Source organism: Pseudomonas sp. H9, assembly GCF_004353925.1.
In the GTDB taxonomy this organism is placed as follows: domain Bacteria; phylum Pseudomonadota; class Gammaproteobacteria; order Pseudomonadales; family Pseudomonadaceae; genus Aquipseudomonas.
In genome coordinates this window covers 1-115,343 of the sequence record NZ_SMOK01000027.1, presented here as the reverse complement: position 1 = coordinate 115,343, position 115,343 = coordinate 1, and the positions used below count along the sequence as shown (strand labels likewise).

100 protein-coding genes and 1 tRNA gene (1 of these 101 running past the window's edge) are annotated in these 115,343 nt (G+C 60.5%); 46 read left to right on the top strand and 55 right to left on the bottom strand.

Going from position 1 to position 115,343, the window contains the following annotated elements; genetic code table 11:
* Together betT and epsC are read right to left on the bottom strand one after the other, a co-directional pair.
* Nucleotides 1-1,688 carry the 5' portion of a choline transporter BetT gene (gene betT / locus E1573_RS20670; RefSeq protein ID WP_165957368.1) on the bottom strand. Its footprint begins 274 nt before the window's first position, so 1,688 of the gene's 1,962 nt are visible here — the first part of the coding sequence; its start codon is at nt 1,686-1,688; its stop codon lies beyond the left edge, outside the window.
* A gap of 249 nt (nt 1,689-1,937) precedes the next feature.
* Nucleotides 1,938-2,870 carry a serine O-acetyltransferase EpsC gene (epsC, locus tag E1573_RS20665; protein WP_133216421.1) on the bottom strand — a complete coding sequence of 311 codons (933 nt, stop codon included), beginning with the start codon at nt 2,868-2,870 and terminating at the stop codon, nt 1,938-1,940.
* A 248-nt stretch (nt 2,871-3,118) separates the two neighbouring features.
* On the opposite strand from epsC, the gene E1573_RS20660 reads away from it, so the two are divergent.
* The 12 genes from E1573_RS20660 to E1573_RS20605 all read left to right on the top strand — a co-directional run bounded on the left by E1573_RS20660 (nt 3,119) and on the right by E1573_RS20605 (nt 15,527).
* On the top strand, nt 3,119-4,117 hold the full coding sequence (locus E1573_RS20660; RefSeq protein WP_133216420.1) for a D-cysteine desulfhydrase: 999 nt from the start codon (nt 3,119-3,121) through the stop codon (nt 4,115-4,117).
* Between the two features lie 107 nt (nt 4,118-4,224).
* Nucleotides 4,225-5,019, top strand: coding sequence for a cystine ABC transporter substrate-binding protein (gene tcyJ, locus E1573_RS20655; protein ID WP_133216419.1), 795 nt, complete (start codon nt 4,225-4,227; stop codon nt 5,017-5,019).
* On the top strand, nt 5,019-5,684 hold the full coding sequence (gene tcyL / locus E1573_RS20650) for a cystine ABC transporter permease (protein ID WP_165957371.1): 666 nt from the start codon (nt 5,019-5,021) through the stop codon (nt 5,682-5,684). Before tcyJ ends, tcyL begins: the two co-directional genes overlap by 1 nt.
* 3 nt (nt 5,685-5,687) lie before the next feature.
* Nucleotides 5,688-6,449 carry an L-cystine ABC transporter ATP-binding protein TcyN gene (gene tcyN / locus E1573_RS20645; RefSeq protein ID WP_133216417.1) on the top strand — a complete coding sequence of 254 codons (762 nt, stop codon included), beginning with the start codon at nt 5,688-5,690 and terminating at the stop codon, nt 6,447-6,449.
* A gap of 170 nt (nt 6,450-6,619) precedes the next feature.
* On the top strand, nt 6,620-7,303 hold the full coding sequence (locus E1573_RS20640; protein WP_133216416.1) for a hypothetical protein: 684 nt from the start codon (nt 6,620-6,622) through the stop codon (nt 7,301-7,303).
* Nucleotides 7,304-7,513: 210 nt separating this feature from the next.
* The gene (locus E1573_RS20635) at nt 7,514-8,755 is read left to right on the top strand and encodes an SfnB family sulfur acquisition oxidoreductase (RefSeq protein WP_133216415.1); all 1,242 of its coding nucleotides are present in this window, start codon (nt 7,514-7,516) and stop codon (nt 8,753-8,755) included.
* A gap of 22 nt (nt 8,756-8,777) precedes the next feature.
* Complete coding sequence (locus tag E1573_RS20630; RefSeq protein WP_133216414.1) at nt 8,778-9,983, top strand: SfnB family sulfur acquisition oxidoreductase; 1,206 nt, start codon at nt 8,778-8,780, stop codon at nt 9,981-9,983.
* Complete coding sequence (locus tag E1573_RS20625; RefSeq protein WP_133216413.1) at nt 9,983-11,368, top strand: LLM class flavin-dependent oxidoreductase; 1,386 nt, start codon at nt 9,983-9,985, stop codon at nt 11,366-11,368. The genes E1573_RS20630 and E1573_RS20625 overlap by 1 nt, the downstream gene beginning before the upstream one ends.
* Entirely contained in the window at nt 11,361-12,164 is an 804-nt protein-coding gene (locus E1573_RS20620; protein ID WP_133216412.1) for a MetQ/NlpA family ABC transporter substrate-binding protein, read from the top strand. Before E1573_RS20625 ends, E1573_RS20620 begins: the two co-directional genes overlap by 8 nt.
* 1 nt (nt 12,165) lies before the next feature.
* On the top strand, nt 12,166-13,290 hold the full coding sequence (locus E1573_RS20615; protein WP_133216411.1) for a methionine ABC transporter ATP-binding protein: 1,125 nt from the start codon (nt 12,166-12,168) through the stop codon (nt 13,288-13,290).
* Entirely contained in the window at nt 13,280-13,924 is a 645-nt protein-coding gene (locus E1573_RS20610; protein WP_133216410.1) for a methionine ABC transporter permease, read from the top strand. The genes E1573_RS20615 and E1573_RS20610 overlap by 11 nt, the downstream gene beginning before the upstream one ends.
* A 211-nt stretch (nt 13,925-14,135) precedes the next feature.
* A complete protein-coding gene (locus E1573_RS20605) occupies nt 14,136-15,527 on the top strand; it encodes an L-cystine transporter (RefSeq protein WP_133216409.1) in 1,392 nt (463 codons plus the stop codon).
* 60 nt (nt 15,528-15,587) lie between these two features.
* Here E1573_RS20605 and E1573_RS20600 read toward each other — a convergent pair whose 3' ends face one another.
* Nucleotides 15,588-16,106: a dihydrofolate reductase gene (locus tag E1573_RS20600; RefSeq protein WP_133216408.1), complete on the bottom strand. Its 519-nt coding sequence runs from the start codon at nt 16,104-16,106 to the stop codon at nt 15,588-15,590.
* 63 nt (nt 16,107-16,169) lie between these two features.
* Here E1573_RS20600 and E1573_RS20595 point away from each other — a divergent pair, with 63 nt between their 5' ends.
* Both E1573_RS20595 and E1573_RS20590 read left to right on the top strand, forming a co-directional pair.
* Nucleotides 16,170-17,561 (top strand): DUF2868 domain-containing protein, encoded by a 1,392-nt coding sequence (locus E1573_RS20595; protein ID WP_133216407.1) that lies wholly within the window; start codon nt 16,170-16,172, stop codon nt 17,559-17,561.
* The gene (locus E1573_RS20590) at nt 17,554-18,918 is read left to right on the top strand and encodes a GTPase/DUF3482 domain-containing protein (RefSeq protein WP_133216406.1); all 1,365 of its coding nucleotides are present in this window, start codon (nt 17,554-17,556) and stop codon (nt 18,916-18,918) included. The genes E1573_RS20595 and E1573_RS20590 overlap by 8 nt, the downstream gene beginning before the upstream one ends.
* A gap of 67 nt (nt 18,919-18,985) precedes the next feature.
* Here E1573_RS20590 and E1573_RS20585 read toward each other — a convergent pair whose 3' ends face one another.
* From E1573_RS20585 to E1573_RS20555, 7 genes are all read right to left on the bottom strand, one after another.
* Nucleotides 18,986-19,540 (bottom strand): phosphonate degradation HD-domain oxygenase, encoded by a 555-nt coding sequence (locus tag E1573_RS20585; RefSeq protein ID WP_133216405.1) that lies wholly within the window; start codon nt 19,538-19,540, stop codon nt 18,986-18,988.
* Between the two features lie 10 nt (nt 19,541-19,550).
* On the bottom strand, nt 19,551-20,678 hold the full coding sequence (locus E1573_RS20580) for a TIGR03364 family FAD-dependent oxidoreductase (RefSeq protein WP_133216404.1): 1,128 nt from the start codon (nt 20,676-20,678) through the stop codon (nt 19,551-19,553).
* 72 nt (nt 20,679-20,750) lie between these two features.
* Complete coding sequence (locus E1573_RS20575) at nt 20,751-21,776, bottom strand: putative 2-aminoethylphosphonate ABC transporter substrate-binding protein (RefSeq protein WP_133216403.1); 1,026 nt, start codon at nt 21,774-21,776, stop codon at nt 20,751-20,753.
* A gap of 41 nt (nt 21,777-21,817) precedes the next feature.
* Nucleotides 21,818-23,542: a putative 2-aminoethylphosphonate ABC transporter permease subunit gene (locus E1573_RS20570; protein WP_133216402.1), complete on the bottom strand. Its 1,725-nt coding sequence runs from the start codon at nt 23,540-23,542 to the stop codon at nt 21,818-21,820.
* Nucleotide 23,543: 1 nt separating this feature from the next.
* Nucleotides 23,544-24,608 (bottom strand): putative 2-aminoethylphosphonate ABC transporter ATP-binding protein, encoded by a 1,065-nt coding sequence (locus E1573_RS20565; protein ID WP_133216401.1) that lies wholly within the window; start codon nt 24,606-24,608, stop codon nt 23,544-23,546.
* Nucleotides 24,609-24,782: 174 nt separating this feature from the next.
* A complete protein-coding gene (locus E1573_RS20560) occupies nt 24,783-25,652 on the bottom strand; it encodes a LysR family transcriptional regulator (RefSeq protein ID WP_133216400.1) in 870 nt (289 codons plus the stop codon).
* 7 nt (nt 25,653-25,659) lie between these two features.
* On the bottom strand, nt 25,660-27,903 hold the full coding sequence (locus tag E1573_RS20555) for a heavy metal translocating P-type ATPase (protein WP_133216399.1): 2,244 nt from the start codon (nt 27,901-27,903) through the stop codon (nt 25,660-25,662).
* 82 nt (nt 27,904-27,985) lie between these two features.
* Between E1573_RS20555 and cadR the strand changes: the two genes are divergently transcribed.
* On the top strand, nt 27,986-28,429 hold the full coding sequence (gene cadR / locus E1573_RS20550; RefSeq protein WP_133216398.1) for a Cd(II)/Pb(II)-responsive transcriptional regulator: 444 nt from the start codon (nt 27,986-27,988) through the stop codon (nt 28,427-28,429).
* Between the two features lie 87 nt (nt 28,430-28,516).
* On the opposite strand, the gene E1573_RS20545 is transcribed toward cadR, so the two are convergent.
* From E1573_RS20545 to E1573_RS20535, 3 genes are read right to left on the bottom strand one after another with little or no spacing between them, the layout of a single operon-like run.
* Nucleotides 28,517-29,488: a thymidylate synthase gene (locus E1573_RS20545; RefSeq protein ID WP_038605514.1), complete on the bottom strand. Its 972-nt coding sequence runs from the start codon at nt 29,486-29,488 to the stop codon at nt 28,517-28,519.
* A gap of 49 nt (nt 29,489-29,537) precedes the next feature.
* Nucleotides 29,538-30,347, bottom strand: coding sequence for a prolipoprotein diacylglyceryl transferase (gene lgt / locus E1573_RS20540; protein WP_038605512.1), 810 nt, complete (start codon nt 30,345-30,347; stop codon nt 29,538-29,540).
* Between the two features lie 14 nt (nt 30,348-30,361).
* Nucleotides 30,362-31,144, bottom strand: coding sequence for a sulfite exporter TauE/SafE family protein (locus tag E1573_RS20535; RefSeq protein WP_133216397.1), 783 nt, complete (start codon nt 31,142-31,144; stop codon nt 30,362-30,364).
* Between the two features lie 129 nt (nt 31,145-31,273).
* Here E1573_RS20535 and E1573_RS20530 point away from each other — a divergent pair, with 129 nt between their 5' ends.
* Entirely contained in the window at nt 31,274-32,020 is a 747-nt protein-coding gene (locus E1573_RS20530; protein WP_133216396.1) for an NRDE family protein, read from the top strand.
* 75 nt (nt 32,021-32,095) lie between these two features.
* On the opposite strand, the gene ptsP is transcribed toward E1573_RS20530, so the two are convergent.
* Complete coding sequence (ptsP, locus tag E1573_RS20525; RefSeq protein ID WP_133216395.1) at nt 32,096-34,375, bottom strand: phosphoenolpyruvate--protein phosphotransferase; 2,280 nt, start codon at nt 34,373-34,375, stop codon at nt 32,096-32,098.
* Nucleotides 34,376-34,397: 22 nt separating this feature from the next.
* Nucleotides 34,398-34,877: an RNA pyrophosphohydrolase gene (locus E1573_RS20520; protein WP_010222140.1), complete on the bottom strand. Its 480-nt coding sequence runs from the start codon at nt 34,875-34,877 to the stop codon at nt 34,398-34,400.
* A 140-nt stretch (nt 34,878-35,017) separates the two neighbouring features.
* On the opposite strand from E1573_RS20520, the gene E1573_RS20515 reads away from it, so the two are divergent.
* Nucleotides 35,018-35,674, top strand: coding sequence for an HAD family phosphatase (locus tag E1573_RS20515; RefSeq protein ID WP_133216394.1), 657 nt, complete (start codon nt 35,018-35,020; stop codon nt 35,672-35,674).
* Between the two features lie 82 nt (nt 35,675-35,756).
* On the opposite strand, the gene E1573_RS20510 is transcribed toward E1573_RS20515, so the two are convergent.
* Nucleotides 35,757-36,185: a DUF2269 domain-containing protein gene (locus E1573_RS20510; RefSeq protein WP_133216393.1), complete on the bottom strand. Its 429-nt coding sequence runs from the start codon at nt 36,183-36,185 to the stop codon at nt 35,757-35,759.
* 38 nt (nt 36,186-36,223) lie between these two features.
* Nucleotides 36,224-37,738, bottom strand: coding sequence for a threonine ammonia-lyase, biosynthetic (gene ilvA, locus E1573_RS20505; protein WP_133216392.1), 1,515 nt, complete (start codon nt 37,736-37,738; stop codon nt 36,224-36,226).
* A 135-nt stretch (nt 37,739-37,873) separates the two neighbouring features.
* Between ilvA and rpiA the strand changes: the two genes are divergently transcribed.
* Nucleotides 37,874-38,545: a ribose-5-phosphate isomerase RpiA gene (rpiA, locus tag E1573_RS20500; RefSeq protein WP_133216391.1), complete on the top strand. Its 672-nt coding sequence runs from the start codon at nt 37,874-37,876 to the stop codon at nt 38,543-38,545.
* A 69-nt stretch (nt 38,546-38,614) separates the two neighbouring features.
* On the opposite strand, the gene E1573_RS20495 is transcribed toward rpiA, so the two are convergent.
* From E1573_RS20495 to E1573_RS20480, 4 genes are all read right to left on the bottom strand, one after another.
* The gene (locus E1573_RS20495; RefSeq protein WP_133216390.1) at nt 38,615-39,526 is read right to left on the bottom strand and encodes an SdiA-regulated domain-containing protein; all 912 of its coding nucleotides are present in this window, start codon (nt 39,524-39,526) and stop codon (nt 38,615-38,617) included.
* Between the two features lie 91 nt (nt 39,527-39,617).
* Nucleotides 39,618-40,550, bottom strand: a complete 933-nt coding sequence (locus tag E1573_RS20490) for an SdiA-regulated domain-containing protein (RefSeq protein ID WP_133216389.1) — start codon at nt 40,548-40,550, stop codon at nt 39,618-39,620.
* A 149-nt stretch (nt 40,551-40,699) separates the two neighbouring features.
* Nucleotides 40,700-41,365, bottom strand: a complete 666-nt coding sequence (locus tag E1573_RS20485; protein ID WP_133216388.1) for a fumarylacetoacetate hydrolase family protein — start codon at nt 41,363-41,365, stop codon at nt 40,700-40,702.
* A gap of 41 nt (nt 41,366-41,406) precedes the next feature.
* On the bottom strand, nt 41,407-42,804 hold the full coding sequence (locus tag E1573_RS20480) for an FAD-binding oxidoreductase (protein WP_133216387.1): 1,398 nt from the start codon (nt 42,802-42,804) through the stop codon (nt 41,407-41,409).
* A 172-nt stretch (nt 42,805-42,976) separates the two neighbouring features.
* On the opposite strand from E1573_RS20480, the gene serA reads away from it, so the two are divergent.
* Nucleotides 42,977-44,206: a phosphoglycerate dehydrogenase gene (gene serA, locus E1573_RS20475; protein ID WP_133216386.1), complete on the top strand. Its 1,230-nt coding sequence runs from the start codon at nt 42,977-42,979 to the stop codon at nt 44,204-44,206.
* Nucleotides 44,207-44,282: 76 nt separating this feature from the next.
* Here the strand turns inward: serA and E1573_RS20470 are convergent, their stop codons facing one another.
* Nucleotides 44,283-44,756: a DUF4399 domain-containing protein gene (locus E1573_RS20470; RefSeq protein ID WP_133216385.1), complete on the bottom strand. Its 474-nt coding sequence runs from the start codon at nt 44,754-44,756 to the stop codon at nt 44,283-44,285.
* A gap of 240 nt (nt 44,757-44,996) precedes the next feature.
* Here E1573_RS20470 and E1573_RS20465 point away from each other — a divergent pair, with 240 nt between their 5' ends.
* Entirely contained in the window at nt 44,997-45,764 is a 768-nt protein-coding gene (locus E1573_RS20465) for a transporter substrate-binding domain-containing protein (protein ID WP_133216384.1), read from the top strand.
* 91 nt (nt 45,765-45,855) lie between these two features.
* Here E1573_RS20465 and E1573_RS20460 read toward each other — a convergent pair whose 3' ends face one another.
* Together E1573_RS20460 and E1573_RS20455 are read right to left on the bottom strand one after the other, a co-directional pair.
* Nucleotides 45,856-46,359: a DUF523 domain-containing protein gene (locus E1573_RS20460; protein WP_133216383.1), complete on the bottom strand. Its 504-nt coding sequence runs from the start codon at nt 46,357-46,359 to the stop codon at nt 45,856-45,858.
* On the bottom strand, nt 46,340-46,972 hold the full coding sequence (locus E1573_RS20455; protein WP_133216382.1) for a 2OG-Fe(II) oxygenase: 633 nt from the start codon (nt 46,970-46,972) through the stop codon (nt 46,340-46,342). The genes E1573_RS20460 and E1573_RS20455 overlap by 20 nt, the downstream gene beginning before the upstream one ends.
* A gap of 113 nt (nt 46,973-47,085) precedes the next feature.
* Here E1573_RS20455 and E1573_RS20450 point away from each other — a divergent pair, with 113 nt between their 5' ends.
* The gene (locus E1573_RS20450) at nt 47,086-47,835 is read left to right on the top strand and encodes a DUF2059 domain-containing protein (RefSeq protein ID WP_133216381.1); all 750 of its coding nucleotides are present in this window, start codon (nt 47,086-47,088) and stop codon (nt 47,833-47,835) included.
* Here the strand turns inward: E1573_RS20450 and E1573_RS20445 are convergent, their stop codons facing one another.
* A complete protein-coding gene (locus E1573_RS20445) occupies nt 47,836-48,777 on the bottom strand; it encodes an alpha/beta hydrolase (protein ID WP_133216380.1) in 942 nt (313 codons plus the stop codon). It abuts the gene before it with no gap.
* A 99-nt stretch (nt 48,778-48,876) separates the two neighbouring features.
* Between E1573_RS20445 and E1573_RS20440 the strand changes: the two genes are divergently transcribed.
* Nucleotides 48,877-49,446 carry a DUF6436 domain-containing protein gene (locus tag E1573_RS20440; RefSeq protein WP_133216379.1) on the top strand — a complete coding sequence of 190 codons (570 nt, stop codon included), beginning with the start codon at nt 48,877-48,879 and terminating at the stop codon, nt 49,444-49,446.
* Here E1573_RS20440 and E1573_RS20435 read toward each other — a convergent pair.
* On the bottom strand, nt 49,443-49,991 hold the full coding sequence (locus tag E1573_RS20435; protein ID WP_133216378.1) for a sugar O-acetyltransferase: 549 nt from the start codon (nt 49,989-49,991) through the stop codon (nt 49,443-49,445). The two genes, E1573_RS20440 and E1573_RS20435, sit on opposite strands and share 4 nt — an antisense overlap.
* Nucleotides 49,992-50,075: 84 nt before the next feature.
* Here E1573_RS20435 and E1573_RS20430 point away from each other — a divergent pair, with 84 nt between their 5' ends.
* Nucleotides 50,076-52,442, top strand: coding sequence for a penicillin acylase family protein (locus E1573_RS20430; protein WP_133216377.1), 2,367 nt, complete (start codon nt 50,076-50,078; stop codon nt 52,440-52,442).
* A 95-nt stretch (nt 52,443-52,537) separates the two neighbouring features.
* Nucleotides 52,538-53,353, top strand: coding sequence for an alpha/beta fold hydrolase (locus E1573_RS20425; protein WP_133216376.1), 816 nt, complete (start codon nt 52,538-52,540; stop codon nt 53,351-53,353).
* 96 nt (nt 53,354-53,449) lie between these two features.
* On the opposite strand, the gene E1573_RS20420 is transcribed toward E1573_RS20425, so the two are convergent.
* The 13 genes from E1573_RS20420 to dibA form a co-directional block, all read right to left on the bottom strand.
* Nucleotides 53,450-54,235, bottom strand: coding sequence for a MetQ/NlpA family ABC transporter substrate-binding protein (locus E1573_RS20420; protein ID WP_133216375.1), 786 nt, complete (start codon nt 54,233-54,235; stop codon nt 53,450-53,452).
* A gap of 145 nt (nt 54,236-54,380) precedes the next feature.
* Entirely contained in the window at nt 54,381-55,316 is a 936-nt protein-coding gene (locus E1573_RS20415; protein WP_133216374.1) for a sigma 54-interacting transcriptional regulator, read from the bottom strand.
* Between the two features lie 65 nt (nt 55,317-55,381).
* Complete coding sequence (locus tag E1573_RS20410; protein ID WP_133216373.1) at nt 55,382-55,963, bottom strand: alpha/beta hydrolase; 582 nt, start codon at nt 55,961-55,963, stop codon at nt 55,382-55,384.
* A gap of 267 nt (nt 55,964-56,230) precedes the next feature.
* Entirely contained in the window at nt 56,231-56,632 is a 402-nt protein-coding gene (locus E1573_RS20405; RefSeq protein ID WP_133216372.1) for a biopolymer transporter ExbD, read from the bottom strand.
* A 1-nt stretch (nt 56,633) separates the two neighbouring features.
* Entirely contained in the window at nt 56,634-57,356 is a 723-nt protein-coding gene (locus E1573_RS20400) for a MotA/TolQ/ExbB proton channel family protein (RefSeq protein WP_133216371.1), read from the bottom strand.
* Nucleotides 57,357-57,383: 27 nt separating this feature from the next.
* Nucleotides 57,384-58,187 (bottom strand): energy transducer TonB, encoded by an 804-nt coding sequence (locus E1573_RS20395; RefSeq protein WP_133216370.1) that lies wholly within the window; start codon nt 58,185-58,187, stop codon nt 57,384-57,386.
* 245 nt (nt 58,188-58,432) lie between these two features.
* Nucleotides 58,433-60,775: a TonB-dependent receptor gene (locus E1573_RS20390; protein ID WP_133216369.1), complete on the bottom strand. Its 2,343-nt coding sequence runs from the start codon at nt 60,773-60,775 to the stop codon at nt 58,433-58,435.
* A gap of 262 nt (nt 60,776-61,037) precedes the next feature.
* Entirely contained in the window at nt 61,038-62,027 is a 990-nt protein-coding gene (locus E1573_RS20385) for a sulfate/molybdate ABC transporter ATP-binding protein (RefSeq protein WP_133216368.1), read from the bottom strand.
* Between the two features lie 3 nt (nt 62,028-62,030).
* Nucleotides 62,031-62,903, bottom strand: a complete 873-nt coding sequence (gene cysW / locus E1573_RS20380; protein WP_133216367.1) for a sulfate ABC transporter permease subunit CysW — start codon at nt 62,901-62,903, stop codon at nt 62,031-62,033.
* Between the two features lie 14 nt (nt 62,904-62,917).
* Nucleotides 62,918-63,736 carry a sulfate ABC transporter permease subunit CysT gene (gene cysT / locus E1573_RS20375; RefSeq protein WP_133216366.1) on the bottom strand — a complete coding sequence of 273 codons (819 nt, stop codon included), beginning with the start codon at nt 63,734-63,736 and terminating at the stop codon, nt 62,918-62,920.
* A gap of 87 nt (nt 63,737-63,823) precedes the next feature.
* Nucleotides 63,824-64,831: a sulfate ABC transporter substrate-binding protein gene (locus tag E1573_RS20370; RefSeq protein ID WP_133216365.1), complete on the bottom strand. Its 1,008-nt coding sequence runs from the start codon at nt 64,829-64,831 to the stop codon at nt 63,824-63,826.
* A gap of 76 nt (nt 64,832-64,907) precedes the next feature.
* Nucleotides 64,908-65,090: a sulfur starvation response protein OscA gene (gene oscA / locus E1573_RS20365; RefSeq protein WP_133216364.1), complete on the bottom strand. Its 183-nt coding sequence runs from the start codon at nt 65,088-65,090 to the stop codon at nt 64,908-64,910.
* 222 nt (nt 65,091-65,312) lie between these two features.
* Entirely contained in the window at nt 65,313-67,202 is a 1,890-nt protein-coding gene (dibA, locus tag E1573_RS20360; protein WP_133216363.1) for a phosphodiesterase DibA, read from the bottom strand.
* Between the two features lie 149 nt (nt 67,203-67,351).
* Between dibA and desA the strand changes: the two genes are divergently transcribed.
* Both desA and E1573_RS20350 read left to right on the top strand, forming a co-directional pair.
* Entirely contained in the window at nt 67,352-68,536 is a 1,185-nt protein-coding gene (gene desA / locus E1573_RS20355; protein WP_133216362.1) for a delta-9 fatty acid desaturase DesA, read from the top strand.
* A gap of 135 nt (nt 68,537-68,671) precedes the next feature.
* Nucleotides 68,672-69,661, top strand: coding sequence for a sensor domain-containing diguanylate cyclase (locus E1573_RS20350; RefSeq protein ID WP_133216361.1), 990 nt, complete (start codon nt 68,672-68,674; stop codon nt 69,659-69,661).
* Nucleotides 69,662-69,749: 88 nt separating this feature from the next.
* Here the strand turns inward: E1573_RS20350 and E1573_RS20345 are convergent, their stop codons facing one another.
* From E1573_RS20345 to gabD, 3 genes are all read right to left on the bottom strand, one after another.
* Nucleotides 69,750-70,958, bottom strand: a complete 1,209-nt coding sequence (locus tag E1573_RS20345) for a response regulator (protein WP_133216360.1) — start codon at nt 70,956-70,958, stop codon at nt 69,750-69,752.
* Between the two features lie 140 nt (nt 70,959-71,098).
* A complete protein-coding gene (gene gabT / locus E1573_RS20340) occupies nt 71,099-72,379 on the bottom strand; it encodes a 4-aminobutyrate--2-oxoglutarate transaminase (RefSeq protein ID WP_133216359.1) in 1,281 nt (426 codons plus the stop codon).
* Nucleotides 72,380-72,561: 182 nt separating this feature from the next.
* Nucleotides 72,562-74,004, bottom strand: coding sequence for an NADP-dependent succinate-semialdehyde dehydrogenase (gene gabD / locus E1573_RS20335; protein ID WP_133216358.1), 1,443 nt, complete (start codon nt 74,002-74,004; stop codon nt 72,562-72,564).
* A 261-nt stretch (nt 74,005-74,265) separates the two neighbouring features.
* Here gabD and E1573_RS20330 point away from each other — a divergent pair.
* Nucleotides 74,266-74,342, top strand: a tRNA-Arg gene (locus E1573_RS20330).
* Between the two features lie 152 nt (nt 74,343-74,494).
* Here the strand turns inward: E1573_RS20330 and E1573_RS20325 are convergent.
* Nucleotides 74,495-75,388: a hypothetical protein gene (locus tag E1573_RS20325; RefSeq protein ID WP_133216357.1), complete on the bottom strand. Its 894-nt coding sequence runs from the start codon at nt 75,386-75,388 to the stop codon at nt 74,495-74,497.
* A gap of 399 nt (nt 75,389-75,787) precedes the next feature.
* Here E1573_RS20325 and E1573_RS20320 point away from each other — a divergent pair, with 399 nt between their 5' ends.
* From E1573_RS20320 to E1573_RS20250, 15 genes are all read left to right on the top strand, one after another.
* The gene (locus E1573_RS20320; protein WP_133216356.1) at nt 75,788-76,102 is read left to right on the top strand and encodes a DUF3077 domain-containing protein; all 315 of its coding nucleotides are present in this window, start codon (nt 75,788-75,790) and stop codon (nt 76,100-76,102) included.
* 542 nt (nt 76,103-76,644) lie between these two features.
* The gene (locus tag E1573_RS20315; RefSeq protein WP_133216355.1) at nt 76,645-78,096 is read left to right on the top strand and encodes an SrfA family protein; all 1,452 of its coding nucleotides are present in this window, start codon (nt 76,645-76,647) and stop codon (nt 78,094-78,096) included.
* Nucleotides 78,097-78,113: 17 nt separating this feature from the next.
* Nucleotides 78,114-81,191 carry a virulence factor SrfB gene (locus E1573_RS20310; protein WP_133216354.1) on the top strand — a complete coding sequence of 1,026 codons (3,078 nt, stop codon included), beginning with the start codon at nt 78,114-78,116 and terminating at the stop codon, nt 81,189-81,191.
* Nucleotides 81,188-83,896 (top strand): putative virulence factor, encoded by a 2,709-nt coding sequence (locus E1573_RS20305; RefSeq protein ID WP_133216353.1) that lies wholly within the window; start codon nt 81,188-81,190, stop codon nt 83,894-83,896. Before E1573_RS20310 ends, E1573_RS20305 begins: the two co-directional genes overlap by 4 nt.
* 4 nt (nt 83,897-83,900) lie before the next feature.
* On the top strand, nt 83,901-84,956 hold the full coding sequence (locus E1573_RS20300; RefSeq protein ID WP_133216352.1) for a hypothetical protein: 1,056 nt from the start codon (nt 83,901-83,903) through the stop codon (nt 84,954-84,956).
* Nucleotides 84,957-84,994: 38 nt separating this feature from the next.
* Nucleotides 84,995-86,914, top strand: a complete 1,920-nt coding sequence (locus E1573_RS20295; protein WP_371925203.1) for a vWA domain-containing protein — start codon at nt 84,995-84,997, stop codon at nt 86,912-86,914.
* A gap of 5 nt (nt 86,915-86,919) precedes the next feature.
* Nucleotides 86,920-87,618 carry an ABC transporter ATP-binding protein gene (locus tag E1573_RS20290; RefSeq protein WP_133216350.1) on the top strand — a complete coding sequence of 233 codons (699 nt, stop codon included), beginning with the start codon at nt 86,920-86,922 and terminating at the stop codon, nt 87,616-87,618.
* Nucleotides 87,602-88,825 (top strand): ABC transporter permease, encoded by a 1,224-nt coding sequence (locus tag E1573_RS20285; protein WP_256659590.1) that lies wholly within the window; start codon nt 87,602-87,604, stop codon nt 88,823-88,825. The genes E1573_RS20290 and E1573_RS20285 overlap by 17 nt, the downstream gene beginning before the upstream one ends.
* A 16-nt stretch (nt 88,826-88,841) precedes the next feature.
* Nucleotides 88,842-90,371 carry a formylglycine-generating enzyme family protein gene (locus E1573_RS20280; protein ID WP_371925202.1) on the top strand — a complete coding sequence of 510 codons (1,530 nt, stop codon included), beginning with the start codon at nt 88,842-88,844 and terminating at the stop codon, nt 90,369-90,371.
* 42 nt (nt 90,372-90,413) lie between these two features.
* Nucleotides 90,414-91,133 carry a hypothetical protein gene (locus E1573_RS20275; RefSeq protein WP_133216540.1) on the top strand — a complete coding sequence of 240 codons (720 nt, stop codon included), beginning with the start codon at nt 90,414-90,416 and terminating at the stop codon, nt 91,131-91,133.
* A gap of 9 nt (nt 91,134-91,142) precedes the next feature.
* A complete protein-coding gene (locus E1573_RS20270) occupies nt 91,143-91,646 on the top strand; it encodes a hypothetical protein (RefSeq protein WP_133216347.1) in 504 nt (167 codons plus the stop codon).
* A 46-nt stretch (nt 91,647-91,692) separates the two neighbouring features.
* Complete coding sequence (locus tag E1573_RS20265; RefSeq protein WP_133216346.1) at nt 91,693-92,931, top strand: VWA domain-containing protein; 1,239 nt, start codon at nt 91,693-91,695, stop codon at nt 92,929-92,931.
* Between the two features lie 11 nt (nt 92,932-92,942).
* Entirely contained in the window at nt 92,943-94,199 is a 1,257-nt protein-coding gene (locus E1573_RS20260) for a VWA domain-containing protein (protein WP_133216345.1), read from the top strand.
* A 183-nt stretch (nt 94,200-94,382) separates the two neighbouring features.
* Nucleotides 94,383-96,239 carry a DUF3857 and transglutaminase domain-containing protein gene (locus E1573_RS20255; RefSeq protein ID WP_133216344.1) on the top strand — a complete coding sequence of 619 codons (1,857 nt, stop codon included), beginning with the start codon at nt 94,383-94,385 and terminating at the stop codon, nt 96,237-96,239.
* Nucleotides 96,240-96,443: 204 nt separating this feature from the next.
* Nucleotides 96,444-96,884 (top strand): CBS domain-containing protein, encoded by a 441-nt coding sequence (locus E1573_RS20250; RefSeq protein WP_045181185.1) that lies wholly within the window; start codon nt 96,444-96,446, stop codon nt 96,882-96,884.
* Nucleotides 96,885-96,900: 16 nt separating this feature from the next.
* Here the strand turns inward: E1573_RS20250 and E1573_RS20245 are convergent, their stop codons facing one another.
* The 3 genes from E1573_RS20245 to E1573_RS20235 all read right to left on the bottom strand — a co-directional run bounded on the left by E1573_RS20245 (nt 96,901) and on the right by E1573_RS20235 (nt 98,361).
* Nucleotides 96,901-97,539 carry an NADH:ubiquinone oxidoreductase subunit N gene (locus E1573_RS20245; protein ID WP_133216343.1) on the bottom strand — a complete coding sequence of 213 codons (639 nt, stop codon included), beginning with the start codon at nt 97,537-97,539 and terminating at the stop codon, nt 96,901-96,903.
* A 63-nt stretch (nt 97,540-97,602) separates the two neighbouring features.
* Nucleotides 97,603-97,842 (bottom strand): DUF2789 domain-containing protein, encoded by a 240-nt coding sequence (locus tag E1573_RS20240; RefSeq protein ID WP_133216342.1) that lies wholly within the window; start codon nt 97,840-97,842, stop codon nt 97,603-97,605.
* A 60-nt stretch (nt 97,843-97,902) separates the two neighbouring features.
* Nucleotides 97,903-98,361: an aminoacyl-tRNA deacylase gene (locus tag E1573_RS20235; RefSeq protein WP_133216341.1), complete on the bottom strand. Its 459-nt coding sequence runs from the start codon at nt 98,359-98,361 to the stop codon at nt 97,903-97,905.
* A gap of 102 nt (nt 98,362-98,463) precedes the next feature.
* On the opposite strand from E1573_RS20235, the gene E1573_RS20230 reads away from it, so the two are divergent.
* A complete protein-coding gene (locus tag E1573_RS20230; RefSeq protein ID WP_133216340.1) occupies nt 98,464-99,849 on the top strand; it encodes a nodulation protein NfeD in 1,386 nt (461 codons plus the stop codon).
* A 2-nt stretch (nt 99,850-99,851) separates the two neighbouring features.
* Complete coding sequence (locus tag E1573_RS20225; RefSeq protein WP_133216339.1) at nt 99,852-100,589, top strand: slipin family protein; 738 nt, start codon at nt 99,852-99,854, stop codon at nt 100,587-100,589.
* Between the two features lie 83 nt (nt 100,590-100,672).
* Here E1573_RS20225 and E1573_RS20220 read toward each other — a convergent pair whose 3' ends face one another.
* The 6 genes from E1573_RS20220 to E1573_RS20195 form a co-directional block, all read right to left on the bottom strand.
* Nucleotides 100,673-102,073, bottom strand: a complete 1,401-nt coding sequence (locus tag E1573_RS20220) for an efflux transporter outer membrane subunit (RefSeq protein ID WP_133216338.1) — start codon at nt 102,071-102,073, stop codon at nt 100,673-100,675.
* Entirely contained in the window at nt 102,070-102,945 is an 876-nt protein-coding gene (locus E1573_RS20215; RefSeq protein WP_133216337.1) for an HlyD family secretion protein, read from the bottom strand. The genes E1573_RS20220 and E1573_RS20215 overlap by 4 nt, the downstream gene beginning before the upstream one ends.
* Nucleotides 102,942-103,154 carry a DUF1656 domain-containing protein gene (locus E1573_RS20210; RefSeq protein ID WP_133216336.1) on the bottom strand — a complete coding sequence of 71 codons (213 nt, stop codon included), beginning with the start codon at nt 103,152-103,154 and terminating at the stop codon, nt 102,942-102,944. The genes E1573_RS20215 and E1573_RS20210 overlap by 4 nt, the downstream gene beginning before the upstream one ends.
* Nucleotides 103,151-105,241: an FUSC family protein gene (locus E1573_RS20205; RefSeq protein ID WP_133216335.1), complete on the bottom strand. Its 2,091-nt coding sequence runs from the start codon at nt 105,239-105,241 to the stop codon at nt 103,151-103,153. The genes E1573_RS20210 and E1573_RS20205 overlap by 4 nt, the downstream gene beginning before the upstream one ends.
* The gene (locus tag E1573_RS20200) at nt 105,238-105,690 is read right to left on the bottom strand and encodes a MarR family winged helix-turn-helix transcriptional regulator (protein ID WP_133216334.1); all 453 of its coding nucleotides are present in this window, start codon (nt 105,688-105,690) and stop codon (nt 105,238-105,240) included. The genes E1573_RS20205 and E1573_RS20200 overlap by 4 nt, the downstream gene beginning before the upstream one ends.
* 91 nt (nt 105,691-105,781) lie before the next feature.
* Nucleotides 105,782-106,600: a tetratricopeptide repeat protein gene (locus E1573_RS20195; protein ID WP_133216333.1), complete on the bottom strand. Its 819-nt coding sequence runs from the start codon at nt 106,598-106,600 to the stop codon at nt 105,782-105,784.
* A 206-nt stretch (nt 106,601-106,806) separates the two neighbouring features.
* Here E1573_RS20195 and E1573_RS20190 point away from each other — a divergent pair, with 206 nt between their 5' ends.
* The gene (locus E1573_RS20190) at nt 106,807-107,817 is read left to right on the top strand and encodes a YafY family protein (RefSeq protein ID WP_133216332.1); all 1,011 of its coding nucleotides are present in this window, start codon (nt 106,807-106,809) and stop codon (nt 107,815-107,817) included.
* A gap of 114 nt (nt 107,818-107,931) precedes the next feature.
* Here E1573_RS20190 and E1573_RS20185 read toward each other — a convergent pair whose 3' ends face one another.
* Genes E1573_RS20185 through E1573_RS20175 form a run of 3 tightly spaced genes read right to left on the bottom strand, consistent with a single transcriptional unit; the run spans nt 107,932 to nt 112,831 of the window.
* Nucleotides 107,932-109,287 carry an HlyD family type I secretion periplasmic adaptor subunit gene (locus E1573_RS20185; RefSeq protein WP_165957370.1) on the bottom strand — a complete coding sequence of 452 codons (1,356 nt, stop codon included), beginning with the start codon at nt 109,285-109,287 and terminating at the stop codon, nt 107,932-107,934.
* A 7-nt stretch (nt 109,288-109,294) separates the two neighbouring features.
* Entirely contained in the window at nt 109,295-111,451 is a 2,157-nt protein-coding gene (locus E1573_RS20180; protein WP_133216330.1) for a type I secretion system permease/ATPase, read from the bottom strand.
* Between the two features lie 42 nt (nt 111,452-111,493).
* Nucleotides 111,494-112,831 (bottom strand): TolC family outer membrane protein, encoded by a 1,338-nt coding sequence (locus E1573_RS20175; RefSeq protein ID WP_133216329.1) that lies wholly within the window; start codon nt 112,829-112,831, stop codon nt 111,494-111,496.
* 346 nt (nt 112,832-113,177) lie between these two features.
* On the opposite strand from E1573_RS20175, the gene E1573_RS20170 reads away from it, so the two are divergent.
* The coding region (locus E1573_RS20170) for a retention module-containing protein (RefSeq protein WP_133216328.1) at nt 113,178-115,343 on the top strand (2,166 nt) is incomplete at its 3' end.

Here is a 115,343-nt window from a genome sequence, read left to right as displayed (position 1 = left end):
TCTTCCTGGGTAATAACGTTCAGACCTTTCTCGACAAACACCTCGGTCACCTCGGCAATCGCCGGGCGCACCACGTCGTCCATGAAGCGGTAGACCTCATCACGCGACGGGAAATGCACCGCCTGGCTCAAGCGCTGACGCCAGCCACCACGGCCACGGCGCGAGTTGGCAAACGGTGCCAACGAATGCATCTGCGCAATCTGGCGTTGCGACTCCAGGTAGAACGCCTTGTGCAGGCCCCACATCATCGCCAGCAAAATCACCGAAAACGGCAGCGAGGTCAGCACTACCGCAGACTTCAGCGAGTCGATGCTGCCGGCGAACAACAGGCCAATGGTCACCAACGCGGTCATTGCGCCCCAGAACACCCGAAGCCAGTTCGGCCCGTCTTCGTCAGCGTTGCCGCCACGTGCAGAGAGGGTCGAGAGCACCACGGTGCCCGAGTCGGCCGAGGTGACGAAAAACACAAAGCTGATGAACACCGTAACGGCAATCACCACCTTGCTCCACGGGTAGGTTTCCAGCAGCAGGTACAAGGTCATCGACGGGTTGTCGAGGGCAGACTGGCCCAAGGCAGTCATGCCATGGTCGAGCACCTGGGTAATGGCACTGTTACCGAAAATCGACATCCACGCCAAGGTGAAACCCAACGGAATCAGCAGCACACCGAAGACGAACTCACGAATCGTCCGGCCACGGGAAATCCGCGCAATGAACAAACCAACAAAAGGCGCCCAGGCAATCCACCAGGCCCAGTAGAACACCGTCCAGCCACCCAGCCAGTCCTGCGCTTCGTTGTAGGCATAGACATCAAAACTCTTACGTGGCAATGCCCCCAGGTAATCACCGAGGTTCTGGATCAAGGTATTGAACAGGTGCTGAGTAGGCCCGGCGAACAACACAAACAGCAACAACGCGCAGGCCAGGAACATGTTGATGTCCGACATCACCCGTACGCCCTTTTCCACCCCAGCCACGGCAACGGCCACTGCCGCGCCCATCATCAGGGTGATCAGCGCCACCTGCACCCATTGGGTATGAGGAATACCGAACAGATAATCGAGCCCGGAATTGAGGTGCAACACCCCAAACCCCATATCAGCGCCCAGGCCGAAGACCGTGGCGATGATGCCGAAGCCATCCACCGCGTAACCAATGGGCCCGTTAATGCGCTTGCCGATCAGCGGGTAGAGCGCCGAGCGCAAGGCCAACGGCAGGTTATGCCGGTAGGCGAAATACGCCAGGGCCATACCGACGAAAGCAAACACGCCCCAGCCATGCAGGCCCCAATGCAGAAACAGCAACTCCATCGCCTGGCGCCCAGCCTCGACGGTTCCGGCTTCGCCTTGGGGTGGCTGGAGCATGTGGGTCAGCGGTTCGGAGACGCAAAAGAAAAACAGGGTAATGCTGATGCCTGCAGCGAACAGCATGCCGGCCCAGGATAAATAGCTGAACTCGGGTTCGTCGTGGTCGGCACCGAGCTTGATCTTGCCGTAGCCCGACAAGGCGGTGACCACCACGAAGACCAGGTACAGGGTCATCGCCAGCATGTAGTACCAGCCGACCGTATTGGCCGCCCAGTTTTGCGCGGCCAGCAACCATTCACCCGCTGCCTGCGGATTGCTGATGACCACCAGTCCGAAAAGAAGGATAAAGCCCGCCGCGAAGTAGAAAACGGGCGGATTCATGCGGATTTTGCCGCTGGAAAGAGAACTCGGTGCACCCATTAAACGTGCACCTCGAGATGAGGGGAAAGGCTTGGATTGAACGGGTTCAGCAAAGGGTTTCCTCCTGTTGAACGCCGGCAGCGGACCACCGTTTTAACTTGAACAAGCGTTCAAGTTAAACATGGATGGGGTCCGTAATGCGACCTTTCGCGGGGCAAGCCCGCTCCCACAGTGTAGGAACGGGCTAACTCCGCGACGGTCTTCTAAACCTTACTTCTGCGTCCCGTCATCATGCTGCAGGTTGGCCTGGGTCAGGTTGCTGCCCGGCGCCACGCTGCGGGTCAACCAGACGTTGCCGCCGATGGTCGAACCTTTGCCAATGGTGATCCGTCCGAGAATAGTTGCACCGGCATAAATCACCACGTCGTCCTCGACGATTGGGTGACGCGGCTGGCCTTTCAACAGCTGCCCGTCCTCGTCTGCCGGGAAGCGTTTGGCACCCAGGGTTACCGCCTGATAAATACGCACGCGCTCGCCGATGATCGCGGTTTCGCCGATGACCACGCCAGTGCCATGGTCGATGAAAAAGCTCTGGCCAATCTGTGCGCCCGGGTGAATATCGATACCGGTGGCTGAATGCGCCAGCTCCGAGCTGATTCGCGCCAGCAAGGGCAAACCGGAACGGTAAAAGTGATGGGCCAGACGGTGATGAATCACGGCCAGAATACCTGGATAGCACAGCAGTACTTCATCAACGCTGCGTGCAGCCGGGTCGCCGTGGAAGGCTGCCAGTACATCGGTGTCGAGCAAACGGCGCAGGCCAGGCAGCGCCGCGGCGAAGTCCTGGATCAAACGCAATGCCTTGGCGTCGACTTCTGCGGTGTTGCACTTGCCATGACGAGCAACGTAGCGCAATTCCAGACGTGCCTGCGCCAGCAAGGCGGTCAGAGCCGAGTCGAGGGTATGCCCGACGTAGAAATCTTCGCTTTCCTCGCGCAGGTCCACCGGCCCCAGACGCATAGGGAACAAGGCCCCACACAGCTGTTCAAGAATGTGGCGCATGGCCTCACGCGAAGGCAATTCGCGCCCACCCTGTTCACCACTGCTACGCCCATTGCTGCTACGCCATATTTCTCGGGCGCTACGCAAGCCGGCTACGATGCCCTGCAGTTGCCAATGCCCTGTTTGCGCGTTTTCGCTCACGGTTACATCTCCTGCCGCGGCGGCGGTTATGGAATGAGAAGGCCGCCAGATAGACAGCCACTTTACGGCAAATAGCGGTAAGAGAAGAAACAGGTTTTCCCGGATTTCCGCTAGGAGCGGGCTTGCCCCGCGATTGCGGTTAGTCTGTCACACCGCATCGCGGGGCAAGCCCGCTCCCACCGAAGCCCAGAAGTTGCCCATCGAGCCGGGCCTGCCTATAGTCGGATTTTCCCTACAGATGATTCGCCATGATCGACCGACAGCTTTCACGCTTCAATCGTCTGGACCTGCTGGGCGCACCGACCCCGTTGCAAAAACTGCAACGCCTCTCGGCTTGGGTTGACCGGGACATCTATGTAAAACGCGACGACCTCACACCGCTCGCGCTGGGCGGCAACAAGCTGCGCAAACTCGAATACCTGGCGGCCGATGCCTTGAGCAAAGGGGCCGACACCCTGGTCACTGCCGGTGCCATTCAATCCAACCATGTCCGCCAGACCGCCGCACTCGCCGCGCAATTGGGCCTTAATTGTGTCGCGCTGTTGGAAAACCCGATCAACACCGATTCAGCCAGCTACCAAGGTAACGGCAACCGCCTGCTGCTGGAGCTGTTCGATACCAAGGTCGAGCTTGTGGATAACCTCGACAACGCCGATGAACAGCTGCAAGCCCTGGCAGTGCGCCTGCACGCCAGCGGGCGCAAACCCTACATCGTGCCCATCGGCGGCTCCAACGCACTGGGTGCGTTGGGCTATGTACGCGCAGGGTTGGAACTGGCCGAACAGATTAACCACAGCGGCCAAACGTTCGCCGGCGTCGTGCTCGCTTCCGGCAGTGCCGGCACCCACAGCGGCCTGGCTCTGGCACTGGCTGAAACCTTGCCACAACTGCCGGTGATCGGCGTCACCGTTTCGCGTAGTGACGAGGCACAACGACCAAAAGTACAAGGCCTGGCCGAGCGCACCGCGGAACTGCTGGGTGTGCGTCTGCCGGCGGCATTCAAGGTCGAGCTGTGGGACGAGTATTTCGCCCCCCGCTACGGCGAACCGAACGCCGGCACCCTGGCCGCAATTCGCCTGCTGGCCAGCCAGGAAGGTTTGCTGCTCGACCCGGTGTACACCGGCAAAGCCATGGCCGGCCTGCTCGACGGCATTGCCCGTCAGCGATTCGACGATGGCCCGTTGATTTTCCTGCATACCGGTGGGGCTCCGGCGTTATTCGCCTACCCTGAGGTCTGGAACAGTTGAGCTACTTGTGCGCTAAAGGCATAAGAAAATGAATTTATATTATTTTTAAGCCTATTAGCGTCACCCTATAGTCGCCATCCACGACACAACAACATTGGGGCTTCGTCATGACAGTAATCGCTAAACAGATTATCAACGCAGGCGTCGCCCTGCTGCTGGGCGCCACCCTGCTCGGCCAGGCCGTTGCTGGTGAGCAACTGCAGACCATCAAGGACAAGGGCACGATCAGCGTTGGCCTTGAGGGCACTTACCCACCGTTCAGCTTCGTCGATGAGAACGGCAAGCTGGCCGGTTACGAAGTGGAGCTGTCCGAAGCGCTGGCCAAAGAGCTGGGGGTCAAAGCCAAGCTGCAACCGACCAAATGGGATGGCATTCTCGCCGCGCTGGAATCCAAACGCCTGGACGTGGTGATCAACCAGGTGACCATTTCCGAAGAGCGCAAAAAGAAATACGACTTCTCCCAGCCGTATACCGTTTCCGGCATTCAGGCGCTGGTGCTGGCCAAGAAAAAAGATGAACTCAACATCAACGAAGCCGCAGACCTTGCAGGCAAAAAGGTTGGCGTGGGCCTGGGGACCAACTACGAGCAGTGGGTGAAATCCGCAGTACCCGATGCGGTGGTCAAGACCTACGACGATGACCCCACCAAATTCCAGGAACTGCGAGTAGGCCGTATCGACGCCATCTTGATCGACCGTCTGGCCGCGCTGGAATACGCCCAGAAAGCCAAAGACACAGCCTTGGCCGGCAACGCTTTCTCACGCCTGGAATCAGGCATCGCTCTGCGCAAGGGTGAGCCGGAACTGCTCGAAGCGCTCAACAAGGCACTGGATAAGCTGCGTGCCGATGGCACCCTGGCCAAGCTGTCCCAGAAGTACTTCGGCGACGACGTGACTAAATGATCGAAGACAGCCTGCAGCTTGCGCTCGACAGCGCGCCCTTTTTGCTCAAGGGCGCGTACTACACGGTCATTCTCAGCCTCGGCGGGATGTTCTTCGGCCTGTTGCTGGGTTTTGGCCTGGCCCTGATGCGGTTGTCGTCGTTCAAGCTGCTGAGCTGGACAGCGCGGGTTTATGTGTCGTTCTTTCGCGGCACACCGTTGCTGGTGCAGTTGTTCATGATCTATTACGGCTTGCCGCAATTGGGTATCGAGTTGGACCCGATGCCCGCAGCCTTGATCGGCTTCTCGCTGAACATGGCGGCCTATGCCTGTGAAATCCTGCGTGCTGCCATCGGTTCGATCGATCGCGGCCAGTGGGAAGCGGCTGCCAGTATCGGCATGACCCGCGGCCAGGCCATGCGCCGGGCAATCCTGCCCCAGGCGGCGCGCACAGCGCTGCCGCCTTTGGGCAACAGCTTTATCTCACTGGTAAAAGACACGGCGTTGGCCGCCACCATCCAGGTACCGGAGCTGTTCCGTCAGGCACAACTGATCACCGCACGAACCTTTGAAATTTTCACCATGTACCTTGCCGCCGCACTGATCTACTGGGTGCTGGCCAGCGTTCTTGCACACCTGCAGAACCGCCTGGAAGAGCGGGTCAACCGGCACGACCAGGAGTCCTGAGGCATGATCGTGGTAGAGCGACTGAGCAAGCAGTTCAATGGCCAGACCGTGCTGAACGAAATCAGCCTGAAGGTCGAGGCTGGCGAGGTCATCGCCATCATCGGCCCCAGCGGCTCCGGCAAAACCACCTTCCTGCGCTGCCTGAATCTGCTGGAAACCCCGAGCAGCGGGCGTATCCAGGTCGGTGACGTGGAGATTGATGCCAATCGCCCGCTCAGCCAGCAGCAAGGGTTGATCCGCAAGCTGCGTCAGCAGGTCGGGTTTGTGTTTCAGAACTTCAACCTGTTCCCTCATCGCACCGCACTGGAAAACGTCATCGAAGGCCCAGTGGTCGTCAAGAAGACCCCGCGCGAGCAAGCCGTGGCATTGGGCATGAAGCTGTTGGCCAAGGTCGGCCTGGCAGGCAAGGAGGCTTCGTACCCTCGCAAGCTGTCGGGCGGCCAGCAACAACGGGTGGCCATTGCACGGGCCCTGGCCATGGAGCCGGAAGTTATCCTGTTCGACGAACCGACCTCGGCATTGGACCCGGAGCTGGTCGGCGAAGTATTGGCGACCATTCGCGGCCTGGCCGAAGAGCGCCGCACCATGATCATCGTCACCCACGAAATGAGCTTTGCCCGCGACGTCGCCAACCGGGTGATTTTTTTCGACAAGGGCGTAATTGTCGAACAAGGCGAAGCCCGCGCGTTATTTGCCCACCCCAAGGAAGAACGCACCCGGCAGTTCCTCGGCAAGTTTCTCGGCACCCAGAACACTGGGTACTGAATTACCCCGCCAGACCCCGCCCTCAAGCGCGCCTGCTGCTTTCCGCACGGGCGTAGGCCTGTTCTGAAGTTCGCCACTGCTTCACAAAGGGCAGTGGCCGGGCTTGATCCTGCGCGCCCGCTGGCCAATAACCGCCATTCCCGCAGCGACTCAAGCCAAGGATGCGCGCCATGTCTGCCAGCCCAGCAATCGAACTCCTCCTTCCTGCCCTGCCCGGTATCCATATCGCCGGTATCGGCTTGCACAGTGCAACCCGGCTGCACGCGCGCATAGCGATACAACCGCCAATGGAAGCAGGTGACCTGATCACGCTGTTCTGGGGCCAGCGCTTTGTCGCCGCTCACACACTGCAAGCTGCGCACGCAGATGACTACGTCGAATTGCGCATACCCGCCGGGATGCTGCACAACGGCGTCCAGCGCCTGCATTACCGCGTGTTCAAGCCTGGCCAACGCCCGCTGAGATCACCCGAGCGACAAGTGCTGGTCAAACTCGACTGCCCCGGCGGCAATGACGCAGAGCAGCACCTGCAGCCCTTGCAACTGGATCGTCGGCTGCGTCACGAAGGCCTTTGTCTCGACACCCTGAGTGGCGACCTGCAGTGCAGCCTGGCGCCTTACCGCAACATGGCAGAAGGCGACCAGATTACCGTGCGCTGGGGTGATCTGCGGCTCGACCTTGCGCCCCTGAATCGCCAACAGATCGGTCGCACGCTGCAAGTGGAAATCCCACGGGCTCTGATCGAAGAAAGCGGTGCTGACCCGCATCTGGAGCTGAGCTACTGCATTCTCGACCGGGTCGGCAACCGCTCGCAGTGGGCGCCCTCAACTGCACTTCGGGTGTTTGCCGGATGAGCGTTGAGTACTTCTATGCATATTCCAACAAGTTAGTTTATTTAATTTTTATACAGCATTAGGGTATATGAACCGGACCACCGGACCAGCGCATTTCCGTCGGCGCAGCGCGCGCCGACCTTTCTAATACGTGAGGTAAGGTATGGTCAGGAACACAATCACCCCAGTGCGTAACGCCAGGGCATTGAGTACAGCCAAGGAGCAGTACTGATGTCCAGTCTGGCAGATATCAACGTCCACAGTGATCTGGACAGCGCCCCGCTGCTGTTGCCAGCCAAGGTGCTGCTCAATGATGAACAAGCACTGCAGGCCGCCCATGAACTGGCCGAGGTAGCCCGCAGCCAGGCCGCTCGTCGCGACCAACAGCGCAAACTGCCCTGGGCCGAAATCGAGCAGTTCACCCGCAGCGGCCTGGGCAGTATTTCCATTCCCCGTGCCTTTGGCGGCCCACAGGTGTCGTTTGTCACCATCGCCGAAGTGTTTCGCATCATCAGCGCCGCCGACCCGGCGTTGGGGCAAATTCCACAGAACCAGTTTGGCATTCTGCAACTGCTCAAAGGCACCGCCACCGAGCGGCAGAAGGAACTGCTGTTCAAGTCGGTACTCGACGGCTGGCGGATCGGCAATGCCGGGCCCGAGCGCGGCAGCAAGCACACCCTGGAACTCAAGGCACGCATCACCCGCGAGGGCGATCGCTACGTACTCAGCGGCCAGAAGTTCTACTCCACCGGCGCCCTGTTCGCCCACTGGGTAGCGGTCAAAGCGATCAACGACGAAGGCCACCAGGTCATGGCCTTTGTGCGCCGCGGCACCCCAGGGCTGCGAATCGTCGATGACTGGTCAGGCTTCGGCCAGCGCACCACCGCCAGCGGCACAGTGCTGCTCGACCGGGTCCAGGTCGAACCAGAACTGGTGATCGACAACTGGCGCCAGAACGAGGTGCCGAACATCCAGGGTGCCGCATCGCAACTGATCCAGGCCGCCATCGATGCCGGCATTGCCGAAGCGGCGGTGGCCGACGCGATCAGCTTTGTGCGGGAAAAATCACGCCCGTGGATCGATGCCAAGGTCGAGCGCGCCAGCGATGACCTCTACGTAATCGCCGATATCGGCCGTCTGCAGCTTGAACTGCACGCAGCCCAGGCGTTGTTGAGCAAAGCCGCGCGCACCCTCGATGAGGTCAACGCCGCGCCAGTGAATGCCGACTCGGCCGCTCGCGCTTCGATTGCCGTAGCCGAGGCCAAGGTGCTGACCACCGAGATTGCCCTGCAGGCCAGCGAGAAGCTGTTCGAACTGGCCGGCAGCCGCGCCACCCTGGCCGAGTTCAACCTCGACCGGCATTGGCGCAATGCCCGCGTACACACCCTCCACGACCCGGTGCGCTGGAAATACCACGCCGTCGGTGCCTACCACCTCAACGGTACCTTGCCTGCCCGGCATTCCTGGATCTGACCAGACCACTGGAGCCTACTCTATGAGCCTTCTACCGCAACCGCACGAAAACGTCGCGGTGATCCACACTGACGCCCAGGCACTCCGGGTGGTCGAAGAACTGGCGGGCGAATTGCGCCGCGACAGCGTTGAGCGCGATCGCGAACGCCGCCTGCCACACCCGGAACTGGCGCTGTTCAGCCGCTCCGGGCTCTGGGGCATCAGCGTCCCCAAAGCCTTTGGTGGGGCTGGTGTGTCGAACGTCACTCTGGCAAAAGTCATCGCCCGTATCGCCCAGGCCGATGCGTCACTCGGACAGATTCCACAAAACCATTTCTATGCGCTGGAAGTGCTGCGCATCAACGGCAGCCCGCAACAACAGCAGCGCCTGTACGCCGAAGTGCTAGCCGGTAAACGCTTCGGCAACGCCTTGGCTGAACTGGGCACCAAAACCGCCCACGACCGCACCACAGCCCTGAGCCGCGACGGTGAGGACTACCGCATTAACGGGCGCAAGTTCTATGCGACCGGCGCCATTTACGCCCAACGTATTCCCACCTCAGTGATCGATGAGCACGGCGTACAGCAGTTGGCCTTCGTGCCGGCCGACAGCCTCGGGCTGCAAGTGATCGACGACTGGAGCGGCTTCGGCCAACGCACCACCGGCAGCGGTTCGGTGGTGTTCGATAACGTTCGGGTTGCGGCCGACGATGTAGTGCCGTTTCAGAGCGCCTTCGAACGCCCGACCAGTGTCGGTCCGCTGGCGCAGATCCTTCATGCCGCCATCGACACCGGTATTGCCCGCGCCGCCTATGAAGACGCCCTGCACTTCGTGCGGACCCGCAGCCGTCCGTGGATCGACTCTGGTATCGACAAGGCCAGCGACGACCCGTTGACCCTGAAATCCTTCGGCCATCTGGCTATCCGCCTGCACGCCGCCGAAGCCCTGCTTGAGCGCGCGGGCGACTACCTGGACAAAGCCCAGGCCGACCTCACGGCCAGCAGCGTTGCCGCGGCCTCCATCGCCGTGGCCGAAGCCCGGGCCATCAGCACCGAAATCTCCCTGGCCGCGGGCAGCACCCTGTTCGAACTGGCCGGCAGCCAGGCGACCCTGGCCGAGCATGGCCTCGACCGCCACTGGCGCAACGCCCGCGTGCACACGCTGCACGACCCGGTGCGCTGGAAGTACCACGCCATCGGCAATTACTACCTCAACGATGAGAACCCACCGCTGCGGGGGACCATCTGATGGCCAAGAAAAAAATCCTCCTCAATGCCTTCAACATGAACTGCATTGGCCACATCAACCACGGCCTGTGGACCCATCCACGCGACACCTCCACCCAGTACAAGCACCTGGAGTACTGGACCGAGCTGGCGCAATTGCTGGAGCGCGGGCTGTTCGACGGGCTGTTCATCGCCGATATCGTCGGGGTCTACGACGTCTACCAGAACAGTGTCGAGGTACCGCTCAAAGAGTCGATCCAGCTGCCGGTCAACGACCCGCTGCTGCTGGTGTCGGCCATGGCGGCCGTCACCCGGCACCTGGGCTTTGGCCTGACCGCCAACCTGACCTACGAGGCGCCGTACCTGTTCGCCCGTAAGCTTTCGACCCTCGATCACCTGAGTCGTGGCCGGGTGGGCTGGAACATTGTCACCGGCTACCTCGACAGCGCCGCACGGGCCATGGGGCTTGAGCAGCAAGCCGAGCACGACCGCCGCTACGACCAGGCCGACGAATACATGCAGGTACTGTACAAACTGCTGGAAGGCAGTTGGGACAACGACGCGGTGGTCAATGATCGCCAGCAGCGGGTCTACGCCGATCCGGACAAGGTGCGCAAGGTCAACCATCAGGGCGAGTTTTACCGCGTCGAGGGTTATCACCTGTGCGAACCTTCGCCACAACGCACCCCGGTGTTGTTCCAGGCCGGTAGCTCCGAGCGAGGCCTGGGCTTTGCCGGTAATCACGCCGAGTGCGTGTTCATCAGTGGCCAGACCAAAGCCGGCACCCGCGCCCAGGTCGACAAGGTGCGCGCCGCTGCCGTGGCCGCTGGCCGCGACCCTGAGGCCATCAAGGTGTTCATGGGGGTGACGGTGATCGTTGCCCGCACCGAGGAACAAGCCTGGGCCAAGCACGCTGAGTACCTGCGTTACGCCAGCGCTGAAGCCGGTGTTGCGCACTTTTCCAGCTCTACTGGCATCGACTTTTCCGCCTACGAGCTGGACGAGCCTATCCAGTACGTGAAAAGCAACGCCATCCAGTCGGCCACTAAAACCCTGCAGAACAATGACTGGACCCGACGCAAATTGCTCGACCAGCACGCCCTAGGCGGGCGCTACATCACCTTGGTGGGTTCACCGACCCAGGTTGCCGACGAACTGGAAAGCTGGATCGCCGAAACCGGCCTGGACGGTTTCAACCTGACCCGCACGGTGACCCCAGAAAGCTATGTCGATTTCATCGACCTGGTCATCCCCGAGCTGCAACGCCGTGGCTCGTACAAAACCGCCTACGAACAAGGCAGCCTGCGCGAAAAACTCTTCGCCACCGAAAACCCTCTGCTGCCTGCCGATCACCCCGGCGCCAGCTATCGCCACACCACCTCGACCGGAGCGCTACTGCATGCTTAAACAATTCCTTGCCCGCCCCGTCGCGGCACTGGCCTTGAGCCTTGGTCTGTTGGGCGCGGCCCAGGCCGCAGACGCCTTGAAAGTCGGCACCACCGCAGCCTTTGCCATCCCACTGGAGGCGGCCGTCAGCGAAGCGAAGAAACAGGGGCTGGAGGTTGAGCTGATCGAGTTCAGCGACTGGATCGCACCCAACGTCAGCCTGGCCAGCGGCGACATCGACGTGAACTACTTCCAGCACATCCCTTTCCTGGAAAACGCCAAGGCCGCCGCCGGTTTTGACCTGGTACCGTTCGCACCGGGCATCATCAACAACGTCGGTCTCTACTCGAAAAAGTACAAAAGCTTCGACGAGCTGCCTCAGGGCGCCAGCGTGGCCATCGCCAACGACCCGATCAACAGCGGCCGCGGCTTGCAGTTGCTGGCCAAGGCCGGTCTGATCACCCTCAAACCGGGCGTCGGCTACAAAGCCACTGAAGATGACATCGTCAGCAACCCCAAGCAGCTGAAAATCCTTCAGGTAGAAGCGGTGCAACTGGTCCGCGCCTACGATGATGCCGATCTGGTGCAGGGCTACCCGGCCTACATCCGCCTGGCCAATACCTTCGATGCCACCTCGGCGCTGCTGTTCGACGGCCTCGACCACAAGGAATACGTGATCCAGTTCGTTATCCGCCCGCAGAACAAGGACGACCCACGCCTGGCCAAGTTCATCGACATCTACCAACACTCGCCGGCTGTGCGCGCAGCGCTCGATAAAGCCCACGGCAAACTCTACCAACCGGGCTGGGAGAGCTGAAATGAGCGCCGCTGCCCGCCTGACACCCGAAGCCAACACCAGCGTGCCGCTGCACACAGCGCCACAACGGGCCCTTCACCCCGAGCTGAACACTGCCCATGTGCGCTTTCTCGGCCTGGGCAAGACCTATCCGGGGCAAGCTACTGCGGCGCTGGAAGGCATTGACCTGAACATTCAGCGCGCAGAGATCTTCGGCATCATTGGCCGCAGCGGCGCTGGCAAGTCGTCGCTGATCCGCACCATCAATCGCCTGGAACAACCCACTACCGGCCGTGTACTGATCGACCAGGTGGACATCGGCGACTTCGATGAAGACCGCCTGGTCGCCCTGCGCCGCCGCATTGGCATGATCTTCCAGCACTTCAACCTGATGTCGGCCAAGACCGTGTGGCAGAACGTTGAGTTGCCGCTGAAAGTCGCGGGCGTGCCCAAGGCCCAGCGCCAGCGCAAAGTCGCCGAACTGCTGGAACTGGTCGGGCTTGAACACAAACACCAGGCCTACCCCGCGCAATTGTCAGGTGGGCAAAAGCAGCGCGTCGGCATCGCCCGGGCGCTGGTGCATGACCCGGACATTCTTCTGTGTGACGAAGCCACCTCTGCGCTCGACCCGGAAACCACTGCATCGATCCTGGAGTTGCTGCGCAACATCAACCAGCGCCTTGGCCTGACCATCGTCCTGATCACCCACGAAATGGCCGTGATCCGCGACATCTGCCACCGGGTGGTGGTGTTGGAGCGCGGGCGCATCGTCGAGCAGGGCGCGGTCTGGCAGGTGTTCGGCGACCCTCAGCATGACGTCAGCAAAACCTTGCTCGCGCCCCTGCAAGCGCCGCTGCCCGAGGCCTTGCAGGCACGTTTGCAAAGCCAGCCGAGCAGCGCCGATTCAGCCTTGGTACTGAACCTCAAGGTCACAGGCAGTGACCGCCAAGCACCAGAGTTGTCCACTTTGTTCGCCAGCCTTGGTGGCCGTATCAGCCTGTTGCAAGGCGGTATCGAACCGATCCAGGGGCGACCGCTGGGGCAATTGCTGGTGACGGTGACGCACTCACCGCATCACCATGAACAGATCATCGAACGCGCCCGACAATGGGCCACGCAGGTAGAGGTACTCGGTTATGTGGACTGATCGCCTGATTCAAGGGGTACTCGACACCCTGCTGATGGTTGGCGTGTCATCGCTGATCGCCTTACTGGCCGGGATCCCCTTGGCGGTGATTCTGGTCACCAGCGGCAAGGGCGGGATATTCGAAGCGCCTACCCTGAACCGAGTGCTCGGGGCGTTCGTTAACCTGTTCCGCTCGATCCCGTTCTTGATCCTGATGGTTGCGCTGATCCCGTTCACGCGCCTGATTGTTGGCACCACTTATGGGGTCTGGGCGGCGGTGGTACCGCTGACCATTGCGGCCACACCGTTTTTCGCCCGGATTGCCGAAGTCAGCCTGCGCGAGGTTGACCACGGCCTGATCGAGGCCGCCCAGGCCATGGGCTGTCGTCGCTGGCACATTGTCTGGCACGTGCTGCTGCCTGAGGCCCTGCCGGGGATTGTCGGCGGCTTCACCATCACCTTGGTGACCATGATCAACTCCTCGGCCATGGCCGGGGCCATCGGTGCCGGTGGGCTGGGTGATATCGCTTACCGCTACGGCTACCAGCGCTTTGACAGCCAGATCATGCTCACCGTGATTGTCATGCTGGTCGCATTGGTGGCGTTGATCCAACTGGGCGGCGACCGCCTGGCCAAAGGCCTGAACAAACGCTGACCCCTTCCGGTAGGAGCGGGCTTGCCCCGCGATTGCGGGGTGACAGGAAGATCGCTATCGCGGGGCAAGCCCGCTCCCAGCGAGCCTTTATATTCCAAAAAAAGCTAAGCAAATAACCTATTGATATAAATTCGTTCGTTTTCATGCTGTTAGCATTTCTGTTCGCAATCGCACACAGAGGCGATGCCCCCGCTTTTTCTCTGGAGCTTCAATGAACCTGCCGCTGTCTCTCAATTTGCTGGCGTTCCTGGCGTTGCTGCTAGGCCTGGCACAAACCCGTCATGGCAACTGGAGCCTGGCCAAGAAAGTTCTGGTCGGCCTGGTGCTTGGTGTGCTGTTCGGCGCTGCCTTGCATACCATTTACGGCGCTGGCGATCCGGTCCTCAAGGCCACCATCAGCTGGCTCGACCTGGTCGGCAACGGTTATGTGCAGTTGCTGCAAATGATCGTCATGCCGCTGATCTTCGCCTCGATCCTCAGCGCCGTTGCCCGTCTGCACAACGCCTCGTCGCTGGGCAAGATCAGCTTCCTGACCATTGGCACCCTGCTGTTCACCACCGCCATCGCCGCGCTGATCGGTATTGTCCTGACCAACCTGTTCGGCCTGACCGCCGAAGGCCTGGTGGCGGGCACTGCTGAAACCGCACGGATGCAGGCGATCCAGAACGATTATGTGGGTAAGGTCGCCGACCTGAATATCCCGCAACTGCTGCTGTCCTTCATCCCTAGCAACCCGATCGGCGATCTGGCCCGCGCCAAGCCAACCTCGATCATCAGCGTGGTGATCTTTGCCGTATTCCTCGGCATGGCCGCCCTGCAGTTGCTCAAAGATGACGCCGAAAAAGGCAATCGCGTACTGGCCGCCATCGACACCTTGCAGGCCTGGGTCATGCGCCTGGTGCGTCTGGTGATGAAGCTCACCCCGTATGGCGTACTGGCGCTGATGACCAAGGTGGTGGCCAGCTCGAACCTGGACGACATCCTCAAACTCGGCAGTTTCGTGGTGGTGTCTTACATCGGCCTGGGGCTGATGTTCGTGGTGCACGGTGTGTTGCTGGCGATCAGCGGCGTTAACCCACTGCGTTTCTTCCGCAAGGTCTGGCCGGTGCTGACGTTTGCTTTCACCAGCCGCTCCAGTGCCGCCAGCATTCCGCTGAGCATCGAAGCACAGACCCGTCGCCTGGGCATTCCGCAGTCGATTGCCAGCTTTGCCGCCTCGTTTGGTGCAACCATCGGCCAGAACGGTTGTGCCGGTCTGTACCCGGCGATGCTCGCGGTCATGGTCGCACCAGCGGTCGGTATCAACCCGCTGGACCCACTGTGGATCGCCACGCTGGTGGCCATCGTGACGCTAAGTTCGGCTGGTGTGGCGGGCGTGGGTGGCGGTGCGACGTTTGCCGCACTGATCGTGCTGCCGGCCATGGGCTTGCCGGTGGAGTTGGTGGCGTTGCTGATCTCGGTTGAACCGCTGATCGACATGGGCCGTACGGCGTTGAACGTGAATGGCTCGATGACCGCCGGAGCAATCACCAGCCAGATGCTCAAGCAGACTGACAAGTCGCTGCTTGATGCTCAGGAGCATGCGCAGCTGTCGCATTCCTGAGGCAATGATCGCGAGGCAGGCCCGTTCCTACTGTAGGAGCGGGCTTGCCCCGCGATGCTTTTAAGCCTTCTCCCACACCTCAAAGTGATACGCCGGCTTGTCACCTTCAGCCGGATTCGCCTGGCTCGACGCCAACTGCCACTGGGCCTGATCAAACTCAGGAAACCAGGCATCACCTTCCGGATTCAGCTCAACCCGGGTCAGGTACAGCCGGTCTGCCAGCCCCCGTTCAATGGCCTGGGTATAGAGTTGCGCGCCACCAATCAGCATCAACTCATCCACACCCTGCGCCAGTGCCCACTGCTCAGCGCGCAGCAGGGCCTCATCGAGCGAGGCAAACACCTCGGCGCCTTCGAGCTGCAGCCCAGGCTGACGGCTGACCACCAGGTTCAACCGCCCAGGCAACGGACGACCGAGCGAATCCCAGGTCTTGCGCCCCATGATGATCGGCTTGCCCAGGGTGGTGGCCTTGAAATACTTGAAGTCCCCCGGCAGGTGCCAGGGCATGCTGTTGTCGATGCCGATCACGCGGTTCTCGGCGAGGGCCGCGATCAGGCTGAGGGGAAGTGATGTTTTCATGTCGGCGAGGATAGCAAAGCCCGTTCTTCGGTGCCTGGGTTATGCTTTGGGCTGACCTGATCAATGGAAGACCGCGTGACTGCACTGACTGACCTGGACAAACGCTGGCTCACTGAAGCGATACGCCTGCGCGAGGAACATGCAGGCCCCCTGGAAGACCAGGAAGCCAATCGCCGCGCCCGCCAACTGGGCGGCGACCTGCCTACGCGTATCGAGCACCGCGCCTTGTGGCTGGCCGAGCGCGACGGCATGCGCAGCGCCCTGCAGCACTGGAAACAAGGCGCGCGCCTGGCATTGGCGCTGCTGGTGGTACTGGCAATCGTCAGTGGTGCTGGCCTGGCATTGGCTGCGCTGGGCGACAGCCAGCGTCCGGTGAATGTGTTCTGGGCCTTGGGCAGTCTGCTGGGCTTGAACCTTGTATTGCTGGCCGGATGGGCGCTGGGCTTTTTCTTCGCCGGCGAACAAGGTGCCACCCTCGGTAAGCTGTGGCTGTGGCTCAGCGAAAAATTTGCCCGCGATGCACAGGCTGTACACCTGGCCCCGGCGTTGCTGGTATTGCTGCAACGCCAAAAACTCAACCGCTGGCTGATCGGGCTGCTGGTACACGGCCTCTGGTTACTGGCGCTGAGCAGCGCGCTGGTGATGCTTCTGGCGCTGCTCGCCACGCGTCGTTATGGCTTCGTCTGGGAAACCACCATTCTCAGTGCTGACACCTTCATAGGGCTGACCCAGGCGCTTGGCGCTCTGCCCGCGTTGCTGGGCTTCAACGTGCCCGACATCGACATGATCCGCGCCAGCGGCGACAGCCAGCCTGCGCTTGAATTGGCCCGGCAAGCCTGGGCCAGCTGGCTGCTCGGTGTGCTGTTGGTTTTCGGCATTCTGCCGCGCTTGCTGCTCGCCGCCGTGTGCCTATGGCGCTGGCGACGTGGCCGTCAGCGCCTGAACCTGGATCTCAACCTGCCCGGCTACAGCCAGCTACGCGAAGCATTGATGCCCAGCAGTGAGCGTCTGGGGATCAACGATGCCGCGCCTGATGCCTTGCCGCAGATCGTGCGCGGCGTGGGAGAAGAACACAGCAACGGCGCCTTGCTGGTAGGCCTGGAACTCGACGACAAGCGACCCTGGCCACCCGCGCTACCGGACACGGTTAAAAACGCCGGTGTGCTCGACAGCCGCGAATCGCGCAATAAGTTGCTCGAACAACTCAGCCGCTTTCCGCCCGCACGCCTGGCCATCGCCTGTGACCCTCGCCGCTCGCCCGATCGCGGCAGCCTGGCGCTGCTCGCCGAACTGGCACGCAATGCGGGCACCACGCGCATCTGGCTGCTGCAGCCACTGCCCGGCCAAGCGCTGGATGCCGAGCGTCTGGGCGACTGGCATCAGGCCCTCGACCAACTGGGCCTTGAACACGCCGACAGCGCCCCGATGAATTGGCTGGAGCATGGCCATGACTAAGCCGCTGAAACTGGCCGTGGTCGGCCATACCAATGTTGGCAAGACTTCGCTGCTGCGCACCCTGACCCGCGATGTGGGTTTTGGTGAAGTCTCGCACCGCCCCAGCACCACCCGCCATGTGGAAGGGGCGCGCCTGTCGGTGGAAGGTGAGCCGCTGCTGGAGCTTTACGACACGCCGGGGCTGGAAGACGCCATCGCCCTGCTCGACTACCTCGAACGCCTGGAGCGACCAGGCGAACGCCTCGACGGCCCGGCGCGGCTAGAGCGCTTTCTTCAGGGCAGTGAAGCGCGTCAGCGTTTCGAACAGGAAGCCAAAGTGCTGCGCCAGTTGCTGGCCAGCGATGCCGGCCTGTATGTGATCGATGCGCGTGAGCCGGTGCTGGCCAAGTACCGTGATGAACTGGAGGTACTGGCCAGCTGCGGTAAACCGTTGTTGCCGGTACTCAACTTTGTCGCCAGCAGCGACCACCGCGAACCGGACTGGCGCGAAGCACTCGCCCGTTTGGGCCTGCATGCACTGGTGCGTTTCGACAGCGTTGCACCACCTGAAGATGGCGAACGCCGCCTCTATGAAAGCCTGGCGCTGATGCTGGAAAGCTCGCGCCCGGCCCTGCAGCGCTTGATCGACGACCAACAGGCCCAACGCCAGGCCCGCCAGCTCAGTGGCAAGCGCCTGATCGCGGAACTGCTGCTCGACTGCGCGGCTTGCCGCCGTAGCGTAGTGGCCGAACCGGATGCCGAAGCCGCCGCCATCGAAGCGTTGCGCAAAGACATTCGCCAGCGTGAACAACGCTGCGTCGAGGCGCTGCTCAAGCTGTATGCCTTTCGTAAAGACGACGCCAGCGCCAGCGAGCTGCCCTTGCTGGATGGCCGCTGGGGTGATGACCTGTTCAACCCGGAAACCCTGAAATTGCTGGGCGTACGCCTGGGTAGTGGCGTCGCTGCCGGTGCAGCCGCGGGTGCAGGGGTCGATCTGCTGGTCGGCGGCTTGACCCTCGGTGCAGCGGCATTGGCCGGAGCCATTGCCGGTGGCGCATTACAGACCGCGCGCAGCTATGGCTCACGCCTGTTGGGTAAACTCAAAGGACAGCGTGAATTGACCGTGGATGACAGTGTGCTGCGCCTGTTGGCGTTGCGTCAGCATCAGTTGATCCAGGCGCTCGACAGCCGCGGCCATGCAGCAATGGAGCAGATCAAGCTGGCGCCGCCGCAAGAGAAGAGTTGGCGCGAAGGCAAGTTGCCGGAGGCCTTGAGCAAAGCGCGTGCGCATCCGCAGTGGTCGTCGCTCAATCCGGGGGCGCGGCTGAATCAGGCCGAGCGGCAGGAGCAGATTGACGCTTTGGTGCTTGAGCTTTAGGGACTGATCGCGGGGCAAGCCCGCTCCCACCAGTTACTTTGTGGGAGCGGGCTTGCCCCGCGATCAGTCAATGCAACAACGCCAAGGCCTTCCCCTTGAGCACATCAAGGTCAATCACCGGCACATTCATCTCTTTGGCCAGCTCATCCCACTCGCGCATCCGCAGGCTCACCGTGCACAGCGGGTCACGCTCGAAGGCGTCGGCTTCGGCATCGCTCATCACCCCGCCCTGGTACTCCAGCGTGCGGCGGCTGGCTTCGCTCAGGCGGTCGTAGTAGCCGGGCTTACGCAGCGTCAGGTAACGCTTGGCTTCAACATGGTATTGCACCAGCGTCGCCAGACGTTCGCTGAACCCACAGCGGCGCAGATAGTTAGCGCCAACCTGTTCGTGGCTGACCACGCCGTAGCCACCCATGTCACCTTCGGCACCACCGCAGATGTGGCCGATGTCGTGAAAGAATGCCGCCAGCACTACTTCATCATCAAAGCCTTCATCCAAGGCCAGTTGTGCGGCCTGAGACATGTGCTCCAACTGCGACACCGGCTCGCCGATGTAATCTTCATCGCCATGCTGCTGATACAAGGCGAAGATCTCGCTGACAACCTGTTCGGCTGTTCTCATCGTTATCCCCTCACACGGTTTCATTAAGCAATCGCGCCATATGTCGCTCGGCCAGAGCCGGGCCTACGCTCATGCCGACGCCGCTGTGCATCAACGCGGCGCTGACCCCTGGCGCTACCTGCAACAACGAAAATGGCGCAGGCCCGCCAGAACCATAGACGCCCTGCCAGCGTTCGACCACCTCGATGCGACCACCGAGGGTGTGTTCGGCCAGTTCGATCAGCCAGTTGTCGACCTGCTCGGCATTGAAGGGTGAGACGTCGCTGCCATAGGCATGCGAGTCGCCGATAATCAGCTCGCCGTGGGGCGTGGGGCTGATCAGCAGGTGAATACCATGCTCGATCAGGTGCGGGCTGTCGCGCAGCAATTGCGCGTGCAACGCCTGGGCTTGTGGCAGGTCGGCGAAAGCGCCGTAGTGCACACAGCTCAGCCCAGTCAGTAGGGCATGCTGCAAGTCGAGATCAAAACGCGGCCGCGCGCGGAGCATCTGCAAGCGGCAGATCTGCGGTTGCAGCGCAGCGATGGGCTCGGCCAACAAGGTTTGGTAGTCATGACCTGAGCAAACCACGATCTGCTCAGCAGTAAAATCGCCTGCAGTCGTTGAGACCTTCCCAGGCTGGATATCACGTACCAAGGTGGAGAAATGGAAGCTGACCTCAAGCTGCTCCTGCAGGAAGCGGATCAGCGTCGGGATGGCCTCACGCGAATACAACTGTTGATCATCCAGCCCGCACAAGGCAGCACGGTGGTGACGGAACTGGCCGCCGTACAGATCATTGAGCGCGGCTCCCGACAGCAACTCGACCCGGTAGCCCTGATCGATAGCGCGCTCGGCACAGAATGCTTCAAGCAGTTCCTGCTCAAGGGCCGTGCGCGCGAACAACAGCGAACCATTACTTTTCAGTTCAAAGCCCGCCTGACGCGACCAATGCGTCCATATCCCGCGGCTGGCCTTGGCCAATTCATGCATTTCACCCGGCGGCTGACCTGTGACCAGCGCTTGGCCGAAGTTGCGTACTGAAGCGCCCAGCGGCGTGGCCGTGCGCTCGAAAACACGAACTTTGAGCCCTCGGCGGGCGGCGGCGTAGGCGTGGGACAGGCCGAGAATGCCTGCGCCGACAATTAATAGATCGGTCATTGGGATCTCCTTAAAGATCGCGGGGCAAGCCCGCTCCCTCCGGTGGGAGCGGGCTTGCCCCGCGATACGGTATTACTGCTGAGCCACCTTCTCCGACTTGCCGTCATAGCGCTTACGCCATTCGGCGAGGATGGTGTCGCGGTTCTGCGAAGCCCAGTTGAAGTCGTTCTTGATCAGGCGCTGCTCATAGTCAGCCGGCAGTTCGGTTTGCGGTTTGGCAATGCCGGGCTGAGCCAGTACGGCGAAGTTCTCTTTGTACAGGTCCATGGCTGCCGGGCTGGCAGAGAAGTCGGCCAGCCGCTTGGCGGCCTCTTCATGCTTGCTGCCTTTAAGTACGGCAGTGGCTTCGATTTCCCAGCCCAGGCCTTCCTTCGGCAGGACGATATCCAACGGCGCGCCCTGACGCTTGAGCTGAACCGCCGGGTACTCGAACGAGATGCCAATCGGGAACTCACCTGCGGCAGCCAGCTTGCACGGCTTGGAACCGGAATGAACGTACTGGCCGATGTTCTGGTGCAGGTCATCCATGTACTGCCAACCCTGCTTTTCACCAAAGGTTTGCAACCAGGCACTGACGTCGAGGAAGCCGGTACCCGAAGAAGCCGGGTTAGGCATGACGATCTTGCCCTTGTACTCAGGCTTGGTCAGGTCTTGCCAGCTCAGCGGTTTGCTCAGGCCCTGCTTTTCGGCTTCGATGGTGTTGAAGCAGATGGTCGCGGCCCATACGTCCATACCGACCCAGGCCGGAGGGTTGGCAGCATCGCGGTAGTTGGCGCCGATCTTGTCCAGGTCTTTCGGCGCATAGCTTTGCAACATGCCCTGCTGATCGAGGATCGCCAGGCTGGACGCAGCCAGGCCCCACACTGCGTCAGCCTGCGGACGGTCTTTTTCGGCCAGCAGCTTGGCGGTAATGATGCCCGTGGAGTCACGCACCCACTTGATCTCGATATCCGGGTTGGCCTTTTCAAAAGCCTGCTTGTAGCTCTTGAGTTGTTCGGCTTCGAGCGCGGTGTAGACCGTCAGCTGGGTTTCGGCGGCAGTAGCCTGCAGGCTGAACGCAGTGAGGACGGCAGCGGCAAGAGCAAGTGGCTTGAACATGATGCGGTTCCTTTGAACGGTACGAGGGTTGGGGAGTGCAATCAGTGGCCTGGCGCGCGCTGACGCCAGGCTTGGGAGCGTTGCAACAGGCCGCGTGAGGCCCAGGCCAGCAACAGCGATACGCTGGCGCTGGTCAGCAGAATCAGGGTCGACATGGCCGCCGCACCGCCGACGTTGCCGGCATCGTCCATGTTCAACACGGCGACCGCAGCGAGGATGGTGTCGGGGCTGTAGAGAAAGATCGCCGCCGACACCGTGGTCATCGCCGACACAAACAGGTAGCGGACGATGTCCAGCAGCGCGGGCAGGCAGATGGGCACGGTGACCCGCAGGTAGTGGCGGTACAGCGGTGCCTTGAGCGACAGGGCTGCGGCTTCGAATTCACCATCGAGCTGACGCAGCGCGGTGGTCGCGGTCATTTGTGCGGTGGTCAGGTAGTGCGCAATGGTGCACACCACCAGCAGCGCCATGCTGCCGTAGAACACATGCAAGGGGTTGCTGGTCAGGTTGAAGAAGAACACGTAGCCCAGGCCCAGCACCAAGCCCGGCACCGCCATCGGCACGAAGCTGAGCAAACGCAGCACCAGGTTGAGCGCGCGCTGGCCTTTGGTTTTTTCCATCAGGTAGGCGCCAGTGAAGATCACTGCGCTACCAATCACTGCGGTACCAAGGGCCATGGTCAGGCTGTTGCGGTAGGCGAGCCAGCCACCACCGGCGGTTTCATCGAACTGATAGTGCTTGAGCGACAGCGTCATGTTGTAAGGCCAGAACGTCACCAGCGACGAGTACACCGCCATGCCAACCACTAGCAGCAACACCGCGCACACCATCAGTACGATGGCCATGAAGCAGGCATCGCGACGGCGCGACGGCTGCGGCTCGAACACCTGGGCGCGACCACTCATGGCATCACCCTGCCGACGACGCAGCCAGGCATCAACGGTAAAGCTGAGCAAGGCCGGTACCAGCAGGACCATACCGATCAACGCACCGCGACCGAATTGCTGCTGGCCCACCACCGCCTTGTAGGCCTCCAGTGCCAGCACCTGATAGTCGCCACCGACCACCACCGGTACACCGAAGTCAGTAATGGTCAGCGTGAACACCAGGCAGAACGCGGCAAACACGGCCTGGCGGGTGGCCGGCCAGGTGATGCTGTGGAACGTGCGCCAGGGGCCAGCGCCCATGCTCGATGCGGCATCGAACAAGCGCGCATCGGCCAACGACAATGCCGACAGCAAGATCATCAGCGCGTGGGGAAAGGTGTAGATGGCTTCACCGAGGACAATGCCCCAGAAGCCATAAATGTTGTCGCTCAGCAGCCCACGCAGCAGCCCCTGGTTGCCGAACAGGTAAACCAGGGCAATGGCCGGAAGCATCGACGGCGCCAGCAAGGGCAGCAGCGAAATACCGCGCCAGATACGTTTGCCGGGGATCAGCGTACGTTGCAAGGCATAGGCGAACAGATAGGCCAGCGGCACGACAATCGCAGCCACGCTGATCGACACTTTCAGGCTGTTGCCGAGCAACCAGTGGAAGTTGGCGCTGGCAAACAATTCACGGGCAGCCACCAGCCCACCGCCCTGCCCGGCATCACTGCTGAAACCACGCCAGAAAATCGCCAGCAACGGCATCAACACTGCAACCGTCAGCAACAGCAGCAGCAACCATTTGCCGCCCACCACAAACAGTCGGTCACCCAGGGAAACGCCGGAGCGCGGTGCGGCCTTCGCGTGCGCGATCGGCAGGGTCATTGGCGCGGCCATCTCAGGCAAACACCTGCAGGCTACGCGGCGGCAAGGCGACCCAGATGTCCTGGGAACCCAGGCGTGGCATCGACTCCGGAGCAACTTCGGCCAACAGCGCATGGCCTGGTAGTTCATTGAACTCGAAACTCATCCGGCAGCGATTGCCGAGGAAGGTGATCTCCCGCACCCGGGCCGGAAACAGGTTCTCTTCATGCACCGGCGGGTTGACGCTGATGGCTTCAGGGCGGCAGAACAAACGGCCGCTGCGGGCTTGTCCGACACCCTCGGCCAGGCGCATGTTCAGCGCACCGACCTGGGCATGGCTGTCACTGTGGCGCTGGAACGGCAGCCAGTTGCCCTGCCCGACGAACTCGGCCACGAACGGTGTGGCTGGCTTGTCGTAGATTTCCTGGGGCGTTGCGTACTGCTCGACCTGACCGTTGTTCATCACGGCGATACGGTCGGCCATGAGCATGGCTTCGTCCTGGTTGTGGGTCACCATCAGGGTGGTAATGCCCAGCTGGCGTTGCAACTGACGCAGCTCAGTACACAGGTGCTCACGCACCCGGGCATCGAGGGCCGACATCGGTTCATCGAGCAGCAACAAGGAAGGCGCAGGGGCCAGAGCACGGGCCAGAGCAACCCGCTGCTGCTGACCGCCAGAGAGTTGGCCGGGGTACTTTTTCTCACTGCCGGCCAGGCCAACCAGTTCCAACATCTGCGCCACTCGCTGGCGCACTTCATCGCGCCCGCTTCCAGCCAGACCGTAGGCGATGTTGGCTTCGACCGTCAGGTTTGGAAACAGGGCGTATGACTGAAACAGGATGCCGTAATCACGGGCCTGGGGTGGCAACTCGGAAATGTCGCGATCACCGATGTACAAGGTGCCGCGATCCTGACGCTCAAGGCCGGCAATGCAGCGCAGCAGCGTGGTCTTGCCACAGCCGGACGGGCCCAGCAGACACACCAGTTCACCGGCGGCGATGTCGAGCGAGACATCCTGCAGAGCAGTGAAAGCGCCGAAACGCTTGTGGATACCGCGCACCTTCATCTGTGCGCCTGGGTTTGCGACCGGAGTGTTCATGGCAAGACCTCATCGAGCGAATGAGGGCCATGCTAGGGAGGGAATGCGAAGGTTCTGTGGCTGGGAAGCAAAAGATGTTGATAGTGGTATAGGCAGATTTTGGTGTTGTGGCTTTTACCGCATCGCGGGGCAAGCCCGCTCCTACCGGTGGGAGCGGGCTTGCCCTGCGATAATTCAAATTTCCACCGCCGAAACTTCCTGCGCCAAACCGAGAAAAGCCGCTGGCAAACGTGCCTGACGTCGTTCCTTCAGGCAGTACAGGTACTCATGCATCACCGGCGCATCTTCCAGGCTCAGCACCCGCAGCTCGGGGTTATGCGGCACTTCATGACGAGCAATGATGCTAATGCCGATGTTGCGTAACACTGCCTCACGGATCGACTCGCGACTACCAATCTCCAGAATCGAACCTACCTTGACCCCAGCATCGTTGAGCATCTGTTCCGTCAGTTTGCGTGTGCTTGAGCCTTGCTCACGCACCAGCAGGCAGTGCCCGGCCAACGCCGACAGTGGCAGTGATTCACGGTTGGCCAGCGGATGGTTACGGTGTACCGCGACCACCAACGGGTCAGTACCCAGCACCCGGCGAATGAGCCGAGCATCTTCAAGCAGCTGCGAGGAGGCGGCGATGTCCACGCGGTAATCCTCAAGCAACTCCAGCACCTGCTGGGAATTGCCGATTTCGACCGACACCTCGACCTGCGGCAAGCGCTCGCGAAAGATCTTTACCAAATCGAGAATGTAATACGGCGCGGTCGCGGCGATGCGCAAACTACCCTGGGCCTGGCCACTGTTACGCAAGAAGAACTCGATATCCGCCTCTTGCTGCAACAGTGTCTTGACCATCGGCAGCAACCGCGCGCCGTCGTCGCTGAGGGTCAGGCGCCGACCACCACGGTAGAACAGCTCCACCGCGTATTGGCTTTCCAGGTTGCGGATCTGGGTGGTGACCGTCGGCTGGCTGAGCCCGAGTTTCTTCGCCGCCAAGGTGATGCTGCCCAGGCGGGCAACCATGTAGAAGGCTTTCAACTCGGAGCTCAACATACATCCTCTATTTTCGCAGTAAGCGCAGGCCGTTGAAGACCACCAACAAGCTCACGCCCATATCGGCAAACACCGCCATCCACATGGTGGCCATCCCGGCGAAGGTGATCGCCAGAAAAATCGCTTTGATCCCCAGTGCCAACACGATGTTCTGGGTAAGGATCGCCGCGGTCTGGCGCGAAAGCCTGACGAAGGCCGGGATTTTGCGCAAGTCATCATCCATCAAGGCCACATCGGCCGTCTCGATGGCCGTGTCTGTACCGGCAGCGGCCATAGCAAAGCCAATTTCGGCGCGGGCCAATGCCGGCGCGTCATTGATACCGTCACCCACCATGCCGACCCGATGCCCGGCTGCGTACAGGCTTTCAATGGTCTTGAGCTTGTCGGCGGGCAACAGGTTGCCGTGCGCCTGGTCGATCCCCACCTGAGCGGCGATGGCCTGAGCTGTGTGAGGATTGTCGCCGGTGAGCATGACAGTCTTGATACCCAGCTCATGCAACTCGGCGATAGCCTCACGGCTACTGTCTTTAACGGTATCGGCTACCGCAAACAGCGCCAGCGGGCCGGATGGGTCGAGTAACAACACCACCGTCTTGCCCTGACGCTCCAACGTATCAAGCTGTGCTTCAAGCTGGGCGGAGCACAGGCCCAGCTCTTCGACCAGGCGATGATTACCCAGGTGATACATCACACCATCGATTTCGCCGCGCACACCACGACCGCCCAGCGCTTCAAAAGCCGCGACCTCGCTCAGGGGCAACTGCTGCTCGTTGGCCAACACTGCAATCGCACGCGACACCGGGTGGTCAGATCGATCAGCGAGGCTGGCCGCCAGCGCCTGCGCACGGCCTTCGAACAACGGTTCAAGCAGCACATAATCGGTTTGTACCGGTTTGCCGTGGGTGATGGTGCCGGTCTTGTCCAGGGCCAGGAAGTCGAGTTTGCGCCCGCCTTCCAGATAGACGCCACCCTTGACCAGAATGCCTTTGCGCGCCGCAGCAGCCAGGCCACTCACGATTGTCACCGGAGTAGAAATCACCAAAGCACACGGACAAGCAACGACCAGCAGCACCAGAGCGCGGTAGATCCAGTCGAACCAAGCGCCGGCCATGAACAGTGGAGGAATCACCGCAACCGCCAGGGCAAAGGCAAACACTGCCGGTGTATAAATGCGCGAGAATTGATCAACGAAACGTTGAGTCGGGGCCCGTGCGCCTTGCGCTTCCTCCACTGCCTTGATGATGCGCGCCAGCGTTGACTGCCCGGCAGCCGCCGTGACCCGATACTCCAGCGCCCCGGCCTGGTTGATGGTGCCGGCGAACACTTTATCGCCCGGGCCTTTTTCCACTGGCAGGCTTTCACCGGTGATCGGCGCCTGGTCGATACTCGACTGGCCGCTGACCACCTCGCCATCCAGGCCGATACGCTCACCGGGCCGCACCCGCACCAACGCACCGAGTGCGACGTCTTTGACCTCGACATCACGCCATTGACCATCGGCCTGTTGCACCGTGGCCATGTCCGGGCTCAGTTGCATCAGGCCGCCAATAGCGTTGCGCGCGCGGTCCAGCGAGCGCGCCTCGATCAACTCGGCGACGGTGAACAGGAACATCACCATGGCCGCTTCCGGCCATTGACCAATCAGCACCGCGCCGGTCACCGCGATGCTCATCAGCGCATTGATGTTCAGGTTGCGGTTCTTCAGGGCGATCCAGCCCTTTTTGTACGTGCCCAGCCCACAGCTGAGAATCGACACCAGCGCTACCAGCGCCACAACCCAAGATGGCGCCAACTCAGCGAAGTGAATGCCCTCCGCAGCCAGCGCGGCAACCCCGGACAGCGCCAGCGGCCACCAGTGCTTTTTCGTCGGTGCCGTCGGCGCAGCAGGTTCTTCGCTGTGCTCGGCCAGCGGCTCGGCCTGCATCCCCAACGAGGCAACGGCTTGCTCAATGGCCAGGGTATCGGCATGCGTATGCCGCACCCCGAGGATGCGGTTGATCAGGTTGAATTCCAGTTGCTCGACGCCCGCCAACTTGCCCAGTTTGTTCTGGATCAGCGTCTGTTCGGTCGGGCAATCCATGGCCTCGATGCGAAAACGGCTCAAGCGAGCGTCACTACTGGCCGCCTCACTCAGTTGCACCATGGCCGGTGCAGCTTCGTGAGAGCAGCAGCTGTGCGCATGCTTGGCATGGTCATGATTGGCGTGGTCGTGGGTGTCTTTACCCGGCGTATGGCTAACAGGCTGGTTCATGGGCTCATCCTTAAATGTCCTGTTGCCAAGTGAACACCCTGTAGCCACTATAGGGTCAAGCAACCTGCCGAGGTATTTTCAGATGAAGATCGGAGAACTGGCCAAAGCCACCGACTGCGCTGTGGAAACCATCCGTTACTACGAGCGGGAAAACCTGCTGCCTGAGCCTGCGCGCAGCGAGGGGAACTACCGGATGTACACTCAGGCCCACGTCGAACGCCTGACCTTCATCCGCAACTGCCGTACCCTGGACATGACCCTGGAAGAAATTCGGAGCCTGTTGCGCCTGCGCGACAGCCCGGATGACCAGTGTGAAAGCGTTAACGCCCTGATCGACGAGCACATCGAGCATGTACAAGCACGTATCGATGGGTTGCAGGCGTTGCAGGCGCAGTTGCTGGAGTTGAGGCAGCACTGCCATCCCAAGGAGGTGCAGTGCTCGATCCTGCAGCACCTGGAGGTCAATGGCGCGGTGACGGCTCCTGAGGCGGAGCACTCACACGTAGGCAGAAGCCACGGCCATTGACGTACTGATCTGGTGGGAGCGGGCTTGCCCCGCGATTGCGGTTCGTCTGGCACACCGCATCGCGGGACAAGCCCGCTCCTACAGCGTTTAGACCGCCATTGGCGCGGTCATCGGCGCGTGGTGCTCGTAGCCTTCCAGGCTGAAGTCGCTCGGCTCAACCTTCTCCAGCCACTCTGGCTCATACACACCGGTCTTGGCGTACTCCGGCACACGATCATTGATCACCAGCTTCGGCGCTGCCAGCGGCTCGCGCTTGAGCTGCTCGTTGAGCATGTCCAGGTGGTTCTCGTATACGTGCGCATCACCAATGAAATAGGTGAACCAGCGCGGCGTGTAGCCGGTCAGGCGGCCGACCAGCGACAGCAGTGCGGCGCCTTCGGTGAGGTTGAACGGTGTGCCCAGGCCCAGGTCGTTGGAGCGAATGTAGAGGGTCAGGGATATTTCCTTGGTCTCGACATTGGGGTGGAACTGGTACAGCAGGTGGCACGGTGGCAAGGCCATTTCGTCGAGCTGGGCACAGTTCCAGCCATGGAACAGGATGCGGCGGCTGCCCGGGTCTTTGTGGATGGTGTCGATGCACTGGCGGATCTGGTCGATGGCCTTGTACAGCACCACAAAAGCTTCGCCGTCTTCTTCAGCTTCGGCAATTTTCTGGAAGCCCTGGCTCTGCGCCAGTTCGATCGCGGCCGGGTTGCTCAGCGGGATGCGTTTGTAGGCCGGCCATTGGCGCCATTGCACACCATAGATTTCGCCGAGGTCGTCATGCCCCTGGCGGAACGGGTTGGCCAGCCACTGGGCGTTTTCGTTGGCGTTCTGGTCCCAGACCTTGCAACCCAGCTCGCGGAACTCGCCTGCGTTCTTCACGCCACGCAGAAAACCGACCATCTCGCCAATTGCCGACTTGAACGCCAGCTTGCGCGTGGTGATAGCTGGGAAGCCTTTCTGCAGGTCGAAGCGCAGCATGGCGCCAGGCAGGCTGATGGTGCGGATACCGGTACGGTTACCCTGCAGGGTGCCGTTTTCGATGACGTCGCGGACCAGATCTAGATACTGTTTCATGGCTTACCTGTAACAAAGACGGCAGGGGGATCGCCCCTGCCGTGGAGAATCAAACGGCGGCCTTGGCCGTGGGTTTACGGTTGTAGGCCCACCAGATCAGGAAGATGCCGCCGACAATCATCGGCACGCAAAGCAACTGACCCATGGTCAACCAGCCAAAAGCAATGTAGCCAAGCTGGGCGTCGGGTACCCGCACGAATTCCACGATAAAGCGGAAAATGCCGTAGAACAGCGCGAACATGCCGGAAACGGCCATGGTCGGGCGTGGCTTTCGCGAGTACAGCCAAAGAATCAGGAATAATGCCACACCTTCCAGGGCGAACTGGTACAGCTGCGACGGGTGACGTGGCAACTGGGCCGGATCGCTGAACGGTGGGAACACCATAGCCCACGGCACATCGGTCGCCTTGCCCCACAATTCGGCGTTGATGAAGTTGCCGATACGCCCGGCGCCCAGGCCGATCGGTACCAGTGGTGCAACGAAGTCCATCAGCTCAAAGAACGACTTGTTGTTGCGCTTGCCGAACCACAATGCAGCCAGCATCACGCCAATAAAGCCGCCGTGGAACGACATCCCGCCTTTCCAGACTTCGAAAATCAGTGTCGGGTTGGCCAGATATGCGTGCAGGTCATAGAACAGCACATAACCCAGGCGTCCGCCGACAATCACGCCCATGGACAGCCAGAACACCAGGTCGGAGAGTTTTTCCCGGCTCCAGGTCGGGTCGAAACGGTTCAAGCGACGCGAGGCCAGCAGCCAGGCGCCGCCGATACCGACCAGGTACATCAGGCCGTACCAATGGATTTTCAGCGGACCCAGGGCGACGGCCACGGGATCTATCTGCGGGTAAGGCAGCATGGTGACTCCTCTCGTTAAAGCAAAAAGCTAAGGCCGACGCAGAACAACAACGCGGCGAACAGCCGCTTGAGCACGCGCGGCGACAACTTGTGGGCTAGGCGCGCGCCAAAGCGAGCAAAAAACATACTGGTCAGGGCAATCCCCACCAGCGCCGGCAGGTAGACAAAACCCAGGCTGTGCGCCGGCAAGTGCGGGTCGTGCCAGCCCAGCCAGATGAAGCTCAGGGCGCTGGCCACGGCAATTGGAAAGCCGCAGGCCGAGGACGTGGCCACCGCCTGCTGCATGGGCAGGCTGCGCCAGGTCAGGAACGGTACGGTCAACGAACCGCCGCCGATACCGAAGATTGCCGAGGCCCAACCGATCACGCTACCGGCCAAGGTCAGCCCGGGTTTGCCGGGAATGCTGCGGCTGGCCTTGGGCTTGAGGTCCAGGGCCATCTGCGCGGCAATCACCAGGGCAAAGACGCCAATGATCTTTTGCAGCATGGGGCCTTGAATGGCCGAGGCGGTCTTGGCGCCGATACCGGCGCCGACCAGGATACCCAGGGTCATCCAGACGAAAATCGGCCACTGCACCGCGCCTTTGCGATGGTGCTCGCGAATGGCATTGATCGAGGTGAAAACAATGGTCGCCAACGACGTACCCACCGCCAGGTGGGTGAGCACCGAGGCATCGAAGCCTTGCAAGGTGAAACTGAACACCAGCACCGGCACGATGATGATCCCACCACCAACGCCAAACAGCCCGGCCAGCACGCCTGCGCAGGCGCCCAACAGCAGATAGAGCACGAATTCCATTGTCGCCCCCTTAAATTCAGTCCGGCATGGTAACGGAAGGGAGGCCTGTGGCTCTAGTGAAGACACATTAAGTCGATGGATCAGACTGAGCGCTGTGGGTAGAGTGAGCAAAATTACTGAGAATCCCGTATGTGTCTGATCGTCTTCGCCTGGCGGCCCGGGCATGCCCAGCCGTTGATCGTCGCGGCCAACCGTGATGAGTTCTATGCCCGCCCCAGCCGCATGCTAGGCGCCTGGGACGATGCGCCAGGGGTGTATGCCGGGCGTGATCTGGAGGCCGGCGGCACCTGGCTGGGTGTCGGCCCGGCCGGGCGCTTTGCCGCGCTGACCAACATCCGCGACCCCAAACAGCCTTTGGGCGCGCACTCACGGGGCGAGCTGGTGGCGGCCTTCCTGCGCGGCGAATTGGGCGTTGAGGCTTACCTGAGTGAGGTCGCCGAGCGTAGCCAGCAGTATTCAGGCTTCAACCTGTTGGTGGCTGACAGCGGTACCTTGGGTTACCTGAATGCCCGTGACGCTCAGGTACAACTGTTGGGCGAAGGGGTTTACGGGTTGTCCAATGCCGGGCTGAACACGCCCTGGCCCAAACTGGTCAAGGCGCGTAACGGCTTGCACCAGCACCTGCACGATCCACAACCTGAGCGCCTGCTGGCCTTGCTGGGAGATAACCAGCAGGCAGCCGACAGCGAGTTGCCGGAAACCGGCGTCGGCATGGGTACCGAGCGCTTGCTATCGAGTGTGTTTATCGCCAGCCAGAACTACGGAACGCGGGCCAGTACAGTGCTGATTGTCCAGGCTGATGGGCAGCGCCGCCTGGTAGAGCGGAGCTTTGGGCCGTTTGGCGGGCACCTGGGGGAAGTGGATTTGCAGGTTTGAATTGATCGCGGGGCAAGGCCGCTCCCACAGGTTTAGTGATCTCCTGTGGGAGCGGGCTTGCCCCGCGATAGCTATTTACAGCGTCTTCGACGACCCCGGATTGATCATCCGCGCCAAGCCCAAGTTCTTCAGGGCCAACTGCAGCGAGCTGTGGATAACTTGCGGGTTGTCGATACCCATGGCCTGAGCCAACAGTTCCTTGGACTTACCCAGGCTGACCTGGCGCAGCATCCATTTCACTTTCGGCAAGTTGGTGGCGTTCATCGACAAGCTGTCAAAGCCCATGGCCATCAACAGCACAGCCGCTGCCGGGTCGCCGGCCATTTCGCCGCAGATACTCACCGGCTTGCCTTCGGCGTGGGCATCGCGCACCACCGTTTGCAAAGCTTGCAGCACTGCCGGGTGCAAGTAGTCGTACAAGTCGGCAACACGCGGGTTGTTGCGGTCTACCGCCAGCAGGTATTGGGTGAGGTCGTTGGAACCGACCGAGAGGAAGTCCACCTGACGGGCCAGCTCACGGGTCTGGTACACCGCAGCCGGGATCTCGATCATCACCCCCACTGGCGGCATCGGCACGTCCGTGCCTTCATCACGCACTTCGCCCCAGGCACGGTGGATCAGGTGCAGGGCTTCTTCCAGTTCATGAATGCCGGAAATCATCGGCAGCAGAATGCGCAGGTTGTTCAGGCCTTCACTGGCCTTGAGCATGGCGCGGGTCTGCACCAGGAAGATTTCCGGGTGGTCGAGAGTTACGCGGATCCCCCGCCAGCCAAGGAAGGGGTTGTCTTCCTTGATCGGGAAGTACGACAACGCCTTGTCGCCACCAATGTCGAGGCTGCGCATGGTCACCGGCAGCGGGTGGAAGGCAGCCAGTTGCTCGCGGTAAATCGCCAGCTGCTCCTTCTCGCTCGGGAAGCGCTGGTTGATCATGAACGGTACTTCGGTGCGGTACAGGCCGACCCCTTCGGCGCCACGTTGCTGGGCGCGGGCAACATCGGCAAGCAAGCCGGTATTGACCCACAGCGGCATGCGGTGACCATCGAGGGTGATACACGGCAGTTCGCGCAGGGCATCGAGACCCTGGGCCAGTTGGCGTTCTTCTTCAACGACATCGGCGTACTGCTTGCGCAGCACATCGCTGGGGTTGGTGTAGACGTCGCCCTTGTAGCCATCGACGATCATGTCGATGCCGTCGACTTTCGAGTACGGCAGGTCAACCAGGCCCATGACCGTCGGAATGCCCATGGCCCGGGCCAGAATCGCTACGTGGGAGTTGCCCGAGCCCAGTACCGATACCAGGCCAACCAGTTTGCCTTCAGGTACTTCGCCGAGCATGGCGGGGGTCAGCTCTTCACTGACCAGAATGGTGTTATCGGGATAGACCAGCGTCTGCTGCCTGGCTTCTTGCAGGTAGGCCAGCAGACGCCGGCCCAAATCCTTCACGTCTGAAGCCCTCTCCCGCAGGTAGGCGTCGTCCATCAGCTCGAAGCGATTGACGTGCTCACCCACCACTTGGCGCAAGGCGCCCTGGGCCCACTGCCCGGTCTTGATCACCTGCACCACTTCGCCGCCCAGGGCTGCGTCTTCGAGCATCATCAGGTAGACGTCGAACAACGCGCGCTCTTCCGGGCGCAGTTGCGTGGCCAGTTTGGCGGACAGGGTGCGCATGTCGGCGCGCACACCTTCCAGAGCGTTATTGAACAGTTTCAGCTCGGCGTCGATGTCATCGACGCTCTTGTCCGGCACCACATCGAGGTCGGCCGGAGGCAGCATGACCACCGCCTTGCCCACCGCAGCGCCGGGTGAGCCGGGTACGCCGACGAACTTGGCCTCCTGGATACCCTTGCCCTGACGGCCCAGACCGCGAATCGAGCCGGTGGCTTCGGCATGGGCGATTACACCGGCGAGCTGGGCACTCATGGTCACCAGGAAGGCTTCTTCGCCCTCATCGAACTGGCGCCGTTCTTTCTGCTGAATAACCAGAACCCCCACCACGCGCCGGTGGTGAATGATCGGCGCACCCAAGAATGAGGCAAAGCGCTCTTCACCGGTTTCGGCAAAGTAACGGTAGCGCGGGTGGTCGGCGGCGTTTTCCAGGTTGAGCGGCTCTTCACGGGTACCGACCAGGCCGACCAGACCTTCGTTCGGCGCCATGCTGACCTTGCCGATCGAGCGTTTGTTCAGGCCTTCGGTGGCCATCAATACGAAGCGGTTGGTTTCCGGGTCAAGCAGGTAGACCGAGCAGACCTGACTGCCCATGGCCTCTTTGACGCGCAACACAATGATCCCCAACGCCGTCTTGAGATCCTTGGCGGAGTTAACTTCCTGGACGATCTTGCGCAGCGTATTGAGCATGGCTCGGGGTCGAACTCCGTCGTCAGTCGCGCGCCAGCAGGCGCGGGGCAAGCTCTTTGAGAGCGCGGCGGTAAACCTCGCGCTTGAATGTCACCACCTGGCCAAGCGGATACCAATAGCTGACCCAGCGCCAGCCATCGAACTCCGGTTTCCCGGTCAAATCCATCCGCACCCGCTGCTCGTTGGAGACCAGCCGCAGGAGAAACCACTTCTGCTTCTGGCCGATGCACAGCGGTTGGCTGTGGGTGCGAACCAGACGTTGGGGTAAACGATAACGCAACCAGCCGCGAGTGCAGGCAAGAATTTCAACATCATCGCGTTCCAGCCCTACTTCTTCATTCAGCTCACGGTACAGGGCATCTTCCGGGGTCTCTTCAGGGTTGATGCCTCCCTGGGGAAACTGCCAGGCATCCTGGTTGATCCGGCGAGCCCATAGCACCTGCCCAAGATCATTGGTCAGAATGATCCCGACATTGGGGCGAAAACCATCGGGGTCGATCACGGCGGCAACCTCGCAAACGCATGTCACGGCATTGTTCCACAAAGGCCACAAGACCAGCAACGCGCCTGTTTACCTTATGTGCATCGATGTGAAAAGTCCGTATTCTGTGGGACTTTTCAGATGTTATGCGAGTGACTTAAATGCGCCTGGCTTTATTCGATCTGGACAATACCCTCCTCGGCGGCGACAGCGACCACGCGTGGGGCGACTACCTGTGTGAGCGCGGCATTCTTGACCCAGTGGCCTATAAGAACCGTAACGACGAGTTCTATCAGGACTACCTGGCCGGCAAGCTGGACCTGAACGCCTACCTGGAATTCACCCTGGAGATTCTGGCCAATACCGAAATGGCCCAACTCGACGAATGGCACGAAGACTTCATGCGTGACTGCGTTGAACCGATCATCCAGCCCAAGGCCCTGGCGCTGCTGCAAAAGCACCGCGATGCTGGCGACAAGCTGGTGATCATCACCGCGACCAACCGTTTCATTACCGGGCCGATTGCCAAACGCCTGGGCGTGGACACCCTGCTGGCCACTGAGTGCGAAATGGCCGACGGCCGCTACACCGGCCGCAGCACCGATGTACCGTGCTTCCGCGAAGGCAAGGTGACGCGCCTGAAGCGCTGGCTGGAAGAAAATGGCCTGAGCCTGGAAGGCAGCCATTTCTATAGCGACTCGATGAATGACCTGCCGCTGCTGGAGCAAGTGGTCAACCCGGTGGCGGTAGACCCGGACCCGAACCTGCGCGCCGAAGCTGAAAAGCGCGGCTGGCCAGTCATCAGCCTGCGCGGCTGATCAACTCTGTGGGAGCGGGCTTGCCCCGCGATAGCGGTGTATCAGCCACACTGCATCGCGGGGCAAGCCCGCTCCTACAGGTTCAGACCGGTTTGGCGCCCATCAAGCCGGCGATAGCGATGAAGCACACGCCACTGAACACCGCGAGCGCCAGGGTGAACTTCGGACTACCCACGGTAGGCGCCGTGCGCAGGCGATTCACCCGCGCCAATAGCCAGAACCAGCTGAACGCACCGAAGGTGTAGATCACGCTGGAGCCCAGTACCCAGGTCTGGCCCAATGGCCAGCCGATCAGGTGGACCAGCCACCAGCCGGTGAACGGCATGCTCACCAGGCTGATGCCCATCAACAGCCAAACAAACACCAATGGCCGCTGCGTCAGACGAGCAGGCGCTGCCGTGTCACCTTTGCGCCGCGCCAGCCAGGTCCAGATCGCCAGCCCCAGGGCGCTGCCCAGTAACAACACCGTGGCCGCGATATGCGCGACCTTGAGCGTAGTCAGGTATTCCATGTCATTGCTTCCTTGTGAACTGCTCTGAGCTTAGCTGCTCAGCCCAGAAACAACCGATACGCCGGGTTTTCCGTCTCGTCCCAGTACGGGTAGCCAATCTTGGCCAGGGCTGCCGGCACCAGGTGGCGCTCATCATCCGGAACTTGCAGGCCCGCCACCACGCGACCATCAGCCGCGCCGTGGTTGCGGTAATGGAACATCGAGATATTCCAGCGCCCACCAAGCTTATTGAGGAAGTTGAACAGTGCACCCGGCCGTTCAGGGAATTCGAAACGCAGCACCAACTCGTCGCTGACCCGTGCAGCATGGCCGCCGACCATGTGGCGGATATGCAGCTTGGCCAGTTCGTTGTCGGTCATGTCGAGCACCGGGAAGCCTTGCTCGCTCAGGCTCTGGATCAGGGCACTGCGCGGATCGGTGTCTGGGTGGGTTTGCACGCCTACGAAGATGTGCGCCTCACCATCGGCGTGGTAGCGGTAGTTGAACTCGGTGATCTGACGCTTACCGATGGCTTCGCAGAACGCCTTGAAGCTGCCCGGCTGCTCAGGGATGGTGACCGCAATAATAGCTTCACGACCTTCACCCAGCTCGGCACGCTCGGCAACATGGCGCAAGCGGTCGAAGTTGACGTTGGCACCCGAGTCGATCGCCACCAGGGTCTGGCCGCTGACGCCCTTGAGCTCCACGTACTTCTTGATCCCGGCCACGCCCAACGCACCGGCAGGTTCGGTGATCGAGCGGGTATCGTCGTAGATATCCTTGATTGCCGCGCAAATTTCGTCAGTGCTGACCGTCACCACCTCATCGACATAGGTCTTGCAGATGTCGAAGGTGTGCTGGCCGATCTGTGCTACGGCAACGCCGTCGGCAAACAACCCGACTTGCGGTAACACCACCCGCTCACCGGCAGCCATCGCGGCTTGCAGGCAGTTGGAGTCGTCGGGCTCGACGCCGATCACCTTGATTTCCGGGCGCAGGTACTTCACATAGGCCGCAATACCGGCGATCAAGCCACCGCCACCGACCGGCACGAAAATCGCGTCCAGCTGGCCAGGGTGCTGGCGCAGAATTTCCATGGCCACCGTGCCCTGCCCGGCAATGGTGTGCGGGTCGTCGTAAGGGTGGATATAGACGAAGCCCTTCTCCTCAACCAGTTTCAGCGAGTACGCCAGCGCCTCGGGAAACGAATCACCGTGCAGCACGACCTTGCCACCGCGCGAGCGCACGCCTTCAACTTTGATCTCCGGGGTGGTCTTGGGCATGACGATGGTCGCCTTGATGCCCAGTTCCCGCGCTGCCAGCGCTACGCCTTGGGCATGGTTGCCCGCCGAGGCAGTGACCACGCCACGGGCCAGCTCTTCGGGGGTCAGCTGGGCCAGCTTGTTATAGGCGCCGCGAATCTTGAAAGAAAACACCGGCTGCAAGTCTTCACGCTTGAGCAGAATGTTGTTGCCCAAGCGCTTGCTCAGTTGGCCAGCTGTCTGCAACGGGGTTTCGACCGCAACGTCGTAAACGCGCGAGGTGAGGATCTTTTTGACGTACTGTTCGAGCATCGGGAAAGCATCACTGAGCGGTTGGGCGGGCCTGGCAGTCTACCGCAGCGCCTTGTCGGGCGACCACAGCAAGACCCAGGATTTAGCCGCTATACTACGCGCCTTCACGATACTCCTCCCCGCTTCGGAGCCCGCATGACCCAGGACCAACTCAAACAGGCTGTCGCCCAGGCCGCTGTCGACTTCATTCTGCCCAAGCTCGACGACAAGAGCATTGTCGGCGTCGGCACCGGCTCGACCGCCAACTGCTTCATCGATGCCCTGGCCAAACATAAAACCGCCTTCGATGGCGCCGTCGCCAGCTCCGAAGCCACCGCTGCACGCCTGAAAGGTCATGGCATTCCCGTGTATGAGCTGAACACCGTCAGCGACCTGGAGTTCTATGTCGATGGCGCCGACGAGAGCGACGAGCACCTGAACCTGATCAAAGGTGGCGGTGCCGCCCTGACCCGCGAAAAGATCGTGGCCGCCGTGGCCAAAACCTTTATCTGCATCGCCGACGCCAGCAAGCTGGTGCCGGTACTGGGCGCCTTCCCGCTGCCGGTCGAAGTCATCCCAATGGCCCGCAGCCACGTAGCACGTCAGTTGGTGAAGCTGGGCGGCGACCCGGTCTATCGTGAAGGCGTGATCACCGACAACGGCAACATCATCCTCGACGTACACAACCTGCAGATCACCAACCCGGTAGAACTGGAATCCCAGATCAACGCCATTGTGGGTGTGGTCACCAACGGCCTGTTCGCGGCGCGTCCGGCGGATTTGCTGTTGCTTGGGACTTCTGAGGGTGTGAAAACGCTTAAAGCTTAAAAGCATCGCGGGGCAAGCCCGCTCCCACCATAAGTTGCCTGTGGGAGCGGGCTTGCCCCGCGATGAAGTTTATTCAGCCTGCTTCTTGAACACATAAAACAGGTTCGGCTCGCTGACCAGGTAAATGGTCCCGGCATCGTCCATGGCGATACCTTCGGCCTGCGGTACGCTCTGCTTCAGGCCCTGAAAGCCCTTGCGCAGCGACAGCGTGCTCAAGGGCTTGCCCTTCACATCCAGTTCCACCACCAACTGCGACTCATCCGACAGCGCCAGCAAATGGCCGCTGCGCTCATCGAACTGCAAACTCGACAAATCTCGTACGAACAAACGCGAATCCCGCTTCCGGTCTTGCACTACGTGTACGGCATAGGGCTGCTCGGGGTTTTCGTGGGGGAAGCCATGCACCTCATAGATCAGCATCGGGTCACGTTCCTTAGCCACAAACAGGCGCTTGCCCGCCGAGTCATAGGCCAATCCTTCAAAGCCCTTGTTACCGTTCAGGCCAATCCCAAGCGTCAGTTGTTCAGCATCCTTGGCGTCGAGGAATCGCGTGTTGTCCTGCAAGCGTACGCGGATCAGGCGTTGTGATCGCTCGTCGGTAATCACATAGCTGCCCGGCCCCACATACTCCACTGCCTCCGGGTCGCCAAAGCCGGTCAGCGGCACGCGACGCAGTACGCGCCCATCGAGCGACAACTCGATCAGCTCAGAGCGTTGATTGGTCACGGTAAACAGGCTTTTACGGTCGGGGTCGTAAGTCAGTGCCGAGATGTCGTCGTCCAGGCCTTCAATTGTCTTGGCCTCAAGCGCCACCCGGTATTGATCCAGGCCGATGCTCTGCTCGAAGGGCTGCCACCAGGTTTTGAGGTTGAACCAGCCGCGTTCGAACAAACGGTAATGCTGCCCTGCGACTGCGGCCAGCAGCAGGGCAAAAAGGCTTACAACCAGAAAAATCAGCGGCAGACGAATGTAACGACGCATTCAGGAAGACTCGACAAAGGACAGCCTGAATCTAACCATATCCAACTGAATCGAAGCTTAATCCCAGCGTCGGAAAGTTCTCTATTCCGGCTCAGGGCTTACGAAAACGATAGAACAGATCCGGCTCGCTGACGATGTACAGCGTGCCGTGTTCGTCCATCGCCACGCCTTCGGCGCGCGGAATACGCTTGTTCAAGCCATTGAAGCCGCCCAGCAAGGTCATGAAACTGACCTGCTCGCCGTTCTCGTCCAGCTCCAGCAACATGTTGGAGTCGGCAGACAGCACCAGCATATGACCGGTACGTGGATCAATACCCAGCGCCGAGAGGTTGCGCAGGTCCAGCTCTTCGTTGACCAAAGGTTGTTTATCACCGGTCAACGGGCTCTTGCCATCGCTTTTCCAGGTAAACAACGCCGGCGGGCGCTCTTCGCCAACAACAATGCGCTGCTGACGAGGATCCCAGGCCACGGCTTCAAAAGCCTTGTTCTGGTTTTCCGAAGGGCCGAGGTCGTATTGCGGGAAGTCTGCGATATTCAGTGAACGGGTGTCGGCATTCAAGGTGACAATGGTCATTTTATGATCACGTTCGTCAACAATCGCCAAGCGCCCGCCTTCAAGGGCCGCAACACCTTCCGGGTTGCTCCAGCCGACCAACGGCATCTTGCGCAACACATCGCCATCGAGGGTCAGTTCGACCAGGAACGGATTCTTGCCCATCACCGCGAACAGGGTTTTGCTTTCAGGGTTGTAGGTCAGGTCGGAGGCTTCATCGTCCTCCATGCCTGGCAACACCTTGGCATCGATATCGACGACGTAGTCCGGCAGCCAGATGCTGGCCTTTTGTTCGACCGGGCTTTCGAAGCGCTCTTTTATCCACAGCAGCCCGCGATCATCCCAATGCATGGCAATCGCTACGCCATAGCCAATGATTGCCGCCACCGCCAACCAGGTAGACCAACGCAAGGCGAGCCCACGCTTTCGCGCAACGGGCACAGTTTTACTGGAGGGGATAGGAGTGGCCATGGGGTCGGTGCTCTTTTTTGCCAGTTAATAACACATTACTGGCACGTTCGTAGAGCCAGACCGGCGAGCATTATCCGGATGAAGTGTGAAAAAAATGGCAAAAGCCGACAGGGCACAGGGCAGCCAGCATGGCTGGCTGCCCTGGAGGGTTACAACACTTTGCTTTCGAAACGGCTGACACCTGGCAGTTCCAGCACCAGCTCATCGCCCGGTTCGAGCGGGCCGACCCCAGCTGGCGTGCCGGTGAGGATGACGTCACCCGCCTGCAGGCTGAACTGCGAAGCCATGTGCTGGATCATCGGCACAATCGGATTGAGCATCAACGCGCTGCTGCCGTCCTGGCGTACTTCGCCATTGATGGTCAGGCGAATGCCGATGTTGGCCAGGTCTTCGAAAGTGCTGCCGGCGACGAACGGTGCCAGCACACAGGCGCCATCGAAGCACTTGGCGCGCTCCCACGGCAGGCCTTTGGCCTTGAGTTCGGCCTGCAGATCACGCAGCGTCAGGTCCAAAGCCGGGGCGAAACCGGAAATGGCGTCGAGGACTTCTTCCTCGCTCGGTGCAGGCGACAACGATTTGCCCAGCAGCACCGCAATTTCCGCTTCGTAGTGCACCGACCCGCGCTCAGCCGGGATCTTGAAACCGCTGTTGATCGGTACCACGCAGCTGCCTGGCTTAATAAACAGCAAAGGCTCGCTCGGGATAGGGTTATCCAGTTCCTTGGCGTGCTCGGCATAGTTGCGCCCGATGCACACCACCTTACCCAGCGGAAAGTGAATACGCGTGCCGTCTACATACTGGTGCTGATAGCTCATTACCGACTCCTGGCGCTATTGGAAGCTCTTATGCCTTTGACTTACTCGACGGCGAAGATTTTGCCCGGGTTCATGATCCCGTTCGGGTCGAACACCGCCTTCACCGCTTTCATGTATTGAATTTCCACGGGCGACCGGCTGTAGGTGAGGTAGTCACGCTTGGTCATGCCCACCCCGTGCTCTGCAGAAATCGAGCCGTTGTACTTCTGCACGATTTCGAACACCCACTTGTTCACCGTAGCGCACTTGGCAAAGAACTCGTCCTTGCTCAGGTCGTCAGGCTTGAGGATGTTCAGGTGCAGGTTGCCGTCGCCGATGTGGCCATACCAGACCACTTCGAAGTCTGGGTAGTTTTCTGCGACGATGGCGTCGATATCCCGCAAGAACGCCGGAACTTTCGAAACAGTTACCGAAATATCGTTCTTGTACGGCGTCCAGTGCGAGATGGTTTCGGAGATGTACTCGCGCAACTTCCACAGGTTCTGTAGCTGCTGCTCACTCTGACTCATCACTCCGTCCAGCACCCAACCTTGCTCCACGCAGTGTTCGAACGTAGCCAGGGCGGCATTGGCCACCTCTTCAGTGCTCGCTTCGAACTCCAGCAGGGCATAGAACGGGCACGGGGTGTCAAACGGCGCAGGCACATCGCCTCGGCCCATGATCTTGGCCAGCGCCTTGTCGGAGAAAAACTCGAAGGCAGTCAGGTCCAGTTTGTCGCGAAAAGCGTGCAATACCGGCATGATCGAGTCGAAATCCGGGGTTCCCAGCACCATCGCCGTGAGGTTGTTCGGCGCGCGGTCCAGACGCATGGTGGCTTCCACCACAAAGCCCAGCGTACCTTCGGCACCGATGAACAGCTGGCGCAGGTCATAGCCGGTGGCGTTCTTGATCAGGTCTTTGTTCAGTTCCAGCAGGTCGCCCGCGCCAGTCACCACTTTCAGGCCGGCCACCCAGTTGCGGGTCATGCCGTAGCGAATAACCTTGATTCCACCGGCATTTGTACCAATATTGCCGCCAATTTGGCTGGAACCGGCGGAGGCGAAGTCCACCGGGTAGTACAACCCCTTGTCTTCGGCAAAGTTCTGCAACTGCTCGGTGACCACGCCAGGTTGGCACACCACGGTACGGTCGAACTCATCGAATGCCAGAATCTGGTTCATGTAGTCGAACGACACCACCACTTCACCGTTGGCTGCCACCGCCGCTGCCGACAGCCCGGTGCGCCCGCCTGACGGCACCAGCGCGACCTTGTGCTGATTGGCCCAGCGCACGATGGCCTGAACCTGTTCAATGTTCTTGGGAAACACAATAGCCTGCGGTGCCGGGGCAAAGTGTTTGGTCCAATCCTTGCCGTACGCCTCGAGAGAAGCTGCATCGGTCAGCATCTTTCCGGGCTCAACCAGGGTCATCAGCTCATCAAGCAACGCAGAATGGGTCATCGACAGAACTCTCGAACTATTCATAGTCACCCTGAGCACACTTCACGTGCCAGGGATGGGCGTATCGGGGGGTACTCATGCTAGCATACGCCCCCCGCTGATCGTGCTTTAGGCCGATGCTGCGAGAGCTTCATTCCCCTGCCATTTTTCTCCGGGACACAGGTTTACGCAGATGAGCAAGACTTCTCTCGATAAGAGCAAGATCAAGTTCCTTCTTCTCGAAGGCGTCCACCAATCCGCCGTGGACGTCCTCAAGGCCGCCGGGTATAGCAACATTGAGTACCTCACCGGTTCTCTGCCCGACGCTGAGCTGAAAGAAAAGATCGCTGATGCCCACTTCATTGGCATCCGCTCGCGCACTCAACTGACCGAAGAGGTTTTCGACTGCGCCAAGAAACTGGTCGCTGTCGGCTGTTTCTGCATCGGTACCAACCAGGTCGACCTGGACGCGGCCCGCGAGCGCGGCATCGCCGTGTTCAACGCGCCGTACTCCAACACCCGTTCGGTTGCCGAACTGGTGCTGGCCGAAGCGATCCTGCTGCTGCGCGGCATCCCGGAGAAAAACGCTTCCTGCCACCGTGGTGGCTGGATCAAGAGCGCGGCCAACTCCTTCGAAATTCGCGGCAAGAAGCTGGGCATCGTCGGCTACGGCTCGATCGGCACCCAACTGTCGGTCCTGGCCGAAAGCCTGGGCATGCAGGTGTTCTTCTTCGACCCGCTGACCAAGCTGCCGCTGGGTAACGCCACCCAGGTAGCCAGCCTGCACGAACTGCTGGGCCTGGCCGACATCGTCTCGCTGCACGTGCCTGAGCTGCCTTCCACTCAGTGGATGATCGGCGAGAAAGAAATCCGCGCGATGAAGAAAGGCTCGATCCTGATCAACGCCGCCCGCGGCACCGTGGTCGAGCTGGATCACCTGGCCGCAGCGATCAAGGACAAGCACCTGATCGGCGCCGCCATCGACGTGTTCCCGGTTGAACCACGCTCCAACGACGAGCAGTTCGAAAGCCCGCTGCGTGGCCTGGACAACGTGATCCTGACCCCGCACATCGGCGGTTCTACCGCTGAAGCACAGGCCAACATTGGTCTGGAAGTGGCCGAGAAACTGGTCAAGTACAGCGACAACGGTACTTCCGTATCGTCGGTCAACTTCCCTGAAGTAGCCCTGCCGGCTCACCCAGGCAAGCACCGCCTGCTGCACATCCACGAAAACATTCCAGGCGTACTCAGCGAGATCAACAAAGTCTTCGCCGAAAACGCGATCAACATCTCCGGTCAGTTCCTGCAGACCAACGAGAAAGTCGGTTACGTAGTAATCGATGTTGACGCCGAGTACTCGGACCTGGCGCAAGAAAAACTGCAACACGTCAAGGGCACTATTCGTTCCCGCGTACTGTTCTAAGTTTTTCCGGCAATAAATCGCGGGGCAAGCCCGCTCCCTCTGTGGGAGCGGGCTTGCCCCGCGATGCTTTTACCGCTTACTCAACCGTAACGGTAATCTTCTTCGATTCAACGCTTGGCTTGAACGGCACATGGAACTTGTCACCCAGCACCAGTTGCAGGGTGTGTTTGCCTGGGGTCAGGGTCAGTTCAACTTCAGTCTGAGCCTTACCAAAGTGCAGTACCTGTGGGCCAGCAGGCAATGGCGCCTTGTTTTCCGGCAGCAGGCTGGTTGGCAGTACGGTGTCGGCAGCCGGCTCTTTGTCTACATCAACCAACAGGTGGTGATGGCCGGTATGCGGCGTTGCGTCACCCGCGGGTTTGAGCTCCATGCCCTCGATACCGAATTTGACGGTGAAGGTCTGAGCGACCGTCGCGCCATCGGCCGGGGAAACGATGAAGACCTTGGCGTCTTTCGGCGGCTCTTGGCTCTTCAGGCCTTCGGCGGCGGCAAATGCCGAGACACCCATCAACAGGCCGACGACGGCTGCACGCGAAACTAGGCTTTTCATTCACTTCTCCTGTGGTTCTGTTTTTCAGTTGCCTTTGACAACGCTTGCCAGTGAAACAAAAGGCAATGGCTTGTAACCATAGATCAATTGATTCAGAACATATCCGATTATTCTCACAGAAAAAATTACTCCCTGCGCCTAACATCCTACAGCCGATGCTGTCCTAAGTTGCGCTCGACCGTGGCATCATCAGAAAGCTACGGCGATCTTTTTCACTGCCAATACATTCAAGGGACTTCGATGCGTTTGATCACAGGGGTGTTTCTCTGCGCCTTGCTCAGCCCATGGGCACATGCCGAACTGATAGACGATATGAACGACCGCGGCGAACTACGCATTGCCGTGGAAGCCAATATGGTGCCGTTCAACTTCAAGGATGACGGCAAACTGACGGGCTTTGAAATAGAACTGGGCCAGATGCTTGCAGACGAACTGGATGTGCGTGCCGAGTTCATCGTCACCACCCGCGACGACCTGCTACCGGGTGTGGAAAGCGGCAAATACGATGTTGCCCTGAACCAGATCGCTGCCACCCCCGAACTTAAAGAGCGCCTGGACTTCAGCGAGCCCTACAGCTATTCCAGTGCTCAGTTGATCGTGCGCAAAGAGGAAAAGCGCCCACTCAGCACCCTCGAAGCACTCAAGGGCCATAGCCTGGGCGTGGTCCAGGGCAGCCAGTTTGCCGAGCAGGCGCGTGGTGTTGAAGGCGTTGAGCTGCGCAGCTATCCCGACGCCACCCAACCAATCAAAGACGTGGCCAACGATCAAATCGACGCCGCTATCAGTGACCGCCTGCTGGTGCCCTATGCCATACGTGACAGCCAGCAAGCGGTAACCGAAGGTGCTACCGTCGGGCCGATCCTGAGCTTGGCAATTCCATTTCAGAAGGGTAACCCGGCGTTCCACAGTGCTGTGGATAAAGCCCTGCAACGCATCAAGGCCGATGGCCGGCTGAACACGCTGTCGCAGAAATGGTTCGGCATGGACGCCAGCAAGCCACCGAAGTAACTGTTGCCTCTGGTAGGAGCGGGCTTGCCCCGCGATTGCAATATGCCTGACAAACTGCAATCGCGGGGCAAGCCCGCTCCTACAGGTTGAATTACAGCTGCAACAATGCCTGCTCTGCCGCTTCAAGCTCCAGTTCGCTGAATACTTGCACGCCTTCACGGCGCAGCAATGCCGTCGTCACGCCCTCGCCGGAGACTTTACGGCCACTGAAGGTGCCGTCGTAGGTCAATTGGTTGCCGCATGACGGGCTCCCCGATTTAAGCACCGCAATGCGAATACCATGGCGACGGACCAGCCCCAGCGCCAACTGCGCTCCAGCGAGAAACTGCGCACTGACGTCTTCGCCACTGACCGTAATTACCTGCGCATCGCCATCGAGCACTGCACTACCTTGGCCACCTGGAATCTCAGCCGGGGGACGTGGCGTCGGCAAACCACCCGCCACTTCCGGGCACAGCGCCACGACACGGCCTTCAGCCTGCCAGCGTTGCAGCAAATCAGGATGGCCGCTGCTGCGCCCGTCGTAACGTACCGTTTGCCCCAGCAAACAGGCGCTGACCAGCACCTTGTGCAGGTTAGAAGGGTTCGTTGCCACGACGGCGGAACCAGCCGGTAACCGACAGACGCTCGCGGTTGGCCGGCAGCACTTCATGGGGAATATCGCCCGAAAGGAACACCACCAGGCAGCCACCCACCGGCTGTACGTCGTGTTCCTCGCCGTTTTTCAGGCTCATGCGCAGCTGGCCGCCATGTTCGGGCAACCAGTCCTGGTTGAGGTAGATCACTGCCGACACGGTACGCCGGTCGTCATCGCGAAAACGGTCCAGGTGTTTACGGTAAAAGGCCCCTGGCGGGTACAAGGCAAAGTGGCACTCGAAATCCTCAAGGCCCAGATATAAGCCGCGGTTGAGCGCCACGCGCAGGCTGTCCATCAACTCGAGGTATTCGTCGCTACATGCCGACTGGCCGGGCTCAAGCCACTGGATGTGATCACCACGAATACCCTCGCGAACCTCTTGCGTTGCCCCTCGGCCGACCGCCGCAGGTGCCAGTTCGCCCTCAGCGGCACGGTTACGGCACTCAGCCGCCAACGCCAGCGTCAAAGACGCCGGAAGGAAGATATCCTGCTGTGACCAGCCGTGGGTGGCCAGGTCGTCGACAATGCGCAGCAGCAGAGGGTGATCAGAAGGTAGGGACATGGCGCGCATAGTATCTATCTGCTGCGAAAACCGACAGCGCCACTTGGCCGAGAGTATGCAATGGCGTCTCGACAAAGCCCGGCCAGGCCAAGACAATAGCGCCCTGCCGACAGGAGTCCTGAATGCGCCGTTTGTTTTTTTTGCTGATGATGATCTGTACCACGCCTGTCTGGGCAGACAGCCTCGACCAACTCTATAAGGTTGCTGGCTGGCCCGAGCAGCGCGCCCACTTTACCGACGCCCTCGATGCCGCCCAACAGCGCTATCGCAACAGCCTGCCGCCTGCGGTTTTTCAGGCGCTGGTCAATAACAGTAACCAACGCTTCCAGGCCCAGGCGGTCGACAAGCGTGCCCAGGCGCAATTGCGCGCCAACCTGAGCAACCCTGCGCCTGCGTTGGCGTTCTTCCAGTCACCGCTGGGTCGCAAAATCGTTGCCGCCGAGCTGCTGGCCACACGCCGTGACCAGTTGGCGAAAAATGCCAAAGGCTTGCCCAAGATCGAAGCCAGCGATAACCGCCTGCTGATCATTGGTCACCTGGCCCAAGCGCTGCCTGCCCGCGAAGCCGGTGCCGAGGTCAGCCTGGCGATTGCCGGCGTTGCCGCCGATAGCCTCAGCCAGATGATCCCTGGCCTGCTCGGTGGTGGTCAGGCCCAGAGCCTGCTCGATGGTCAGCGTCAGCGCCTGATGCAGCAAATTGGCAGCGAGCTGAACAACACTTTGCTCTACGTGTATCGCGACCTGTCTGATGCCGAGCTGGATGAGTTTGCCACCTTCGCCGAATCTACCGAGGGCCAGGCGTACTACAAAGCCGCACTGGCTGCTATTCGCGCCGGCCTGGCCGTTGGGCAGAACACCTCGGACCTGAAGTGATCAGCCCAGGCGCTGGTCGATGAAGTCGAAATAGCGCTGGCGGATTGCTGGCAGCTCATTGGCCAGGTGATGCCGCGCCTCGGGAATCAGTAAGATCTCGGGCGTGGCAAATTTCTCCCTCAGCACCCTGAGGTTGTGTGGCCAGTCCACGGTCATGTCGGACTCACCCTGGATAATCAACGGCCGCCGCGCGCTGGCGGGCGCCGCCTCTATTCGTTTGACCCAATCAACCAATGCCCCGACCCAGGCTGTCGGCAAGCGCCGCGGCTGCAATGGATCGGCCTGCAGGAACGGCAAGAAAGTCGGATCGTTACTGTTTTCACTAAAGCGTCGCTCAATGCCTTTCACGAACGGGCGCAGCAGGTGATAGCTGAGTTTCGACCAGCCCCAGGCGCGCGGCCGCACCAGCGGCGCCAGCAGGATGACCTGGCCCTGGGCCGGGCTTTGCGCACCGCCGTACAGCAAATGATCAATAACTATCGCACCGCCCGTGCTCTGCCCGCACAAGTGCCAAGGCTGCGGTAAGTCGAGCGCCCTGCCTTGCTCAAACAGCGCCTGCAAGGCCTGCTGGTAAGCGTCAAAGTCGTCGATGCTGGCCCGCTCGCCACTGGACAAGCCGTGCCCCGGTAGATCACAGGCAAGCACGGCGTAGTTCTGATCCAGTGCCCAGTCGATCACATGGCGGTACAGTCCCATGTGATCGTAGAAACCATGCAGCAACACCAGCGTCGCGACTGGCGCCGCAGGCATCCAGACCTGCCCGACCAATTCGAACCCCGCCGCCTGAAAACGCCCCAACCAACGTTGCGGTGCAACCTTACGCGCTGGCAGGTCCAGCCCGTAGTAGCGTTGGTAGGCCTGAGCCTGAGTCGACAACGGCTGACGCGCGGTCAGTGCAGACAGGCTGGCGCGTAACGAGTCGGGTTGAAAGGACGCAGGCATAGACGATTTCCACACAGCAAAAGCCGGATATTGACCTGTGATATTCAGCTGTCGCCAACGGCATGGCAAGCTAGGCTTCTTTTCCTGGAATCTGCGTTCATGCTTGCGTCGTCCACCCGCACCCTGCTCGGCCTGCTGATCGCGGCCCTTTGCGCTGTTGGCTTATGGTGGGCGTACGACAGTTTCCAAGGGCGTTACCTGCGCACCTTCGACAACCAGACGGCGCTGTTCTCCGGTGACCGTTTGCAGCTGCCCGCCGCCATTGCCGGCCCGGGGCCGATCCGCCTGGTGCACTTCTGGGACCCGGCCTGCCCGTGCAACGTCGGTAATCAGCAGCACCTGGCCGAACTGATCGAGCATTTCGGCCCGCAAGGTGTAGCGTTTTACGTGGTGCAGAAGCCTGGCAGCCGAGGGCAGTTGCCCAGCACGCTCAACGCACTCAAGCCGCTGCCTGAGCTGCCCGGTGCTGAACACCTGCCCGCCAGCCCCGGCGTGGCCATCTGGGACCGCCAGGGCAAGCTGGCCTACTTCGGCCCGTACAGCGAAGGCGCCACCTGCAATTCCAGCAACAGCTTCATCGAGCCGATTCTGTTGGCGCTGAGTCAGGGCCGCGCCGTGAACGCTACCCACACGATGGCCGTGGGGTGTTACTGCCCCTGGAGCCCCTAACGCAGGCGCGCCGGGTTGCCGACTACGGTCGCCCTGGCCGGCACATCGCGTGTTACCACGCTACCGGCACCGATCACGGCGTTATCTCCCACTGTGACACCCGGCAGAATGATCGCCCCGCCGCCAATCCAGACATTGTTGCCGATCTTTACCGGCCGCCCGCTCTCCAGGCCACTGCGCCGTACCTTAGGGTCCAGTGGGTGGTCGGCAGCGTAGATCTGCACCGCCGGTCCAATCTGGCAATCGTCACCGATAGTCACCGGGCACACGTCGAGCACCACACAGTTGAAGTTCATGAACACATTGCTGCCGATACGGATGTTGTAGCCGTAGTCGCAATAGAACGGTGGGCGTATCACTGCACCCTCACCGGCCGCGCCGAAATGCGCTAGCAGCAGCTCATGACGCTGTTCATTGAGCAGCTCGGCACTGTTGTTGTAGCGCTGCATCCAGTGTTTGTTGGCGATCTGCTCGGCTTGCAGTTCCGGGCAACTGGCGCGGTAGAGCTGGCCACTGAGCATTTTCTGCTTTTCACTAAGCTCCATGTTTCCTCCTTTAGGGCTATCTTCTGTCCGGATTTACCTCGATGATCGGACCACAAAACTCGAAAAAAAGCACAAGGAGTCCTGATGAAGCGCAGCCTGACGTTCCTCGCTGTGGTCATCGCCGCGGCAGCAGGCGGCGGTTATTGGTATGTGCAGGGCAAGCTGCCGCAGCGCGAGGGAGAAGTCGCCCTGGCCAGCCTGCAAGCGCCGGTCAGCGTGCGTTACGACGAACGCGGCGTGCCACACATCCAGGCCGAAAACGAAACTGACCTGTACCGTGCACTGGGCTATGTACATGCCCAGGACCGCTTGTTCCAGATGGAGATCGTCCGCCGCCTGGCGCGGGGAGAATTGGCCGAAGTGCTGGGCAGCAAGCTGGTGCCCACCGACACCCTGTTCCGCCAGCTGCGCATTCGTGAACAGGCCGAACGCTACATTGAGCGCCAAGACAAACAATCGCCCGCCTGGCTGGCCTTGCAGGCGTACCTCGATGGCGTCAACGCCTGGCAAGCCAGCCACCCCAAACCGATGGAGTTCGATGTGCTGGGCATCACGCCACGGCCCTTCACTGCACAAGACACCCTGAGCATCGCCGGCTACATGGCCTACAGTTTTGCCGCTGCGTTTCGCACCGAGCCGGTGCTGACCTATATCCGAGACCAGCGCGGCAGTGAGTACCTGAAGGTCTTCGATCTCGACTGGAACCCCGACGGTGCGTTGCACAGCCGCCCACCCTTGGCGGCGGCCGACTGGAAAAGCCTGGAGCACCTGGCCCGTGTCAGCCAGCAAGCCTTGAGCGAAGCCGGTATTCCCCAATACGAAGGCAGCAACGCCTGGGCCGTGTCCGGCAACCGCACCCGCAGTGGCAAACCATTGCTGGCCGGGGATCCGCACATCAGCTTTGCCGTGCCCTCGGTGTGGTACGAGGCCGAACTGTCGGCGCCGGGCTTCCATCTCTATGGTTATCACCAGGCGCTCAACCCTTTTGCCTCACTGGGGCACAACCGTGACTTCGGCTGGAGCCTGACCATGTTCCAGAACGACGATGTCGATCTGATCGCAGAGCAGGTCAACCCGGCCAACCCCGAGCAGGTACGCATCAACGGCCAATGGCAACCTCTGACGGTCACCCACGACACCATCACGGTAAAAGGCGAAGAGCCGGTCACCCTCACCCTGCGCCGTTCGCCTCACGGTCCCATCGTCAATGACGTGATCGGTGCCAATGCCGGCCCCACGCCGATTGCCATGTGGTGGGCGTTTCTGGAAACCGACAATCCCGTTCTCGATGGTTTCTATCAGGTCAACCGCGCCGACACCCTGGACAAAATGCGCAGCGCCGCAGAGAAGATCCAGGCACCCGGCCTCAACCTGGTGTGGGCCAATGCCCGTGGCGACATCGGCTGGTGGGCTGCAGCACAACTGCCTATTCGCCCGGACGGGGTAAACCCGTCGTTTATCCTCGATGGCAGCACGTCGCAGGCTGACAAGCTCGGTTTCTACCCCTTCAGCGCCAACCCGCAGCAAGAGAACCCGGCCAGCGGCTACATCGTCTCAGCCAACTATCAACCGCCTGCGGCCATGCCTATTCCGGGTTATTACAACCTCCCGGACCGTGGTCAACAACTCGACCGCCAGCTGGCCGATCCGCAGATCAAATGGGACACGCAGAACAGCCAGGCCTTGCAGCTCGACACCGCTAGCGCCTATGGCCCACGCACCCTGGCACCGCTGCTCAAGACATTACGGGAAGTGGCCGCTGACGATCAGGAGAAAGAGCTGGTCGAGCAGTTGGCGAGCTGGAGCGGTGACTACCCGCTGGATTCAGTCAGCGCCACGTTGTTCAACCAGTTCCTCTACGATCTGGCCTACGCCGCCATGCATGACGAACTGGGCGATACCTGGTTCCAGACCCTGATCAGCACCCGCGCCATCGATGCAGCCTTGCCCCGTTTGGCCGCCGACGCCGATTCTCCGTGGTGGGGGCTACACGGCAGCAGTGAACGCGGCAGTCGCGACGAAGCGGTCAAACGCGCCTGGCAGGCCAGCATGAAGCACCTGCGCGAAACCCTGGGCAATGACCCGGCCGCCTGGCAGTGGGGCAAGGCGCATACCCTGACCCACAACCATCCGCTGGGTCTGCAGAAACCGCTGAACCTGTTGTTCAACGTCGGCCCCTTCGCCGCACCGGGCACCCATGAAGTGCCGAACAACCTGTCGGCGAAGATTGGCCCGGCACCGTGGCCGGTCACCTATGGCCCATCAACCCGGCGCCTGATCGACTTCGCCGACGCCAGCCAGGCCCTGACCATCAACCCGGTCGGGCAAAGCGGCGTGCTGTTCGACCAGCATTACGCCGACCAGGCCAAGGACTACATCGAGGGGCAGTACCACAAGGCGCAGATGGGGGTGATCTCGGCGCAAAGCACACTGCGACTGGTGCCCCATTGAAAAATCCGCTTAAACAATGCTCCGGCCCTGTAATAGCCAAGCGTCTCGTCACTCTTTAGTTTCGGAACACACTCACTACTAAGGAAGGTCACATCATGCAAAAGCAGTTCGTTACCATTGACGGTTCACGAATGGCCTACATCGAGGAAGGGCAAGGATTCCCCGTAGTACTCGGTCACAGTTACCTGTGGAACGCCGACATGTGGCGCCCACAAATCGAGCAGCTCTCCAGACACTTCCGGGTACTGGTGCCAGAACTTTGGGGCCACGGAGATTCCGAAGCACCGCCGGCCAGCACCGCTGACATGAGCGCGTTGACCCGGCATCACCTGGCGTTTCTCGATGCCTTGAATATCGACCGCTGCCATCTGGTTGGCCTGTCGGTTGGTGGCATGTGGGGCGCCCAGCTGGCTATCGAGCATCCTGAGCGTATCGATCGACTGGTGCTGATGGACACCTATCTGGGGGCCGAGCCGGAAGCGACTCGAGAGTACTACTTCAGGCTGCTGGATACCGCCGCAGAGGCGGGGCGTTTTACTGAGGAGCTGTTGAAGATCATCGTGCCGATCTTCTTTCATCCCAATGGGCAGACGGTACCCGGGATTCGTGAAGCCTTTACCCAAGCCCTGCGCAGCGCAACCGCTGCAACGATCCGCGACAGCCTGGCGCCGATGGGCAAGGTGATATTTGGACGGCCTGATCTGCTGGGGCAATTCGGCAAGTTAAGCGCCGACCGCACCATCATCCTCTGTGGCGACCAAGACATCCCACGGCCACCTGCCGAAGCCAACGAGATGGCCAGACTGATCAATTGCCTGGCCGCGCAAGTCCCGGTTGCCGGGCACATTTCCAACCTGGAAAACCCGCAGGTGGTGACCAACTTCCTGCTCAACTGGTTGCCGCGAAACTAACACTGTAGGAGCGGGCTTGCCCCGCGATCGCGTTGTGTCAGGCACATTGCGATCGCGGGGCAAGCCCGCCCCCACAGAAGGTGTATCTGTAGCTATTTAGAACGCTGGCAGTACCGCGCCGCTGTATTTCTTCTCGATGAAGGTTTTCACTTCAGGGCTGGTCAGGGCTTTGGCCAGTTTCTGGATCGCTTCGCTGTCCTTGTTGTCTGGGCGGGCAACCAGGAAGTTCACGTATGGCGAGTCGGAACCTTCGATCACCAGCGCGTCTTTGGCCGGGTTCAGGCCTGCTTCCAGTGCATAGTTGGTGTTGATCATGTCCAGGTCGACCTGATCCAGAACGCGCGGCAGCATGGCCGATTCAAGCTCGCGGAATTTCAGCTTCTTCGGGTTTTCTGCAATGTCTTTCGGGGTGGCCAGGGCGTTTTTCGGGTCTTTCAGGGAAATCAGGCCTGCCTTCTGCAACAGCAGCAGGGCACGGCCGCTGTTGCTGCCTTCGTTAGGAATGGCAACGGTAGCGCCGTCTTTCAGCTCGCTCAGGCTTTTGACTTTCTTCGAGTAACCACCGAAAGGCTCAACGTGCACGCCGATCACTGTTTCCAGGTGCGTGCCTTTACCTTCGTTGAAGTTCTTCAGGTACGGCAGCGTCTGGAAGTAGTTGGCATCCAGGCGTTTCTGATCGACTTGTACGTTAGGCTGCACATAGTCGGTGAATACCTTGATCTCCAGGTCTACACCTTCTTTGGCCAGGGTCGGCTTGATCAGCTCAAGGATTTCCGCATGCGGCACAGGGGTAGCGGCAACCACCAGCTTCTCACCAGCGTTAGCGAAACCCGCAACCGACAGCGCGGCTGCCAGAGCAGTGAACAACAGAGCCTTTTTCATGTGCAGTCCTTATTCGAATACAGGGCCATCGGTCGACGGCAAAATTAGGTTGCCAGCACGTTGTTCGCTGGCTTGAAGCGGACAATACCGAGATTTTTTATTCCGTAACAATATCTTTTATTTAGCTGTTTATTCTATTTATGCATTACGGCGATTGCAGGCGTTGTAAGGCTTGTTCAAGCAGGCCTTGCAAGGCACTGCGCTCACCGGCGACGGCCCGCTGGCAGAGCTGATCGAGCTGGCTGCTCAGGGCTTGCAGTGGGGTCGGCAGGTTCAGATGCTGAGGCAGGATCTCTTCGCCGCTGCTGACCAGCAATGCAAAATGGATGACATTTTCCAGCTCGCGGGTGTTACCCGGCCAGCTGTGCAGCTCAAGCACACGCTGGGCGGCATCACTGATTAACGGCACCGGCAGATTCAGCCGTGGGCTGTAGATGCCAACAAAATATTCAGCCAGCGGCAGAATGTCACCGACCCTGTCGCGCAAGGCCGGAAGTTCCAGATGCCCTTCACGCAGGTAGTGGTAAAGCCGCTCATGAAACTTGCCGGCTGCCACGGCATCACCCAAATCAATGCTCGATGCAGCGACCAGCCGCACATCGACGGGGTTGGGTTGCTGGGCACCGACCCGCGTGACTTCACGGTTTTCCAACGCCGCGAGCAGTTTGACCTGGATCGCCAGCGGCAGGTCGGCGATCTCATCCAGGTACAGCGTGCCGCCATTGGCCGAACCGAACCAGCCGGCGCGGCTGCTGGCGGTACCACTGTGAGCACCGGCGCTGTAGCCAAACAGCTCGGCATCGGCGTAGGTCGGGCTGATCGCAGCACAGTTCACCGACACGAACAGCCCGCCACGGTCACTGGCGCGATGGATCTGCCGGGCCAGCAGCTCCTTGCCGGTACCGGTCTCACCGCGAATCAGCACCGGCAACGCCAGCGGCGCCAGCAATTCCAGCTCTTCACGCAATTGCCGCGAACGCGGATCGACGAACACCAGCGCCTTGGCGCGGATGCTCAGAGGGCTTTTGTCTTGCTCAGGAAAGGTCAACAACGGTTGACCGAAGGTGTCTTGAATACTCATAGCAAACTCCCGCCCGCAGCAACCGGGGCCGGGCGTTGGTTTTGAAGGTAAGTGAGCGCCTGAACTCAGGCGCGGCGAAGGGCGTGCTGTTCCAGACGGTTCTGCAGGCGGTACAAGTAGGCGAACCCCTGCTCCCAACGACGGTGCCCGGACTTGACGTTGATATGTCCGGCCCCGGCGAGAAAGCCCACCTCAGCACCCCAAGCCCGCGCCAGTTGCATCGCCCGCGGAGCACTGACGGCCGGGTCGTTGTCGGAGCTGACGACCTGGCTGGGAAACGGCAGCAACTGCTGGGCAATCGGTGCGAAGTTACGCAATGCCGGCGCACAGGTCGGGCGCTCGACATCGGCGGGAGCCACCAGTAACGCACCGCGTACGCGACGCAGCAGGCTGACACTGGCTTGCGCGGCCCAATGGGCAACGGTGATGCAACCCAGGCTATGGGCGATCAGAATGACGGGGGCCTCATCGCCAGCCACGGCCTGATCCAGAGCCGCCACCCAGTCCTCGCGCTTGGGCGTCAACCAATCGCGTTGCTCGACCCGCGCACTGTTGGGTAGCACCTGCTGCCAATGACTCTGCCAATGATCTTCTGGCGAACCTTGCCAGCCCGGCACAATCAGGTAACGGATCGACGTGTTGCGCATGGGGACGCCTCCTGCTGGGTTTGCGTGCTTGAGGTCAAGTATAGGGAGACGTTTATATTCGTAAAGGAATAAGAAGCTATTTATTAATAACCAAATTCACCTTGTGGGTGCGGGCTTGCCCCGCGATAGCGGTGTATCAGGTATATCGGATCGCGGGGCAAGCCCGCTCCCACAGGATGAGCTAGGCAGTTGGTTCCACCGGGGATAAAAAAAGGGACCACCCCCTGCCTAGGAATGGCCCCTGAAGTCCTGCCTGAGGTGTGTTGCTCAGCGAGCGGTAATCACCGACAACTTGGTGATGCCCGCACGTTCGATCGAGGCCATGGCACGCGCCACTTCCCCATAATTCACGCCGTCGTCAGCCTGCAGCTGCACGCGCAACTCCGGGTCTTTGGCCTTGGCTGCCTGAAGGCTGGTTTCCAGGGTGTCGGGCTGGATTTCATCCTTGTTGATAAACAACTTGCCGCCACCATCAATGCTCACCACCAGCGGGTCTTTCTGCTCCACCGGGGCCACGGCTTCGGTCTTGGGCAGGTTGATCGGAATGGCGTTGGTCAGCAGCGGCGCGGTGACGATAAACACCACCAGCAGTACCAACATCACATCGACCAGCGGCGTTACGTTGATCTCGCTGAGCACTTCGTCACTGTCCTGGGTTGAGAAGGCCATATCAGGAAGCCTCCTTCACTTTGTGCGCGGTATTGCTCGACGGTTTGTAGGCGGTTGGATGCACCAGCACGCGGAAGGCACTCTTCTGCGCCAGGCTGTAGAAGTCGTGGGCGAAGTCGTCGAGGTCGGCAGCGGTCAGCTTCAAGCGACGCAGAAAGTAGTTGTAAACCAGCACCGCAGGCACCGCGACGGCGATCCCCACACCGGTGGCGACCAGCGCCGCACCAATTGGCCCGGCAACGGTTTCAAGGCTGGCCGAGCCCGCCGCGCTGATGCCCTTGAGGGCCTCCATGATGCCCCAGACAGTACCGAACAGACCGATGAACGGCGAGGTGCTGCCGATACTGGCCACCACCGCCAGGCCCGTTTCCAGCGAGCGCCGCTCACGCACGATTTGCTGGCGCAAGGCGCGCTCCAGGCGGTCTTGGTGGTTGATGGCCTGGCTCAGGTCGCTGGCCTGGCCGGGCTCGCCCACCGCAATGGCGGCGTAACCAGCCTGCGCCACCCGTGCAGCAGCGCCTGGCTGGCTCTCGCTCAGGTCGGCGGCGGCATCCAGGCTGGACGCGGCCCAGAACTGCTTGTGAAAGCGCTTGTCCTGATTTTTCAGGCGCACGAACTGCACGCCCTTGATCAGGGCCAAGCCCCAGGTGATCACCGAAAAACCCACCAGCAGCCAGATCACCGCGCTTTCAATGGATTCGAGGGGGGATGCCAATAACGTCATGATCAGTTCTCTCTCTGTTAGCGCGAATTAGTGGATCTTGAATTCGATTGGCACGCTGACCCAGCCGTCCACGGCCACTTCACCCTGCTTGGCCGGTACGAAACTCCAGCGCTTGACTGCCGCCAGGGCCGCATCGTCGAGCTGTTGGCGACCGCTGGTTTTCTGTAACTGAATCTCGCCCGGCTTGCCGCTGGCCAACACATGCACCCGCAGCAACACCGTGCCCTCCCAGCCGCGTCGGTGGGCCAGCGTTGGATATTCCGGCGCCGGGTTCTTCAGGTACCCGGCACTGGCCGAAGCCGGCGTAATCGGTGCCGGTGCGGGCGGCGCCGGGGCTGCAACGGGTTGAGCCGGCGCAGGCGGTTGCTCAACCGACTTAGGAGCAGGCGCTGGCGCAGGCTTGGGCACAGGTTTTGGCTTAGGCTGTGGCTTGGGTTTGGGCACCGGCTTCGGTGCAGGTTTAGCCGCCAGCTCATCGACAACCGGTGGCGGTGGTTCGACCATGGCCGGTGGTGGCGCGGGTGGCGGCGGTTCCACCACCGGCGGTGCAGGTTGTGAGAACTCAATCGTCATCGGTGGGATTTCTGGCGGCACCACCGGCAATACCGGAGTCGGCGCCTGACTGACCCAATAAGCAACCGCGCCATGCAGGGCAAGGGCGAACAGCCCCAGAAGGAGCTTCTCCTGACGACCCAGAGCACTCCTCGGCGTGCGCTGCAAACGCTGCTGCGCTAAGGGCAAGCGGTGCGGTCGACCAAGATCAACCAGCTCAGCACTTGGCGTTTGGCGCCAAAGCACGTCGAGCGCGGCGGCGGTCTGGACATTACCCATAGATCAGCTCCTGGAGTCTCTGTGTGTTTCATCCCAAGCGGCTCAGTTGCCTGCGCTACCTGAATCATTGATGCGTGCCGCTTAGTTCATAAAGTAATTTTTAAAGTTAAAAATAGAACCAAAACGAATATATAGAGGCGACATTTTCCTCAAAGCCCCGCCGTTCGGGGCCTTCAGGCAGTCATTGAAAAACCCATGCCTGCCGCGCATTGAAAGTATTCAAGGCAGGCATGGAGGAACGGCCCTCAGAAGTCGTAGCGACCGGTCAGACCAAGGGTTTGCTGGGCGCCCACCAACCCTTCATAACCACCGTTGGCCGCACTCCAGAGGGTGGTGTAGTAGGTTTTGTCGAAGGCGTTTTTCAGCCATAGCGAGACATCCCACTGACCCTGGCCGAGATCGCCGCGCAGACCGGTAGACAGGTTGACCACCGCATAGCTGGGGATCTGCGCGAAGTCGGAGTCCTCGACGGTGCCGACGGCCTTGGAGCGGAACGCATAGCTGGCCGTCACGTAAGGCTGCAGGCCGTTATCCAGATCCCATTGGTACTGACCGTTGGCGTTGGCGATCCACTTCGAAGCGCCGACCACCTGGTGGCCGGTGAGGTCGCAGGAGGCCGGTGCGCCTGGACGCAGGGCGACTTCCGGCGCGCATGGCGCGTCTTTGTACGACAGGTAGCGTACATCGTTGTAAGAGCCGTTGAGGTTCAAGGTCAGGCCACGCACCGGCACCAGCGTGCTCTCCACTTCAACCCCGCGGGAGCGCACGGAACCGGCGTTGGTCAGGTACTGCACGCGGTTGGCTTCGTCGTAGGCGTTGGTCTGGTAGCCGTGCACTTCGGTCCAGAACAGGTTGGCGTTGAGTTGCAGACGACGATCCCAAAGAGTGCTTTTCAGCCCCAGTTCGGCGTTGTTGGCGCGCTCGGTACCCACCAGCAACGAATCGGCACCAGCCACCGGCGCAGTCGCCACCGTCAAGTTGACCCCGCCAGACTTCTCACCATGGGACAAGGTGGCGTAACCCAGCAGGTCGTCACTGAAGTGGTAACTCAGGTTAAGCAGGCCCGAAGGGCTGAAGGTGTACTGGTTGAGGTCGCCCGAGTCATAGGCGCCGGTACGCCCTTGGCGAACAGCGGCTGCCGCACCGGTGACATCAGCCCCCCCTACGGGCGCCGCACGGTTTACCCAGGCGCTTTTTTCTTCATAGGTGCCGCGTATGCCGGCAGTGAAGTCCAGACGTTCAGTCAGGTGCCAGGTGCCCTGGCCGAACAAGGCAAAGCTGTCGGTTTCGATGTGGCCTTTGCCCAACGTAGTGACATTGGCCAGGGCGCCCGCCGGGGTGCCGTTCCAGATATCGGCTTGAGGACCGTAGTAAACGAAGGATTTGTTATCCAGGTCCGAGCCGAAGTAGTACGCACCCAACACGTAGTCGAAGAAACCACCGGTGGGTGAGGCCAGGCGAAACTCCTGCGAGTACTGCTTATCACGCACCGAAACCCCGGAGTTGTACGCCGCCGGTACGTTCAAGCCCTCGTCATTGCGCGGCGTAAAGTCCCACCAGCGGTAAGAGCTGACCGAGGTCAGGGTGAAGTCGTTGTCGAGTGTCCAGTTGGCTTCCAGCGAAGTGCCGCCCTGGAACACCGTTACCTGCTGGTCGGTGTCGAGGTTGACCTTGCGCTTGTCGCCGTCGATCAACGTGGCACCTGCCGCCTTGGCGCGCGCCTCATAGCGGTTGACGCCATTGATGGTCGGCCCGGTGCTATACAGCAAGCGGGTCCCGGCGCTGGAATCTTCTTCGTTGTAGTCGCCGATCCAGCGCAGGTTGAACTGCTCGTTGGGCTTGTACAGCAACTGACCGCGAAAGCCCTGGCGCGAGCCGCCGTTGAGCATATTGCCGTCATACTCGTTCTTGATGTCGCCATCGCTGCGGGTACGGTAGGCCGAAATACGCCCGGCCAGGGTTTCGCTCAACGGGCCAGACAGGGTGCCCTTGGTCTGGAAATAGCCGTCCTCGCCCACCGAGGTTTCAATGCTGCGTTCCGGCGTGAAGCTCGGTGCCCGGGTGCTGATGTTGATCACCCCGGCGGTGGTGTTCTTGCCGAACAAGGTACCTTGCGGGCCACGCAACACTTCCAGTTGCTCGATGTCCATCAGGTCGAATACCGCCATGCCTGGCCGGCCGAGGTAAACGTTATCCAGATACAGGCCAACGCTGCCTTCCAGACCATCGCTGGCCGGGTTGTTGCCCAGCCCGCGAATGGACACGCTGGACTGGCGGGCGTGCATGTAGGCGACGTTAACGCTCGGCACCAGTTGCTGCAGGTCCTGGATGCGGTAGACCCGCTGGGTTTCCAGGGTTTGGCCATCGAGCACGCTGATCGGTGTTGGCACCTCCTGAGCACTTTCCTCACGACGGCGAGCGGTCACGGTGACGGTTTTGAGCTGGCTGTCGCTGGCTTTCACCGCCGCCTGCTGCGGCTCGGCCGCTTGGGCTGGCAACCAATGCGCACTGCCAGCCAGCAGCAAGGCCAGAGGCAGGCGCTGGAGCCGTCGGGGAGAAAGAGGGGCATCGCGAAGGGTCGGGCTCATGGGCGGCTCCAGGCCAGGAACTTATATTCCTGTGAGTTATTTATTTAGTCTTTAAAAGACAATTAACGAATAAGTAACTGCATTTATAAGGAGTGCGGCAGAGCCAGAGCAAATGCATTTGCCCGATACTTTTTATGAGAAAAAAGCATATGTGTTGATTGGGGGGGAAGTCTTGCGAGGGGGTAAAAGCATCGCGGGGCAAGCCCGCTCCTACAGGTGAACAATCAACCTGTGGGAGCGGGCTTGCCCCGCGATAAGTGCATCAGATGTTGGCGACTTTCTGCCAAACCTTAGGCTTGAAGAACAGGGTCTCGCCACGCGCCAAGCCGCTCAGGCTGTCGTGGTCCTTGACCACTTCAGCTTCGATCAGCTCGCTTTGCCCTTCAACTTTCAGGGTCACCCGGGTGGTCGCACCCAGTGGGCGGATGTCGCGCACTTCGGCCGCATGGTGGCCTTCGATCTCATGACGCGAGAGCGACACTTCGTGCGGTCGGAACAGTACGTGATGGCCTTCGCTCAGGTGCAGACGGTTGGAATCGCCGAGGAAGTGGTAAACGAAATCGCTGGCCGGGTTCTCGTAAACCTCACCCGGCGAACCGATTTGCTCGATCACGCCCTTGTTCATCACCACGATACGGTCAGCGACTTCCATCGCTTCTTCCTGGTCGTGGGTCACGAATACCGAGGTCAGGTTGATGTCTTCGTGCAGGCGCGCCAGCCAGCGGCGCAGCTCTTTGCGCACTTTGGCATCGAGGGCACCGAACGGTTCATCGAGCAGCAGCACCTTGGGCTCCACCGCCAGTGCACGGGCCAGGGCGATACGCTGACGCTGGCCACCAGACAGCTGCTCCGGGTAACGATCATTGAGCCAGTCGAGCTGCACCATGTTCAGCAGCTCATGGACCTTCTCGGCAATTTTGCTCTCGCTCGGGCGCTCGCTCTTAGGCTTCATGCGCAAACCGAACGCGACGTTGTCGAACACGCTCATGTGACGGAACAGCGCGTAGTGCTGGAACACGAAACCGACGTTACGGTCACGCACGTCGTGGCCAGACACATCTTCACCGTGGAAAACGATGCTGCCCTGATCTGGGGTTTCCAGCCCGGCGATAATCCGCAACAGGGTGGTTTTACCGCAGCCGGACGGGCCCAGCAGTGCTACCAGCTCACCGCTGTGAATATCCAGGTTGATGCTGTCCAGGGCCTGGAAAGCGTTGAAGCGCTTGCTGACATTACGAACTTCGATCGACATGAATTATTCCTCCGCTGCGCTGTGGCGCAGGCGGTTAATGCGAGACTCGCTCCACTGCTTGAGCAGCAGGATAAAGAGCGCCAGGATCAGCAACAGGCTGGCCACACTAAAGGCGGCGACGTGGTTGTATTCGTTGTAGAGGATCTCGACGTGCAACGGCAAGGTGTTGGTCACCCCGCGAATGTGCCCGGAAACCACTGACACCGCACCAAACTCACCCATCGCCCGCGCGGTACACAGCACCACGCCATAGATCAGGCCCCATTTGATGTTGGGCAGGGTCACGTGCCAGAACATCTGCCAGCCGTTGGCACCCAGCAGGCGTGCCGCTTCTTCTTCCTGAGTACCCTGCTCTTGCATCAGCGGGATCAGCTCACGGGCCACAAAGGGCACGGTAACGAAGATGGTCGCCAGCACGATCCCCGGCAAAGCGAAGACGATCTGAATATCGTGATCCTGCAGCCACGGCCCGAACAGGCCTTGGGCACCGAACATCAGCACATAGACCAGACCGGCAATCACCGGCGACACCGAGAACGGCAAGTCGATCAGCGTCACCAGAATACTCTTGCCGCGGAAGTTGTACTTGCTCACGCACCAGGCCGCACTGACACCGAACACCAGGTTCAGTGGCACCGAGATGGCCACGGCAATAAGGGTCAGCTTCAAGGCCGAGATTGCATCAGGTTCGAAGATCGCTTCGAAGAAAGTACCCAGGCCCATTTTCAAGCCCTGGGACACCACGATAACCAGTGGCAGCAACAGAAACAGCGCAAAGATCAACCAGGCGAGGCCGATCAGAATGCGCCGTGAAGTCGCGCTGCCACGCCGCGCAGCATTGGCCGAAGCAGCCGCACCAATTGAAGTTGCAGACATAGAGGTGGCCTCCTTCAAGGGGTTTCAATGCGCCGCTGCAACAAGTTGATCAGCAGCAACAGGATGAAGGAAACCACCAGCATCAACACGCCGATGGCAGTGGCGCCGGTGTAGTCGTATTGGTCGAGTTTGACCATGATCAGCAGCGGCAGGATCTCGGTTTTCATCGGCATGTTACCGGCGATGAAAATCACCGAACCGTACTCACCCACGCCACGCGCAAAGGCCAGGGCAAAGCCGGTCAGCCAGGCAGGCAGCAGTGCCGGCAACAGCACATAACGGAACACCTGCAGCGGCTTGGCGCCCAGGCAAGCGGCGGCTTCTTCGACTTCGCGGGGAATATCCGCCAGTACCGGCTGCACCGTACGCACCACGAACGGCAAGGTCACGAAGGTCAACGCCAGGGTGATACCCAAGGGGGTGTAGGCAATCTTGAAGCCCAGATCGGTCGCGAACTGCCCGACCAGACCTGCAGGTGCATACAGCGCCGTCAGGGCGATACCCGCTACGGCAGTAGGCAAGGCGAATGGCAGGTCGATCATCGCCTCGATGATCTTGCGTCCCGGGAAGGTGTAACGCACCAGAACCCAGGCCAGCAAAGTACCGATGATGCCGTTGATGATGGCGGCGAAGAGGGCAGTACCGAAACTCAGCTTCAGTGCAGCGAGCACACGCGGCGCACTGACAATGGCCCAGAACTGCTCCCAGGTGAGCTGGGAGGCATGTATGAACATGGCCGCCAGCGGTATGAGCACAATCAGACTGAGGTACACCAAGGTGTAACCCAGCGTCAGCCCGAAGCCGGGTATGACGGGGGAGATACGACGTGACATAAAGGTCCCTGGTTGAACGCACGAAGCCCGGGACAAATCCCGGGCCCATGCTGGCTACTGAACGGCGATTATCCTGACGACCCTGAGTTACTGAGCCGTGTAGATCTGGTCGAACACACCACCATCGTTAAAGAACTTGGGCTGCGCAGTCTTCCAGCCACCGAAGTCTTTGTCGATAGTTACCAGATCCAGTTTCGGGAACTGCTTGGCATATTCGGCGGCGACTTTCTCATCACGCGGGCGGTAGAAGTTCTCTGCTGCGATCTTCTGCCCGGCCGGGCTGTACAAGTACTTCAGGTATTCTTCGGCGATTTTCTCGTTGCCTTTCTTCTGCGCATTCTTGTCGACCACCGCTACTGGCGGCTCGGCGAGAATCGACAGCGACGGTACGACGATATCGAACTTGTCGGCACCCCCCTCTTCCTTGAGGGCCAGGAAGGCTTCGTTTTCCCAGGCCAGCAACACATCACCCTGACCGTTGTTGACGAAGGTAATGGTCGAACCACGGGCACCGGTATCCAGCACTGGTACACGCTTGAACAGCTCTTTCACGTATTCCTGGGCCTTGGCTTCGCTGCCACCGGTTTTCAGGCCGTAGGCCCAGGCGGCGAGGAAGTTCCAGCGCGCACCGCCGGAGGTTTTCGGGTTCGGGGTAATCACCGACACGTCATTTTTGACCAGATCGCCCCAGTCCTTAATGCCTTTGGGGTTGCCCTTGCGCACCAGGAACACGATGGTCGAGGTGTACGGCGTGCTGGCGTCCGGCAGGCGGGTCTGCCAGTTGTCCGGCAGGGTTTTGCCAAGCTTGGCGACTTCGTCGATGTCACCGGCCAGGGCCAGGGTCACCACGTCAGCGCGCAGGCCGTCGATCACCGCCCGCGCCTGCTTGCCCGAGCCACCGTGGGATTGCTGGATCTTCACCTTGTCGTCCGGATGAGCCTGCTGCCAATGCTTGATGAACTCGGCGTTGTACTGCTGATACAGCTCACGGGTCGGATCGTAGGACACGTTCAGCAACTCGTAGTCCTTGGCGATGGCGGAACCGGCAAAAACGGCGCTGGCGAGGGCTGCCAGGGCATAACGGCGGATGGACATGGTGAAGCTCCCGATTTGGCTATTTTTTTAATTAGGTGGCGTTGATCGCGGGGCAAGCCCGCTCTCACAGAGAGGGTCAGGAAGGCTTGTGGCCGGGGTTCTGCAGGCGGAATTTTTCTTTGCGCTCGATTTGCACAACCTGAGCGTTGTGCACGGTGATCTCCACCGCGCCAAATCGCAGGTCGCGCAGGGCGCTCTGGATTTCGCGCAGAATGGTGGCTTCGTCCTGACCGTCAACGCTACGCAGAGATGCGCTCATGCTCGTGCTCCTATGAGAAAAGGTGCCGTGCAGTTGCGTGAAGGGGGAAGACTGCACCTGGCTTGAGGGCAATCTTAGGGGCGCTTGAATATTCTTAAAAATACTATTTAAGAATTTTTATATAACCAAAATACAACAGCAGGAGCGGGCTTGCCCCGCGATTGCGATGTGCCTGACAAACCGCTATCGCGGGGCAAGCCCGCTCCTACCAGCGTGATGCGATCAGCCCAACTGATGCGCCGGAACCGGCCGTCCAAACCAGTAGCCCTGCCCCAGCTGACAGCCATGTTCGAGCAAGAACCGGGCTTGCTCACCCTGCTCGATACCTTCGGCAAGCACCTGCATGCCCATGCTGTTACCCAAGGCAATGATCACCCGAACAATCGCCACATCGTCGTCGTCACACGGCAAGCCCGCGACAAAGCCCTGATCGATCTTGAGCTTCTGCACTGGCAGGCGCTTGAGCCGCAACAGCGACGAATAGCCCGTACCAAAGTCGTCGATCGCCAGACGCAGGCCCAACTCACGCAGACGATGCAACTGTTCCAGGGCGATCTCCGGGTCTTCCATGACGGCACTTTCGGTGACCTCCAGCTCCAGCATTGCCGGGTCCAGGCCGGTGTCATGCAGCACCTTGGCGACTTTCTGGAAAAGCTCGCGATGGCCGAACAGGCGGCTGGAAATGTTCACCGCCACAAATTGCAGCGGCCGCCCGTCAGCCTGCCACTGCACCATCTGCGCACAGGCCTGATGCAACACCCAGTTGTCGATATCGGCGATCAAACCGGTGCGCTCGGCAATCGGAATAAACTCCCCCGGCGGCACCAGGCCGCGCTCTGGATGCTGCCAGCGCACCAACGCCTCGACACCGATCATGGCGCCGCTGCTGAGGTCGTGCACCGGCTGGTAGAAGACCCGCAGCTCTTCCTGCTCCAGCGCTCGACGCAGTTCTGCCGCTGTTTCAACGCGCTGCTGGGCGTGGGCAGTCATTTCTTCGGTGTACAAGGCATAAGCGGCGCGCCCAGCAGCCTTGGCGGTAAACAACGCCGAGTCGGCATTGCGCAGCAATTGCTCAGCACTCAGGGCATCGCTGGGGAACAGGCTGATGCCAATGCTGACACCGACGAACAAACGCTGATTGTCGATCTCAAAAGGCTGCTTCATCGCATCGATGATGTTTTGTGCCAGTGCCGCAGCGTGGCCAACTTGCGGGCATTGTTCGGTCAGCACGGCAAACTCGTCACCGCCCAGGCGCGCCAGGGTCATTCCGTTGCCGAGCAAATCCTTGAGGCGCTCGCCCACCGCCTTGAGCAACTGGTCGCCTACATTGTGGCCAAGGCCGTCGTTGATGCTCTGGAAATGGTCCAGGTCCATCAACAACAAGGCACAGCCACGCTTGTTTGCCTGAGCGGCAGCCAGCGCCTGCTCGGCCCGGTCACTGAACAGCAGGCGGTTTGGCAGGTCGGTAAGCGGGTCATGGTGGGCCAGGTACGCCAATTCACTCTCGGTGTGCTTGATGACACTGATATCGCTGAACACCGCCACATAGTGGCTGACCTCACCGCTGTCATCACGGATCGAGCAAATGGTCTGCCATTGTGGATACACCTCTCCACTTTTGCGCCGGTTCCAGATCTCGCCGCTCCACTCACCCGTTTCGGCCAGGGAGGCGTAGATCTGCTGGTAGAACGCCGGGCCATGCCGCCCGGATTTGAACTTGTTCGGGCGCTCGCCGATGACTTCATCTTTTTCGTAGCCGGTGATGCGCATAAACGCACGGTTCACATGCACGATCACACCGTCACGGTCAGTCACCAGCACCCCTTCAAGGGTGCTGTCGAACACCGCCGCCGCCATGCGCAGGCGCTCGCGGTCTTCGCGACGCAAGCGCGCGCCAACACCGATGAAGGTCAACAGGCGGGCACGCGAGGTGAAAATCAGCATGGCACTACACAGCACCCAGACATAGGCACTGAGCAATTGCCAACGGGCCAATTGCTGCGGGTTATCGAAAAGGCTGCTCAATATTTGATCAGAGAGTGCCAGCCACAGCACAGACAAAACCAGGTACAGCGCAGCCATGCGCAAGGCATCTCGAATTGAAGCAGACATAACGTGCAGACAAGCCCACAAAAAATATTTGGGGATTATAGGGTAGAAACATCCCGTGACTTCCTATCTAAAAGGCCGACTGGTTTTATTTGTATGTGCGGGGATAATGCTTCCCGCTGTTCCTTAAGTTCTAGAGGGCCCTTTCGCCTATGTGGTACCAAGGTTTACTCAACTTGTCAGCCTGGCAACTGCTGGCAGTTACCCTGGTCATGACCCACGTGACCATCGTCAGTGTCACCGTCTACTTGCACCGCTATTCCGCCCACCGCTCGCTGGAACTGAATGCAGGGCTCAAGCACTTTTTCCGCTTCTGGCTGTGGCTGACCACGGCACAGAACACCCGTGAGTGGACGGCTATCCACCGCAAGCACCACGCCAAATGCGAAACCGTCGACGACCCGCACAGCCCGGTGATCAAAGGCTTGTCCACCGTACTGCGCAAAGGTGCCGAGCTGTACCGCGAAGAAGCGCAAAACCCGGAAACCCTGCGGATTTACGGCAAGAACTGCCCTGAAGACTGGATCGAGCGCAATCTGTACTCGCGCTACAAGCTCGGCGGTATCGTCCTGATGGCCGTGATCGACCTGCTGCTGTTCGGCACCGCCGGCATCACCATCTGGGCCGTGCAGATGATGTGGATTCCATTCTGGGCCGCAGGCGTTATTAACGGCCTTGGCCATGCTGTGGGCTATCGCAACTTCGAATGCCGTGACGCCGCCACCAACCTGGTGCCCTGGGGCATCATCGTCGGCGGCGAAGAGCTGCATAACAACCACCACACCTACCCGAACTCGGCCAAGCTGTCGGTCAAGCGCTGGGAGTTCGACATGGGTTGGGCCTGGATCAAGCTGTTCTGCGCCCTGCGCCTGGCCAAGGTGCAGCGTGTCGCGCCTATCGCCCACCGGGTCGAAGGCAAAGGCCAGCTCGACATGGACACCGCCATGGCGATCCTCAACAACCGCTTCCAGATCATGGCCCAGTACCGCAAGCTGGTGATCGCGCCGCTGGTCAAGCAAGAGCTGGCGCGGGTCGACGATTCGGTGCGCCATCAGTTCCGCCGTGCCAAACGCCTGCTGTCGCGGGAAACCAGCCTGCTCGAAGAGCGCCATCACCTGCGCATTCAAAACATGCTGGAGCACAGCCAGGCCCTCAAGACCATCTACGAAAAGCGCCTGGCCCTGCAGCAAATCTGGCTACGCACCAGCTCCAATGGTCACGACATGCTGGCGGCCATGAAAGACTGGGTACACGAAGCTGAAGCCAGTGGCATCCAGTCGCTACGCGACTTCGCCGCCCAGCTGAAAACCTACTCCCTGCGCCCTGCCCTGGCCTGATGCCGTTGATCGGCGCGCCCCAGCCCGGGGCGCGCTGCCTGGAACTTCACCGCCTATTCTTACTCTGACTGGCTTAACGCCTGCGTGGCGGGCCGGGTCGTGGCCGCCCGCCTCTGTGTGAGAAGTTCCGCGCAAATGGTCAATAAGAAACCGACGTCCCCACCTTGTAATGAGCCACCGGAAGCGGCCCAAACCCTACTCGCGCTGATGCACGCGCAAGGCGAAGTCGCACGCCTGAGCGAACGCGAGCAGCTGTTCAGCTCGCTGCTCGACAGCGTCAACGCCGTGCTCTGGGCATTCGATTGGGAATCGCGCCAAGTGCTTTATGTAAGCCCCGCCTATGAACGCATTTTCGGTCGCCCGGCTGGCCTGCTGCTGGCCGATTACAACGAGTGGCGCGACAGCATCTACCCCGACGACCTGGAGTATGCCGAACGCAGCCTGGCCGAAGTGCTGGTCAAAGGTGCAGTGGAAGACCGCGAGTACCGCATCATCGACGCCGATGGCAAGGTGCGCTGGCTCAGCGACAAATGCTTCATCAACCAGCAAGCCGACAACAACCATCGGGTGATCGTGGTTGGTATGGCCGAAGACATCACCGAGAAAAAACAGCTGGAGCATGAACTCCAGCACTTGGCGACCACCGACGTGCTGACCCAGAGCAGCAACCGGCGGCACTTTTTCGACTGCGCCCAGGAAGCCTTCGACAGCGCACAGCGGGAGCAAACGCCGCTGGCCTTCTTGCTGCTGGACATCGATGACTTCAAACAGATCAACGACACCTACGGCCATCAGGAAGGCGATTACGTACTGCAGCGCATAGCCGACACCGGCAAGGCGGTACTGCGCCGTGGCGACCTGTTCGGGCGCATTGGTGGTGAAGAGTTCGCGGCGGTGTTTCCGGGGTGTACCCCGCAGATCGCCCAGCAGATTGCCGAGCGTTTGCAGCGGGAAATTCAGCGCCTGGGGTTTACCCATGACGACCAGCGCTTCAGCGTGACAGCGAGCCAGGGGCTGACAGGGATCACCGAGGCAGATGAGTCAGTGGACAACCTGTTTGCCCGCGCGGATGCGGCGATGTACCAGGCCAAGCGTCAGGGAAAGAATCAGATTGTGATCGGCTGATCGGGGCTGTAGGAGCGGGCTTGCCCCGCGATGCGTTATGACTGACAAACTGCAATCGCGGGGCAAGCCCGCTCCCACACCACGCCTCTCAAACTTTGCGCAGTTTGCTCAGCTCCGCCATCCCGACCTTGAGCAACCGCGCCGTCCTGCTGTCTGCCAACGCTTCCAGCCCCTGATCCGCCGGCAGCCGCGCCAGTTGCCCGGCCAGGTTCATCACCAGTGCTTCTCGCGAATACACCCCACCGCCCAACTGGTAGATCGCCGCAATCAGCTCGCGCAGCTCCAGCGGCAACCGCCAGCGCGTGCGCAGTGCTGAGCCGAAGGCCGCACCGAACTCATTGAGCGACAACTCAATGCTGTCCTCATCCAGCTCTCCGCCAGACAAGCGCCATTCCTGCAGGCAACGCAGCAGCGCCAGATCGCCCAGGCAGTGCAGCAGCCCGGCGCAGTAGCAACGCTCCTGATCCAGTTCAAGCATGCGCGCCAGGGTGCGCGCGTATTCGGCGGCATGCAGTGACAGTTCCCAGAAATGCTCGGCCCGGCCAGACAACAGCGGGTCACTGAGCTTGGCACTGCGCTTGAGCGCCAGCCCCAGGATCAGGTTCATGCTCTGGGTAGTGCCCAACTTGTGCAATGCCTGCATCAACGTCTGCACCGCACCGTCACGGTGCAGCGCTGCGCTGTTAGCCGCCGCGATCAACACCGCAGTAATCTGCGGGTCGTTGCGAATTTCTTCTTCCAAGGTTTTGAGGTTGAGCCCCTGCGGATTCAGACTGCGCTTGATCGCCTGCTGCACATCAGCCAGCAAAGGCCCGCCATCTGCCGTGGCTCGGCGCCCTTCAAGAAACCGCGCCAAGGTCATACCCGGCTGTAGCGGCGGCACCGGGCAAGCGATTTCCTCACCGACCTTGACCAACAAGTCTTCCAGGCGATGACGCAAAGAGTCCATGTTCAACGGCTTGCTCAAGTACGCCGTAGGGGCATACGGCAGCGCTTCACGCACGCTGGCGCTGTCACTGCGGTTGCTCATCAGGATGAAGGGCAGCACCGTTTCGCGGCCTTTGGCGCGCACCCTGCGAAGCAAGTCCAGGCCATCGCCACCCGGCAGTTCGCGCGCGGCAATGATCAGATCAGGCTGGCAAGACAGCGCCGCCAGCGCCTGAGAGCCATCGGCACACACTTGCACACGTGCGTCGCAACGCACACTGAGCAACATCTGACTGAGCATCTCCCGAACCCAGGGATCGCCCTCGGCAATCAACACACAGGGTGCTGTGGGTAGGTTGGTAATGCTCATACATGACTCTCCGATAATTCACGACACGCAATCCCGCGCACCTTCCAAGGTGTCTCCTTACTGGCAACCTTAGCCTTGTTGCCTTCCTTTAGTCGAAAAAAAACCCGCCGAAGCGGGTTTTTCTTCTAGTGCGTCACAGTTTACGCAAGTTCTGCGAAGCACTCTTCGATGATTGCCAGACCTTTGTCCAGTTGCTCATCAGGCGAGGTCAGCGGAACCAGGATACGCAGGACGTTGCCGTAGGTGCCGCACGACAGCAGGATCAGACCCTTGTCGCGAGCCTTGGCAACAACCGAGGCGACGGCAGCAGCGTTAGGCGTCAGGGAACCAGCTTTCTCGACGACTTCAACAGCGATCATCGAGCCCAGAGCACGCACTTCACCGATGATCGGGTGCTTGTCCTGGATCTTCTTCAGGCCAGCGACCAGGCGCTCGCCAACAGCTTGGCTGCGCTCCAGCAGTTTCTCTTCTTCGAACACTTCCATTACGGCCAGGGCCGCGGCGCAAGCGATCGGGCTACCGGCGTAGGTGCCACCCAGGCCGCCTGGAGCGATAGCGTCCATGTATTCGGCCTTGCCGCAAACACCGGCCAGTGGGAAGCCACCAGCGATGGATTTAGCGAAGGTGGTCAGGTCTGGGGCAACGCCCATCTGCTCCATGGCGAAGAAGGTGCCGGTACGGCCAGCGCCAGTCTGTACTTCGTCAGCGATCAGCAGGATGCCGTGCTGGTCACACAGAGCACGCAGACGCTGCATGAACTCTTTAGGTGCAACGTAGAAACCACCTTCGCCCTGAACTGGCTCGAGGATGATTGCAGCGATGTCACGGGCTTCAGCGTCGTTCTTGAAGATACGCTCGATCGAAGCGATCGAATCGTCGATGCTCACGCCGTGCAGTGCGTTCGGGTACAGCGCACGGAAGATGCCGCCTGGCATCAGGCCCATGCCGGCCGAGTAAGGAACGACTTTACCGGTCAGACCCAGGGTCATCATGGTACGGCCGTGGTAAGCACCGGTGAAAGCGATCACACCAGCACGGCCGGTAGCGGCACGAGCGATCTTGATGGCGTTCTCAACGGCTTCGGAACCGGTGGTAACCAGCAGGGTTTTCTTGGCGAAGTCGCCTGGAACGCGAGCGTTGATCTTCTCGCAGACTTCTACGTACGGTTCGTACGCCAGCACCTGGAAGCAGGTGTGGGTCAGCTTGTGCAGTTGGGCTTCAACAGCAGCGATAACCTTTGGATGCACGTGACCGGTGTTCAGTACCGCGATACCGCCAGCGAAGTCGATGAACTCGCGGCCTTCAACGTCGGTAACGGTAGCGTTCTTGGCCGAGTCGGCGAAAATCGGGTGGATCTGGCCAACACCGCGTGGAACAGCGGCTACACGGCGTTGCATCAAAGATTCGTTGGTCTTGCTCATAGTGTCCTCAATTCGCCACACACGAGGCGGCGCGATTCAAGTCAGGTGGCCGGTATTCAACTGCAGGCAGCATGCGTTGATCGACTGCTGCAGGGGCCCAGGCCACTGGGTGTACGGTGTAAAAAGGCCAGCGAGACGTCGCTCTCGCGCCCCGCTGGCAGAGGTAAAGCCTTACGCTGCGATCAGATGCTGATGCACAGGTATTTGATTTCCAGGTAGTCCTCAATGCCGTACTTGGAACCTTCGCGGCCCAGGCCCGAGGCCTTGATACCGCCGAACGGCGAGACTTCGTTGGAGATCAGACCGGTGTTGATACCGACCATGCCGTACTCCAGCGCTTCAGCAACACGGAACACACGGCTCATGTCGCGGGCATAGAAGTACGAGGCCAGACCAAACTCGGTATCGTTGGACATGGCAATAACTTCAGCCTCGTCCTTGAAACGGAACAGTGGAGCCAGCGGGCCAAAGGTTTCTTCCTTGGCCACAGCAGCGTTGTTCGGCACGTTGACCAGCACGGTCGGCTCAAAGAAGTTGCCTTCGATCAGCTTGCCGCCAGTCAGCACCTGAGCGCCTTTTTCAACGGCGTCAGCGATGTGCTCCTGAACCTTGGCTACGGCTTTGCCATCGATCAGCGGACCGGTGGTGGTGCCGTCTTCCAGGCCGTTACCGATTTTCAGCTTGGCTACAGCAGCCTTGAGCTTCTCGGCGAAGGCGTCGTAAACGCCGTCTTGCACGTAGATACGGTTGGCGCAAACGCAGGTCTGGCCGTTGTTGCGGTACTTGGAGATGATCGCGCCTTCAACGGCCTTATCCAGGTCAGCGTCGTCGAACACGATGAACGGTGCGTTACCGCCCAGCTCCAGGGAAACCTTCTTGATGTCTTTGGCGCATTCGGCCATCAGCTGACGACCGATTTCGGTCGAGCCGGTGAACGACAGCTTGCGCACGATCGGGTTGCCAGTCAGCTCGCTGCCGATGTCGCCAGCACTGCCGGTGACAACGCTCAGCACGCCAGCCGGGATACCGGCGCGGGTGGCCAGCTCAACCAGGGCCAGGGCCGAGTACGGGGTTTGCGAAGCAGGCTTGAGCACCATGGTGCAGCCAGCGGCCAGGGCCGGGCCGGCTTTACGGGTGATCATCGCCGCCGGGAAGTTCCACGGGGTGATTGCCGCAGTAACGCCGATAGGCTGCTTGATCACGATCAGGCGCTTGTCTGGCTGGTGGCCAGGAATGGTGTCGCCGTAAACGCGCTTGGCTTCTTCAGCGAACCACTCGATGAAGGAAGCGGCGTAAACGATCTCGCCCTTGGCTTCGGCCAGTGGCTTACCTTGTTCGGTGGTCATCAGACGCGCCAGGTCGTCCTGATGCTCAATCATCAATTCGAACCAACGACGCAGCTTGCCCGCACGTTCTTTGGCGGTCAGCGCGCGCCAGGCCGGCAGGGCCTTGTCGGCGGCTTCGATAGCACGACGGGTTTCGGCAGCGCCCATCTTCGGCACAGTGCCGATGATCTCGCCGGTAGCCGGGTTGTTGACCTTGATGGTCTGACCGTTGTCCGCGTCCAACCACACGCCATCGATAAAGGCTTGCTGGCGGAACAACTGGGCATCTTTAAGCTGCATGTCGGCTTCCTTAACGGCACCGTACAGACACGGCGCGAATTATTGATTGTAGAAAAAGGAGAGCGTTTGAAATCTCAAACGAATCCTAGGAGCTACGACAGAAAAGGACAATAGGGTGTTCGAAAAAAAGAACAAAAAGCGCCATACGGCGACCTTTTTCGGATCAACGTCACCGCTCGCGCCCTGCGTGTGCAAAATCGAACACAGCCATTTCTGGCGATGGACGCCGTCAGTCTAGATGGGTATCATGGCGCCCGCGTTGCACTCGTAGCTCAGCTGGATAGAGTACTGCCCTCCGAAGGCAGGGGTCGTGGGTTCGAATCCCGCCGAGTGCGCCATATAGATGAAAAGGCCCAGGTGAAAACCTGGGCCTTTTTTTATGCCTGTATGGAAGCAACTGCCTTGCTCTGTGGGAGCGGGCTTGCCCCGCGATGCAATGTGACTGACGAATCGCTATCGCGGGGCAAGCCCGCTCCCACCCACCGAAAGCCTATTCCAATTGGCCTTGCACCGGCGCTTTGCCGTGAATCGCCGAATAGCGGGCCAACTGCCCCAAGCGCTTGTCCAGCTCCTGCAGCAGGCGATTGCGCGTGTTGGTGACTTCGGTTTTGTTGAACAGCCCAGGCTCTACCGTGTACAGGTTGAACATCTGGTTGATCGTGGCCGGTGAGGCGATGTTGTAATTGGCCTCGGCGTTGTGGTTGTAAAGCGTAACCATTCTTCCGTTCTGGCTGTCAGCCGGGCGCGCGAACACCATGCTGATGTACTGCCCTTCACGAATGCGCACGTTGCTGTTGGAAAACTGAAAGCACGCTTCCTTGCCATTGTCCAAACGCACCCAGAACTCATGCTCTTGCACGTTGTGACTGCTGACATGCATCGACGATGAGCTACCACCAATCGAGCCGTAACCATTGGCAATGTAGCCGCCACCGGAGCTGTGCGAATGGCTGGCGCTGAGGTGGGTCTGGTTGCGCTTCTGGCTGTCGAGTACCTCACCGCTGAAGATGAAGAAACACAGTTGGCGGTCGAAGTGGTTGAACGGCTCGTCGATGAAGTTCGGGTCTTCGGCTGACAGGCTGATGTCGTACATGGTGCGGATCATTTCATCGCGCGCGGCCTTGTCGTGCTTGGCGCGCTCCTTGAGCTCGGCGCGACGCACCTTGGCGTCTTCGATGGCTTTGAGTGCCTGGGCTTTGAGGATCGGGGTCTTCTCGTTGGCGTAGGCGGCAGCTTTCTCACCTGCTTCTTTAAGGACCGGCGCAGCCTTCTGGCCAGCCTCGACTGCCAGCTCCTTGGCTTTGGTCAGTGCCTGGGCCGCTTTGGCAGCCAATTCGGGGTTGGCGTCGACGGCTTTCTTTTTCAGGTCATCCCAGAGACTCATTCTCTATCCTCACACGCGTCATCAATGAACAAGCCGCCTGCGGCGGTGCTTGGCGGAGTTTACAGGCAGCAAGCGAAGCGAAGAATGTCAGATTTTATGTCGATGTACCGAAAATACTGGCTGACATCACGTCCTAGGAAATACCCTACCGAGTCTGTCGATGCCCATCTGCTTGTCCATAGGAATGCTTACCACTAGGCTCCAGCTCGTCACCGAAAACTCGGTGATCGGGTGTGGTAACCCGGACAGGCGATGTTTCTGTGCAGTCTATGGCGGCTGTACGCGGGAGGCTTTCGGGCCTGCTGGGAATACTCGCTCCTGGTTTACCACCCCGTGTACAGCTGCCACCCATCCGTGTGGTAACGAATGATGGTGTCAGCTCCACTTGCGAGTGATGACATGAAAAAAATTGTTCCTGATCCACCGCTTCAAGCCTCTACAACTACCGCACAATCAATCTTCGGCTGTTGCCCGGCGGGGCACTCTCCTCTGTTTTCCGTTTGTTCCGGCATCGCTGCTCATGATGCGCTGGTACATGCCTCTTTGTATCTGAGCTGTGCTTACGACACGGGTGCTAAAGCGCTCGATGACATCCATCCGGACAGCAAGAACTTCTTGTGGTCGACCCTTCATTCGGTGGAGATGGCCAAGGGGTTGGTTGAGGCCTTGCTTGAGGGCATAGAAGAGCAGGCCATGGACCAAATGAACAGCTAGCAACCACCGGTGGGAGCGGGCTTGCTGTGGGAGCGGGCTTGACCCGCGATTGCAGGCTGTCAGGCACATTGCTTCGCGGGGCAAGCCCGCTCCTACCGGGGATGAAAATGGGCCATGCGGACACTCTGTGGGAGTGGGCTTGATTCGCGATTGCGGGCTCACAGTCACATCGTCTCGCGGGGCAAGCCCGCTCCTACCGGGATGAAAATGGGCCATGCGGACACTCTGTGGGAGCGGGCTTGACCCGCGACTGCGGGCTCACAGTCACATCGTCTCGCGGGGCAAGCCCGCTCCTACCGGAGATGAAAATGGGCCATGCGGACACTCTGTGGGAGCGGGCTTGACCCGCGATTGCGGGCTGTCAGGCACACCGCTTCGCGGGGCAAGCCCGCTCCCACAGGCGGCGGTGTCAGACCAATAGCAAATTGCCATCCGTTTGAATTGACGACTTCTGCTCATGCCGTTAGTGTTGCACGACATTTCGGGCGTCTCTATTTAGAGCCGCCCGTTGCTTATCGGAAGAGCGAGAAGGTAGATCAAGGATGCGCGGAGTATTGCTACGCAGCGGCAAAAGTGAACAATTCACTGCGCTGGGGGAAACCGGTCAGCCGGTTTACCGGGCTGCATTGCAGCTTCGTGAAGCGATTCGGCGGAAAAACCCCAATCATCCGGGGCTGGTCGAGCACTTGGCCATTCCGCAAACCGATGAGCTCGGCAGCAAGATCGACTGGTACAGCGACCGCTTGGGCGATGTGATTCCCTGGAGCAGCGCGACCGAAGAAGAGCGCGCCCCTGCCCGCGCAGAGCTCGAACTGCTGCAAAGTCGAATCAACGAACTGAGCAACGAGTTTCTCGGCCTCGACGCCAATGGCCAGCCGCTGCCCGGCAGTAAGCCCGGCGCTCAAGGTGATCGCACGGTGTTCGGCAAGCTGCTGACCTGTGTGGTGCCCTTCCCCGATGAAAACTATGTGTACCTGGTCGACGGCAAACCAGTCCTGACTTTCTGGGGCTTTATTCATGCCGGTGCCGAGCGCAGCCGTCAGCCGTTGCATTGCCTGTACCCAAGCACACCGAAGGTCGCCGAGCCGGTAGCGCCTGCGCCTGTCGCTCCGCTGGCGCCACCCCCACAACCTACCGTTGCCCCGGTGGTCACCGAAGTGGTCAAACGCCCTTGGTGGCGGTACTTGTTGTGGCTGCTGGCTTTGCTGTTGCTGCTTGCCCTATTGCTGTTCGGGCTGCGCAGTTGCTGGCCGGGCATGGGCCTGGGCGGTTTGCCGCTCGGCGATTTCAACAAGCCGGACATCCAACTGGACCCAACTCTACCTACAACCACACTGCCAACAGGTAACGGTCTGCCTGCAACTACGGGCCAGCTTGTCGGTGCAAACAACGGCACTGGCGTGACGTTGCCAGCTGGCGGCAGCGTGCCCACTACCTCGGGCGCACCCGAGGCTGGCACCGCTGGTGCACCGGTAATAGAACCACCTCAGGCACCTGGCGCGAACAACGGCGAACCCGCTGCCGAGCAACCGCCTGCCGATCAGCAGCCAGCGCCAGCGGAAACCCCGGCTGACCAGCAGCCGCCTGCCCCGCCAGAGCTGCCGCCAGAGCCAGCCGCACAGCCATCACAGCTGACCATCCCGCCGAATGTCGGCAACGGTGCCGCCGACTTCCTCAACGGCAAATACAACGGTGCGGGCATTCAGGAAGTGGGTACCGGCAAGCCGCTGCGCCTGAAGTACGACTTCCAGAACGGCAAAGGTGAGGCCACGGTCAGCCGCTCCGATGGCGTGAGCTGTAAAGCACCTGTGGCGGCGGCAATGGATGGCGGCACGCTGTCGATTACCAACAATGGCCAAGCGGCCTGTGCTGACGGTAGCAGCTACGAACTCCCCCAAGTGAATTGCAAACCAGGCGCTCAAAGCATCGCCGACTGCTCCGGTAACTACGGCGCGGACGAGTTCAAGATGCTGATGAATCAAGCCGGCCAATAACACGAGAAGCGCAGAAGATGTTGCCTGAAATCACTCAGTTCGAAGAAACGGTCACGCTGGTCAGCGATAGCGGCATCCAGTTCATGGACTTCGCCCTGCGCCTGGGCCCTGATGAGCAGGCCGGCAAGTTCGTCCAGCTCAACAACGGCATGGTCCCGACCCGCCTGCTGTGGTCCAAGGAGTACAAGGACTTCTACGAACCCGAGCCAGACAAAATGGTTCAGGTCGAGTTCGACTCCACCGAAGACAATCACTTCCGCTTGAGCATGGAAGAGAGCCTGAAGCTGTTCGATGGCGTCTGGCTGCCAATTCCGTTCCTGCGCTTCATGCCGCCTCACCGTTACGACGAAGGCCCGAATAACTGGTCGCGCATGCGCTTGGTCAAACTGCCCGAGCCGGATATCGACGGCAACACGCACCGTCTGACCATCGCCTTCGACTGCCGCATCATGAAGAGCGTCGATGGCGCCGCCTACCTGGCCCCGAGCGAAGAAGACGTGCGTTCCGGTGTGGCCTTCAAGCTGGCCTGCAGCGCGCGTGAATACGGCTGGTTCCTGACCAACAACTGGATCCGCGAATGGCTGACTGAGCTGTACACCGAAGCTCGCGCCGAGTGGACCCGTGAGCGTCTGGACCGTGACCTGCAGGGCAACCGCCACATCGCTCACTACCTGAACCTCTTGAGCCTGCTGCGCCGCCCGGTTCCAGCCGAGCAAAGCACCGAGAAGCCCAAGGTCGAGATCCCGGAAATCAAAGTGGTCGCCAACGATGCCCAAGGCGTCGTGCAGCCGATCAAGGTCGACCTGGTACTGGACGTCGGCAACTCGCGCACCTGCGGCATCCTCGTCGAGGATCACGTTCAGGCCGGTTCGGGCATGCTCAACAACTATGTGCTGGAGCTGCGCGACCTGAGCGAGCCGCACCAGATCTACAACCAGGCCTTTGAAAGCCGCGTGGAGTTCAGCAAGGCCGCGTTTGGTAGCGATCAGTGGTCGAGCCAGAGTGGCCGTCACGATGCCTTCCAGTGGCCGACCCTGGCCCGCGTGGGTGGTGAAGCCGGCCGCTTGGCCAGCCGCCGCCGTGGCACCGAAGGTTCCACTGGCCTGTCGAGCCCGAAACGCTACTTGTGGGACGAGAAAGCCTACAGCCACGGCTGGCGCTTCAACACTTCGAACAAAAAGGTCAGCGATGAGCCCGAAGCGATTGCCGCGCCATTCTCGTCGCTGATCAACGACCTCGGTCAGGCGCTGTACCTGCCACCGAAAAACGACATGTCGGCGTTCTCGTCGCTGTATTCGCGCAGCAACCTGATGACCTTCATGCTCGCTGAAGTGGTCACCCAGGCGTTGTCGCAGATCAACAGCCCGGCACAACGTTCGCGCCAAGGCCGCGCGCGCACTCCGCGCATGCTCAACAGCATTACCCTGACCGTACCGCCAGGCATGCCGCAGGCCGAACGCAGTATTCTCAGCAATCGCATGTTCGAAGCTGTTGGCCTGGTGTGGAAAAGCCTGGGCTGGCACGAAGGCGACAGCAACCCGTTCAAAGACAAGAGCGTCAAGCCGCGTACGCCGCTGCCGAGCATCCGTGTCGACTGGGACGAAGCCAGCTGCGGCCAGTTGGTGTACCTGTACAACGAGATCAGCGAAAACTTCGCCGGCCACCCGGAAGAGTTCTTCGCCACCCTGGCACGCCCAGACAAAACCGAAGCGGAACAGATCACCCTGGCCACCATTGATATCGGTGGCGGTACCACTGACCTGGTGATCACCGACTACCGTCTGGACCGTGGCAACAACGGCGGTAACGGCGCCAACGTGCACATCGTGCCTGAGCAACGTTTCCGCGACGGCTTCAAGGTGGCTGGCGACGACATCCTGCTGGACGTGATCCGCGAGTTCATCCTGCCGTCGTTCAAACGCGCGCTGCAGGACGCCGGTGTCTATGCCCCGGATGCACTGATGTCGCGCCTGTGCGGCAACGGCGAAGCCAGCGCTCAGGAACGCGTACTGCGCCAGCAGCTCAACCTGCAGGTATTCGTACCGCTGGGCCTGGCGGTGCTCAAAGCCTATGAGCAATACGACCCGGAAACACCACTGACGGTGACCGAGCAGAGCTGGCGCGAGCTGCTGGGCGATGCCCAGGTCAACGACAGTGTGCTGGAGTTCGTCAATGCTGCGGTTCGCCGCGACGTTGGCCGCGACGGCACCCTGGACCTGATGAGCACGCCGCTGGCACTGGACCTGGAACAAGTGCACCTGGCCTTCATCGGCGGCCAGATCAACATCACCAAAGTGCTCAGCGAGCTGTGCGAAGTGATCTCTCACTACAGCTGTGACGCCTTGCTGCTGACCGGTCGGCCATCGCGCCTGCCAGGCATTCAGACCTTCATCCGCCAGCGCCTGCCGCTGCCGCCTGGGCGCATTCTGCCGCTGCAGAACTACCGCACCGGTGGCTGGTACCCGTTCCACAAGAACGGCCTGATCGACGACCCGAAAAGCACAGCGTCGGTCGGTGCGATGATCTGCCTGTTGTGCGCCAAGCACAGCGTGCCGAACTTCTACTTCCGCACCGCGATGCTCAAGCCGTATTCGATCATCAAGCACTTCGGTCAGATCGATAACGCCGGCACCATCAAGCATGGCGACGTGCTGTACCACAACCTGACGTCCGACAAGGGCCGCATCGAGCTGCCGATCGTGGGTGAAGGCGAAGAACGTGGCACGCCGTGGCTGGAGATGCGTGGTGACATGCACTTGGGCTACCGCCAGCTGGCCGCCGAGCGCTGGTCGGCCTCGCCGCTGTACACCCTGCGTTTCACCCCACAGGGGCAACGCAACTTCTCCCAGTCCATCGGCAAGGGCGGTGAAGCGCCGGTGCTGCGTATTCGCCTGGCCGTCGATGAGCCATCGGACATTCTGCTCGAGCAGGGCTTGGTCAGCGACAAGCTGATCATCTCTGATCTGAAATCGAACATTCAGGATGCCGACTTCGACTTCGAACGGGATCTTGAGCTCTCACTCAACACCATGCCGACCGGCAACCTGAGTGACAGTGACTATTGGCTCGACAGCGGGAACGTCAAAGGAAAATGAGCAATCTAACGCCAAAGCAGCAACAACTGGTGGGCGCTTGGAGCGCCGTTCACAAAGGCGCCGACGAGGCCCTGCAGTGGATCGAACAGGTACGTGGCAACGCCGCCAGTGTCGAGGCCGAAGCCGATGGCCTGAACCTGCGCCTGCACCGTGCCCGCAACCGTGCCCGCGACCTGCAACGCGCCGCCGCGACGCCAATGGTGATCGGCTTCTTCGGCCTGTCGCAGGCCGGTAAGTCGTACCTGATTTCCGCCCTGGCGGCCGACACCCGCGGCCGCCTGGAAACCGATTTCGGCGGCAAGACCCTCGACTTCATCGAGCACGTCAACCCGACCGGCCTGGGTAAAGAAGCTACCGGTTTGGTGACCCGCTTCAGCCGTTGGGCAAAGCCAAGCCCAGACGCCAACTTCCCGGTGGAGCTGAAGCTGTTCAGCGAAATCGAAGTGGCGAAGATTCTGTCCAACGCCTGGTTTGAAGACTTCGACCAGGAGAAGCTCGACTATTCGTTCACCGATGAACGCATCCAGGCGGTGCTCGCGGCGTTCGAAGGGCGTGAAGTCGAGAACCTGCAGCCGGGCGTCAGCGCCGATGACGTGGTTGCCCTGTGGGACTACCTCAAAGGCAACTACGAAAAGTCGGTGCGCAAGCTGTCTGAAGTGTACTGGCCACGGGTGATGAAACTCGCCCCACGCCTGAACTACCGCCAGCGTGCCAAGCTGTTCTCGATCCTCTGGGGTGAGCAGGATGGCCTGACCGAAGTGTACGAACAGTTGGTCGGTGGCCTGCAGAAAATGGGCTACCCCGACACCGTGTTCGCGCCGCTGAGCGTACTGGTCAAAGACGAAAACGGCGTTTACACCCAAGCCAACAGCATCATGAACGTGGACATCCTCGGGCGCTTGGGCACGGGCCGTGATCTGCCGGTCAATGTGCTGCCGGTGCGCGACGGCAAGGCACAAGCCAGCACCGGCCTGACCGTTGCCCAATTGGCCGCGCTGACCGCTGAGATGACCTTCCGCCTGAGCAACACGCCGAAGGATCCGGTGGTGGAAGAAGTCGACCTGCTCGACTTCCCCGGCTATCGCACTCGCCAGAAGCTGCTGCGCATCGAAGACGCCGCCGACCCGAATGCGGTGGAAGAGATCAACCCGGTCTCGACCCTGATTCTGCGTGGCAAGGTCGCTTACCTGTTCGAGCGCTACACCGACGCCCAGCAAATGAACGCCCTGGTGCTGTGCACCAGCTCGTTCAAGCAGAGCGAAGTGGTCAGCGTCGGGCCGGTGCTGACGCGCTGGATTCACAAAACCCAGGGCGCCACGCCGCAAGAACGCGGCCAGCGCACGCCGGGCCTGATCTGGGCCCTGACCATGCTCGACGGTTTCATCAGCAACACCCTAGGCCTCAGCGAAGGGCAGTTGCCTGAAGGCTGCGAGAACATGATGAAGCTGACCATGATCGAGCGCTTCGGGGCCATGGAGTGGATGAAGAACTGGTCGAACGACCCGTTCAACAACACCTACCTGGTGCGTAAGCCACGCCTGGACACCGCGTTCATCGAGCGTGATGGCAACAGCGGCGAAGAAAACGAATTCACCGAGCGTCACGTTCAGCGTCTGAACCAGCTCAAGCAGTGCTTTGCTGTCAGCCCTTCGGTGCAGCGTCATGTGAAAGACCCACAAGACGCCTGGCAAGCCATGCTGGAACTCAACGACGGCGGCATCACCCGCTTCAGCAGCAGCTTCAAGGGTGTGGCCAACATCGACTTCAAGCTGACCCGTATCGAAGAACAGCTGCATCAGTGCCGCGCCGACCTGCTGGAGCACGGCCTGCATGTGTGGCGTGAAGAAGACTTCGAACAACTGCTGAACAAGAAGCGCCAGAAAACCCAGTACCTGCTGGATAACCTCGGTGCCGACCCGGATGTCATCGCCAACTTGATCCACGAGCTGCAATTGCCGGTGGAACAACTGCGCGACCTGTACCTGAGCGGCGTGTACCACATCGATGGCCTGGACGCCGAAGCAGAAGCCGAACCTGAGCCGAATGTACGGGCCCCGGCCAACCAGGCACCCGCGCTGAACTTCGGCAACCTGTTCGCCAGCACCCCGGCTGAACCTGCAGCTGCAGTGAAAAAGCCACTGGCTCAGCGCCTGAGCCCTGAACAGCGCTTCGCCCGTGCCGCGCTCAAAGCCTGGATCAAGCACATGCGCGACCTGGGCACACGCACCCTGCTGCTCAACAGCCTGCGCCTGAACAAAGACGTGGTTGATGCGCTCACCGAAGAGCTGATCAGCGCCGTGCGCAACAAAGCCTTCATGGCGGAACTGGATCAGGCCGTTACCCGTCGCGTACAGGGTGGCCTGCATCGCGATCAGACGGTGCAACGCCAGGTGCTGTCGGTACAGCTGCTGATGCGTGACTTCCTCTCCTGGTTCGGCCTGCTGGCCAAGCCTGCAGCGGAGCGCCCGCACAGCCTGTTGGGCGACCGCGCCCCGGTGTTCACCTTCTACAACAAGGTGCCGTCGGGCGAGCTGCCGCAGCTGCCAGAGCAGCCGTCGCACCAGGAACAACGTTATCAGGTGGATTGGTTGTCGGGCCTGGCCTGGCTGACTCAGGAAAACGCCAAGAGCGGCGCCGACCCCGAAATTACTACCGAGCAGCGTCGCCAGTTGGCAGTCCTGCTGAACACATTCGAAGCGAGTTGATTGCATGGGTATCAGAGTTGATGTGCTGCCACTGATCGATAACACCCCGGGTCAGGGGTGGTTGCGGATCACTGGCTGGACGGGCGCCAGCGCAGGGCTGGAGTATTCGGTGCAAAGCAGCCAGACCCGCGACTTTCTGCACCCAGGCAAGCAGTGGACCAACGTAGCCCACGGCTTCCAGCTGATCGGCCTGGCACCAGCAGAAGGTTCCGATGCGCTGCAGGTGCTGGTCGGCCCTGAGCTGATCGACCCGCTGCTGGCCGCCAGCGGCACTGCCAACTTCCGCATCACTCTGAACAACCCGGCATTGGGCCAGAGTGAAGCGACCATGGTGCGCCTGGACAAACACCTGCTGGCGTCGATTGCCTCCACTGGTGCAAAAAAGCCAGAGCCTGCGCCTGCTCCGGCGCCTGTTGCGCCGCCGGTGCAGATCCCAGAACCAGTGGTGGTGGCAGAAGCACCGGCGCCAGTGGTTGAAGCGCCAGTCGTTGCCGAGCCTGCACCTGAGCCGATTCCCGAGCCCCCTGTAGCACCGCCACCTGCAGCCTCGGCCCCGGCAAAGAAAAATCGCTGGTTGCTGCCGTTGCTGCTGTTGCTCGTGCTGCTGGCGATTGCTGCCGGTGCCTGGTGGTTTATGCAACAACCTAAACCGGCAGTGGTCGATGAGCCGCCACCTGCGCCTACGCCAACCACCGAGCCGGCCGCCGCTGCCGCAGAGCCTTGCACCCTGGAAAGCATGAAGAGCCAGCCTGAACTGGCGTTCGTGCAGGGTTGCATCCAGAAAGCACCGGGCAGTGCTGCCCTGCTGGAAGTGATCAACCTGGCCAAGGCCAATAACCAGTGTGCGGTCGCTCAGCGTCTGTACGCCAACCGTGCACAGAGCGGCGACATTCAGATCGCCACCGCTTACGCCCACGAGTACGACCCCAAGTACCACCAGCCAAGCGAGTGCTTCAAAACGCCTGACACGGCCACCGCCGCGTACTGGTACGAAACCATTCTTGGTTTCGACGAGAACAACGCCGATGCCAAACAGCGCTTTGAGGAGCTCAAGCCATGAGTCTGCAACTGCGCGGCGTTGCCGCTGCCTTGTTGGCCATGAGCCTGAGCCCGGTGCTGCAAGCGGCCGACCAGCCGCTGCTACAGGCGGGCAAGAAAACCCTGTTCCAGCGTGTACTGACCACCCCTAGCTGCAAGCTGGGCACTGCCGCCGGTGATGCTGCCGGTACCGCGCAGCCCGCGTTCAGCCGCTTTTATGTGTACGAGCGCAGCACGGTCGGCGCTCAGGAATGGCTGCGGGTCGGCCCCGACACGCAAGGCAAGAGCATCGGCTGGTTGCCGGGCGACTGCACCGTTGAATGGAAAATGCAGCTGACCCTGGCCTTCACCAACCCGGCCAACCGCGACCGCTTGATGTTCTTCAAGGAGCGCAGCCAGCTCGAAGGCATCCTCGACGCGCCGGATCCGGTCAGCCAGGTGGCGCCGCTGCGCGCCAAGCTCAAGCAGGGTACTGAAGCGCCCGGCGTACTGGCGCAAGAGCCGGAATTCTTCGTCGATATGCAGAAGAACTTCTACCTGCTGCCAGTGCTGAGCGGCGAAGAAGTGATGACCGAAGAAGGTTTCCGCACTCGCATTCTGAATGTCGCTTCGGTGAGCAAAGCGGATGCTGCCGCCACCAGCGCTGCAGCTGCGAGCGCCCCAGCTGCAGCCAAGACGCAGATGAAAGCCTTCAGTGCCGCGGTGGTGTTCGTGATCGACTCGACCATCTCCATGGACCCGTACATCGACCGTACCCGCGAGGCGATCAAGCGCGTGTACGCGCAGATCGAGAAGGAAAACCTCGGCCAGCAGGTCAAGTTCGGCCTGGTTGCCTATCGTTCCAGCACCAAGGCTGTGCCTGGGCTTGAGTACGTCAGCAAGATGTACGCTGACCCGAACACCGTCAAAGACGGTGCCGACTTCATGGCCAAGGTTGCTGACCTCAAGCAGGCCAAAGTCTCCAGCAGCACCTTCGACGAAGACGCCTATGCCGGTGTCATGCACGCCGTGGACAAGGTGGACTGGAGCCAGTTCGGCGCCCGTTATGTGGTGCTGATCACCGACGCTGGTGCCATCGACGGCACCGACAAGCTGTCGGGCACCGGCCTGGGCGCCGAGCAGGTCAAGATCGAGGCCAGCAACCCTGGCGTCGCGCTGTACACCCTGCACCTGAAAACCCCGAGTGGTGCGAAGAACCACAGCAGCGCCGAAGCTCAGTACCGGACTCTGTCGAACTTCCCCGGCACCAACACCTCGCTCTACTACCCGGTCAATGCCGGTGACGTAGAAGCCTTCGGCCGCAAGGTCGACGGCTTGGCCGCCGCCATCACCCAACAGGTGAAGTCGGCGTACCTGGGTGAAGACGCAATCGGCAGCGCCACCAATGCCAAGGTCGACCCGGCTGAGAAGAAGATGCTGGAAGACGCCGCACTGATCGGCCACGCCATGCAGCTGGCTTACCTCGGTAAAACCACCGGAACCCAAGCGCCACCAGTGTTCCAGGCGTGGATCAGCGACCGTGACCTGATCAAGCAGAACCTGCCGACCACCGACGTGCGCGTGTTGCTGACCAAGGCGCAGCTCAGTGACCTGAGCGATGTGCTCAAGCAGATCGTCGATGCCGCCAACGAAGGCATGATTTCGCCAAGCGAAATGTTCACCCGCCTGCGTTCGGTTGCCGCAACCATGGGCGCCGACCCGAATCAGCTCAAGCAAGGTACCGCCACCCGTGTCGCCGACCTCGGCGTGCTGGGTGAGTACCTGGAAGACCTGCCGTACCAAAGCGAGGTGCTCAACCTCGATGAAGAAACCTGGAAAGGCCTCGATGGCCTGGCTCAGGAAAAATTCATCCGCAACCTGAGCACCAAGCTGCGCCATTACCAGCGCTACAACGCTGACGTGGACCGCTGGGTGGCACTGGCGCCAGGCAGCGACAGCCGCGACAACGTTTACCCCGTTCCGCTTGAGATGATGCCTTAAGCCCCATGCTGGATATCAAAGGACTGCTGGTGGTGCGCGGGCAAGGCCCGCACGCCCACCAGGTACGGCTGGACTCACTGCAGCTGCGCCAAGGAGAGATCTGCGCGATCACCGGCGAAAGCGGCTGCGGGAAAAGCACCCTGCTCGAAGCCATTGGCCTGTTGCTGGCGCCGCAGGCGCTGGGCCGCTATCACCTGGGCCCAGAGACGCTGGACGTCGCTCAGTTGCTGGCCGCCGACCGTCAGACAGAGTTGGCCGCAGTGCGTTCACGGCAGTTGGGCTTCGTGTTGCAGAACGGCGGTTTGCTGCCGTTTTTGACCGTGCGCGAGAACATCAACTTGCCACGCCGCATGCTTGGCCTCTCGGGCCACAGTGACGCGGTAGGCAAGGCCATCGACGTGCTGCGCCTTGGCCCGTTGCTCGACAAGCTACCTCAAGCGCTTTCCATCGGTGAGCGCCAGCGCGTGGCCTGCGTTCGGGCGATTGCCCATGAACCACGCCTGTTGCTGGCCGATGAGCCCACTGCAGCCCTCGACCCACTCAATGCTCGGCGCCTGTTCGAACTGCTGCTCAGCCTGGTCAGTGAATTGGGGCTCAGTGCCCTGGTGGTGTCGCACGACTGGGCACTGATCGACAGTTTCGGCCTGCCACGGATGGGCGCAGTCAATGGCGAAGGAGAGACGCGCTTTGAACGCTTGGCATAAGCGCCTCGGCTTACTGTTGCAACTGTCGCTGGCCGACCTCTGGCACGACCGTAAAGTCACCCTGTGCATGGCCGCGTCGCTGGTGGCGGTGATTGCCCCGCTGTTGCTGCTGTTCGGCCTCAAGCATGGCGTGGTCAGCCAGTTGCAAGATGAACTGCTGAGCGACCCGCGCAACCTTGAAATCAAAATGCTCAGCAGCGGCCACTACGACCGGCAATGGATCGAAGCCCTGCGCCAACACCCGCAGGTGGCGTTCGCCATCGGCCAGACCCGCTCGCTGAACACCCAAGCTGACCTGCTGGGTGAGCGTGGTCGGTTTGCTGACAACGTCGAAGTGATTCCTACCCAAGCCGACGACCCGCTGCTCAACTCGCCCCTTAGCGCCTTGCAAGGTGATCAGGTGATCCTCAGCGCCCGTGCTGCCGAGCGGCTGGCGGCCAAAGCGGGTGACAACGTGCGCCTGCGCGTTGCCCGGCGCATGGACGGCGTCAATGAACGCGGTGAACGGACCCTGCAGGTGCAAGCGGTACTGGAACCTGCTCGCTTCCCGCGCCCGGCGGCCTTTGTCAGCCCTGAACTGCTGCTTGAGCTTGAGTATTACCGCGATGGTTATCAGGTCGCGGCCCTGGGTGGTGTCACCGGCAAAACCCTCGACGGGGTAAACGTCGGCTATGCCCGTGCCCGGCTCTATGCCCGCGATATCGACAGTGTCGAGCCGCTGGAGCGCTGGCTCAACGAACAACGCATCGAGACCAGCAGCCGCCTGGCCGAGATCGACAGCGTCAAGGCTATCAACCATGTGTTGGGGCTGATCTTCAGCGTGATTGCTGGTGCGGCACTGATCGGCTGCATCGCTTCGCTGGTGGGCGCCTTCCTCGCCAACATCGACCGTAAACGCCGCAACCTGGCGGTGCTGCGCCTGCTCGGCTTTGGCAGTGCCGCCGTGGCCGGTTACGTGGTGCTGCAAGCGTTGCTGCTGAGCGCGGTCGGTTACCTCGGTGGGCTGGGCAGTTACTTCGTTGGCAGCCTGCTGTTCGACTACCTGCTGGGTAGCAGCCAGGCCACCGGCAGCTTCGTTTGTCATATCACTGTCTGGCATGGCCTGGTGGCCTTGTTCCTGGCCTTCCTGGTCGCCGCCCTGGTCGCCCTGATCGGTGCCTTGCGCGCGATTCGAATTCAACCTGCGGAGAGTTTGCGTGAGCTTTAAAGCCTGCTGCCGTCTGATGTTTGTACCTCTGAGTTTCGGCTACCTGCTTAACGCTTCAGCCGCTGCCTGGGAAGAAAAACATTACAACCCGATGCCAGAAGCCGACGACGTGGTGCTGCCCATGCCCTGCGAAGGCTCGATGGTATTCCGCAAGGTGTTGATCCCGCTGGCCGGCCCACTGGACGACTACCCGATCAACATCGGGCAAGACAGTGCCGAGTGGGGCTATGTCGAGCAGACTCGCCCAGCCTTTATCTCGGGCAGCTTCACCAGTGCCAAGGGCGACAAGTCGCGTTACTACTTGATGGCCAAGTACGAGATGACTCAGTTGCAGTACCAGGCCCTGACCAGCGAAACCTGCCCTACGCCATCGAACAAGCTGCGGTTGCCGGTGGTGTCGATCAGTTGGCTTGATGCATTGCAGGCGGCGGACAAGTACAACCGCTGGCTGCGTGCCAACGCGGCGGCCAAGCTGCCGAGCGAAGACGGCGCCCAGGGCTTCCTGCGCCTGCCAACGGAAACCGAGTGGGAGTTCGCCGCCCGTGGTGGCCTGCAAGTCAGCACTGCGGAGTTCCGTGACGGCCACTACCCCATGCCTGAAGGCCTGAACAGCTATGAGTGGTACGCCGGTGCGCAATCGGCCAACGGCAAGTTGCAACTGAGTGGCCTGCTCAAGCCTAACCCGCTGGGCCTGCACGACATGCTCGGCAACGCCAGCGAGATGATGTTCGAACCCTTCCGCCTGAACAAACTCGACCGTCAGCACGGTCAGGCTGGTGGCTATGTGGTGCGCGGCGGCAATTACCTGACCGCCGAGGGCCAACTGCGCACGGCGCTGCGTCAGGAAGAGCCGTACTACAACGCCGAAGGCCCGGTGGCGAAGAAAACCAATGGCGTGCGCTTGGCGCTGGTGTCACCGACCCTGACTTCGCGTGAGCGTGTCAGCAGCATCGAGAAGAGCTGGAGCAAGCTGGGCAGCGATCAGCCATCGGCCAACCCGAAAGACAAAGGCACTGTCAAAGCTTTGGAAGACCTGGCCTCCAGCGTAGAAGACCAAGGCCTCAAGGATCAGCTGAAAAACGTGGAAAACCAGCTGCGCGCGAGCAACCAGCAACAGCAGGAAGCCCGTGACCAGGCGATCCGCGCCAGCCTCAACCTGGGTGCGTTCCTGTGCACCAAGATGCTCGACGACGGCCAGTACCTGGACTTCCTGCAGAAAAACTACACCGCCAACTGCAAGGCCGGTGAGGAAGACCCTACCTGCGGCATGCGTAAAACCAAACTGGACGAGCAGAACGACCGCCTGCACAAGCTCAGCCGTTACTACGCCAGCTCACTGGTGGACTCAGCCTCTCTATACGGCCAGCCATTGCTCCAAGCTCAGATGCCGGTACTCGAAGGCGTGCTGACAGCCAACAAGAATCTTGCGGAACTGACGCCTTACCTGCGCACCCACTGGGGCAATCAGGCGGCCTTCCTCAAGACCCAGAAGATCGACATCAACGCCTGGCTCAAGAGCTGCAAGGCCGTTACTCAGGCTAATTAACCGCGAACAAGGAGAGCAAACGTGAACACGAACAAACCAGGTATGTCCCGAGCGTGGATCGGTCTGATGATGGCATTCAGCTTGGTGCTGAGCGGCTGCGCCAGCACCGGCAGTTCGCTGCTGGGTGACAGCACCCCGGGCACCGCTGACCCGCGCCTGACGTCGGGTAACGACGCCAAATTCTTCAGCACTTCGGGTTATCAAGCCTGTGCCGTGGCTGCTGCCGGTGGCGTGCTGGCCTGCACCCTGTCCAATTCGAGCAACAAAGCGGTCTGCGCCATTGCTGCCGGCCTGGCCGCCTGTGGCGTGGCGATGGGCGCCAACTACTACCTGGATGACCGTCGCGCTAAATACGCCGACACCACTCAGCGCCTGAACGTGATGAGCGCTGACGTGCAGAAAGAAACCGCCAAGGTCGCCGAGCGCACCAACACCCTGCAGCGCGTGATCAACGATGACAAGCAGCAGATCGCCGACATCCAGCGCGACATCAAAGCCAAGACCGTCGACAAGGCCAAGGCTCAGGAAAACATCGCCAACATCGACAAGAACATCGGCCTAATGCGCAAAGACGTGACCAACATGCAAAAGCGCGTCACCGAGTTCGAAGGCGTTGCCAAAGCTGAGCGTGAAAGCGGCTCCAGCCCTGAAGAAGTGGCGAAGGTCGAAGCCGAAATCGCCAAGATGAACACCAAGGTCGCGTCGCTGCAGCAAGAGGTTGACGGCCTCTACAGCCAGCGTTCGGCAATCACCCTGGGCTGAGGATAAGTCATGTTGCTACGAATCGGCCTAAGCGCATTGCTGCTGAGCACCCTGGCGGGCTGCGCCACCACGGCCTCGCAGTGCACCGCCTCTGACAGCAGCGCCAGCCTGATCAGCAAGCTCAACTGCGATTACGGCGGTGGCTATGCCGAAGGTGTGCGCAACAGCGAAAACGACCTGATCGCCGCCCGTGAGCAAAACCGTCAGTTCAACCAGGTGTATGACGAGTTGAGCGCGCTGCAAGCCTCGACCCGTCAGGACCTGGCCACCCAGCAGCGCCAGCAGGCGAGCCTGGAGAAGTCGCTCAATGGTTTGTTGAGCACCCTCAAGGCCCGCCACGGCAATAAAAGCGATGTGCAGCAGCAGATCGCCGGGCTGGAAAAACAGCTCAAGGCCAGCCAGAGCGCGCCGGCAAAAAATGCCAGCAGCGCCCAGGTTGAAGCGCGCAAAAAAGAGCTTAAAGCCCTTCAGCAGCAGGTCAGCCGCCTGCAGTTGAGCTTGGGTTACGAGTAAGCCCCCATCGGCAGCTTCGGCTGCCGATCTTTTTCAGGATTCCATCATGCAGCGGGTTACCCGTGATGCCGGGCCGGACCACTCGGGCCTGGCCGATCTCGTACAGACAATTGCGATCATCACCAAACACTTCCCTCCCAGCGTCGCCCAGCTGTATGCCGCGCCTCGCACTGGCAAGGATGGTGTGCGTGAATGGTGGACCGAGCTGGAAGGCCAGCCACGGCTGTACCGCGAGCTTAATGCGGATCAGCAAGCGAGCTTGCTGAACGTCTATGAGCAACGCCAGGACGCCATTCGCCAACTGGCCGCTGAGCTGGAGCAACGTGGGTTGTCTGGCGAGGCGGTGAATTTGCGGCGCCTGATTGGCCCGGCCAACCTGGATAACCTCTACAGCGTCAACGGCCAGCCGCTGTTGGTGCGCTGGGGCGAGCCTGTTGTAGCGCCTGCTCCTGCGCCTGCGCCACCGCTGCCACCGGTGGCTCTGGTGCGGCGGCGCTGGATCTGGTTGCCGTGGTTCCTGCTGCCGCTGCTGGCCTTGCTGGCACTGCTGGCGGCACTATGGTTTGGCTGGCCGTATCTGCTGCGCTGGTTTGAAGGCACGCCAGAGCCGGCGAAGCCGTTTGCCTGCATCAAGAATCCGACCGTGCAGCCACCGGAGCTGTCAGTGGTACTGGATACCTCTGGCTCCATGCGACTAAGCGTCAACGCGACGCTGGACGATGAAGAGTGGTTCTTCGAAAACCAGGACAACCCGGCGCCTGACCTTGTACGCCTGAAACGGATCATTCAGGGCCCGATACGCATGGATGTGGCCAAGCAGTCGCTGACGCAAATGGTCAACGACCTGCACCCGGCCATCGACATGCGCATCGTCACCTTCGACGGCTGCCGCACGCCAGTGGACCATGGTGTGTTCAACCTGGCCCAGCGCCCGGCCTTGATCCAAGGCATTCAGGGTTTAGTCGCCGACGATGGCACCGCGCTCAGCGCCAGCCTGGACATGGCGGCCCGCTCCATGAACGGCCGTGACCGCGATGGCGTGATCGTGATGTTCGTCGACGGCGCGGACGGCTGCGGCCAGAACGTCTGCGAAGTGGCGCAACGCATTGCCCGCGAGCAGCCTCGGCTGAAGGTCAACCTGATCAACATCAGCAACAACAGCCTGGCCGATTGCATCGCGGACAGTACCGGTGGCCAGGTCTATTCGGCCAAAGACGCCGCACAACTGGCCGTGGCCCTTGAGGCAGCAAGCCAGGACGTGTCCAGCAAAGCCACCTGCGACTAAGAGCCGACCGTATGCAACGAGTACTACGCGACACACAGGCAAACCAGGAAGCGGCATCGGTGCTGGAACAAACCGTGGCGCTGATTCGTCAGCACTTCCCGCCCAGCATTGCCCAGCTTTATGCCATACCGCGCCAGGGCCGGGATGGCGTGCTGGAATGGTGGTCCACGCTTGAGGGGCAGCCGCACCTGTACGCCAGCCTTGAACGTGATCAGCAGGCGCAGTTGCTGCAACGCTACGAAGAGCGTCAGGCTGCAGTGCAACAACTGGCTCAAGAGCTGGATCGACGTGGCCAACCCGCAGCAGCCCAGGCACTGAACAAGCTGATTGGCAGCCCTGACCTGAACAATCTGTACAGCATCAACGGTGAGCCGTTGGTGGTCCGTTGGGGCCAACCAACGCCGGTACAGGCGCCGCCTCCCGTCGTGCCGCCAGCTCCAGTGACGCCCCCCAAGCCTGCCCCGCCGCCACGCCCGGTGCGAGAGCGTCGGCCACTGGTGTTGTGGCCATGGCTGCTCGGTTTGTTGTTGCTCGCTTTGCTATATGGCCTGTATCTGTTGTGGCCGACGCTACGCCAGTTCTGGCAGGCCGCTGAACCACAAGCCTGCACACCCGGCGGGGCTTTCAAGGCGTCGGAATTTACCGTGGTGCTCGACACCTCAGGCTCTATGGATGAGCGAATCCGGGTCAAACGTGAAGACGAGCAGTGGTACATCACGCTGCTGCGCAGGGTGCCGTTGGTGGAGGAATTCCTGCCGTACGATGTCACGCAGCGGATTTCACGTATGGATGTGGCCAAGACCTCGTTGAGTTCAGTCATCCAGAACCTGGACAACGATATCGACATGCGTCTGGTCACCTTCGAAGGCTGCCGGGCACCGCTGGACCATGGCGTGTTCAACCCGGGCCAGCGCAGTGTCCTGATCGACAAGATCAACCAGTTGCGACCTTCCGGGGGCACGGCGCTGGGCGACAGCCTCGACGCTGCTGCCAGCCAGATGAATGGCCGCGACCGTGATGGCGTGATCGTGATGTTTGTCGACGGCAGCGACAGCTGTGGGCGCAGCGTCTGTGCCGTATCGAAGCAGATTGCCGAGCAACAACCACGGTTGCGGATCAACATCGTCAATATCAGCAAAAGCACCGGCTCCAACTGTGCGGCTGATAACACCGGTGGGCGGGTTTACACCGCCAATGATGCCGCCGCTGTAGCCGCCGCGCTGAAAGAAGCCAGCCAGGAAGTTTCCAGCGCCTCCGGCTGCAACTGATTGTCCTGTGGGAGCGGGCTTGCCCCGCGATAGCGTTGTGTCAGCCACATCGCATCGCGGGGCAAGCCCGCTCCTACAGATACAAATTTGTTGGCGGGCGGGGTGAAGATCAAGGCAGAATGCCAGTAACTGATTCGCATTTCGTGCATCAGCTTCTGGAACATTTTTGCAAGAAGGATCTTTATGAAACGCTTTGCGTTCTCCCCGGCCAAGCTGGTCGGGGCGCTGTGTTGTCTGTTCGCGTTTTCACTGGCCCAGGCCAACGATGACGGCACCGACCGCTCGTTGACCATTGAAAAGGACATTCAACGGACTGTCGTCGCAGAAAACGGCAGTTTCGAGACCACTCAGGAGCTGGTCTATCTGATCAACGAAGAACGGGCGATCAAAGCCAAGGCGCAACAGCCGCTGTACTACAACCGCACCCTTGAAAACCTTGACGTCATTCAGGCCTATACCCAGAAGCCTGACGGCCGCAAGGTGATGGTGGCTCCCGAGCAGATCAAGGAGCAGCAGGAACCGCAGTCGTTCCACGCGCCGATGTTCTTCGACAGCGTGGTTAAAACGGTGATCTTCCCGGAAGTGGCGGTAGGCGACCGCTTGGTGCTGAGCATCAAAAAGCGCCGCAACACTGCGCTGTTCCCCGGTCAGTTCGAAGACATGGCAATGCCGCAGTTTCACCCCACCCAGCAATTCACCCTGATCTACGACCTGCCCGCTAACCTCAAGCTGCAGGCTGAGGCCAAAGGTTTCAAGGCAACGCCAGCGAAAACTGCTGCCGGGCGCACGGTGTACCAGTGGGACTATGTACAGGGTGATAACGCCCGCACTGAACTCGGTTCGGTGGCCTACTCGGACTACGGCAAGTACCTGGCGGTTTCTACCTTCAACGACTACAGCGAGTTCGCCAAAGCCTATGCCGCACGGGCCAAAACTGAAGTAACGCCTGCCATTCGCGAACTGGCCGAGTCCATCACCGCCAAACTCGACAACCCACGGGACAAGGCCCTGGCCTTGGGTGACTGGGTGCGCCGCAACATTCGCTACGTGGCGGTGTACATCGGTGCCGGTGGTGTCGTGCCGCATGCTGCCGACACGGTGTTGAGCAACCGTTACGGCGACTGCAAAGACCACGTCGCCCTGCTTGAGGCACTGCTGGCAGCAGTGAATATCGAAAGCAGCCCGGCACTGATCAACCTCGGTAATGCCTTTGCCTTGCCTAAGGTGCCGACCCTTGGGGTGATCAACCATGCGATCACGTACATCCCCAGCCTTGACCTGTACATGGACTCCACCGCCGCATCCATCGCCAGCGGCTACCTGCCAGTACCGGTGCTGAACAAGCCAACCCTGCTGACACGCACCGGCACGATGGGCCACACACCTGCAACCCAGGCCAGCAAAGTCGTTAACACCACCACCTTCGAAATTGCCCGCAACGGCGCGGCCGACTTCCAGCACGCGTCGAAGGTCGATGGCTGGGCAGCGGAGTTCAACCGCTGGGGCCTGCGCAACATGACCCCGGCCCAGCGCAACCAGATGGTCCAGCAAATCCTCGCGGCGTACGGCCAGACCGGCAGTGGCACGGTCAGCAGTGACGATCTGGAAGGCCAAGGCAATTTCGCCATCCAGATCAACGGCCGCAGCGAAAACCTGGTCAACCTGCCCGGCCCGATCGGTGTGCCAACCCTGACCAGCCTGGCCGGTGGTATTGCTCAGAACGTGTTCGGCTTCGTTGCCGAAAAGCAGCGGACTCAGGACTTCACCTGTATCTCCGGTGTCACCGAAGAGCAGGCACAGTTCAAGTTCCCCGCTGGCGTGAAGATCCTCGCCACACCTAAGCCTGTCACGCTCAAGCACCCATACGTGGACTACAGTGCCGAGTACCATCAGCAAGGCAACAGCGTGGTAATCAAACGTCGCTTCGACTTCCACTACCCCAAATCGGTGTGCAGTGTGGCCGACTACGAAAGCATGAAGCCGGTGGTTGAGGCCATGCTCAATGACCTGAACAGCCAGGTGATTGTGCACCAAGGCTGACCGAGCACACTCCGTGCAGGAGCGAGCTTGCCCCGCGATACGGTGAGACTGACACACCGCTATCGCGGGGCAAGCCCGCTCCTACAAAAGGGCGATGACGTTTTTCAATCGACTCGATGCCGCTTTCGCCCTTGCCGTGCGGCCTTCTGTACACGATTCTTTAGCTATCTGCCGTCATCAACTCCCAGCATTGCAGAGGCCTCTATGAAAACCGTGGCACAGCTCCTGAAAACCAAAGCCCAGCAGCACCATCAGGTTCACACCATTGGCCCCGGGCAAATGGTGCTTGATGCACTCAGGCTGATGGCTGAAAAAAACGTCGGTGCCTTGCCGGTGGTCGAGGGTGGCCAGGTGGTGGGGATCGTCAGTGAACGCGACTATGCACGCAAGATGGTGCTCAAGGGGCGTTCGTCGGTGGGTACTCCAGTCAGTGCGATCATGAGCGCACCAGTGATCACCGTGGACCCGCACCAGAACATCGAGTACTGCATGAACATGATGACCAACAGCCATCTGCGCCACTTGCCAGTGGTGGAGAACGGCGAGCTGTTGGGCCTGCTGTCTATCGGTGACTTGGTCAAAGAAGCCATTGCCGAGCAGGCCAACATGATTCTGCAACTGGAACAGTACATCCGCGGCGACTGAGTCGCCGCATAGTTGCTCAGCGGTATTCGCCCTCCAGCTCATCGAGCTGGTGGTCGAAGCTGCGCAGGCGTGCCGACCAGGTGTACACCAACACTTCCAGGTCGCGATTGAGCACCGCGCCGCCTCGCCCGCCGCTTTGCTGTGAATCGCACAGGTCGAGCTGATAGCGCTCACGGGCCATGGCGGTGGCTACGGTGGAGAGTTCACGAGCGTTGTCCAGCCAGTGCCGACGCAAGTCGTGGGTTTCTTTATCCAGTTCCCGACACTGACGCTTCAGGGCTTCCAGGCTTTGCTCCAGGGGAGTGCCTTCAAGTTCGCCCATAACCTCCTGGAACGTCCGCCCCGGTTGCCAGTAGCTACCCCAGAAATAGCGGTCGAACACGGTTTCGACACGCCGCAAGGCTACCTTGGTGTTCCAGATGGCCACCAGCGTTCGGCCTTGGGCCAGCTGGCGCTTGCTGACCCGTAGTTGCTGCCAGGCGATCCAGGCCAGTGCAGACAACGCCAGTGCCCCGATCACTCCGCTGGCTGCGTAGAGAAATTCCAGGGCCTGGTCCAGTTGGTAGCTCTGTTTGACACCGTAGAAATAACCGACGGTCAGCAGCCCCAAAGCGGTCACAGCACACCAGAAACCGACGGCATAGGGATCTTTCATTGCACTATCCCCCTGTTGTTTTTTTCTGAGCATAGCAACGCCGCACGCCGGTATCAGTGCCACTCAGCGTTTATTTCGCAGGGCCTCATTGAGCTGATCGAACATCACGGCCCAGTCCGAATCTTCTTCGATACTGTCCTTGAGAAAGGTCCTTTGCGACTCGTTCCAGAACGGTGCGTCGACCAGTTTGATCTCGCCCTTGAGCGGCGAATGGCTGGTGATGAACTGGTCGATGCCAACCGGGTCGTCGGGTAAGCCAAGTTGTTTGAACAATTCTGAAAACTTGTGATTGGGTGCTTCCATGGGTCACTCCTTAGCGCCAGACCAGTCGTCCACGACGCCAGCCTGGCAGTGGGTTGATCATCAGCAAACCTCACGCACTTCGGCGTTAGGTACCAGTTTCAGGTATTGCGCCATGTTCATGTGAATCAAGTGGTCGTGATCACCGGCCTCGACGTAGATATCACCTTGGCGGGTCAGGGTTGGGTCAACCAGCATTTTGATCGAATAGGCATCGCCCATGGCCGGAATAGCGCCGCGCTCACAGTCGCCGAACAGGTGTGGCAAGTTGCTTTCTGAGGTCATATGCCAGCGACCAGTGGCCTGTACTTTGCTCATATCAAGGTGACGATTGGCCGGCAGTACGGCCATCAGGTAGTTGCCGTGACGATCATCGAGCATGACCGACTTGGCCACCCGTTCGGCTGGCACCCCAGCCATACGCGCCGACTCAAGGCTGGTGGATGAGTGTGCGTGAGGAACGATGTCGTAGTCGCAGCCGGCCTTGTCCAGGCACTGCTGCAGGGTTTTTGCCATACGCATGATGCACCTCCGGATATAGCTCCCCCACTGTTGAAGTTTAGGCCGTGCGTCTGCAGGTGGCCGACTAAACTTAATAGACACGCACAAACCGGGTGAATTCAGGTGATCGCTCGTTGGTGTCGGCACCTGCTTTTTCTGCTTTTGCTCGGCGCGCTGCCTGGCAGCCAGGCCGCGCCCGGTCATCCGGTATTGGTGCTCAGTATTAACGACGCTATCGGTCCGGCCAGTGCCGATTATCTGATACGTGGTTTACAGCAGGCCAAAGCCGAACAGGCGCAACTGGTGGTGATCCGCCTCGATACCCCCGGTGGGCTGGACAGCTCGATGCGCGAGATCATCAAGGCAATCCTGGCCAGCCCGGTGCCGGTGGCCAGTTTCGTATCCCCCGGCGGTGCCCGGGCGGCCAGCGCCGGTACTTACATTCTCTACGCCAGCCACGTTGCCGCCATGGCGCCGGGCACCAACCTCGGCGCCGCCACCCCAGTGCAGATCGGCGGCCTGCCCGGCACGCCGAAAGATCCAGCCGCTCCACCAGCAGCGCCGACGGGTGACAAGCAACCACCGCCCAGCGAGCAGGACACCCTGACGCGTAAACAGGTCAACGACGCTGCCGCTTACATTCGCAGCCTGGCCCAGCTGCGCGGGCGCAACGCCGAGTGGGCCGAACAGGCCGTGCGTGAAGCCGTGAGCCTGCCCGCCAGCGAAGCGCTACGCCTGAAGGTCATCGACCGCATCGCCAACGACCTGCCCGATTTACTTCGCCAGCTCGATGGCAAGACCCTCGAAGCCGCCGGGCAATCGCTAACACTGAGTACCGCCAGCGCCGCAGTGATCGAGCGTCAGCCAGACTGGCGTACACGCTTGCTGGCAGTGATCACCAACCCCAGCGTGGCGCTGATTCTGATCATGATCGGCGTTTACGGCTTGATGTTCGAGTTCATGAGCCCAGGTTCCGGGGTGGGCGGAGTGATCGGTGGCATCTGCCTGCTGCTGGCCCTGTACGCCTTGCAGTTGCTGCCGGTGAGTTATGCCGGCGCCGGGCTGATCCTGCTCGGTGTGGCGTTCATGATTGCTGAAGCCTTCATGCCCAGCTTCGGCGTGGTCGGTTTTGGCGGCATCGTCGCATTTGTGGTGGGCGCAGTGATTCTGATGGACACCGATGTGCCCGGTTTTGGCATTCCGCTACCGCTGATCCTGTTTCTTGCGCTGTTCTCGGCACTACTGCTTGGTGGTGTAGTGGGAATGGCAGTGAAAGCACGCAGGCGTGCGCTGGTCAGCGGCGACGCCGGGCTGGTCGGCAGCCTGGCCACGGTTATGGCTGTGAACGACAGCGATCCGTTCATCGGCTCGGTGCAGGCGCAAGGTGAACAGTGGCAGGCGCAATGCCAGACGCCGCTGCAGGTGGGGCAACACGTCCGGGTGATCTCGCGCAAGGGCGTACTTCTGGACGTCAGCGCTGCAGCAGAAGCTGCGGCGCAAGGAGACTGAGCATGTTTTTCGAACTGGGCATTGGAGCGCTACTGGCATTCGCTGCGTTATTACTGCTGTCGGCGTTTCGTATCCTGCGTGAGTACCAGCGCGGCGTGGTGTTCCAGCTTGGGCGTTTCTGGCGGGTCAAAGGGCCTGGGCTGGTGCTGCTGATTCCCGGGGTGCAGCAGATGGTCAAGGTGGACCTGCGCACCGTGGTGCTCGATGTACCGCCACAGGATGTGATTACCCGCGACAACGTCTCGGTCAAAGTGAACGCAGTGCTGTACTTTCGCGTGCTTGACCCACAGAAAGCGATCATTCAGGTCGAAGACTTCCTCATGGCCACCAGCCAATTGGCGCAAACCACCCTGCGCGCCGTGCTCGGTAAACATGAACTGGATGAACTGCTGGCCGAACGTGAGCGTTTGAACCTGGACATCCGCCAGGTGCTGGACGCGCAGACCGACGCTTGGGGCATCAAAGTGGCCAACGTCGAAATCAAGCATGTTGATCTGAATGAGTCGATGATCCGCGCGATTGCCCGTCAAGCCGAAGCTGAGCGTGAACGGCGGGCCAAGGTGATCCATGCCGAAGGCGAACTGCAAGCCTCGGAAAAACTCATGCAGGCGGCAGAAAGCCAGCCGGGGGCCATGCAACTGCGTTATATGCAGACCCTGGGCACCATTGCTGGGGATAAGTCATCGACCATTGTCTTTCCAGTTCCCATCGATTTGCTCAAGGGCATGCTGGATAAGTAACCGTCTCGGTAGGAGCGGGCTTGCCCCGCGATTGCGGTGTGTCAGTCACCACCGCATCGCGGGGCAAGCCCGCTCCTACAGGTTTACCAGCCGCCGCCCAGGGCCAGGAACAGTCTGATTTGTCCCATGGCTACTTGGGTATTGGCCATGGCCAGTTGCGCGCGCATGTCGGTGTAGGTTCGCGTCGCCTGCAAATCTGCCAGGAAGGATTCGCGGCCCGCCTGGTAGAAACGGTGGGTCTGGTCGGCTGCCTGTTTTGCCGAGCGCTCGGCATCGGCCAAAGCATCTCGTCGCTGCAGCAAGGCGCTGTATTGCGCCAGGCTGGTCTGGGTTTCACGGATGGCGTTGAGCACTACCCCGTCAAAGTTAGCCAGCGCCGCCTGGGTCGAGGCTTCGGCCTCGCGAATGCGTGCCCGCGAACCATTGGTCGGTACGGTCCAGGTCAGCAGCGGGCCAAAACCCCAACGATTGGTAGCCGGCTCGCCGAGGTTTTCGAGGATACCGATGGTGCCCACTTGCGCGCCGATGCTGATGTCGGGATACAGCTGCCCGGTCGCCACACCGATGGTTGCGGTGGAGGCTGCCAGCCGACGTTCGGCCTGGCGGATGTCAGGACGGCGCTTGAGCAATGCCGCGCCATCGCCAACGGGCAACACCTGAGCAATGTGCGGCAACTCGGCGCACTCGGCCGTACCTGCAGGCAACTGCGCCACCGGCTTGGCCAGCAACATCGACAAGGTGTACAGACCGGCCTCGCGCGCCGCCTGGTAACGTGGCAATTCGGCGCGCAGGGATTTGAACTGCGTCTGTGAGCGCGTCACCTGGGTTTCATCCCCTCGCCCGGCATCGCGCAGGCGCTGGGTCAGGTTCACGCTCTGCTCCTGCAAGTCCAGCGACTCGCGGGCGATGTGATATTCCTCGTTGGCCGCACACACTTCGGTATAGGCCCGCACGACATCGGCCACCAGGGTAATGCGCGCGGTGTCGGCAGCGGCCTGGGTCGCATCGGCATTGGCCTGCGCGGCTTCGACGCCTCGTTTGAGGGTGCCCCACAGGTCGAACTGGTAGGAGGCGCTGATGATCGCCTCACCGATGTTCGCCACCGGCACCTTCTCCGGCAGCAAGAAGGCTTCGCCGGACTCCTGCAAACGCTGGGCGCCCAACTTCACGCCACCATTGAGTCCGCCTTGCGCCTCGGCTTCCTCAACTTGAGCGCGGGCGCGGGCGATGTTGGCGGCGGCGACTCGCAACTCCGTGTTGGCGGCAAGGGCCTGGCTGACCAAGGTGTTGAGCCGCTGGTCGTGATACAGGTGCCACCAGTTCGCGGGCACCGGTGCCGACACCACGCTGTTGGCGTCTTGACGCAGCTCGCCCTGCAAATCGGCGCGTTGGAACGCTGCGTCTTTTGGCAGTTTGTAGTCCGGCCCAACCATCTGACAGGCCGACAGCAGCACGCTCAGGCCAAGCAACGACAGTCGTTTCATTGATCGTTACCGTCGATGATCGATACCGTGGCGGTACGACCGGCAATCATGCGAAAGTCTGCTGGCACCTCATCGAAGGCGATGCGCACCGGAATCCGCTGGGCCAGACGCACCCAGCTGAACGCCGGGTTGACGTTGGGCAGCAGGTTGGCGCCGCTGGTGCGATCACGGTCTTCGATACCGGCGGCAAAGCTTTGCACGTGCCCACGCAGGCGAGCCTTGTCACCCATGACACGGATATCCACAGCCTGACCGATGTGGATACCACCCAGTTTGGTTTCTTCGAAGTAACCATCGACGTGGTACGACGCACTGTCGACGATCGCCAGCACCGGTTTGCCTGCGCTGACGAACTCGTGGGCACGCGGTGCTCGGTCGTTGAGGTAGCCGTCGACTGGGCTGCGAACCACCGAGCGGTCGAGGTTGAGCTGAGCGGCATCCACCGCAACTTGTGCCTCTGCCATCGCCGACTGCGCGCGTGCCTCGCGCGACTGGCTTTCCTCAAGCTGCTCCTGAGCCACCAGATTGCCCAAACCACGGTTACGCCGTGCCTCACGCTGCGCTTGGGCCAGGGTTTCCTTGCGTTCCGCCAGGGTCGCCTGGGCGTGGCGCAGGGCCAGGCGGAAACGGTCCTGGTCGATGGTGAACAGCACGTCACCGCGCTTGATCACCTGGTTGTCACGCACTTCAACCTGCTGGATCAAGCCGGAAACGTCCGGCGCGATCTGGATCACATCGGCACGGATATGCCCGTCGCGGGTCCAGGGAGCAAACATGTAATACATGACCATCTGCCAGACCAACACGGTCGCCAGTGTCACTACCAGCAGGGTCAGGACCACACGGCCCAGGGTCAATAAGGGTTTTTTCATGGCAGCATCAGGTTTCGGCAAAAGTGGTCGACCGTACCGAGCAGTACGGCGTAGAGCGCAACGTTGAACAATGCCCGGTGCCAGACCAGGCGGTAGAAATGCAGGCGGGTGAGCACGGCGTGTACCCCGAGGAACAACAGGTAGGTGGCAACCATCATCACCAGTAGCGTGGGCAGAAACACCCCGCTGATATCCAGTTCACCGATCACAGAGGCGCTCCATCGATACCGTAGGGCAATTGCGGTTGGTCATCCGAAGGCTCCAGCACTACTTCGACACCCGGCAGCAAGGCCAGGCGCAAGCCGCTCAAGGCGTGCAGCAAATGCACCCGAGCTTCGGCGCTGTCAGCCAGGTCTTCAAGGTTCAAGGCGCGGCGGGCACGCTCCATGTTCTGTAGCAACAATTCGGGTGCATGCAGACGGCGGCGGGCATCGAGGCAGGCCTGAAAATGCTCGCCCACTTCCGCTACCACGCGCTCCAGCATTCGCCGTGGCTGGGCGCCGACTCGTGGCATGTAGGCCAGCAAGTCGAGCAGGCTCAGGCCCACACGCAGGTCGCGCAAGGCGGTGCCGGTGTCCTGGCCGGTCTGGGTCAGACGCGGCAGGTGTTGCATCAAGCGATCGAGCATCTGTACGCCAAGACGGCGATGTTCGGCCAGGGTGGCTGGCCGGGTCATGCCGACAATGTCGTGCCAACTGAAGCGTGTCAGGCGTTTGGCCGCCAGCTCTACGCCGAATGGGCGCATGACCAAGGTCCAGAGAAAGGCGAACAACAAGCCTACTGGCCCGGCCAAGTTAGAGTTGATGAAGGTCAGGAAGTTGGCGTCGTAAGCACCCTGGATACTGATAAACGACGCGGTGTTAACGATGGTCAGCAACGTGCCAAGGTAGAACTGCGGCTGTACCGTCAGGGTGCCGACCCAGATAAACGGAACGGCAAACGCCAGCACCAGCATCGGAAAATCGTGCAGGTTGGGCAGCACTAGAAACAGGTACAGGCTGGCGAACACCACCGAAACGGCCGTCCAGAAGAAAAATCGGTAGATCTGTGGCGCCGGGTCGTCCATCGACGCGAAGAAACTACAGGCCACCGCCGCGAGAATCACTGCGCTGCCGCCATCGTTCCAGCCTGAGAGTATCCACAGGCTGGTGGCGGCGATGATCGCGGTCACGGTTGAAAACACCGAGTAGAGCATCAGTCCACGGTCGAAAAAGGGTGTCAGCCGACCCAGACGCCAATGCCGGTACACCGCCCGCCACGGCGACTGATCCTCATTGCGGATGGCATGCAGCAGGCTGCAGCAGTCTTGCCAAAGGTCGACCCATTCAGCCAGACGGTACAACGCATTGGACAATAACAGTGGCCCGCGCTGATCCAGCGACGCGGCACTGGGCTGCAAGTGTTCAAGCTGAGCCCGCAACGCCGACCAGCGGCTTGGTGCGGCATCGTCAGCGGTGGCCTTGAGCCACTCCCGCGCCTGTTCCAGCACTGGCCGCAGCTGTTTAGCCTGCTCGGGAGCGCGGGCCTCCAGGGCCAGCAAGGCATCGTCCAGGGCATCGACGACAGGTAACAGGTGAATCATGCGGCCACGTAGTTCACGGGAGTTTTTGACCGTTTGCGGCCCCGCGCCTTCATGGGGCAACTGGCCGATCATCAACTCCAGCGAGTTGAAGGTGGCCACCATCGAGGCACGCGCGCTGCCGACGGTTTCGGGCGAGGCAGTGCGAGCGAGAAAGCTGTCGCTGTAACGGATCGCTTCGTTGAACCAGTTTCCACTGGCGCCGACCAGCACCGGGGTCAATCGGCGGGGCCAGAAAATCGCGCCGACCACTGCGGCGCAGACGATCCCCAGGCAGATTTCCTGCGCCCGGGATGAGGCAATGTCGAACACCCGCAGCGGGTCGTCGACTACGGGCAAGGCGATCATTGGCAAGGTGTAACCCGCCAGCATCAGGGCATAGCTATTGGCGGTACGCAGGTGCAAGGACAGGAACAGCAATGTGCCGGTCCATAAAGCGATGGCCACCGTCAGCAATACCGGTGTCTGAACCAGCAACGGCACCATGAACACCGCGCCTGCCGCGCCCAGCAACGTGCCCACTGCACGGTACAGCGCCTTGGAGCTGGTAGGGCCGACAAAGGGGCTGGACACGATGTAGACAGTGGCCATGGCCCAGTAAGGCCGTGGCAGTTGCATGAGCAAGGCAATGTAAAGGGCGATCATTGAGGCGGCGAAGGTACGAGCGCCATAGAACCAGTCACGTGCTGGCGGCACGGTGCTGAAAAAACCCTTCACGAAGGCACTCCCGCCGCGCGCTGTGCTGCCTGCTCGAACGCTTGCAACACTCGCTGGGTGGCGAGGAGATCGGCCTCATCGATGTCCTTCAGTACCTCACGACGTAAACGCGTCAGTTCGGCTTCAATGGCTTCAGCCACCACACGGCCACGGCTGGTCAGATGCAAGGCTTTGGCGCGGCGGTCGATAGGGTCTTCACTGCGGCAGACGAGTTCGCCTTTACACAGCTGATCGAGCAGACGCACCAACGACGGGCTTTCAAGGCCTGCTGCCTGGGCCACTGCCACCTGACGCACCCCATCACCCAAGCGCCTGATCATCAGTAACGGCATGGCACAGGCTTCGGACACACCGTAGCCGGCCAAGGTCGTCTGACAGATGCGTCGCCAGTGCCGGCTGGCCACTACCATACCGCTGCTGATGTTCTGTTGCAGTGCGTCACGGTTCATGAAGGGAGGTTCATCGCTATATTCATAGTTTGCTAACTATCAATATTCTTCGATCGACGCCTCTGCCGTCAAGCGTGGCTGACGAGTGTCATCAAGGCTGTAATTGATCGTCGAGCTTCATGGTCAGCGCCAGCGAGCTACCCATCGCAATGGCTTGGTCGCGCCAATAGATATAGCGCAGGTTGTTGTCCGACACACTGAAGTGCACCGCCAGCTCTTCAGCGGCCTGCATCACTCCGGCCACGGCCGCCAACTCCAACCAGTAGACACCAGCCTTCGGGTCAGCGGCCACGGTTTGCCCGTGCAGCAGCCGATACCCGACTTCAAACCGGCAACGTGCCTCGCCACGCTGGGCACCCCGCAAAAACCAGCGATAGGCCATGTGCAGATCGACCGTCCATTGCTGAGAATCGCTGTCGCAGATTTCTTCCTCATAGAGGTCGCCTAAGGCGGCCGCCGCCTGCTCCATACCGCGCTCGAAGGCATGCTGGTAATACTCAGCCGCGCTGGCATACGCGACCTCTACCCCTTTACCGAAATAGTACTGCTGCCCCAGGTTGAACCATGCTGCAGCACTGCCCTGCAACGCCGCCATGCGCAGCAGATGGCCGGCCAGCGGCGGATCGGCCCGCCAGTATTTGCCATTGAGCCAGATCCAGCCCAAGTCGTTGAGCGCCGTCACACTGCCATCCAGCGCCTGAGCACGCAGGTCGCTGTACAGCGCTTGCAGGTCAGTGGCCTCTTCCAGCCGGCTGATGAGGATGAAGCTCTCGCCCAGGGCCGCGCGCTGACTGGGCATGCCGACCCCGGCGTACAACCGCTGCAACTGCCCGGAACGACCAGGTATCGGGATGATTCGCTCGGGTAGCAGGCGTTCGAGCAGTGGATAGATGTTGCTGGCAGCTGACATGTTCATCCTCGTTGAACAACCCTCCAGACTGATGGCGGGTGTAATGAGGCGTGATTCTGCGCACTGCAACGACAAAACCTGTCGCGAACAATCCGGTTGAGGCAAATCAACGGCTTCATCCTTGAGATGATAAATAAATGGCCAATTGCCATATCCCCTCACTGGGACCATGCTACAACCGCAAGCCTAGACAAGGACGTTATCTTTTGCCCTCCGCCACCACCCGCGCCACCCTCAGCCGCCAATGGGAACTGCTGCGTCAATTGCCCAGCCGCTCGCCCGGCATCACCAGCGCCGAGCTGGTCGCTGGCCTGCAAAACGCCGGCTTTTCCATCAGCAAACGCAGCATCGAGCGCGACTTGAATGAGCTGTCGCTGATCTTTCCGCTTGAACGCAACGACAAAAGCATCCCGTATGGCTGGCACTGGGCGGCCAACGCGTGCGTTGAGTTGCGCGGTATCAGTGTGAATGAGGCATTAAGCCTGGCCTTGGTTGAGGAAGCGGTACGGCCGTTACTGCCCAGCAGCATGCTCAAGGTGCTGGATGCGCGCTTCAACCATGCGCGGCAAAAGCTTGAACACCTGTCCAGTGCCAACAAGGCGGCGCGCTGGCTGGACAAGGTCGCCAACGTGCGGGCTGACCTGAACATGCAGGCCCCGGAGGTTCCGGACACCATTCTGGAAACCCTGCAAGAGGCGCTGCTTGAAGAATACCAACTGCATTGTCACTACTATTCGGCGCACAACGACAGGGTCAGCCAGCTGACCCTCAACCCGTTGGCATTGATTCAACGAGGCCAGATCAGTTACCTGATCGCCACGGCCGCACCCTACAGTGACATTCGCCAATTCGCTGTGCATCGCTTCCGCCAGCTGCGCGTGCTCAACACTGCGACCGAAGGCCTGCGTGATTTTGACCTGCAAGCCTACCTGCGTAGCGATGCGTTGCAGTTTGGCGACACTGACAAGATCGAATTGCACGCCTGGATCAGCGACAACCTGGCACGCTTGGTACGTGAAACGCCGCTGTCGGCGGATATGCAGCTCACGCAACTGGAGAAGGGCCATTGCCTGCGTGCGACGGTCAGTAATAGTTGGCAATTGCGCTGGTGGTTGCTGAGCCAGGGCGATGGGTTGATCGTTGAAAAGCCTCTGGCCCTGCGCCAGCAGATTGCCGAAACCCTCAGCAATGCGGCGGCGCAGTACCAAAGCGCTTGAGCTCTACCGGTGGGAGCGGGCTTGCCCCCGCGATTGCGGTGTATCAGACACATCGCATCGCGGGGCAAGCCCGCTCCCACAGGATGAGCAAGACAGTCGCTCCCACCCCAACCGTTAGCGTTCGCGCAATGCTTCGGCGCGGGCGCGGATGATCGGCTTGAGCAAGTAGCTCAGCACGCTCTTCTTGCCGGTGATGATGTCAACCGACGCAACCATGCCCGGAATGATCAGCAGCGGTTTGTCGTCAGTGCCCAGGTGGCTACGCTCGGTGCGCAGCTTGATCACGTAGAAGGTGTTCTTTTCTTCATCGGTGATGGTGTCGGCACCGATCTGCTCCAGCTTGGCTTTCAGGCCGCCATAGATGGTGAAGTCATAGGCGGTAAACTTGACCATGGCTTCCTGGCCAGGATGCAGGAAGGCGATGTCTTGCGGGCGGACCCGCGCTTCGACCAGCAGGGTGTCGTCCAGCGGTACGATTTCAACCAGGTCGCTGCCCGGCTGGATCACACCACCCACAGTGTTGACCAACAGCTGCTTGACGATGCCGCGCACTGGCGAGGTCACCAAGGTCCGGTTGACCCGGTCGTCCAGGGCCTTGCCGGTGGCTTGGGCTTTGCTCAGGTCAGTACGTGCTTCATTCAGCTGGGTGAGGGCATCGCTACGGAATTTGCCGCGAGTCTCGTCGATTTTGCGCTCTACTTCCTTGATTGCCGACTCAGCGCGCGGAATGGCCAATGACGTGGCATCCAGCTGACCGCGGTTTTCCACCTCGGCGCGCTTGAGGCGCAGTACTTCGACCTGAGAAATCGCACCCTGCGCTACCAGCGGTTCGGACATGCTGATTTCCTGGCGCAGCAGCTGCAGGCTGTTGCGGTATTGAGCCTGTTTGGAACTGAACTCGCGCAGCTCCTGCTGGCGCTGCACCAATTGCTCCTGCAAACCGCCAATCTCGTCCTGCAATTGCTGGCGGCGGCTCTGGTACAGGGCTTCTTCGTTCGCCGCCTGGCTAGGCGCCGCCTTGCGGATTTCTTCGTCGATTTTCAGCGGACGGTCTTCAACCTCAGCACTCAAGCGTTCGACACGCAAGGCCATGGCCAAGCGGTCCGCTTCGGTCTCACCGACGTTGGAAACAAAACGGGTATCGTCCAGCCGCAACAAAGGGTCGCCGGCTTCGACGATCTGGCCTTCTTTGGCATAAATCTGCGCAACGATACCGCCTTCCAGGTTCTGGATCTTCTGCAGCTTGGACGACGGAATGGCTTTGCCTTCACCGCGAGTGACTTCGTCGATGATCGCGAAATTGGCCCATATGCCCAGAAACAGGAAGAACGCGATCACACCCCAGATGGTCATACGCACAATGCGCGGCGCATCTTCGATCAGCGCCTTGTTGACCTCCGGCAGTGGCTGGCCGTTGAGCGACTCCGAACCCTTGAAGTATTTGCGCAGGCTGTCCTTGAGGTGGCCCATATCGATCTTATGCAACACTGATCTGCCCCTTCTTCAGCGCATCCATGACGGCGGCTTTCGGGCCGTCCGCAACAATCTGTCCCCGGTCAACGACAATCAAACGATCGACCAATGACAACAACGATGCCCGATGGGTGACCAGCACCACGGTCTTGTTTTCGATGACCGCTTGCAGGCGCTGCTTGAGTCGCTCTTCGCCGGTGTTATCCATGGCGCTGGTAGGCTCATCGAGCAGCAGGATCTGTGGATTGAGCAACAGCGCCCGGCCCAAGGCAACGTTCTGCCGTTGACCGCCAGAAAGGTTCTGACCGCGTTCGCCGACCTGCAATTCATAACCTTGCGGATGCAGGCGCGCAAACTCATGGACACCCGACAGCTCGGCGGCCTGCAAGACCATTTCGTCTTCGACATAACGCGCACCGCTGACCAGGTTGTCGCGCAGGGTGCCGGCCATCAGCTGGATGTCCTGGGGTACGTAGCCGACGTTGTGGCGCAGCTCGCTGACGTCGATCTGGCGGATGTCCACGCCATCGACCAACAACGAACCGCTGTCGGCTTCATAAAGCCCGACGATCAACTTGGCCAACGAACTTTTACCCGAACCGCTTCGGCCAATAATGCCGATTTTCTCACCTGGCCGAATGCTCATGCTGACGCCCTTGAGCGCCAGGTTCTGCTGGTTCGGGTAGGTGAAATCAACACTGCGGAACTCGATAGCGCCCTGCAGCACCTGGCGGCTCAGCGGTCGTTCTTCAAAGTTGCGCTCTTGCGGCAGCTCCATCATCTGATCGGTCGACACCATCGTGACTTTGGCCTGCTGGTAGCGAGTGAGCAAACCGGACAGCTGTGCCAGCGGGCCAAGGGCGCGGCCACTGAGCATGTAGCAGGCGATCAGCCCGCCCATGCTGAGGTTGCCGGCAATAATCTGGTAGACGCCAGCACAAATCAAAGCCACACCCGCCAGTTGCTGGATCAGCAGGGTGATATTCATCGCCAGGCCGGACAACACCTTGACCCGCAGCTCAAGGCGGCTGAGGGTGCCAATGGTCTGCTCCCACATGTATTGACGTTCGCTTTCAGCATTGTTGACCTTGACCGCATCGAGCCCAGCCAAGGTTTCGATCAGGCTCGACTGGCGTTCGGAGGCCAGGGCCATGGTTCGCTCCAATGTCGCCACCAGGGGCTTCTGCAGGGCGTACCCAATGCCTAGGGCGAGCGGGAAAGCAATGATCGGAATCCACACCAGATGCCCGCCGATGATGGCAATCACCAGCAAGATCAGCAGGGTGAACGGCAGATCGATCAGGCTGGTCAGGGTCAGCGAGGCGAGGAAGTCGCGCAGGCCCTGGAACTCATGAATGTTCTGGGCAAAGCTGCCGACCCGCGCCGGTCGGTACTTCATCGCCATTCCGACGATACGCTCAAACAGGGTCGCGGAAATAATCAGGTCGGTCTTTTTCCCGGCAAGGTCAAGGCACAGGCTGCGCAGGCCCTTGAGGATCAGATCGAAGATGTAGGCGCCGCCAATACCGATGGCCAACACCCACAAGGTCGAGGTTGCTTGGTTGGGAACCACGCGGTCGTAGACGTTCATGACAAACAGCGGCGCGGCCAGGGCAATCAGGTTGATCACCAGGCTGGCGGCGATGGCGTCGATGTACAACCAGCGGCTGCGCTTGAGCGTGTCGCGGAACCACGAACGCGCCCGTGGGATCAGGTTGCCGTGATTGACATCGAATTTGTGCTGCGGCTGGGCGAAGAATACCCGGCCGCTGTAGTCAGCCAACAGCGCCTCACGGCTGACGTGCACCTCGCCACCATCACTCTCGCTGAGCAACAGCCGCGCGGTGTCATCGTTCTCCCAGCCCAGCAACACCGTGCTGCGACCGTCCTTCAGCAACAGCATGGCCGGCATGGCGATGTTCGGGATCTGTTCAAGCTTGCGCTGTAACAAGCGCCCTTGCAGGCCGGCACGAGCTGCTGCACGCGGCAGCAGCTCCGGGCTCAGGCGCTGAGCCGGCAGCGGCAGGCCGGTGGTCAGCATTGCCCGGCTGGCGGGCTTCTGGTGCAGTACACAGAGTGACAGCAGGCTGTCCAGCAACGGATCGTCGTGCTGGCTGCGTGGATCATGGCTGAGTTGGACTCGACTGACTTCTGATTCCACGCGGCTTCTCTTAATGGTTGCGTTTGGGGTTCAACGTGAGCCTCAGTTCATGCCGGGCAGGCTCACTTGGGGTTTCAAATCGTTCTGCACCACGGTGGCCATTGGTGCGACAACACCCTGACTCTTGAGCAGTTGGCCAATGGTCGCCTTGATTCGATACTGAGTAAATACTTGAAGGTTCTTCACCTCAGTCAGACGGCGCTGAGCGGTAAAGAGTTCGTTTTCACTATCGAGCAAGTCGAGCAAAGTCCGTTCGCCCAGGCTGAACTGCTTCTGGTAGGCGGTACGCACGTTGTTGCTGTAATCGACGTATTGCTGGGCAATAGGCAATTGCGCGTTGGCGTTGTCCATAGCATTCCATGCCAGGCCTAATTCCTCATTGAGCTGGCGCAAGGCATTGTTACGAATGTCCAGCGCCTGATTGGTCAAGTACGACTTGGATTCCAGGTCGGCCTTGTTGCTTCCACCGTTATACAGGTTGAAGCTCATACGCAGCATAGCCTGCCATTCGTTATTGTGGCCGTTCATGCCATCAATGTCGTTATCGGCCGTCCGTCCGAGTTCTGCATCAAAGCGCGGATAGAAAGTAGACTTCGCCGCCTCGTATTGCTTTTCAGCTGCCGCGATATCGGATTCTGCCGAACGCAGGATTGGGCTGCTCTCGACCATCTGCGTACGCGCTTCGTCCAGCGTGGCCGGCAACAGATCGATAAACGGTGCGGGTGCGCTCAGCTCATCCGGCATCTGACCCACCACGCTCAGGTAGTTGGTCTTGGCGTCTGCCAGGTTGGTTTGCTCGGTAATAAGGTTGTTGCGGGCTTGAGCCAGACGCGCTTCGGCCTGATCAAGGTCAGCCAGGCGCCCGACGCCATTGGAGGTACGCAGCTTAATCTGGTCGTAAATGCGTTCGTGGCTACGCAGGTTGTCTTCAGCCAGGCGCACCATTTCACGCCGGGTAAGGACATCCAGGTAAACCTGGGCTACGGTCAGTGCCGTGCGCTCGGACGAGCCAAGCAACGCATAGGCGCGCGAGTTAACGGTGGCTTGTTGACGCCCTACTTCACTGGAAGTGGCAAAACCGTCAAAAACCATTTGTCGCAGGCGCAGGCTGGATTCACCCCGGTTGAGCGTCTCCCAGCGGTTGCCAGTGCTCGGGCTGTCGGTCCCTTCGCGGCCATAGCCTGCCAGCACATCAACCTTCGGCAAGTAGCCACCCTTGGCCGCACGCAGCTGGTAGTCGGCAGCAATACGGCTGTTGACCCCGGCCTGGATCTCCGGGTGCACCTCAAGGGCTTTTTGCATGGCCTCTGGCAGTGTTTGTGCTTGAACGAAGCTGGCAGCAAGGGCGAAAGGAAGAGCAGTGAACAATGACGCGCGCATTAGACTTTTTTCCTGGGGACCTCTTGTCCCAAATCACAGCAAAAGGTGTTGCTGCACTCGAAAATGGCAACCAACTAGACGTTATGTCGGAGACTTCCGAATGGGTACTGGAGCGTACGTAGGAAGGGTGGTAGCCGCAGAAATATCAATGTGACATTAGAGTGCTGATTGTTTAGGATGGCAACAGGAAGGTCAATAGTTTGGCATAAACTTAATAGCCAAAAATTATAGACAATTATTTGACGCGTTTTCCGTCAAAATAACATTTGAAACATTCCACCAGGTAACGGCAATTCAGCGCCGACTGGGCATGGAAGCCAACTGAGCGGGTAACCCGGAGAGTCCAATGAGCAGCGTTGTTGCCATCGTCAAAAGCATTGTTGGTCAAGTTATCGCCGTATCACCAGAAGGCGTTCGCCGTGTACTGATCGAAGGTGACCGCCTGTTCGTCGGCGAGCAGGTACTGACCGGACTTGCAGGCGCTGTGAGCCTGGAGCTGGCTGATGGCCGTACTCTGGACCTGGGCCGCGACACTCAATGGAGTGCCGATGCGCCGGACAGCAGCACCGACCTGGCGCAAGCCACCGCTCAGGCAGCACCTTCGGTTGAAGAACTGCAACAAGCCATTGCTGCCGGTGCTGACCCGACTACCGAACTTGAAGCTACTGCGGCAGGCCCATCGGCTGGCGGCTCTGGTGGTGCTGCCGGTGGTGGTCACAGCTTTGTGATGCTGGATGCCACCGCAGGCTCGGTTGACCCGACCATCGGCTTTCCGACCGGCCCTATCGGATTTGCCACCGGCGATGAGCGTGAAGAACTGGGTGGACTGGACACCAATGGCAACAACCAGCAAGTACCCCCGACCGCCGACGTCGAAACCGGGCTCACCCTGACCGCAACGCCTTCGATTACTGAAGCCGGTGGCGTGATTACCTACACCGCCACTGTCGGTCAGCCACCCCTGACAGACCTGACCGTGACCCTGTCCAATGGCCAGGTCATTGTCATCACTGCCGGGCAAACCACCGGCAGCGTCAGCGTGACCATCCCGCCAAACGATACCGTCTACCTGGATGCCAGCGAAATTTCCGTGACCATCACTGGCACCACGGGCGGTGGTGGGTTAACCGTCATTCCGGACAAGACGCCGGCGGTTACCCAGATCAATGACACCGTCGACACCACCACTGTGGCGGTGACCGCTGACCCGGCGAAGGAAGGCGATACCAACGTCACCTTCAACTTCCAGCTGAGCAATCCACCGCAAGGTGCCACCACCCTGACCGTTAACGTCGGCGGCAAGGACTACACCGTCAATGTGGACGCCAGCGGTAAAGGCACGCTGTCGGTACCAAACACCAACGGTGAAGACGCCTACAAAGACGGCAGCACCCTGACTGCGACCGTTACTTCGGTCAATGGCGGTAACTACGAAGCCACCAACCTGGCCGGTGCCACCGTGACCGCTGAGGTCAAGGACACCGTTGACACCACCACCGTGGCGGTCAGCGCTGATCCGGCAAAAGAAGGCGACACCAACGTCACCTTCCACTTCCAGCTGAGCAATCCACCGCAGGGAACTACCACCCTGACCGTTAACGTTGGCGGCAAGGACTACACCGTCAATGTGGATGCCAGCGGTAAAGGCACTTTGTCTGTGCCGAATACCAACGGTGAAGACGCCTACAAAGACGGCAGCACCTTGACTGCGACCGTTACTTCGGTCAATGGCGGTAACTACGAAGCCACCGACCTGACCGGTGCGACTGCAACCGCCGAGGTCAAGGACACCGTTGACACCACTACCGTGGCGGTCAGCGCTGACCCTGCGAAGGAAGGCGACGCAAACGTCACCTTCAACTTCCAACTGAGCAATCCACCGCAGGGCACTACCACCCTGACCGTTAACGTTGGCGGCAAGGATTACACCGTCAACGTCGACGCCAGCGGTAAAGGCACTTTGTCTGTGCCGAATACCAACGGTGAAGACGCCTATAAAGATGGTAGTACCCTGACTGCGACCGTTACTTCGGTTAATGGTGGTAACTACGAAGCCACCGACCTGAAAGATGCCTCGATCACCGTTGATGTCAAAGACACCATCCAAGACACCACGGTCAAAGTGACCGCGGATGCGGCGAAAGAAGGCGACGCTAACGTCACCTTCCATTTCCAGCTGAGCAACCCGCCACAGGCCGGTTCCACTGCCGTGTTGACCGTCAATGTCGGTGGCAAGGATTACTTCGTCACGGTCGATGACAAGGGTTACGGCAAACTCGAAGTCCCGAACACTAACATCGAAGACGCTTACAAAGACGCCAGCAAAGTCACTGCGACCGTCACTGAAGTGAATGGCGGCAACTTCGAAGGCACCGACCTCAAAGGCGCGAATGCAACTGCAACCGTTGAAGACACGGTGCAAAACACCAAGGTCGAAGTCACCGCAGACGCGGCGAAAGAAGGCGACGCCAACGTCACCTTCCATTTCCAGCTGAGCAACCCGCCACAGGCC

Excerpts from the sequence above, each read along its gene's own strand:
- E1573_RS20435 (WP_133216378.1), bottom strand. The coding sequence starts at position 49,991 with ATGGAGCTTAGTGAAAAGCAGAAAATGCTCAGTGGCCAGCTCTACCGC.
- E1573_RS20430 (WP_133216377.1), top strand. The coding sequence starts at position 50,076 with ATGAAGCGCAGCCTGACGTTCCTCGCTGTGGTCATCGCCGCGGCAGCA.
- E1573_RS20480 (WP_133216387.1), bottom strand. The coding sequence starts at position 42,804 with ATGACCCATTCTGCGTTGCTTGATGAGCTGATGACCCTGGTTGAGCCC.
- E1573_RS20215 (WP_133216337.1), bottom strand. The coding sequence starts at position 102,945 with ATGAAAAAACCCTTATTGACCCTGGGCCGTGTGGTCCTGACCCTGCTG.
- E1573_RS20265 (WP_133216346.1), top strand. The coding sequence starts at position 91,693 with ATGCAGCGGGTTACCCGTGATGCCGGGCCGGACCACTCGGGCCTGGCC.
- E1573_RS20485 (WP_133216388.1), bottom strand. The coding sequence starts at position 41,365 with ATGAGCTATCAGCACCAGTATGTAGACGGCACGCGTATTCACTTTCCG.
- tcyN (WP_133216417.1), top strand. The coding sequence starts at position 5,688 with ATGATCGTGGTAGAGCGACTGAGCAAGCAGTTCAATGGCCAGACCGTG.
- cysT (WP_133216366.1), bottom strand. The coding sequence starts at position 63,736 with ATGTCACGTCGTATCTCCCCCGTCATACCCGGCTTCGGGCTGACGCTG.
- E1573_RS20250 (WP_045181185.1), top strand. The coding sequence starts at position 96,444 with ATGAAAACCGTGGCACAGCTCCTGAAAACCAAAGCCCAGCAGCACCAT.
- ilvA (WP_133216392.1), bottom strand. The coding sequence starts at position 37,738 with ATGCTCGAACAGTACGTCAAAAAGATCCTCACCTCGCGCGTTTACGAC.
- E1573_RS20415 (WP_133216374.1), bottom strand. The coding sequence starts at position 55,316 with ATGAGTATTCAAGACACCTTCGGTCAACCGTTGTTGACCTTTCCTGAG.
- E1573_RS20255 (WP_133216344.1), top strand. The coding sequence starts at position 94,383 with ATGAAACGCTTTGCGTTCTCCCCGGCCAAGCTGGTCGGGGCGCTGTGT.
- E1573_RS20240 (WP_133216342.1), bottom strand. The coding sequence starts at position 97,842 with ATGGAAGCACCCAATCACAAGTTTTCAGAATTGTTCAAACAACTTGGC.
- gabD (WP_133216358.1), bottom strand. The coding sequence starts at position 74,004 with ATGCAGCTTAAAGATGCCCAGTTGTTCCGCCAGCAAGCCTTTATCGAT.
- cadR (WP_133216398.1), top strand. The coding sequence starts at position 27,986 with ATGAAGATCGGAGAACTGGCCAAAGCCACCGACTGCGCTGTGGAAACC.
- E1573_RS20235 (WP_133216341.1), bottom strand. The coding sequence starts at position 98,361 with ATGCGTATGGCAAAAACCCTGCAGCAGTGCCTGGACAAGGCCGGCTGC.
- E1573_RS20370 (WP_133216365.1), bottom strand. The coding sequence starts at position 64,831 with ATGTCCATCCGCCGTTATGCCCTGGCAGCCCTCGCCAGCGCCGTTTTT.
- E1573_RS20295 (WP_371925203.1), top strand. The coding sequence starts at position 84,995 with ATGAGCCTGAGCCCGGTGCTGCAAGCGGCCGACCAGCCGCTGCTACAG.
- E1573_RS20595 (WP_133216407.1), top strand. The coding sequence starts at position 16,170 with ATGGAAGACCGCGTGACTGCACTGACTGACCTGGACAAACGCTGGCTC.
- E1573_RS20615 (WP_133216411.1), top strand. The coding sequence starts at position 12,166 with ATGAGCGCCGCTGCCCGCCTGACACCCGAAGCCAACACCAGCGTGCCG.
- E1573_RS20320 (WP_133216356.1), top strand. The coding sequence starts at position 75,788 with ATGAAAAAAATTGTTCCTGATCCACCGCTTCAAGCCTCTACAACTACC.
- E1573_RS20405 (WP_133216372.1), bottom strand. The coding sequence starts at position 56,632 with ATGGCCTTCTCAACCCAGGACAGTGACGAAGTGCTCAGCGAGATCAAC.
- E1573_RS20610 (WP_133216410.1), top strand. The coding sequence starts at position 13,280 with ATGTGGACTGATCGCCTGATTCAAGGGGTACTCGACACCCTGCTGATG.
- E1573_RS20175 (WP_133216329.1), bottom strand. The coding sequence starts at position 112,831 with ATGCGCGCGTCATTGTTCACTGCTCTTCCTTTCGCCCTTGCTGCCAGC.
- E1573_RS20510 (WP_133216393.1), bottom strand. The coding sequence starts at position 36,185 with ATGGAATACCTGACTACGCTCAAGGTCGCGCATATCGCGGCCACGGTG.
- dibA (WP_133216363.1), bottom strand. The coding sequence starts at position 67,202 with ATGTCTGCTTCAATTCGAGATGCCTTGCGCATGGCTGCGCTGTACCTG.
- E1573_RS20580 (WP_133216404.1), bottom strand. The coding sequence starts at position 20,678 with ATGACCGATCTATTAATTGTCGGCGCAGGCATTCTCGGCCTGTCCCAC.
- tcyJ (WP_133216419.1), top strand. The coding sequence starts at position 4,225 with ATGACAGTAATCGCTAAACAGATTATCAACGCAGGCGTCGCCCTGCTG.
- E1573_RS20470 (WP_133216385.1), bottom strand. The coding sequence starts at position 44,756 with ATGAAAAGCCTAGTTTCGCGTGCAGCCGTCGTCGGCCTGTTGATGGGT.
- lgt (WP_038605512.1), bottom strand. The coding sequence starts at position 30,347 with ATGCTGCCTTACCCGCAGATAGATCCCGTGGCCGTCGCCCTGGGTCCG.
- E1573_RS20400 (WP_133216371.1), bottom strand. The coding sequence starts at position 57,356 with ATGACGTTATTGGCATCCCCCCTCGAATCCATTGAAAGCGCGGTGATC.
- E1573_RS20630 (WP_133216414.1), top strand. The coding sequence starts at position 8,778 with ATGAGCCTTCTACCGCAACCGCACGAAAACGTCGCGGTGATCCACACT.
- oscA (WP_133216364.1), bottom strand. The coding sequence starts at position 65,090 with ATGAGCGCATCTCTGCGTAGCGTTGACGGTCAGGACGAAGCCACCATT.
- E1573_RS20310 (WP_133216354.1), top strand. The coding sequence starts at position 78,114 with ATGTTGCCTGAAATCACTCAGTTCGAAGAAACGGTCACGCTGGTCAGC.
- E1573_RS20565 (WP_133216401.1), bottom strand. The coding sequence starts at position 24,608 with ATGAACACTCCGGTCGCAAACCCAGGCGCACAGATGAAGGTGCGCGGT.
- E1573_RS20450 (WP_133216381.1), top strand. The coding sequence starts at position 47,086 with ATGCGCCGTTTGTTTTTTTTGCTGATGATGATCTGTACCACGCCTGTC.
- E1573_RS20585 (WP_133216405.1), bottom strand. The coding sequence starts at position 19,540 with ATGAGAACAGCCGAACAGGTTGTCAGCGAGATCTTCGCCTTGTATCAG.
- E1573_RS20300 (WP_133216352.1), top strand. The coding sequence starts at position 83,901 with ATGGGTATCAGAGTTGATGTGCTGCCACTGATCGATAACACCCCGGGT.
- E1573_RS20410 (WP_133216373.1), bottom strand. The coding sequence starts at position 55,963 with ATGCGCAACACGTCGATCCGTTACCTGATTGTGCCGGGCTGGCAAGGT.
- E1573_RS20555 (WP_133216399.1), bottom strand. The coding sequence starts at position 27,903 with ATGAACCAGCCTGTTAGCCATACGCCGGGTAAAGACACCCACGACCAC.
- E1573_RS20220 (WP_133216338.1), bottom strand. The coding sequence starts at position 102,073 with ATGAAACGACTGTCGTTGCTTGGCCTGAGCGTGCTGCTGTCGGCCTGT.
- E1573_RS20495 (WP_133216390.1), bottom strand. The coding sequence starts at position 39,526 with ATGCGTCGTTACATTCGTCTGCCGCTGATTTTTCTGGTTGTAAGCCTT.
- E1573_RS20590 (WP_133216406.1), top strand. The coding sequence starts at position 17,554 with ATGACTAAGCCGCTGAAACTGGCCGTGGTCGGCCATACCAATGTTGGC.
- E1573_RS20280 (WP_371925202.1), top strand. The coding sequence starts at position 88,842 with ATGTTTGTACCTCTGAGTTTCGGCTACCTGCTTAACGCTTCAGCCGCT.
- E1573_RS20390 (WP_133216369.1), bottom strand. The coding sequence starts at position 60,775 with ATGAGCCCGACCCTTCGCGATGCCCCTCTTTCTCCCCGACGGCTCCAG.
- E1573_RS20195 (WP_133216333.1), bottom strand. The coding sequence starts at position 106,600 with ATGTCAGCTGCCAGCAACATCTATCCACTGCTCGAACGCCTGCTACCC.
- E1573_RS20600 (WP_133216408.1), bottom strand. The coding sequence starts at position 16,106 with ATGAAAACATCACTTCCCCTCAGCCTGATCGCGGCCCTCGCCGAGAAC.
- E1573_RS20245 (WP_133216343.1), bottom strand. The coding sequence starts at position 97,539 with ATGAAAGATCCCTATGCCGTCGGTTTCTGGTGTGCTGTGACCGCTTTG.
- E1573_RS20425 (WP_133216376.1), top strand. The coding sequence starts at position 52,538 with ATGCAAAAGCAGTTCGTTACCATTGACGGTTCACGAATGGCCTACATC.
- E1573_RS20605 (WP_133216409.1), top strand. The coding sequence starts at position 14,136 with ATGAACCTGCCGCTGTCTCTCAATTTGCTGGCGTTCCTGGCGTTGCTG.
- E1573_RS20305 (WP_133216353.1), top strand. The coding sequence starts at position 81,188 with ATGAGCAATCTAACGCCAAAGCAGCAACAACTGGTGGGCGCTTGGAGC.
- E1573_RS20575 (WP_133216403.1), bottom strand. The coding sequence starts at position 21,776 with ATGTTCAAGCCACTTGCTCTTGCCGCTGCCGTCCTCACTGCGTTCAGC.
- E1573_RS20385 (WP_133216368.1), bottom strand. The coding sequence starts at position 62,027 with ATGTCGATCGAAGTTCGTAATGTCAGCAAGCGCTTCAACGCTTTCCAG.
- E1573_RS20325 (WP_133216357.1), bottom strand. The coding sequence starts at position 75,388 with ATGAGTCTCTGGGATGACCTGAAAAAGAAAGCCGTCGACGCCAACCCC.
- E1573_RS20440 (WP_133216379.1), top strand. The coding sequence starts at position 48,877 with ATGCTTGCGTCGTCCACCCGCACCCTGCTCGGCCTGCTGATCGCGGCC.
- E1573_RS20625 (WP_133216413.1), top strand. The coding sequence starts at position 9,983 with ATGGCCAAGAAAAAAATCCTCCTCAATGCCTTCAACATGAACTGCATT.
- E1573_RS20455 (WP_133216382.1), bottom strand. The coding sequence starts at position 46,972 with ATGCGCGCCATGTCCCTACCTTCTGATCACCCTCTGCTGCTGCGCATT.
- rpiA (WP_133216391.1), top strand. The coding sequence starts at position 37,874 with ATGACCCAGGACCAACTCAAACAGGCTGTCGCCCAGGCCGCTGTCGAC.
- E1573_RS20640 (WP_133216416.1), top strand. The coding sequence starts at position 6,620 with ATGTCTGCCAGCCCAGCAATCGAACTCCTCCTTCCTGCCCTGCCCGGT.
- E1573_RS20515 (WP_133216394.1), top strand. The coding sequence starts at position 35,018 with ATGCGCCTGGCTTTATTCGATCTGGACAATACCCTCCTCGGCGGCGAC.
- E1573_RS20225 (WP_133216339.1), top strand. The coding sequence starts at position 99,852 with ATGTTTTTCGAACTGGGCATTGGAGCGCTACTGGCATTCGCTGCGTTA.
- E1573_RS20315 (WP_133216355.1), top strand. The coding sequence starts at position 76,645 with ATGCGCGGAGTATTGCTACGCAGCGGCAAAAGTGAACAATTCACTGCG.
- E1573_RS20200 (WP_133216334.1), bottom strand. The coding sequence starts at position 105,690 with ATGAACCGTGACGCACTGCAACAGAACATCAGCAGCGGTATGGTAGTG.
- E1573_RS20490 (WP_133216389.1), bottom strand. The coding sequence starts at position 40,550 with ATGGCCACTCCTATCCCCTCCAGTAAAACTGTGCCCGTTGCGCGAAAG.
- ptsP (WP_133216395.1), bottom strand. The coding sequence starts at position 34,375 with ATGCTCAATACGCTGCGCAAGATCGTCCAGGAAGTTAACTCCGCCAAG.
- E1573_RS20445 (WP_133216380.1), bottom strand. The coding sequence starts at position 48,777 with ATGCCTGCGTCCTTTCAACCCGACTCGTTACGCGCCAGCCTGTCTGCA.
- serA (WP_133216386.1), top strand. The coding sequence starts at position 42,977 with ATGAGCAAGACTTCTCTCGATAAGAGCAAGATCAAGTTCCTTCTTCTC.
- E1573_RS20350 (WP_133216361.1), top strand. The coding sequence starts at position 68,672 with ATGGTCAATAAGAAACCGACGTCCCCACCTTGTAATGAGCCACCGGAA.
- E1573_RS20185 (WP_165957370.1), bottom strand. The coding sequence starts at position 109,287 with ATGGGCCACCTCAAGGACAGCCTGCGCAAATACTTCAAGGGTTCGGAG.
- E1573_RS20660 (WP_133216420.1), top strand. The coding sequence starts at position 3,119 with ATGATCGACCGACAGCTTTCACGCTTCAATCGTCTGGACCTGCTGGGC.
- E1573_RS20545 (WP_038605514.1), bottom strand. The coding sequence starts at position 29,488 with ATGAAACAGTATCTAGATCTGGTCCGCGACGTCATCGAAAACGGCACC.
- E1573_RS20270 (WP_133216347.1), top strand. The coding sequence starts at position 91,143 with ATGTTGCTACGAATCGGCCTAAGCGCATTGCTGCTGAGCACCCTGGCG.
- E1573_RS20260 (WP_133216345.1), top strand. The coding sequence starts at position 92,943 with ATGCAACGAGTACTACGCGACACACAGGCAAACCAGGAAGCGGCATCG.
- E1573_RS20530 (WP_133216396.1), top strand. The coding sequence starts at position 31,274 with ATGTGTCTGATCGTCTTCGCCTGGCGGCCCGGGCATGCCCAGCCGTTG.
- E1573_RS20560 (WP_133216400.1), bottom strand. The coding sequence starts at position 25,652 with ATGTTGAGCTCCGAGTTGAAAGCCTTCTACATGGTTGCCCGCCTGGGC.
- E1573_RS20570 (WP_133216402.1), bottom strand. The coding sequence starts at position 23,542 with ATGGCCGCGCCAATGACCCTGCCGATCGCGCACGCGAAGGCCGCACCG.
- desA (WP_133216362.1), top strand. The coding sequence starts at position 67,352 with ATGTGGTACCAAGGTTTACTCAACTTGTCAGCCTGGCAACTGCTGGCA.
- E1573_RS20275 (WP_133216540.1), top strand. The coding sequence starts at position 90,414 with ATGTCCCGAGCGTGGATCGGTCTGATGATGGCATTCAGCTTGGTGCTG.
- cysW (WP_133216367.1), bottom strand. The coding sequence starts at position 62,903 with ATGTCTGCAACTTCAATTGGTGCGGCTGCTTCGGCCAATGCTGCGCGG.
- E1573_RS20420 (WP_133216375.1), bottom strand. The coding sequence starts at position 54,235 with ATGAAAAAGGCTCTGTTGTTCACTGCTCTGGCAGCCGCGCTGTCGGTT.
- E1573_RS20635 (WP_133216415.1), top strand. The coding sequence starts at position 7,514 with ATGTCCAGTCTGGCAGATATCAACGTCCACAGTGATCTGGACAGCGCC.
- E1573_RS20290 (WP_133216350.1), top strand. The coding sequence starts at position 86,920 with ATGCTGGATATCAAAGGACTGCTGGTGGTGCGCGGGCAAGGCCCGCAC.
- E1573_RS20535 (WP_133216397.1), bottom strand. The coding sequence starts at position 31,144 with ATGGAATTCGTGCTCTATCTGCTGTTGGGCGCCTGCGCAGGCGTGCTG.
- E1573_RS20465 (WP_133216384.1), top strand. The coding sequence starts at position 44,997 with ATGCGTTTGATCACAGGGGTGTTTCTCTGCGCCTTGCTCAGCCCATGG.
- gabT (WP_133216359.1), bottom strand. The coding sequence starts at position 72,379 with ATGAGCAAGACCAACGAATCTTTGATGCAACGCCGTGTAGCCGCTGTT.
- E1573_RS20395 (WP_133216370.1), bottom strand. The coding sequence starts at position 58,187 with ATGGGTAATGTCCAGACCGCCGCCGCGCTCGACGTGCTTTGGCGCCAA.
- E1573_RS20345 (WP_133216360.1), bottom strand. The coding sequence starts at position 70,958 with ATGAGCATTACCAACCTACCCACAGCACCCTGTGTGTTGATTGCCGAG.
- E1573_RS20620 (WP_133216412.1), top strand. The coding sequence starts at position 11,361 with ATGCTTAAACAATTCCTTGCCCGCCCCGTCGCGGCACTGGCCTTGAGC.